Annotated in this window: 103 protein-coding genes, 2 tRNA genes and 8 pseudogenes (2 of these 113 running past the window's edge); 37 read left to right on the top strand and 76 right to left on the bottom strand. The window is 66.2% G+C overall.

Translation table 11 applies throughout. The annotated features are described in order from the left end of the window. Window positions 1-716: the 5' portion of an aspartate kinase gene (locus IPG65_RS02320; protein ID WP_293187678.1), read on the bottom strand. It extends 559 nt beyond the left edge of the window; the window shows 716 of its 1,275 coding nt (coding positions 1-716); it begins with the start codon at window positions 714-716; its stop codon lies beyond the left edge, outside the window. A gap of 60 nt (window positions 717-776) precedes the next feature. Next, entirely contained in the window at window positions 777-1,736 is a 960-nt protein-coding gene (tilS, locus tag IPG65_RS02315) for a tRNA lysidine(34) synthetase TilS (RefSeq protein WP_293187936.1), read from the bottom strand. Between the two features lie 116 nt (window positions 1,737-1,852). On the opposite strand from tilS, the gene IPG65_RS02310 reads away from it, so the two are divergent. After that, window positions 1,853-2,173 (top strand): YkvA family protein, encoded by a 321-nt coding sequence (locus IPG65_RS02310; RefSeq protein ID WP_293187677.1) that lies wholly within the window; start codon window positions 1,853-1,855, stop codon window positions 2,171-2,173. A gap of 112 nt (window positions 2,174-2,285) precedes the next feature. On the opposite strand, the gene IPG65_RS02305 is transcribed toward IPG65_RS02310, so the two are convergent. Genes IPG65_RS02305 through cysS form a run of 3 tightly spaced genes read right to left on the bottom strand, consistent with a single transcriptional unit; the run spans window position 2,286 to window position 5,385 of the window. Continuing rightward, on the bottom strand, window positions 2,286-3,260 hold the full coding sequence (locus tag IPG65_RS02305) for an acetyl-CoA carboxylase carboxyltransferase subunit alpha (RefSeq protein WP_293187676.1): 975 nt from the start codon (window positions 3,258-3,260) through the stop codon (window positions 2,286-2,288). Between the two features lie 52 nt (window positions 3,261-3,312). After that, window positions 3,313-3,963, bottom strand: coding sequence for a DNA-3-methyladenine glycosylase 2 family protein (locus IPG65_RS02300; protein WP_293187935.1), 651 nt, complete (start codon window positions 3,961-3,963; stop codon window positions 3,313-3,315). Between the two features lie 45 nt (window positions 3,964-4,008). Continuing rightward, complete coding sequence (gene cysS, locus IPG65_RS02295) at window positions 4,009-5,385, bottom strand: cysteine--tRNA ligase (protein ID WP_293187675.1); 1,377 nt, start codon at window positions 5,383-5,385, stop codon at window positions 4,009-4,011. 146 nt (window positions 5,386-5,531) lie between these two features. Between cysS and IPG65_RS02290 the strand changes: the two genes are divergently transcribed. From IPG65_RS02290 to IPG65_RS02270, 5 genes are all read left to right on the top strand, one after another. After that, the gene (locus IPG65_RS02290; RefSeq protein WP_293187674.1) at window positions 5,532-6,065 is read left to right on the top strand and encodes a tetratricopeptide repeat protein; all 534 of its coding nucleotides are present in this window, start codon (window positions 5,532-5,534) and stop codon (window positions 6,063-6,065) included. A gap of 85 nt (window positions 6,066-6,150) precedes the next feature. Continuing rightward, window positions 6,151-6,831 carry a peptidylprolyl isomerase gene (locus tag IPG65_RS02285; protein WP_293187673.1) on the top strand — a complete coding sequence of 227 codons (681 nt, stop codon included), beginning with the start codon at window positions 6,151-6,153 and terminating at the stop codon, window positions 6,829-6,831. Between the two features lie 22 nt (window positions 6,832-6,853). Then, window positions 6,854-7,360 carry a peptidylprolyl isomerase gene (locus IPG65_RS02280; protein WP_293187672.1) on the top strand — a complete coding sequence of 169 codons (507 nt, stop codon included), beginning with the start codon at window positions 6,854-6,856 and terminating at the stop codon, window positions 7,358-7,360. 25 nt (window positions 7,361-7,385) lie between these two features. After that, window positions 7,386-8,177, top strand: coding sequence for a UDP-2,3-diacylglucosamine diphosphatase (locus tag IPG65_RS02275; protein WP_293187671.1), 792 nt, complete (start codon window positions 7,386-7,388; stop codon window positions 8,175-8,177). 5 nt (window positions 8,178-8,182) lie between these two features. Further along, on the top strand, window positions 8,183-9,016 hold the full coding sequence (locus tag IPG65_RS02270) for a M90 family metallopeptidase (RefSeq protein WP_293187670.1): 834 nt from the start codon (window positions 8,183-8,185) through the stop codon (window positions 9,014-9,016). Window positions 9,017-9,154: 138 nt separating this feature from the next. Here IPG65_RS02270 and IPG65_RS02265 read toward each other — a convergent pair whose 3' ends face one another. Continuing rightward, the gene (locus tag IPG65_RS02265) at window positions 9,155-12,112 is read right to left on the bottom strand and encodes a DEAD/DEAH box helicase family protein (RefSeq protein ID WP_293187669.1); all 2,958 of its coding nucleotides are present in this window, start codon (window positions 12,110-12,112) and stop codon (window positions 9,155-9,157) included. 49 nt (window positions 12,113-12,161) lie between these two features. Here IPG65_RS02265 and IPG65_RS02260 point away from each other — a divergent pair, with 49 nt between their 5' ends. Both IPG65_RS02260 and IPG65_RS02255 read left to right on the top strand, forming a co-directional pair. Next, window positions 12,162-12,401, top strand: coding sequence for a ParD-like family protein (locus IPG65_RS02260; protein ID WP_293187668.1), 240 nt, complete (start codon window positions 12,162-12,164; stop codon window positions 12,399-12,401). Then, complete coding sequence (locus IPG65_RS02255; protein ID WP_293187667.1) at window positions 12,398-12,676, top strand: type II toxin-antitoxin system RelE/ParE family toxin; 279 nt, start codon at window positions 12,398-12,400, stop codon at window positions 12,674-12,676. Before IPG65_RS02260 ends, IPG65_RS02255 begins: the two co-directional genes overlap by 4 nt. Before the next feature lie 15 nt (window positions 12,677-12,691). On the opposite strand, the gene IPG65_RS02250 is transcribed toward IPG65_RS02255, so the two are convergent. After that, complete coding sequence (locus IPG65_RS02250; protein ID WP_293187666.1) at window positions 12,692-14,779, bottom strand: site-specific DNA-methyltransferase; 2,088 nt, start codon at window positions 14,777-14,779, stop codon at window positions 12,692-12,694. Window positions 14,780-14,872: 93 nt separating this feature from the next. On the opposite strand from IPG65_RS02250, the gene IPG65_RS02245 reads away from it, so the two are divergent. Further along, the gene (locus IPG65_RS02245) at window positions 14,873-15,283 is read left to right on the top strand and encodes a transcriptional regulator (protein ID WP_293187665.1); all 411 of its coding nucleotides are present in this window, start codon (window positions 14,873-14,875) and stop codon (window positions 15,281-15,283) included. A gap of 23 nt (window positions 15,284-15,306) precedes the next feature. Here IPG65_RS02245 and IPG65_RS02240 read toward each other — a convergent pair whose 3' ends face one another. Next, window positions 15,307-15,966 carry a DsbA family oxidoreductase gene (locus IPG65_RS02240; RefSeq protein ID WP_293187664.1) on the bottom strand — a complete coding sequence of 220 codons (660 nt, stop codon included), beginning with the start codon at window positions 15,964-15,966 and terminating at the stop codon, window positions 15,307-15,309. A 74-nt stretch (window positions 15,967-16,040) separates the two neighbouring features. Beyond that, window positions 16,041-16,910: an alpha/beta fold hydrolase gene (locus tag IPG65_RS02235; protein WP_293187663.1), complete on the bottom strand. Its 870-nt coding sequence runs from the start codon at window positions 16,908-16,910 to the stop codon at window positions 16,041-16,043. Between the two features lie 70 nt (window positions 16,911-16,980). On the opposite strand from IPG65_RS02235, the gene IPG65_RS02230 reads away from it, so the two are divergent. The 4 genes from IPG65_RS02230 (at window position 16,981) to IPG65_RS02215 (ending at window position 19,630) form a co-directional block, all read left to right on the top strand. Next, window positions 16,981-17,055: transfer RNA gene (locus IPG65_RS02230), tRNA-Arg, on the top strand. A 33-nt stretch (window positions 17,056-17,088) separates the two neighbouring features. Next, complete coding sequence (gene gspF, locus IPG65_RS02225; RefSeq protein WP_293187662.1) at window positions 17,089-18,306, top strand: type II secretion system inner membrane protein GspF; 1,218 nt, start codon at window positions 17,089-17,091, stop codon at window positions 18,304-18,306. A 2-nt stretch (window positions 18,307-18,308) separates the two neighbouring features. Continuing rightward, a complete protein-coding gene (locus tag IPG65_RS02220; RefSeq protein WP_293187661.1) occupies window positions 18,309-19,253 on the top strand; it encodes a 5'-nucleotidase in 945 nt (314 codons plus the stop codon). Next, entirely contained in the window at window positions 19,250-19,630 is a 381-nt protein-coding gene (locus IPG65_RS02215) for an EF-hand domain-containing protein (RefSeq protein ID WP_293187660.1), read from the top strand. Before IPG65_RS02220 ends, IPG65_RS02215 begins: the two co-directional genes overlap by 4 nt. Window positions 19,631-19,655: 25 nt before the next feature. Here the strand turns inward: IPG65_RS02215 and IPG65_RS02210 are convergent, their stop codons facing one another. The 5 genes from IPG65_RS02210 to IPG65_RS02190 all read right to left on the bottom strand — a co-directional run bounded on the left by IPG65_RS02210 (window position 19,656) and on the right by IPG65_RS02190 (window position 24,348). Continuing rightward, entirely contained in the window at window positions 19,656-20,975 is a 1,320-nt protein-coding gene (locus tag IPG65_RS02210) for a DUF4010 domain-containing protein (protein WP_293187659.1), read from the bottom strand. A gap of 79 nt (window positions 20,976-21,054) precedes the next feature. Beyond that, window positions 21,055-21,612 (bottom strand): acyloxyacyl hydrolase, encoded by a 558-nt coding sequence (locus IPG65_RS02205; protein WP_293187658.1) that lies wholly within the window; start codon window positions 21,610-21,612, stop codon window positions 21,055-21,057. A 63-nt stretch (window positions 21,613-21,675) separates the two neighbouring features. Further along, window positions 21,676-22,410 (bottom strand): 7-cyano-7-deazaguanine synthase QueC, encoded by a 735-nt coding sequence (queC, locus tag IPG65_RS02200; RefSeq protein ID WP_293187657.1) that lies wholly within the window; start codon window positions 22,408-22,410, stop codon window positions 21,676-21,678. Between the two features lie 107 nt (window positions 22,411-22,517). Then, the gene (locus IPG65_RS02195; RefSeq protein WP_293187656.1) at window positions 22,518-23,849 is read right to left on the bottom strand and encodes an NnrS family protein; all 1,332 of its coding nucleotides are present in this window, start codon (window positions 23,847-23,849) and stop codon (window positions 22,518-22,520) included. A 166-nt stretch (window positions 23,850-24,015) separates the two neighbouring features. Beyond that, on the bottom strand, window positions 24,016-24,348 hold the full coding sequence (locus tag IPG65_RS02190; protein WP_293187655.1) for a hypothetical protein: 333 nt from the start codon (window positions 24,346-24,348) through the stop codon (window positions 24,016-24,018). Window positions 24,349-24,446: 98 nt separating this feature from the next. On the opposite strand from IPG65_RS02190, the gene IPG65_RS02185 reads away from it, so the two are divergent. Genes IPG65_RS02185 through IPG65_RS02175 form a run of 3 tightly spaced genes read left to right on the top strand, consistent with a single transcriptional unit; the run spans window position 24,447 to window position 25,390 of the window. Then, window positions 24,447-24,629, top strand: a complete 183-nt coding sequence (locus IPG65_RS02185; RefSeq protein WP_293187654.1) for a type II toxin-antitoxin system HicA family toxin — start codon at window positions 24,447-24,449, stop codon at window positions 24,627-24,629. A 30-nt stretch (window positions 24,630-24,659) separates the two neighbouring features. After that, on the top strand, window positions 24,660-25,058 hold the full coding sequence (locus IPG65_RS02180; protein ID WP_293187653.1) for a type II toxin-antitoxin system HicB family antitoxin: 399 nt from the start codon (window positions 24,660-24,662) through the stop codon (window positions 25,056-25,058). Beyond that, window positions 25,055-25,390 carry a type II toxin-antitoxin system HicB family antitoxin gene (locus tag IPG65_RS02175; protein ID WP_293187652.1) on the top strand — a complete coding sequence of 112 codons (336 nt, stop codon included), beginning with the start codon at window positions 25,055-25,057 and terminating at the stop codon, window positions 25,388-25,390. The genes IPG65_RS02180 and IPG65_RS02175 overlap by 4 nt, the downstream gene beginning before the upstream one ends. Before the next feature lie 41 nt (window positions 25,391-25,431). Here the strand turns inward: IPG65_RS02175 and IPG65_RS02170 are convergent. Next, a tRNA-Val gene (locus IPG65_RS02170) sits at window positions 25,432-25,508 on the bottom strand. A gap of 104 nt (window positions 25,509-25,612) precedes the next feature. Between IPG65_RS02170 and IPG65_RS02165 the strand changes: the two genes are divergently transcribed. Continuing rightward, complete coding sequence (locus tag IPG65_RS02165; protein ID WP_293187651.1) at window positions 25,613-25,804, top strand: hypothetical protein; 192 nt, start codon at window positions 25,613-25,615, stop codon at window positions 25,802-25,804. Between the two features lie 66 nt (window positions 25,805-25,870). On the opposite strand, the gene IPG65_RS02160 is transcribed toward IPG65_RS02165, so the two are convergent. The 7 genes from IPG65_RS02160 to IPG65_RS02130 all read right to left on the bottom strand — a co-directional run bounded on the left by IPG65_RS02160 (window position 25,871) and on the right by IPG65_RS02130 (window position 33,514). Continuing rightward, entirely contained in the window at window positions 25,871-26,833 is a 963-nt protein-coding gene (locus IPG65_RS02160; protein WP_293187650.1) for a tripartite tricarboxylate transporter substrate binding protein, read from the bottom strand. Window positions 26,834-26,862: 29 nt separating this feature from the next. Then, window positions 26,863-27,603, bottom strand: a complete 741-nt coding sequence (locus tag IPG65_RS02155; RefSeq protein WP_293187649.1) for an enoyl-CoA hydratase-related protein — start codon at window positions 27,601-27,603, stop codon at window positions 26,863-26,865. Between the two features lie 32 nt (window positions 27,604-27,635). Then, complete coding sequence (locus tag IPG65_RS02150) at window positions 27,636-29,753, bottom strand: acetate--CoA ligase family protein (protein ID WP_293187648.1); 2,118 nt, start codon at window positions 29,751-29,753, stop codon at window positions 27,636-27,638. Between the two features lie 57 nt (window positions 29,754-29,810). Then, window positions 29,811-30,785, bottom strand: coding sequence for a tripartite tricarboxylate transporter substrate binding protein (locus IPG65_RS02145; protein WP_293187647.1), 975 nt, complete (start codon window positions 30,783-30,785; stop codon window positions 29,811-29,813). A gap of 166 nt (window positions 30,786-30,951) precedes the next feature. After that, window positions 30,952-31,737 (bottom strand): enoyl-CoA hydratase/isomerase family protein, encoded by a 786-nt coding sequence (locus tag IPG65_RS02140; RefSeq protein ID WP_293187646.1) that lies wholly within the window; start codon window positions 31,735-31,737, stop codon window positions 30,952-30,954. Further along, window positions 31,734-32,351, bottom strand: coding sequence for a cysteine dioxygenase (locus IPG65_RS02135; protein ID WP_293187645.1), 618 nt, complete (start codon window positions 32,349-32,351; stop codon window positions 31,734-31,736). Before IPG65_RS02135 ends, IPG65_RS02140 begins: the two co-directional genes overlap by 4 nt. After that, window positions 32,348-33,514, bottom strand: coding sequence for a CoA transferase (locus tag IPG65_RS02130; RefSeq protein ID WP_293187644.1), 1,167 nt, complete (start codon window positions 33,512-33,514; stop codon window positions 32,348-32,350). Before IPG65_RS02130 ends, IPG65_RS02135 begins: the two co-directional genes overlap by 4 nt. Window positions 33,515-33,677: 163 nt before the next feature. Between IPG65_RS02130 and IPG65_RS02125 the strand changes: the two genes are divergently transcribed. Beyond that, entirely contained in the window at window positions 33,678-34,439 is a 762-nt protein-coding gene (locus tag IPG65_RS02125; RefSeq protein ID WP_293187643.1) for an IclR family transcriptional regulator, read from the top strand. 191 nt (window positions 34,440-34,630) lie between these two features. On the opposite strand, the gene IPG65_RS02120 is transcribed toward IPG65_RS02125, so the two are convergent. From IPG65_RS02120 to IPG65_RS02110, 3 genes are all read right to left on the bottom strand, one after another. Next, on the bottom strand, window positions 34,631-36,064 hold the full coding sequence (locus IPG65_RS02120; protein ID WP_293187642.1) for an aldehyde dehydrogenase family protein: 1,434 nt from the start codon (window positions 36,062-36,064) through the stop codon (window positions 34,631-34,633). 104 nt (window positions 36,065-36,168) lie between these two features. Next, window positions 36,169-38,265, bottom strand: a complete 2,097-nt coding sequence (locus IPG65_RS02115) for a PQQ-dependent dehydrogenase, methanol/ethanol family (RefSeq protein ID WP_293187641.1) — start codon at window positions 38,263-38,265, stop codon at window positions 36,169-36,171. A gap of 171 nt (window positions 38,266-38,436) precedes the next feature. After that, entirely contained in the window at window positions 38,437-40,620 is a 2,184-nt protein-coding gene (locus IPG65_RS02110; protein ID WP_293187640.1) for a TonB-dependent receptor, read from the bottom strand. Window positions 40,621-40,921: 301 nt separating this feature from the next. Between IPG65_RS02110 and groES the strand changes: the two genes are divergently transcribed. The 3 genes and pseudogenes from groES to IPG65_RS02095 all read left to right on the top strand — a co-directional run bounded on the left by groES (window position 40,922) and on the right by IPG65_RS02095 (window position 44,566). After that, window positions 40,922-41,212: a co-chaperone GroES gene (gene groES / locus IPG65_RS02105; protein ID WP_293187639.1), complete on the top strand. Its 291-nt coding sequence runs from the start codon at window positions 40,922-40,924 to the stop codon at window positions 41,210-41,212. A 97-nt stretch (window positions 41,213-41,309) separates the two neighbouring features. Continuing rightward, window positions 41,310-42,960: pseudogene (groL, locus tag IPG65_RS02100) on the top strand (chaperonin GroEL). A 442-nt stretch (window positions 42,961-43,402) separates the two neighbouring features. Continuing rightward, a complete protein-coding gene (locus tag IPG65_RS02095; protein ID WP_293187638.1) occupies window positions 43,403-44,566 on the top strand; it encodes an ABC transporter substrate-binding protein in 1,164 nt (387 codons plus the stop codon). A gap of 25 nt (window positions 44,567-44,591) precedes the next feature. Here IPG65_RS02095 and IPG65_RS02090 read toward each other — a convergent pair whose 3' ends face one another. Further along, on the bottom strand, window positions 44,592-47,102 hold the full coding sequence (locus tag IPG65_RS02090) for a winged helix-turn-helix domain-containing protein (RefSeq protein WP_293187637.1): 2,511 nt from the start codon (window positions 47,100-47,102) through the stop codon (window positions 44,592-44,594). A gap of 103 nt (window positions 47,103-47,205) precedes the next feature. Between IPG65_RS02090 and IPG65_RS02085 the strand changes: the two are divergent. Beyond that, window positions 47,206-47,364 (top strand): annotated as a pseudogene (locus tag IPG65_RS02085) (IS5/IS1182 family transposase); the annotation flags it as partial. Window positions 47,365-47,414: 50 nt separating this feature from the next. Here the strand turns inward: IPG65_RS02085 and pgi are convergent. The 26 genes and pseudogenes from pgi to IPG65_RS01955 form a co-directional block, all read right to left on the bottom strand. After that, on the bottom strand, window positions 47,415-49,022 hold the full coding sequence (gene pgi / locus IPG65_RS02080) for a glucose-6-phosphate isomerase (protein WP_293187636.1): 1,608 nt from the start codon (window positions 49,020-49,022) through the stop codon (window positions 47,415-47,417). A gap of 2 nt (window positions 49,023-49,024) precedes the next feature. Next, window positions 49,025-49,972 carry a transaldolase gene (gene tal, locus IPG65_RS02075; RefSeq protein ID WP_293187635.1) on the bottom strand — a complete coding sequence of 316 codons (948 nt, stop codon included), beginning with the start codon at window positions 49,970-49,972 and terminating at the stop codon, window positions 49,025-49,027. 255 nt (window positions 49,973-50,227) lie between these two features. Continuing rightward, window positions 50,228-50,956: a hypothetical protein gene (locus IPG65_RS02070; RefSeq protein ID WP_293187634.1), complete on the bottom strand. Its 729-nt coding sequence runs from the start codon at window positions 50,954-50,956 to the stop codon at window positions 50,228-50,230. Between the two features lie 142 nt (window positions 50,957-51,098). Further along, window positions 51,099-51,344 (bottom strand): DUF2274 domain-containing protein, encoded by a 246-nt coding sequence (locus tag IPG65_RS02065; RefSeq protein ID WP_293187633.1) that lies wholly within the window; start codon window positions 51,342-51,344, stop codon window positions 51,099-51,101. Continuing rightward, window positions 51,341-52,597 (bottom strand): TrbI/VirB10 family protein, encoded by a 1,257-nt coding sequence (locus tag IPG65_RS02060; protein ID WP_293187632.1) that lies wholly within the window; start codon window positions 52,595-52,597, stop codon window positions 51,341-51,343. Before IPG65_RS02060 ends, IPG65_RS02065 begins: the two co-directional genes overlap by 4 nt. 2 nt (window positions 52,598-52,599) lie before the next feature. Then, window positions 52,600-53,613: a P-type conjugative transfer protein TrbG gene (gene trbG, locus IPG65_RS02055; RefSeq protein ID WP_293187631.1), complete on the bottom strand. Its 1,014-nt coding sequence runs from the start codon at window positions 53,611-53,613 to the stop codon at window positions 52,600-52,602. Beyond that, entirely contained in the window at window positions 53,610-54,314 is a 705-nt protein-coding gene (gene trbF, locus IPG65_RS02050; RefSeq protein ID WP_293187630.1) for a conjugal transfer protein TrbF, read from the bottom strand. The genes trbG and trbF overlap by 4 nt, the downstream gene beginning before the upstream one ends. Window positions 54,315-54,325: 11 nt before the next feature. Beyond that, window positions 54,326-55,693 (bottom strand): P-type conjugative transfer protein TrbL, encoded by a 1,368-nt coding sequence (trbL, locus tag IPG65_RS02045; protein WP_293187629.1) that lies wholly within the window; start codon window positions 55,691-55,693, stop codon window positions 54,326-54,328. 12 nt (window positions 55,694-55,705) lie between these two features. Continuing rightward, a complete protein-coding gene (gene trbJ / locus IPG65_RS02040; RefSeq protein WP_293187628.1) occupies window positions 55,706-56,434 on the bottom strand; it encodes a P-type conjugative transfer protein TrbJ in 729 nt (242 codons plus the stop codon). Window positions 56,435-56,445: 11 nt separating this feature from the next. Next, entirely contained in the window at window positions 56,446-58,902 is a 2,457-nt protein-coding gene (gene trbE, locus IPG65_RS02035) for a conjugal transfer protein TrbE (RefSeq protein ID WP_293187627.1), read from the bottom strand. Window positions 58,903-58,911: 9 nt separating this feature from the next. Next, a complete protein-coding gene (locus IPG65_RS02030; RefSeq protein WP_293187626.1) occupies window positions 58,912-59,184 on the bottom strand; it encodes a VirB3 family type IV secretion system protein in 273 nt (90 codons plus the stop codon). Further along, a complete protein-coding gene (locus tag IPG65_RS02025) occupies window positions 59,181-59,564 on the bottom strand; it encodes a TrbC/VirB2 family protein (protein ID WP_293187625.1) in 384 nt (127 codons plus the stop codon). Before IPG65_RS02025 ends, IPG65_RS02030 begins: the two co-directional genes overlap by 4 nt. Further along, complete coding sequence (trbB, locus tag IPG65_RS02020; protein ID WP_293187624.1) at window positions 59,561-60,631, bottom strand: P-type conjugative transfer ATPase TrbB; 1,071 nt, start codon at window positions 60,629-60,631, stop codon at window positions 59,561-59,563. Before trbB ends, IPG65_RS02025 begins: the two co-directional genes overlap by 4 nt. Beyond that, the gene (locus IPG65_RS02015; protein WP_293187623.1) at window positions 60,628-61,101 is read right to left on the bottom strand and encodes a CopG family transcriptional regulator; all 474 of its coding nucleotides are present in this window, start codon (window positions 61,099-61,101) and stop codon (window positions 60,628-60,630) included. Before IPG65_RS02015 ends, trbB begins: the two co-directional genes overlap by 4 nt. Next, a complete protein-coding gene (locus tag IPG65_RS02010; RefSeq protein WP_293187622.1) occupies window positions 61,098-63,098 on the bottom strand; it encodes a conjugal transfer protein TraG in 2,001 nt (666 codons plus the stop codon). Before IPG65_RS02010 ends, IPG65_RS02015 begins: the two co-directional genes overlap by 4 nt. A 218-nt stretch (window positions 63,099-63,316) precedes the next feature. Further along, a pseudogene (locus IPG65_RS02005) lies at window positions 63,317-63,574 on the bottom strand (EexN family lipoprotein); the annotation flags it as partial. 45 nt (window positions 63,575-63,619) lie between these two features. Further along, a complete protein-coding gene (locus IPG65_RS02000) occupies window positions 63,620-64,513 on the bottom strand; it encodes a LysR substrate-binding domain-containing protein (protein WP_293187621.1) in 894 nt (297 codons plus the stop codon). Between the two features lie 179 nt (window positions 64,514-64,692). Then, entirely contained in the window at window positions 64,693-66,672 is a 1,980-nt protein-coding gene (locus IPG65_RS01995; protein WP_293187620.1) for a relaxase/mobilization nuclease and DUF3363 domain-containing protein, read from the bottom strand. Between the two features lie 379 nt (window positions 66,673-67,051). Next, complete coding sequence (locus IPG65_RS01990) at window positions 67,052-67,639, bottom strand: S26 family signal peptidase (RefSeq protein WP_293187619.1); 588 nt, start codon at window positions 67,637-67,639, stop codon at window positions 67,052-67,054. Then, window positions 67,636-68,193: a DUF2840 domain-containing protein gene (locus tag IPG65_RS01985; RefSeq protein ID WP_293187618.1), complete on the bottom strand. Its 558-nt coding sequence runs from the start codon at window positions 68,191-68,193 to the stop codon at window positions 67,636-67,638. Before IPG65_RS01985 ends, IPG65_RS01990 begins: the two co-directional genes overlap by 4 nt. Further along, window positions 68,190-68,474, bottom strand: coding sequence for a chromosome partitioning protein ParB (locus IPG65_RS01980; protein WP_293187934.1), 285 nt, complete (start codon window positions 68,472-68,474; stop codon window positions 68,190-68,192). The genes IPG65_RS01985 and IPG65_RS01980 overlap by 4 nt, the downstream gene beginning before the upstream one ends. Continuing rightward, the gene (gene parA / locus IPG65_RS01975; RefSeq protein WP_293187617.1) at window positions 68,471-69,109 is read right to left on the bottom strand and encodes a ParA family partition ATPase; all 639 of its coding nucleotides are present in this window, start codon (window positions 69,107-69,109) and stop codon (window positions 68,471-68,473) included. Before parA ends, IPG65_RS01980 begins: the two co-directional genes overlap by 4 nt. Before the next feature lie 313 nt (window positions 69,110-69,422). Further along, on the bottom strand, window positions 69,423-70,256 hold the full coding sequence (locus tag IPG65_RS01970) for a replication initiator protein A (RefSeq protein WP_293187616.1): 834 nt from the start codon (window positions 70,254-70,256) through the stop codon (window positions 69,423-69,425). A 26-nt stretch (window positions 70,257-70,282) separates the two neighbouring features. After that, window positions 70,283-70,564, bottom strand: coding sequence for a helix-turn-helix domain-containing protein (locus IPG65_RS01965; RefSeq protein ID WP_293187615.1), 282 nt, complete (start codon window positions 70,562-70,564; stop codon window positions 70,283-70,285). Window positions 70,565-70,647: 83 nt separating this feature from the next. Beyond that, window positions 70,648-71,433 carry a DUF2285 domain-containing protein gene (locus tag IPG65_RS01960; protein ID WP_293187614.1) on the bottom strand — a complete coding sequence of 262 codons (786 nt, stop codon included), beginning with the start codon at window positions 71,431-71,433 and terminating at the stop codon, window positions 70,648-70,650. Window positions 71,434-71,774: 341 nt separating this feature from the next. Further along, the gene (locus tag IPG65_RS01955; RefSeq protein ID WP_293187613.1) at window positions 71,775-72,122 is read right to left on the bottom strand and encodes a DUF2958 domain-containing protein; all 348 of its coding nucleotides are present in this window, start codon (window positions 72,120-72,122) and stop codon (window positions 71,775-71,777) included. Window positions 72,123-72,353: 231 nt separating this feature from the next. Here IPG65_RS01955 and IPG65_RS01950 point away from each other — a divergent pair, with 231 nt between their 5' ends. The 3 genes from IPG65_RS01950 to IPG65_RS01940 all read left to right on the top strand — a co-directional run bounded on the left by IPG65_RS01950 (window position 72,354) and on the right by IPG65_RS01940 (window position 73,387). Continuing rightward, complete coding sequence (locus tag IPG65_RS01950; protein ID WP_293187612.1) at window positions 72,354-72,647, top strand: helix-turn-helix transcriptional regulator; 294 nt, start codon at window positions 72,354-72,356, stop codon at window positions 72,645-72,647. 115 nt (window positions 72,648-72,762) lie between these two features. Then, the gene (locus IPG65_RS01945) at window positions 72,763-73,158 is read left to right on the top strand and encodes a hypothetical protein (protein WP_293187611.1); all 396 of its coding nucleotides are present in this window, start codon (window positions 72,763-72,765) and stop codon (window positions 73,156-73,158) included. Between the two features lie 52 nt (window positions 73,159-73,210). Beyond that, on the top strand, window positions 73,211-73,387 hold the full coding sequence (locus tag IPG65_RS01940; protein ID WP_293187952.1) for a hypothetical protein: 177 nt from the start codon (window positions 73,211-73,213) through the stop codon (window positions 73,385-73,387). Window positions 73,388-73,517: 130 nt separating this feature from the next. Here the strand turns inward: IPG65_RS01940 and IPG65_RS01935 are convergent, their stop codons facing one another. The 13 genes and pseudogenes from IPG65_RS01935 to IPG65_RS01875 form a co-directional block, all read right to left on the bottom strand. Further along, window positions 73,518-73,832, bottom strand: a complete 315-nt coding sequence (locus tag IPG65_RS01935; RefSeq protein WP_293187610.1) for a DUF736 domain-containing protein — start codon at window positions 73,830-73,832, stop codon at window positions 73,518-73,520. A gap of 791 nt (window positions 73,833-74,623) precedes the next feature. Further along, a complete protein-coding gene (locus IPG65_RS01930; protein ID WP_293187609.1) occupies window positions 74,624-75,430 on the bottom strand; it encodes an aminoglycoside phosphotransferase family protein in 807 nt (268 codons plus the stop codon). 197 nt (window positions 75,431-75,627) lie between these two features. Then, window positions 75,628-75,834, bottom strand: a complete 207-nt coding sequence (locus IPG65_RS01925; protein ID WP_293187608.1) for a hypothetical protein — start codon at window positions 75,832-75,834, stop codon at window positions 75,628-75,630. A 63-nt stretch (window positions 75,835-75,897) separates the two neighbouring features. Next, window positions 75,898-77,343: pseudogene (locus IPG65_RS01920) on the bottom strand (chromosome partitioning protein ParB); the annotation flags it as partial. Window positions 77,344-77,448: 105 nt separating this feature from the next. Beyond that, the gene (locus IPG65_RS01915; RefSeq protein ID WP_293187607.1) at window positions 77,449-78,453 is read right to left on the bottom strand and encodes a tyrosine-type recombinase/integrase; all 1,005 of its coding nucleotides are present in this window, start codon (window positions 78,451-78,453) and stop codon (window positions 77,449-77,451) included. 94 nt (window positions 78,454-78,547) lie between these two features. Beyond that, window positions 78,548-79,360 carry a tyrosine-type recombinase/integrase gene (locus tag IPG65_RS01910; RefSeq protein WP_293187606.1) on the bottom strand — a complete coding sequence of 271 codons (813 nt, stop codon included), beginning with the start codon at window positions 79,358-79,360 and terminating at the stop codon, window positions 78,548-78,550. Beyond that, on the bottom strand, window positions 79,354-80,901 hold the full coding sequence (locus IPG65_RS01905; RefSeq protein WP_293187605.1) for a site-specific integrase: 1,548 nt from the start codon (window positions 80,899-80,901) through the stop codon (window positions 79,354-79,356). Before IPG65_RS01905 ends, IPG65_RS01910 begins: the two co-directional genes overlap by 7 nt. 145 nt (window positions 80,902-81,046) lie before the next feature. Then, window positions 81,047-81,679 (bottom strand): annotated as a pseudogene (locus IPG65_RS01900) (ParB/RepB/Spo0J family partition protein); the annotation flags it as partial. 65 nt (window positions 81,680-81,744) lie between these two features. Beyond that, complete coding sequence (locus IPG65_RS01895; protein ID WP_293187604.1) at window positions 81,745-82,572, bottom strand: DUF932 domain-containing protein; 828 nt, start codon at window positions 82,570-82,572, stop codon at window positions 81,745-81,747. A 639-nt stretch (window positions 82,573-83,211) separates the two neighbouring features. After that, on the bottom strand, window positions 83,212-84,150 hold the full coding sequence (locus IPG65_RS01890) for a TerC/Alx family metal homeostasis membrane protein (RefSeq protein WP_293187603.1): 939 nt from the start codon (window positions 84,148-84,150) through the stop codon (window positions 83,212-83,214). Window positions 84,151-84,350: 200 nt separating this feature from the next. Beyond that, a complete protein-coding gene (locus IPG65_RS01885) occupies window positions 84,351-85,883 on the bottom strand; it encodes an MFS transporter (protein ID WP_293187602.1) in 1,533 nt (510 codons plus the stop codon). 12 nt (window positions 85,884-85,895) lie between these two features. Then, the gene (locus IPG65_RS01880; RefSeq protein ID WP_293187601.1) at window positions 85,896-86,690 is read right to left on the bottom strand and encodes an SDR family oxidoreductase; all 795 of its coding nucleotides are present in this window, start codon (window positions 86,688-86,690) and stop codon (window positions 85,896-85,898) included. 169 nt (window positions 86,691-86,859) lie between these two features. Next, window positions 86,860-87,783, bottom strand: a complete 924-nt coding sequence (locus tag IPG65_RS01875; RefSeq protein ID WP_293187600.1) for a LysR family transcriptional regulator — start codon at window positions 87,781-87,783, stop codon at window positions 86,860-86,862. Between the two features lie 132 nt (window positions 87,784-87,915). On the opposite strand from IPG65_RS01875, the gene IPG65_RS01870 reads away from it, so the two are divergent. The 10 genes and pseudogenes from IPG65_RS01870 (at window position 87,916) to IPG65_RS01825 (ending at window position 101,735) form a co-directional block, all read left to right on the top strand. Then, window positions 87,916-88,632 (top strand): gamma-glutamylcyclotransferase, encoded by a 717-nt coding sequence (locus IPG65_RS01870; RefSeq protein ID WP_293187599.1) that lies wholly within the window; start codon window positions 87,916-87,918, stop codon window positions 88,630-88,632. A gap of 364 nt (window positions 88,633-88,996) precedes the next feature. After that, window positions 88,997-90,178: an efflux RND transporter periplasmic adaptor subunit gene (locus IPG65_RS01865; protein ID WP_293187598.1), complete on the top strand. Its 1,182-nt coding sequence runs from the start codon at window positions 88,997-88,999 to the stop codon at window positions 90,176-90,178. Window positions 90,179-90,202: 24 nt separating this feature from the next. After that, on the top strand, window positions 90,203-93,379 hold the full coding sequence (locus IPG65_RS01860) for an efflux RND transporter permease subunit (RefSeq protein ID WP_293187597.1): 3,177 nt from the start codon (window positions 90,203-90,205) through the stop codon (window positions 93,377-93,379). A 24-nt stretch (window positions 93,380-93,403) separates the two neighbouring features. Then, window positions 93,404-95,008: an efflux transporter outer membrane subunit gene (locus IPG65_RS01855; RefSeq protein WP_293187596.1), complete on the top strand. Its 1,605-nt coding sequence runs from the start codon at window positions 93,404-93,406 to the stop codon at window positions 95,006-95,008. A gap of 28 nt (window positions 95,009-95,036) precedes the next feature. Next, window positions 95,037-95,963, top strand: coding sequence for an L-histidine N(alpha)-methyltransferase (gene egtD, locus IPG65_RS01850; RefSeq protein WP_293187933.1), 927 nt, complete (start codon window positions 95,037-95,039; stop codon window positions 95,961-95,963). Then, window positions 95,956-97,161, top strand: a complete 1,206-nt coding sequence (gene egtB, locus IPG65_RS01845; protein WP_293187595.1) for an ergothioneine biosynthesis protein EgtB — start codon at window positions 95,956-95,958, stop codon at window positions 97,159-97,161. Before egtD ends, egtB begins: the two co-directional genes overlap by 8 nt. Before the next feature lie 271 nt (window positions 97,162-97,432). Next, a complete protein-coding gene (locus IPG65_RS01840) occupies window positions 97,433-99,055 on the top strand; it encodes an FAD-dependent oxidoreductase (protein ID WP_293187594.1) in 1,623 nt (540 codons plus the stop codon). Continuing rightward, complete coding sequence (locus tag IPG65_RS01835) at window positions 99,056-99,319, top strand: UBP-type zinc finger domain-containing protein (RefSeq protein ID WP_293187593.1); 264 nt, start codon at window positions 99,056-99,058, stop codon at window positions 99,317-99,319. It begins immediately after the preceding gene. A 74-nt stretch (window positions 99,320-99,393) separates the two neighbouring features. After that, window positions 99,394-101,250: a Na+/H+ antiporter NhaA gene (nhaA, locus tag IPG65_RS01830; protein WP_293187592.1), complete on the top strand. Its 1,857-nt coding sequence runs from the start codon at window positions 99,394-99,396 to the stop codon at window positions 101,248-101,250. Window positions 101,251-101,340: 90 nt separating this feature from the next. Beyond that, window positions 101,341-101,735, top strand: a pseudogene (locus tag IPG65_RS01825) (DUF427 domain-containing protein). 321 nt (window positions 101,736-102,056) lie between these two features. Here the strand turns inward: IPG65_RS01825 and IPG65_RS01820 are convergent. Beyond that, window positions 102,057-102,806: an SDR family oxidoreductase gene (locus IPG65_RS01820; RefSeq protein ID WP_293187591.1), complete on the bottom strand. Its 750-nt coding sequence runs from the start codon at window positions 102,804-102,806 to the stop codon at window positions 102,057-102,059. A gap of 98 nt (window positions 102,807-102,904) precedes the next feature. Between IPG65_RS01820 and IPG65_RS01815 the strand changes: the two genes are divergently transcribed. Continuing rightward, on the top strand, window positions 102,905-103,813 hold the full coding sequence (locus IPG65_RS01815; RefSeq protein ID WP_293187590.1) for an AraC family transcriptional regulator: 909 nt from the start codon (window positions 102,905-102,907) through the stop codon (window positions 103,811-103,813). 68 nt (window positions 103,814-103,881) lie between these two features. Here IPG65_RS01815 and IPG65_RS01810 read toward each other — a convergent pair whose 3' ends face one another. From IPG65_RS01810 to IPG65_RS01770, 9 genes and pseudogenes are all read right to left on the bottom strand, one after another. Then, complete coding sequence (locus IPG65_RS01810) at window positions 103,882-104,649, bottom strand: SDR family oxidoreductase (RefSeq protein WP_293187589.1); 768 nt, start codon at window positions 104,647-104,649, stop codon at window positions 103,882-103,884. Window positions 104,650-104,794: 145 nt separating this feature from the next. Continuing rightward, complete coding sequence (locus IPG65_RS01805; RefSeq protein ID WP_293187588.1) at window positions 104,795-105,439, bottom strand: glutathione S-transferase N-terminal domain-containing protein; 645 nt, start codon at window positions 105,437-105,439, stop codon at window positions 104,795-104,797. Between the two features lie 523 nt (window positions 105,440-105,962). Continuing rightward, window positions 105,963-106,240: pseudogene (locus IPG65_RS01800) on the bottom strand (hypothetical protein). Window positions 106,241-106,305: 65 nt separating this feature from the next. Then, window positions 106,306-106,656: a DUF2958 domain-containing protein gene (locus IPG65_RS01795; RefSeq protein ID WP_293187587.1), complete on the bottom strand. Its 351-nt coding sequence runs from the start codon at window positions 106,654-106,656 to the stop codon at window positions 106,306-106,308. Between the two features lie 364 nt (window positions 106,657-107,020). Beyond that, window positions 107,021-107,317 (bottom strand): hypothetical protein, encoded by a 297-nt coding sequence (locus tag IPG65_RS01790; protein ID WP_293187586.1) that lies wholly within the window; start codon window positions 107,315-107,317, stop codon window positions 107,021-107,023. A gap of 108 nt (window positions 107,318-107,425) precedes the next feature. Beyond that, a complete protein-coding gene (locus tag IPG65_RS01785; RefSeq protein WP_293187585.1) occupies window positions 107,426-107,749 on the bottom strand; it encodes a helix-turn-helix domain-containing protein in 324 nt (107 codons plus the stop codon). Then, window positions 107,749-108,111 (bottom strand): type II toxin-antitoxin system RelE/ParE family toxin, encoded by a 363-nt coding sequence (locus IPG65_RS01780; protein WP_293187584.1) that lies wholly within the window; start codon window positions 108,109-108,111, stop codon window positions 107,749-107,751. Before IPG65_RS01780 ends, IPG65_RS01785 begins: the two co-directional genes overlap by 1 nt. Window positions 108,112-108,186: 75 nt before the next feature. After that, window positions 108,187-109,397, bottom strand: a pseudogene (locus IPG65_RS01775) (site-specific integrase). A gap of 240 nt (window positions 109,398-109,637) precedes the next feature. Further along, entirely contained in the window at window positions 109,638-110,543 is a 906-nt protein-coding gene (locus IPG65_RS01770) for a porin (protein ID WP_293187932.1), read from the bottom strand. 353 nt (window positions 110,544-110,896) lie between these two features. Here IPG65_RS01770 and coq7 point away from each other — a divergent pair, with 353 nt between their 5' ends. After that, window positions 110,897-111,529, top strand: a complete 633-nt coding sequence (coq7, locus tag IPG65_RS01765; protein ID WP_293187583.1) for a 2-polyprenyl-3-methyl-6-methoxy-1,4-benzoquinone monooxygenase — start codon at window positions 110,897-110,899, stop codon at window positions 111,527-111,529. A 77-nt stretch (window positions 111,530-111,606) separates the two neighbouring features. Here the strand turns inward: coq7 and IPG65_RS01760 are convergent, their stop codons facing one another. After that, window positions 111,607-112,051, bottom strand: the 3' portion of a protein-coding gene (locus tag IPG65_RS01760) for an OsmC family protein (protein WP_293187582.1). Its footprint extends 8 nt past the window's final position; only the last 445 of its 453 coding nucleotides appear in the window; its start codon lies off the right edge, out of view — the gene reads right to left on this strand; its stop codon occupies window positions 111,607-111,609.

Genomic DNA, 112,051 nt, shown 5'->3' with positions numbered 1-112,051 from the left:
CAGGGCGTGAAGCTGGACAGCACGCGCAGGGGCACCTTGTACTTGCCGGCGAATTCGACCGAGCGGATCTGCAGCACCTTGCTGCCCAGGCTGGCCATCTCCAGCATTTCCTCGAAGCTGATGCGAGCCATGCGCCGCGCCTCGGGGACGACGCGCGGATCGGTGGTGTACACACCGTCGACGTCGGTGTAGATCATGCACTCGTCGGCGCCCAGCGCCGCAGCCACGGCCACGGCCGAGGTGTCGGAGCCGCCGCGCCCCAGCGTGGTGATGTGGCCCTCGTCGTCCACGCCCTGGAAGCCGGTGATGATGACCACCTTGCCGGCGTCCAGGTCGGCGCGCACGCGCTGGTCGTCGATGCTGTCGATGCGCGCCTTGGTGTAGGCGTTGCTGGTGCGGATGGGCACCTGCCAGCCAGCGTAGCTGACGGCGGGCATGCCCTGGGCTTGCAGGGCGATCGACAGCAGGCCGACGGACACCTGCTCGCCGGTGGAGGCCAGCATGTCCAGCTCGCGGTAGTAGTCGGGCGTCAGCTTGCCGGGCGCCAGTTCCTTGGCCAGGCCCAGCAGGCGGTTGGTCTCGCCGCTCATGGCGCTGGGCACGACCACCATCCGGTGGCCGGCGCGCGCCCATTTGGCGACGCGCTTGGCGACGTTGGCGATGCGCTCGGTCGAGCCCATCGACGTGCCGCCGTACTTGTGGACGATCAATGCCATGGCATGTGGTGAGGTGAGTCGTGGCCGGCGCGCCCTCGCGCCACCGGCAAACCGCGCATTTTAGCCGGCGCTGGAAGGCGAGTCGGGAGCCGGCTCCCACGCCAGCGCGTCGCCCCGCCGCCGCACGTGGCCGCGCCCGGCCTTGAGGTGGATGCCGTGGCCGCGCGTGACGCAGGCGTCGATCTGGGCCAGCAGTTCGGCCAGTTGCGCGCTGCTGGGCGTCTGCGCGTGCGCGCTCAGCAGCCAGTGGCGCAGCAGGTTGGCCTGGCGGGCGGGCGGCAAGGCGCGCAGCGCGGCGATGCGCGGCGGCAGGCCGCAGGCGGCCAGGTCCTGCGCCGCCACGTCCTGGAGGATGGCCTGCGCCTGCGCGGCGTGCGCGGCGCTGCGCGCGAAGGTGCGGCGGAACCGCGGGAAAACCGCCTCCAGCGCGGGCAGCAGATGCGCCCGGATGCGGTTGCGCGTGAAGCGCGGGTCGGCGTTGCTCGGGTCCTCCACCCAGGACTCGCCGCGCGCCCGCAGCCAGGCGCGGACCGCCGGGCCGGGCACGCCCAGCAGCGGCCGCCCGTAGTCCACGCCGCCGCGCCGCCAGTGCGCGGGCATGGCGGCCAGCCCCGGCAGCCCGGCGCCGCGCGACAGCGCCAGCAGCAGGGTTTCCACCTGGTCGTCGGCATGCTGCGCAAGAACTACCGTTTTGATAGCTGTCGGCGCAATATCGGTGCGGGATAGAGCCTCGAAAGACTCATAACGCCGGTTGCGGGCCGCGTCCTCCGGGCTCTGGCCGGGCGCGGGCCGCGCGTCCACGCGCCGCACCCGCAAGGGCACGCCCAGCCGGGCGCAGACCTGGACGCAATGGCGCTCGAAGCCGTCGGCGGCGGCCTGCAGGCCGTGGTGCACATGCCAGGCCCGCACCTGCCCCGGCCAGCGCCCGGCGCAGGCCAGCAGCAGCGCGGTGGAGTCGGCCCCGCCGCTGAAGGCCACGGCCAGCGGCAGCGCCGGCGCGCGGGCGGCGAAGGCGTCCATGGCCTCGTCGAGGCGCGCGGGGTCCAGGGCGTGGTCGGGGGCGGACATGGGCAAGATCGATGGTAAGGCCGGCCCGGCTTGTCATCCCCGGGCGCGGCCCCACGTTAAGGGCTGGCATGCACCAACCGACGGGAGATCATCCGATGTGGAAGCTGGGCCGACTTTTCACGATGTTCCGCAAGGAACTGCTGCTGGCCTGGAGCCTGCTGCGCGACCCGCGCGCCCCCGCCGCGGCCAAGCTGGCGACGGTGCTGGCGATCCTGTACGTGGTCAGCCCGATCGACCTGGTGTCGGATTTCATTCCCGTGCTGGGCTGGCTGGATGATGGCCTGGTCGCTTACGTGCTGCTGCAGGCCGCCTTCAAATTCCTGCCGCCCGACCTGATGGCCGCGCTGCGCGCCAAGGTGGACGCGCGGGTGCGGCCGGTGGCGCGCTGACCGACTTCGCGGGAGCGTGGAGGCACCCTGAGCCGCCGCCCGGCCGCCCGAAGGCGGCGAAGGCCCCCTCGGGGGGCAGCGGACCACGCGCGGCGGGGAAGCGTGGGGGCCCTTATCTCTCTGCCTTGGTGTCGGTGTACCGGCCGTAGCTCTGCAGCCGCTCGTAGCGGCGGTCCAGCAGGTCGCGCACCTTCAGGTCGCCGACCTGGCGCCAGGCCTCGCCCAGCGCGCGTTTCAGGAAGCCCGCCATCTGCCGCGCGTCGCGGTGCGCGCCGCCCACGGGCTCGGTGACGATCTTGTCCACCAGCCCCAGCGCCTTGAGCCGGTGCGCGGTGATGCCCAGCGCGGCGGCGGCTTCCTCGGCCTTGTCGCTGGTCTTCCAGAGGATCGAGGCGCAGCCCTCGGGGCTGATGACGGAGTAGATCGAGTACTGCAGCATCAGCACCTGGTCGGCCACGGCGATGGCCAGCGCGCCGCCGGAGCCGCCCTCGCCGATGATGGTGGTGATGATCGGCACCTCGAGCTGCGCCATCTCGTAGATGTTGCGGCCGATGGCCTCGGACTGGCCGCGCTCCTCGGCGTCGATGCCGGGAAAGGCGCCGGGCGTGTCGACGAAGGTGAACACGGGCAGCCTGAACTTCTCGGCCGTCTTCATCAGCCGCAGCGCCTTGCGGTAGCCCTCGGGCCGCGTCATGCCGAAATTGCGCAGCGTGCGCTCCCTGGTGTCGCGGCCCTTCTGGTGGCCCAGCACCATGCAGGCGCTGCCGTTGAAGCGCGCCAGCCCGCCGACGATGCTCTGGTCGTCGGCGAAGTGGCGGTCGCCGTGCATCTCGACGAAGTCGGTGAAGCAGTCGCGGATGTAGTCCAGCGTGTAGGGCCGCTCGGGGTGGCGCGCGATCTTGGTGATCTGCCAGGGCGTCAGGTCGCCGTAGATGTCCTTGGTGAGCTGCAGGCTCTTCTTGTCGAGCTGGTCGATCTCCTCGGAGATGTCGACCGCGCTCTCGGTCTGCACGTAGCGCAGTTCCTCGATCTTGTTCTCCAGCTCCGCGATCGGCTGCTCGAAATCAAGAAATGTTCTTTTGGCCAAGATCGGCTCCTCATCAACGAGATACGAGGCAATGTTACCGGATGTGGGGGGCTCAATACGCCACCGGCAGGGGCTCCAGCGAGCGCCACATGTACCAGGTCGCCACGCTGCGCCAGGGCGCCCAGCCCTCGGCCACCTCGCGCGCCTCGCTGCGGCTGACGGGCTCGCCCGAGAAGTAGTTGACGCTGATGCCCTTGATCAGCCCCGCGTCGTCCAGCGGCAGCACGTCCGGGCGCAGCAGGTGGAACATCAGGAACATCTCGGCCGTCCAGCGGCCGATGCCGCGGATGGCGACCAGCTCGGCGATGATGGCCTCGTCGTCCATGCCGTGCCACTGGCCGGTGTGGATCTTGCCGCTGTCGAAGTGCAGCGCCAGGTCCACCAGGTACTCGACCTTGCGCGCCGACAGCCCGGCGGCGCGCATGTCGTCCACCTTGAGCTTGAGCACGGCGGCCGGGTTCATGCCCCGGGGCAGCGCCTCGAAGCGGTTCCACACCGACTGCGCGGCCTTGACCGAGATCTGCTGCCCGACGATGGAGCGCGCCAGCGTGACGAAGGCATCGCCGCGCGACTCCAGGCAGGCGGTGCCGAAGCGCGGGATCAGGCGCTTCATCACCCGGTCGCGCCGGGTCAGGTGCTCGCATGCCTGCGGCCAATAGCCGGGCGCGCTGGTCTGGATCGCTTCTTTTTTTGTAGCTGCCATCGCATTATCCATGCCGGCTGGAAGCCGAAAATACCTTGAAAACCATCACCGCGCCGCCTCCCAGGTGGTGCCGGCGGGCGAGTCCTTGAGGACGATGCCGGCGGCCTGCAGTTCGGCGCGGATGCGGTCGGCCTCGGCGAAGTCGCGGGCCTGCTTGGCGGCGGCGCGCGCGTCGATGCGGGCCGCGATGGCGGCGTCGTCCAGCGTGCTGCCCGCGCGCAGGAAGGCCCTGGGGTCGCCCTGCAGCAGGCCCAGGCAGCCGCCCAGCGCCTTCAGCAGGCCGGCGTCCCGCGGGCGGCGGTGCCGGTTGACCTCGCCCGCCAGGTCGAACAGCACGGCCACCGCCTCGGGCGTGCCGAAGTCCTCGTCCATCGCGGCCTTGAAGCGCGCGGCCTGCGGGTCGGACCAGTCGATGGCCGCGCCCTCGGCGGGCACGGCGTCCAGCGCCGTGTACAGGCGCTTGAGCGCGGCGCGCGCGTCCTGCAGGTGCACGTCGCTGTAGTTGAGTGGGCTGCGGTAGTGCGCCCGCACGATGAAGAAGCGGATGGTCTCGGCGTCGAAGCGCCGCAGCACGTCGCGGATGGTGAAGAAGTTGCCCAGCGACTTGGACATCTTCTCGTTGTCGATGTTGACGAAGCCGTTGTGCATCCACACCCGCGCCAGCGGCACGCCGTTGGCGCCCTCGCTCTGGGCGATCTCGTTCTCGTGGTGCGGGAACTGCAGGTCCGCGCCGCCGCCGTGGATGTCGAAGGTGTCGCCCAGCAGCGCGCAGCTCATGGCCGAGCACTCGATGTGCCAGCCGGGCCGCCCCGGGCCGTAGGGGCTGTCCCACTGGGCGCCTTCGGGTTCGGTCGGCTTGGCGGCCTTCCACAGCACGAAATCGAGCGGGTCCTGCTTGCCCTCGTCCACCGCCACGCGCTCGCCGGCCTGCAGCTCGTCGAGCGACTTGCCCGACAGCTTGCCGTAGCCGGGAAAGCGCCGCACGGCGTAGTTCACGTCGCCGCCCGCCGCCTCGTAGGCCAGGCCCTTGTCCTGCAGCCGGCGCACGATGTCCAGCATCCGCGGCACGTAGTCGGTGGCGCGCGGGTCGTGCGTGGGGCGCTCCACGCCCAGGGCGTCGAAGTCGCGGTACATCTCGGCGATCATGCGGTCGGTGAGCTGGCGGATGGTCTCGCCGTTCTCCAGCGCGCGGCGGATGATCTTGTCCTCGATGTCGGTGATGTTGCGCACGAAGCTCACGCGCAGGCCCGAATGCCGCAGCCAGCGCTGCGCCACGTCGAAGGCCACCGCCGAGCGCGCGTGGCCGACGTGGCACAGGTCGTACACCGTGATGCCGCACACGTACATGCGCACGTGGCCGGGCTCGATCGGGGAAAAGGCTTCCAGCCCACGCGAGAGCGTGTTGAAGATGCGCAAGGTCATGGGAAAGGCGTGAATGCCGCGGGACGGCGTGATGCGGTGGCGGCCCGGGCGGCCGCGCCATCCTGCGTGGCTACAATGCCCCGCAGTATAGAACGCCCCTTCCGGCACGGAAACCGCCTGTCCGCGCGCCCTCCCGCGCCCCACCCATGACCCTGCGCCGCCTTCTCTCCCCGATCCGACTGCTGGCCCTGCTGGCCTGTGCGCTGGCGGCGCCCGCCTGGGCCGACGACTACGCCGAGGTGCAGCGCCTGCAGCGCGGCGGCCAGACCCGCGAGGCCCTGGCCGAGGCCGACAAGTACATCGCCGCCCACCCGCGCGACCCGCAGATGCGCTTCATCAAGGCCAGCGTGCTCAGCGCCGCCGGCCGCCCGGACGAGGCGCAGGAGCTGCTGACCCAGTTGACGCGCGACTACCCCGAGCTGGCCGAGCCCTGGAACAACCTGGCCGTGCTGCACGCCGGCCGGGGCCGGCTGGACCAGGCGCGCGAGGCGCTGGAGACGGCCCTGCGCATCCAGCCCGACTACGCCACGGCGCTGGAGAACCTGGGCGACGTGCAGGCGCGCCAGGCCGCGGCGGCCTACCAGCGCGCGCGCCGGCTCGACGCCGGCAACCCGCGCCTGGCGCCCAAGATCGAGGCGCTGCGCGCCGTGACGGGCGCCGCCGCCCAGCCCGGCGGCTGACGGCCCGCCCGCCGCGCGCGGGAACTTGCGCGCCCGGCCCCGGCACCAATCCCTCTCTTCGTCATTCGCATCTGGAGCCCGACCCATGTCCCTGTCTAGAAGAACGCTGTCCCGCCTGGCCGCCGCGGTGGGCGCCGCCGCCGCGCTGGGCACCGCCCTGCCCGCCTTCGCCGCCGACCCGCGCGTGAAGTTCGTCACCAGCGAGGGCGACTTCGTGATCGAGGTCTACCCCGACAAGGCGCCCAAGACGGTCGAGAACTTCCTGCAGTACGTCAAGGACAAGCACTACGACGGCACCATCTTCCACCGCGTGATCAAGAGCTTCATGGTCCAGGGCGGCGGCTTCGACAAGGACTACAAGGAGAAGCCCACCCGCGCCTCCGTCATCCACGAAGGCCGCCAGGCCCTGGCCAAGGGCCTGAAGAACGTGACCGGCACGGTGGCCATGGCGCGCACCAACGACCCGCACTCGGCCACCTCGCAGTTCTTCATCAACGTGGTGGACAACGCGCGGCTCGACCCCGTGGCCCTGCCGGCGGGCGACCCGGTCACCTTCGAGTTCCAGGGCCAGGTCCACAAGGACATCCCACGCCAAAACGTCGTCAACCACCCCGCCCTGTTCGGCTACACCGTGTTCGGCAAGGTGGTGAGCGGCATGGACACCGTGGAGAAGATCCGCAACACGCCCACCGGCCCCGGCGGCCCCTTCCCCACCGACGCGCCGCAGAAAATGGTCGTCATCGAGTCCGCCACGCTGCTGAAATAACCCCCCAACCCCGAGACACCCCATGAGCAACCCCCAAGTCGAACTGCACATCGCCGGCCACGGCGTCATCACGCTGGAGCTGGATGAGGCCAAGGCGCCCAAGTCCGCCGCCAACTTCCTCGCCTACGTCAACAAGGGCCACTACGACAACACGGTGTTCCACCGCGTCATCAAGAACTTCATGATCCAGGGCGGCGGCTTCGAGCCCGGCATGAAGCAGAAGGCCACGCAGGCGCCCATCGCCAACGAGGCCGACAACGGCCTGAAGAACGCCGTCTACACCGTCGCCATGGCGCGCACCAGCGACCCGCACTCGGCCACCGCGCAGTTCTTCATCAACACGGTGGACAACGACTTCCTCGACTTCAAGGCGCCCACCGCGCAGGGCTGGGGCTACGCCGTGTTCGGCAAGGTGGTCAAGGGCCAGGACGTGGTCGACGCCATCCGCGCCGTGCCCACCGGCCAGCGCGGCATGCACGGCGACGTGCCCAAGGACGACGTGGTGATCGAGAAGGCCGTGGCGGTCTGATCCCCCCCGCCCCTCCAGGCTCCCCATGACGACCGTGCCCCGGTTCGGCGTGCTGACCGCGCCCGAGCACTGGCGCACGGTCGATTTCATTTCCGACCTGCACCTCAAGCCCGAGGAGCCGCACACCTTCGAGGCCTGGGCGCGCACCATGCGCGCCACCCGCGCCGACGCGGTGGTCATCCTGGGCGACCTGTTCGAGGCCTGGGTGGGCGACGACGCCGCCGCGCCCGGCAGCTTCGAGCATCGGTGCGGCGAAGTGCTGGACGCCTGCCGCGCCGACCTGGCCTTCATGCGCGGCAACCGCGACTTCCTGGTCGGCGCCGGCTTCCTCGCGCGCCACGGCGTGCGCGACCTGGCCGACCCCACCGTGCTGGCCTTCGCCGGCCACCGCCTCGTGCTGACCCACGGCGACCTGCTGTGCACCGGCGACGTGCCCTACCAGCAGTTCCGCGCGCAGGTACGCGGCGACGAATGGCAGCGCGCCTTCCTGGCGCGCCCGCTGCCCGAGCGGCAGGCCATCGCGCAGCAGATGCGCCAGCACAGCGAGGCGCGGCACGCCGCCACCGCGCCCGCCGACTACGCCCACGCCGACGCCGCCCTGGCGCGCCGCTGGCTGCTGGCGGCCGACGCCACCACCCTGATCCACGGCCACACCCACCAGCCCGCCGACCACCCGCTGGGCCGGGACGAGGCCGGCCGCGCACTGACCCAGGTGGTGCTGAGCGACTGGCACGTCGACGGCGGCACGCGCCGCGCCCAGGTGCTGCGGCTTTCCTCGTCCGGAACGCTTGAGCGGATCGACCCCGGCCCCATCTGACCGCGATGGTCCTGAAGACACTGACCCGGTGGCTGCGCCGCGCCGCCGGCAACCCCGCCCCGATCCCCGACGGCCTGTGGCTGGCCACGCTGGTGCAGTACCCGTTTCTCGCCCGCCTGGCCTGGCCCGAGCAGGCGCGCCTGCGCCGCCTGGCCGCGCACTTCCTCGATCAGAAGGAATTCACCGGCGCGCACGGCCTGCAGGTCACCGACGCCATGGCCGTCGCCGTCGCCGCGCAGGCCTGCCTGCCGCTGCTGCACCTGGGGCCGCCCGACGCGCCCGAGGACGCCCTGGGCTGGTACGGCGACTTCGTCGGCATCGTCATGCACCCCGACGACGCCGTCGCGCGGCGGCAGGTGATGGACGAGGCCGGCGTCGTGCACCACTACGACGAGGTGCTGGCCGGCGAGGCCATGCAGCGCGGCCCGGTGATGCTGAGCTGGCCCGCCGTGCAGGACGCCGGAACCGACGCCGGCATGGGCGCGGGCAGCAGCGTGGTGATCCACGAGTTCGTGCACAAGATGGACATGCAGGCCGGCGGCGCCGACGGCGCGCCGCCCTTGCCGCGCGGCTTCATGGGCGCGCGCACCGCCCGCGAGGCCGCCGCGCGCTGGGCCGCCACCTGGGCGCCGGCCTACGAGGACTTCCGCGAGCAGGTGGTGCGCGCCGAGCGCTTCGGCACGCCCGCGCCCTGGCTCGACGCCTACGCCGCCACCGCCCCGGCCGAGTTCTTCGCCGTGGCCTGCGAGGCGCACTTCGTCGATCCCGAGCGCTTCGCGCGGGAGTTCCCGGCGCTGGGCGCGGCGCTGCGGGCGTTTTTCAAGCAAAAAGCGGCTTGAGCCGGTACCAGTATTCTGCCGAAAGCTATCTAAACAATAGCATCCTGGATCTGCTTGCCAGGTGTCTGCCTCCCGCGCGATCCGGCGCGGTGCCTGCTCGAACACCTCGGCGGCGGCTCGCTCCCGGGGCGGCGACCCTCAGACCAACTGGCGCTGATCTCCGGGCTGTGGCAGCAACCGCAGCCGCGCAAAGTCCAGCAGCTCGGCCAGATGCGCGCCCTTGCCCTGCCATTCATGCACGATGTCTTCGCCCAGCAGCACGTAGTGCCAAGGCAGGCCCTGCCGAAGCTCCAGCGCCAGGGCATTGATGCGCTCGCACCAGCCGACGGCCGCCTTGCGCTTGCGCTGCACGTTGGGATGCGACACCTGCTGCTGCGCCTTGGTTTCCACCAGATAGATCGCGTGCGCCGTGCGAACCAGGAAATCCGGTGAATAGAACGCGGGCAGGCCGTCGTCCTTCACGTAGCGCAGGCGCGCGAAGGGGTGGCGCGTCTCGCTGATCTTGCAAAAGGCCAGCACCCGCGCGTCGGCCTGCGCCCAATGGATGAAGGTTTTCTCCAATCCACCGTTGCGCGCGGCCCAGCCCAGGCGGGTGTAGATGCACTTGCCCACCTCCACCGAATGCGCCTCGCGCACCATCAGGCGCGGGGTTTCGCTCAAGAGCCGCGCACGCACTTCGGTCTGGCCGGTGGTGTTCGTTTCCTCGGACTCCAGCAGCGCCAGCGCAAAAATCCTGGTGATGTGGTCCACCACGGGTTGAAGTAACAGCAGGCGCCAGTTCTCCGTGCCATGGCTTTCGCCCAGCGGGTTGAAGGCATCACCGAAGAGCTGCGTCCAGATGTAGTCGTCCAGCCAGCCCGTCAGGTCGGCGGTGTTCACCTGCAGATAAGGCTTGGCCAGGTGCGTGGCGATCCTGTTGCCCTTGGGCAGTGGCTCGGAGAGCGCCTGGCTGATGCGGCGTGTGAGCCGCGCCAGGTAGTCGTTGTAGCCCGCCACGTTCATCACCGCGCCATCCACGCGGTAGTCGCCGAACAGCGTGGCGCTTTGCAGGTCCTGCGAGATGAAGGTGTCGCCCTGGCCCAACAGGGCCGCCAGTTGCGCGGGTGCCATGGCGGTGAAGCCGGGCAGCGCGCTCACGTCGAGCGCGGTGTGGCTGTGTTGCTCGTCGGCCTCGCGCAGGATGAAGGGGATACCGAAGTCGAATTGCTCGAAGCCCTCGCGCAACTCGGCGGCGATCACGTCGCCGGTGCTGGAGGTTTCGTCCATGCCCTCGCCCGTGGTGCCGGCCAGGCCCTCGCGCAGCAAGTCGTCGTAGAACGACTGAAAGGCCGGGTGCTCCACGATGGACAGCACGTCCAGCAGGCTGCCCGGCTCCTGCCCGGCGCTGATGCGCTCGCGGTTCTCGCGCTTGAGGTCGGCGTACTCCGCATCGCGCCACATCAGCCGCAGGCCCCGGCCGATGGTCTGCTCCAGCAGGATCTGCGCCTGCGACGAGCGCAGCGGCACGATCACGCAGATGTTGTTGACGTCGAAGCCCTCGCGCAGCATCAGCACGCTGACGATCACGCGCGGCGTGGCATGCCGGTCCACGCTGAACAACCGCTCGCGCACCGGCGCCCAGTCCTTCTCGCCCAGCTCGGCCTTCTTGCCCGAGTCGGTGGTCATCACCTCGTCGTCACCCAGGCCCCCCTGCTCCTGCAGAAATTGCGCCACCAGCGGCGACACCGTCGTGTCCTCGCACACCACCAGCATCTTGGGGTGGCGCGTGGGGTCGATGCGGGCGAAGTCGGCTTCGAGCTTGCGCAGCTTTTGCAGCCCCGCGCGCAGCATCACGCGCTGGCCTTCGCTCAGCGTTGGGTTGCCCGACTCGTCGCGCTCGGCCGTGAACTGAAGCGGCAGCGCGCCAATCTCCTTGCGCCGGTCCAGCACCAGCGACTTCACCAGCCCCGCGCGCATCGCGCTCTTCAGGTCGAAGTCCACCACGATGTGCGGGAAGTACAGCTTCTTCTTGTTTTTGCCGCTGCCCACGTCGTTGTACGGCGTGGCCGAAAAATCCACCTGCACAAAGCGCCGCCCCTTGGGCGCGGCAATGCGCGACAGGCTCTTTTGCCACTCCACCTCGGTGACCTCGCCCTCGCGCCTGAACTCGTGGATGTGGTGCGCCTCGTCGTTGAACACCATCAGCTCGGGCAGGCCCGCCAGAAACTCCAGCACATTGCCGCGCGCATAGCGCCGATCCAGCACCTCCAGGCTGTTGCCCGTGGCGCGGCCCGGCATCAAAGGCAGCACGGCGGCCACCACCTCTTGCGCGGCCAGCGGCGCGCCGGGGGCTTCCACGTCCTCCACGTCCTCCGGCACCTCGCCCTCGGTCAGCAGGTGCCAGTTGGTGATGGCGATCATGCCGTTGCCCGTGGCCTTGAGGCCGATCTCTTGCTTGCCGCACACATTGCCGCGCACGAAGGCGAACACCGCATCGCGGTGCGCCTCGGGGATGAACAGGTCGGCGAACTTCGCCACGTCCGAGGTGGCGAAATCGCGCGCACCGTTGCTGTTTTCGATGAGCTTGCCGCAGAACGCATCCAGCAGCCGCTCATAGACGATCAGCCCCGGCGCCACCACCATGAACTGGCGCGTAAAGCGTGCGTCGTCCACGCCTGCCGCCAGCGCCGCCGTCTTGTTGAGCAACTGCCAGACCATCAGCGCCTGCATCACCCAGGTCTTGCCCGTGCCCGTGGCCATCTTGAAGCAGTACTTGGGATGCGCGTGCTTGCCCGCCGACACCTCGGCCAGCCGCGTGCCTGCCAGCAACGCATCGGGCGCCACCTGCGCATACAGGTCTTTCAACGTGGCCGTGCCCAGCACCTCGTGGGCCACGATGGCGTTCAGGATGGCCTGCTTCTGCCCGGCGTGGAAGTTGAGCCCGCCGCGCGCGTCCACCATGTCCTGGCCGAACCACCAGTGCAGCAGCTCGGCGGTGGTGGGGGTCACCAATTCCAGCAGGTCGGCGGCCCCGTGTTCGAGGCCCAGGGCCAAGGCGTTTGTGCGGGTGGTGAGGGCGGCGGCCAGGGCCAGCGGGGAATCGTGGTTCAACGTCATGGAAATCTCTTTTGCCTACAATTGTGGTAAATCACGAAAGGAGCGCCTCATGTCCACCATCTCCGTGCGCATCGACGAAACGCTGGTTGACGCCGCCCGCACCGCCGCCAAGGCGGAATTCCGCACCGTGCAAGGGCAGGTCGAGTTCTGGGCCAAGGTGGGCCGCGCCGCGCTGGACAATCCAGACCTGCCCGCCTCCTTCATCGCCGAAAGCCTGATGAGCCTGGCCGAGCCGCGTGAAGACGCCATTCCCTTTGTTCCGCGCAGCGCCGCTGCCGAGCAAGCATGAGTTGGGAAGTGCGCCAGACCCGGCGCTTTGCCCGCACCTACAAAAAGCTTCACGCCAGCCTGCTGGCCGATGTCGATGCTGCCGTGGTTGACATTGCGCACGATCCCGACGCGGGCGAGCAGAAAAAGGGCGATCTGGCACACCTGTGGGTTCACAAATTCCGCAGCAACGGCCAGCTTTATCTGCTGGGCTACTCCCGCGAAGACACCGTGCGCTTGATCTACCTGGAAGCCGTGGGGCCGCATGAGAATTTCTATCGAGATTTGAAGCGGTAGAAACCGTGTGCTTGGCTACGCCAGGGCAGTCACCACTTCAGCCTCAAACCCAAACAAATCCACCACCCGCACGCACACTTTGCGTGGGCCGGGTTTGGCCGGAACCGTCACCACCGCCTGCGTCGCCACGCGCAATTCGTCTGCATCGTTCGCGGTATTGCCCCGGTAGTCCTGCCAGACCGAGCGGAACACCTCGCCGTCGTAGTCCGGGTCCACCGCCCAGTATTCGATCAACGCCAGCGGCTCGGCATTGGCCACCGCTTGCAGCTTGGCGCGGTTGGCGTCGTCCAGGTTGATGGCCTCGGGCGAGAGCAGTACGTAATTCTTCAGCCGCACGGTCAGCGTTTCTTGATCGCCCTGCGCGGCACGCGCAATGGGGTGCAGCGTCAAATATTGCAGCGACGAAAAGCGCACCTGCCCGCGCAGTTTCTCCACGCCGCCCTTCTTCTTGAGCCTGTCCAGCAGGTCGGGCGGAATCACCAGCACTTCGAGCCGATCGTCGTTCAGCGCGGTAATCGCCTCGCCAATCGAGGGCTCGAAATTCCAGCCCAGTACCACCACGCGATCCCAGCCGCCCAGCAGGTTGTCACGCTGGGCGATGGCCTTTTTGAGCGTGGCGGTGCCGGTGAGCTTGTTGGGGGAGTCGGCCAGCACCAACGTTTTCTGACCACGCCTGCCGTTCAGTTCCACGCCTGCGATCTGGCCGAGGTTGCGCTGGGGGTTGGCCTCTGGCGGCAGCGGCAGGGCGCCATAGAGCGAGAGCACGATTTGCGACAGGTCACCAACGCGGAAATCGCGTTTGCCGAAATGAGTCTTGGCGACTTCGACTTGGTAGTCGCCAATGGCTTGATAGAGAAAAGGCTTGGCCTCCTGGTCAATCAGACGCTTGCGCATGACCATGCAAGCGGGTTTCCCGATGTCGGAAGTAACCCAGCGGCGGCCGATTTTTTCGGCTGCTGCGGCAGTTGTCCCAGAGCCGCCGTTGAAATCGACGACAAGACCATTTTCTGGGCAAGACGCTTGAATGATTCGTTCCAGCAGAGAAATGGGTTTTTGAGTGCCATATTCCACGGCTTCTTTGGCTTGCGCTTGCACTGGTTGCAGGTCAAGCCAAAGGTCTTGAAGAGGAATTCCTGGCATATCGTCAAGATAGCGCTTTTGCCTTGGAACAGTACCAGGCTTTGTTTGAACTATTCGACCTTCGGCGTGCAGCTCACGCATGCGATTTTCTGAGAAGCGCCAGTAACGTGATATTCCGAGAAATTCGTAGTAAGGATTGCCTTTGCCAGAACCGCCAGGTGCTGTGATATCACTGAGTTGGTACTTTCCTGCTCTATCCTCATATCGATAAAAATTCTCAACATAATCTGCGTTGTATGGCGTGAAGACTGGGCTCCATGTATGCGCACCAGTCTTGCTATAGAAGTAAATACAGTCGTGAATTCGACCCATGTGCGTCGCACCCTGGGTAATGTCTCCCTTTGCAGTTTGGCGCTTCCAGACGATCTCGTTGATGAACTGGTCTTTCCCAAAAACTTCATCCATTACCAGCTTCACATAGTGCCCCACATGCCAGTCTAGATGCACATAAATGCTGCCCGTATCCGCCAGCAATTCCCGCATCAGAATTAACCGCGGCGTGATCATCGCCAGATACGACGCCGTGCCATCGCTCCACGTATCCGAATACGCAAACTGCTCGATGACAGACGGCTTCTGCTCCAGTTCCACCCCCGGCAGCACGACCTTGGTGCGGTAGTCGGCCTTGCTGTCGAACGGCGGGTCGATGTAGATCAGGTCGACCTTGCCGCGCAGGCTGGGCGTGTGTTCGTCGCCGGCCAGCAGTGCGGCCATGGCGAGCAGGTTGTCGCCGTAGATCAGGTGGTTCATCCAGCCCGCGTCGGCTGACGCATTGGCCTGCTGTGCATGGCGCTGCTGCTGCGTCACCCAATCTTGCGCGGCGCTGTCCCTGGCGGGCAGCACAACCTCGCGTGTCTGCAGGCGCACGCGCTGGCGGGTTTCCAGGCTTTCGAGGATGCGTTCGGCTTGCTTGCGCCCGTTGGCGACGATCTCGGGCAGTTGTTCGAGCAGGGACTTGGGCATGAGGGAGCAGTGTCGGAGTTGTCCCCTTGAAAGGGATATTTCTCGTCAACTGTAAGGGATTTTTTCCGACTGTCCCGCCGCCCACTTGGCAGCATGACTGAAAAGCAGGAGTTCAGCGAGCGGTTGCGGGCAGCCATGCAGGAGCGGCGCCTCGCCCCCAGTGCCGCTGTTCTGGAGCGTGAGTTCAATCTGCGCTGGTCCGGCAACCCGATCCGCAGGCAGGCCGCATGGAAGTGGCTCAATGGCGAAGCGATTCCCAGGCAAGACAGGCTGCAGGAGCTTGCGCGTTGGCTCAAAGTCGAGCCCCATGCGCTGCGCTTTGGCGATCAGGCGCTGCGCCGGTTGCGCACCGAGCAAGAACGCTGGAACGAAGGCGTGGGCTACCTGGAGCGGGAGACCTTCGACGCCTTCCTGCAACTGCCCGCCCCGCAGCGCAAGCTGATTCGCGAGGTCATCCTGACCTTCGCCAAGGTGCACGGCGGCGAAGCCGCGCCGCCGGAGTAGTCAAGTAAAGCCGGGCCCGCGCGTCAGGCGCCCGCTTCCAGAGCGATCTTGCGCAGCGCCTGCTCGAACACCTCGGGCGGCTGCCCGCCGGAGATGAGGTGCCGGTCGTTGACGATGACCGACGGCACCGACTGGATGCCGGCGTGCTGGTAGAAGCGCTCGGCCGCGCGCACCTCGGCGGCGTAGTCATCACCGTCCAGGATGGCGCGGGCGCGCGCCGCGTCCAGCCCGGCCTCGGCCGCGGCGGCCAGCAGCACCTCGGGCGACTCCATGGACGCGGCGCGGCCGTGGCAGGCGGCCAGCAGGGCCTGCTTCAGCGCCAGTTGCCGGCCTTCGCCCTGCAGCCCGGCCCAGTGCAGCAGGCGGTGCGCGTCGAAGGTGTTGACGATGCGCCCGCGCCCGTCCGGGTGGAAGGCGAAGCCCACCTCGGCGCCGCGCTGGCGGATAGTGTCGCGCATCCGCGCCTGCTGCGCCGGCGTGGAGCCGTACTTGCGCGCCAGGTGCTCGCCCACGTCCTCGCCGCCGGGCGGCATGCCGGGGTTCAGCTCGAAGGGCTGGAAGCGCAGCGTGGCCCGCACCGCGTCCTGGCTGCGCTCCAGCGCCCGTAGCAGCGAGGCCAGGCCAACGGCGCACCAGGGGCAGGCGATGTCGGAGACGAAGTCGATCTTCAGCGGGGTCGGCATGGCAGGCCTCTCTTCACTATTGATTCAATAGCTTGTGATGCAATATTCGTGCCGGCTTGAGGCCAGGATCATCCTCAATCTTCCAATGCCCGCAGCAGCGCCGCGTGGAACGCCTCGGGCGCCTCGAACTGCACCCAGTGGCCCGCGCCCTCGATGAGCCGCAGCCCGCCGAAGCGCGGCGCGGCGGCGGCGAAGGCGTCGCTCAGCCCGTGGATGTGCTGGCGGTAGATGGCATCGTGCGCGCCATAGATGGCGTGCACCGGGCAAGGCACGCGCGGCAGGCTGCGCGCCAGGATGTCGGTGTGCGCCAGCCGGCGGCGCGGCAGGCGGTCGCGTTGCACGTTGGCGATGTGCAGCTCCAGCGCCAGGCCGTCGATGAGGTCGGGGGCGTGCAGCATCAGCACGCCCAGGTTGTGGCGGTGCACTTCTGCCTGATCCCGCGGCGCCTGCAGGTGGCGCCAGGCCTTCAGCTCGAACTGGCGGCCCGGTACCACGCCCATGGCCGGCGCGCCGACCAGCACCAAGCGCCGCGCCAGCGCGGGGTGCTCGGCCAGCAGCATGCCGGCGGTCATGCCGCCGAAGGAAAAGCCCACCAGGTCGGCCTGCCCGCCCGGCGCGAGCTGGCGCAGGCCGGCGGCCAGGGGCTCCAGCATGGCGTCGGCGTCGCTGCCGTCCAGCGGCGGGGCCGAATCGCCAAAGCCCGGCAGGTCGGCCGCCAGCACCCGGCGGCCGGCATCGACCAGGGGCAGGATGTTCTTGACCCAGTGCGTCCAACTGCCGCTGCCGCCGTGCAGCAGCACCAGCGGCGGCTCGCCGTCGCGCGCCTCGCCCCAGGCGTGCCAGACCAGGTCGCCCCGCCCGCCGGGCGTGGCCAGGCGCTGGCCCAGGGCCAGGCGCTGGCGCTCGGCCAGGGGCAGGAGGCTGGGGATGGCGAGGTCGGTCATGGGCGGCGGGCGATGGCGGCGGGTGGTTCCATTCTCACCCGGATGGCCCCGATACAATGCCCGTCCCCGCGCCGCCGTAGTTCAATGGATAGAACGAGCGCCTCCTAAGCGCTAGATACAGGTTCGATTCCTGTCGGTGGTGCCACCCGCGCCAACCCGCCGCGCCCGCCCGCCGCCCGTGCCCGCCTACACCTTCGAAGCCCTGCAAGCCGACGGCCAGACCCGCAAGGGCGTGATCGAGGCCGACACGGCCCGCGCCGCGCGCGCGCTGCTGCGCGGGCAGTCGCTGGTGCCGCTGGCGGTGGAGCCGGTGGCCGGCGACGGCGGCTCGATGCTGTCGCGGCCGCTGTGGGGCGGGCGCGCGTTCGGCGCCGCGCCGCTGGCCATCTGGACGCGCCAGCTCGCCGGGCTGGTGTCCTCGGGCCTGCCCCTGGAGCGCGCACTGACCGCGCTGTCCGAGGAGGCCGGGACCGACCGCCAGCGCCAGCTCATCGCCAGCCTGCGCGCCGAGGTCAACGCCGGCTCGCCGCTGGCCAAGGCCATGGCGCGGCACCCGCGCGAGTTCTCTGGCGTGTACACCGCCGTCATCGCCGCCGGCGAACAGGGCGGCGACCTGGGCGCCGTGCTGGAGCGCCTGGCCGACGACCTGGAGGAGCGCCAGGCGCTGCGCGCCAAGCTGGTCGGCGCGGCGCTGTACCCGGCCATCGTCACGCTGGTGGCGATCGTGATCGTGGTCTTCCTCGTCAGCTACGTGGTGCCGCAGGTGGCGGCGGTGTTCGCCGGCACCAAGCAGAGCCTGCCGTGGCTGACGGTGGCCATGCTGGGCTTGAGCGACTTCGTGCGCGGCTGGGGCTGGTGGCTGCTGGGCGCTCTTGTTTTAATAGCTGTCGGCGCAAGGCTGGCGCTGGCCAACGCCGTATTTCGCCAGAAATTCGATGCCGCGTGGCTGCGCCTGCCGCTGATCGGCCGGCTGGCGCGCGGCTACAACGCGGCGCGCTTCGGCGCCACGCTGGCAATGCTGGCCGGCGCCGGCGTGCCGATCCTGCGCGCGCTGCAGGCCGCCGCCGAGACGCTGCACAACACGGCCATGCGCGCCGACGCCGAGGACGCGCTGGTGCTGGTGCGCGAGGGCGCGCCGCTGGCGTCGGCGCTGGCGCAGAAGAAGCGCTTTCCGGGCCTGCTGGCCATGTTCGCCCGCCTGGGCGAGCAGACCGGCCAGCTGCCGGCGATGCTGCAGCGCGCCGCCGCCCAGTTGTCGGCCGAGGTGCAGCGCCGCGCCATGCAGCTGGCCACGGTGCTGGAGCCGCTGCTCATCGTCACCATGGGCCTGGTCGTCATGCTGATCGTGCTGGCGGTGATGCTGCCGATCATCCAGCTCAACCAGTGGGTTCGATAGCCATGCCCGCCAGCCTCGACGACAAGCTGGTGGTCGCGATTTCCTCGCGCGCCCTGTTCGACCTGGAGGAGGAGAACCGCATCTTCGACGCCGGCGACCCGGAGGGCTACATGCGGCTGCAGCTCGAACGGCTGGACGTGCCGGCGCGGCCCGGCATCGCGCACTCGATGGTGCGCAAGCTGCTGCGCTTCAACGAGGACGGGGTGGAGCGCGTCGAGGTGGTGATCCTTTCGCGCAACGACCCGGTCTCGGGCATGCGCATCTTCAACTCGGGCGCGGCGGCGGCGCTGCGGCTGGAGCGCGGCGTGTTCACCCAGGGCCGCCCGCCCTTCGGCTACCTGCGGCCGCTGCAGGCGGACATCTTCCTGTCGGCCAACGCGCAGGACGTGCGCGAGGCGCTGGCCGCCGGCTTTCCGGCCGCGCACGTGATGGTGGACGCGGCGCCCGCCGGCGACCGCTACCCCGACGAGGTGCGCATCGCCTTCGACGGCGACGCGGTGCTGTTCTCGGACGAGGCCGAGCAGGTGTTCCAGAAGAAGGGCCTGAGCGCGTTCCAGAAGCACGAGACGCGCAAGGCCGCCCAGCCGCTGCCCGGCGGGCCGTTCAAGCCCTTCCTCGTCGCGCTGCACCGGCTGCAGCAGTCGGGCACGCCACGCATGCGCATCCGCACGGCGCTGGTCACCGCGCGCGGCGCGCCGGCCCACCGCCGCGCCATCCAGACGCTGATGCAGTGGAACATCCGCGTGGACGAGGCGATGTTCCTCGGCGGCCTGCCCAAGGGCGAGTTCCTGCGCGAGTTCGAGCCCGACTTCTTCTTCGACGACCAGACCGGCCACGTCGCGCACGCCGCGCGCCACGTGCCGGCGGGCCACGTCGCCGCGGGCGTTACAAATTCCGCGCCGGACGCGGAAACCCCGCGCCGCCGCGTCCGCTCCAAGGGGCCATGACCGCACACCGCCTGCTCCTGTCCCTGCTGCTGGCCCTGCCGCTCGCGCCCGCGCTGGCGCAGTCCGGCGCTCCCGCCCCTGCCGCCAAGGCGCCGGGCAAGAACGAGCAGCAGGCCCTCAAATGGTTCAGCATGCTCGACGCCAACGGCGACGGCCGCGTCTCGCGCGAGGAGGCGAAGGTGGCCTTCCGCCTCAAGCCCTCGCTGGCCGAGGTCTTCGACGCCACCGACCGCGACCGCGACGGCTACCTGACGCAGGCCGAGATCCGCGCCTCGGCCGACCGGCGCCGCGCCGAGCGCACCGAACGCCGCCAGAAAGAGCGCGACGTGGCCGCCGCCGCGCCGCGCAAGGCGGCGGCGCCCGTGTCGGCCCGGTAAAGACTGTAAGCGCCGCCGGGCGGCGCTACGGCCGGCGCTGCTGCTCGACCGCCTGCAGCAACTGCACCACCCAGGGCTCGGCCCAGTGGCTGGCCAGCACGCCGGCGATGCCGGCCATGCCGATGGCCAGCAGCGCCAGCGCCAGGCTGCGCACCAGGGCGGGCCGGCGCGTGCCCCACACGAACACCAGGCTGAACGCGATGCTGGTGAACGAGGCCAGCACCGCCCCGGTGCCGGCGGTGGCCGGGCTGATGCTGCCCTGCGTGGCCAGCGCCGCCGCCGCCGCGACCGCGCTGGCGCTGGACAGCAGCCCGCCGATGACGCTGACGAAGTAGAAGCCCAGGTCGCCGAACTGCCGCTGCGTGAGGCCGCCGACGACGTGCAGCAGCAGGAAGATGGCGCCGTACTTCAGCGCCTGCGGCAGCGAGAAGGGCAGCTCCAACTCGATCCGCGGCGGCAGGCTGCCGGCCGGGCGCTGGCGCAGGCTCCACAGCAGCAGGGCGCCGCTCACGCCCAGCATCAGCGCGAAGGCGGTGAAGGCGCCCGCCAGGGCGATGGGCGCCAGCAGCAGCAGCAAGGTGGCGTTGCGCGCCAGCATGGCGGCCGTGGCCAGCAGCACGCCGCGGTAGGCCACGCCGACGAAGGGCTCGCCCACCTCGCGCACGCGCTGCGCCAGGCCGATGACGGTGAAGTTGCTGTTGATCAGGCCGCCGAAGAAGCTCGACAGCTCGGCGCCGCGGGTACCGTAGATCTTCCACAGCACGTAGTTGAAGAAGCCGATGCCGGCGATCAGGATCACCGTGACCCAGGCCGCGCGCGGCTCGATCAGGTTCCACGGCCCCACCGCGCCCTCGGGCAGCGCGGGGTAGATGACGATGGCCAGGATGGCCAGCAGCAGCGCCGAGCGGATCTCGCCCTCGGAGATGCCCATCGAGAAGCCGGCCAGGCGCTCCTTCCAGGCCAGCAGCGCGGCGGCGATCACCATCACCGCCGCCGGCGAGATGGTGTGGCCCAGGCCGCACATGATGCCGGCCATCACGGTCACGCCCATGGCGGCGGAGGTGGTCAGTTCGGTGCCCTGCCCGGAGCGCAGGGAGGACACGTTCAGCACCACCGCCAGCAGCGCGGTGAACCCGATCGCCGCCAGCCCGTAGGCCGGCCCCAGCGCGCCGCCGACGGTGCCCAGCAGGCCGACGAAGCCGAAGGTGCGCAGGCCCGCCTCCTTGCCGCGCCGCTCGCGCTCCAGCCCGATCAGCAGGCCCAGGACCAGGCCGAGCGCCAGCCGGGTCAGGATCTCGGTGTAGGGCCAGTTGTTGCTGGGCAGGAGGGCGGTGCTGTCGAACATCGGACGATCTTGCCGCGCCCAGCCCGCAGGCGCAACCGGCCGGCGCCGCCACGCCATGGGGCGGCCTGCGCGGCGCCCCTCAGAACCTGTAGCGGTAGTACACCTGCACGAACTCGATGCCGGGGTTGGGCCGCTTGATCCCCAGGTTGGAGATGTGCTGCAGCCGCAGCCCCAGCGTGGAATGCCCGTGGCGGCCCCACTGCCAGCCCAGGCCCAGCATGTCGGCGAACTGGAACGCGGTGCTCAGGCGCCGCTCGGCCGACACGCGCGTGTGCGACAGCAGGCGCGCGCCGATCGAGCCTTCGACGAAGAACACCGAGGTGCCGCCGGACAGCGGCCGCTCCAACCGCAGCACGGGCGAATAGCCCAGCTCGACCAGGTCGCGCGCGCGGGGCACGGACCAGGCGGCCAGCTCGGCCTCGTGGCGCAGCATCAGGCGCCACTGCTCGCCTTGCCACAGCGGCCGCGGCCGCGTCCAGCCGAGGACGATGCCGTGCTTGCGCACGTGGTCGGCGCTGCCGACGGCCGTGGTCAGCGCCAGGTCGAGGCCCTCGGCCGCCGCCGGCGCGGACGCGCCGAGCAGGCCGGCCAGCACGGCGGCGCACAGCAACGGGGGTTGGGATGAAAGGGGACGCATGGCAGGATTCCTCCTGACTGCAGTGATCCCACTTTCGGCCGCGGCGGTCTGTCGGACAAACCCTCAAGCTGATGGCCGCGCCGCCTCGCGCCAGCGCGCCCAGCCGGCCGCGCGCAGCGCGCACGCGGGACAGGCGCCGCAGCCGTGGCCCCACTCGTGCAGCGTGCCGCGCTCGCCCAGGTAGCAGGTGTGGCTGTGCTCGACGATCAGGCGCACCAGCGCGTCGCCGCCGCCGGCCGCGTCCGCCTGCTGGCCGAGGTCGTGCGCGAGCTGCCAGGTCCGCGCCTTGTCGATCCACATCAACGGCGTGTCGATCAGCAGGCGCCGGTCCATGCCCAACGACAGCGCGAGCTGCATGGCCTTCATGGTGTCGTCGCGGCAGTCGGGGTAGCCGGAGAAGTCGGTCTCGCACACGCCGGTGACGATCATGTCCAGCCCGCGCCGGTAGGCCAGCGCGCCGGCGAAGGCCAGGAAGATCAGGTTGCGGCCGGGCACGAAGGTGTTGGGCAGGCCGGCGCGCGCCATCTCGATGGCGGTGTCGCGGGTGAGCGCGCTGTCGCTGATCTGGCCCAGCACGGCCAGGTCGATCAGGTGGTCCTCGCCCAGCCGCGCGCTCCAGGCCGGAAAGCGCGCGCGCAACGCGCTCAGCACGGCCAGGCGCTGGTCCAGCTCGATGCGGTGGCGCTGGCCGTAGTCGAAGGCCAGCGTCTCGACATGCTCGCAGCGCGACAGCGCGTGGGCCAGGCAGGTGGTCGAGTCCTGGCCGCCGGAAAACAGGACAAGGGCGCGGGTGTGCATGGGTGGTGATTTTGAATGAAACAGGGCCTTGGCCGGCGCGGGGCAAGCGCCAGCAGCTATTTTATCAATAGCATTCCTGATGCTTGCCCGGCCGCCGCCGGCCGGGCTCAGCCCGGCTTGCCGTCGGCGCGCGGCCGGCCATACCAGCGCGCATGGCGCAGCGCCCACGCCGTGACCACGGCCGCCCACAGCAGCGCGGCGGCGGCCGTCCACCACGCCGGCGCGCCCTCCACCGCCGCCGCCAGCCGCACCCCCACCGACACCTGCAGGCCCCAGAACAGCGCCCACACCAGGTGGTCGGCCACCAGCGCCCGCCCGCCGTGCCCGCAGCTCACGCGCGTGACCATGGCGACCATGGTCGAGCCCAGGAAGCCCATCGACAGCGCGTGCAGCGCGCCCAGCCCCAGCACCGCGCGGCCCGTGGCCAGCCACAGCGCCTGCGACAGCGCGGAGAGCAGCAGCGCCACCCCCAGCCAGACGAAGCCCACGTGCAGCATCGCCAGCAGGCGGATGCGCAGGCTCCGCACCAGCCCCCACGCCACGGCCAGCCACAGCAGCACGCCGCCCGCCGCGGCCTCCACCGCGATGCACAGCAGCGTCCAGGCCGGCCAGGCGCGCGGGCCGGGCGCCGCGAAGTCCACCCACGCCGCCAGCACCTCGAACGCCGCCACGCCCAGCATCAGCCACAGCACCCAGAACGGGCGCCACGCCTGCGCCATCGGCACCGCGCTGGAGGTGAAGAACGGGATCATCCGGTGCGCCACCGCCACGTAGGTGACGACGATGCAGCCCCACAGCCCGGTGCGCGCGAAGACCAGCGCCAGCGCGTCCTGCCCCGCCGCCAGCGCCAGGCCCGCGCCCGCCAGGCTGGCGGTGCCCACCACGCCGCCGCAGCCCACGGTCAGGGCGTGCACGCGGTCGGGCTCGCGGCTGGCGAGGACGAGGCGCCAGAACAGCCCGAACATCCAGCCCAGCCCCGCGCAGGACAGCAGCAGGCCCGCCAGCGCCATCCCCCGGCCCAGGTGCGCGCCGGCCAGCCACGGCAGCCAGCCGGCGGCCTGCAGCGCCAGCGGCGGCAGCAGTTGCCGCGCCGGACAGGGCCGCACGTCCAGCCACTTCGGCCCCGCCGTGAACAGAAAGCCGGAGAAGAACAGCGGCATGAAGCCGAACACCATGACCACCGCGTGGGTGACGGTGGGCGGCACCGCAGGGTCCAGCGCGGGCGCGCCGCCCACGCGGCTGGCCTGCACCAGCACCCACCACCCGCTGGCGGCCGCCAGCACCGCCATCGCCAGGAAAAACCCCAGCCGGTGCGGCGCCACGAGCAGCATCGACGGCCGCCAGGGCGCGCGCCCCGGCGCCGGCGCGGCCGGGCGCGGCGGCGCGGTCTGGATCGGGATGGTGCGGGTGGGACGGGCGGGTGCCGCAGGCTCGGTCATGACCTGGGGTTGTACGCCTGCGGGCGCGGCCCTGGCCTTGACCGGGGATAAGGACGGGCGCGCTGCGGCCCCAGGCTGCACAACCCTGACTCCGGCTGCATCCGCTCGCTGATCGAGCGATCCGGGTTTTCTCACGCTGGAGCGACTGGCGAACATGCAGGCTGCGTCAGACCAGCGCCCGCACCACCCACCCCGCACCCAGGAATAGACCTGCCAGCAGCGGCGGCAACAGCCACGCCTCGTCCAAGACTTGCTGCCAGGCCTTCCTGTCGTCCTGGCCACATCGATGCGCAAGCGCGCGCACCAGCAACACCAGGCCGAACGCCTGCCAGACCGACAACACGGGCAGGCCAAACATGGGCCCCGCAAACCAGCCCCATCGCATCGAAACAGACAGACCAGCCCACCCGCCGCCCCAGATGATGCCGACGAGGATGGCCGCGATGGCGCCTACCGTGCCAGCAAGAACAGCGGCGGCGCTTTGGTTGTTGGTGGTCATGGGCGATGTGAATTCTTTTCAGCGGCTGGCTCGACCATCAATTGATTGATATCAGAAAACGCTTGCGCATGATTGCGCAATTGTGTATACTTACACACATGAAAAGCGCAGCACTCATCAAGCAGATCGAGGCAGACGGCTGGGTGCTGGTTCACACGGTGGGTTCGCACCATCAGTTCAAACATCCGACGAAGCCGGGCAAGGTCACGGTGCCGCACCCCAAGAAGGATTTGCCGCTGCCGACAGTCCGCAGCATCCTCAAGCAAGCTGGGCTCCGCTGAGGCGGGGCCTTTTCAAGAAAGGAACACCCAATGCTCTATCCCATCTACGTTCACAAAGACGCCGGGTCGGCCTACGGGGCTGAATTCCCCGACTTTCCTGGCTGCTTTGCAGCAGCCGATGAGGTGGATGGGCTGCCTGCCGCCGCACAGGAGGCAGCTGAAGCTCACTTCGGGGCGGACAGCGATCCAATTCCCAGCCCCAGCTCTCCCGAGGCCTTGGCCAAGAGCAAAGACTATCGCGGCGGTTTCTGGTTGCTGGTGGACGTTGACCTGAACAAGGTTCGATCACGCGCGATTCGGGTGAACATCAGCCTTTCCGAGTCGCTGGTGGGTCGTATCGATAGCGAAGCCCATCGACGCGGGCAGAGCCGCTCTGCATTTCTGGCCATGGCGGCAGAGCGGGAAATGGCCGGTCGAGCTAAACCATGAGCAAGATGATCCACAAGGGCTACACGGCCCATATCCAATACGACGACCGGGACGGCATCTTTGTAGGTCGCGTCCTTGGCATCGTGGACATCATCGGCTTCCACGCCGACACGGCGGCCGATCTGCGCGCAGCGTTTCATGACGCCGTTGATGACTACCTCGAATCCTGCAAGAGGCTGGGCAAGGAGCCGCAGACCGCCGCCAGCGGCAAGATGATGCTTCGCGTGAATCCAGAGGTGCATCGCGCCGCCTTGATTGCCGCCCAGGCCGAAGGAACCAGCCTGAACCGGTGGGTTGAACGTGTGCTCGGCGAGGCTGCGCGCGTCCACTGAGCCATCTCGGCCCATCCCGTCGATCTGGCCTTGATGCTGGGTGGCGCCGCCGGCGGGACTCGAACCCGCGACCATGGCCTGAGTCAAGGCCATCTCTACCGACCGAGCCACGGCGAGCCATGAATTCGCCCTCACGGCTGCACACCCACCCGTCAGGATGGCATCACCGGTGCGGCTGACAGTCCGCCTGGACTGTTGCCCTGACACATTGCCCATGAAGCGTTGCCCCATGCCGACCATCCGGCCAAAGTTGTGAGTCTTCCCCTCGGTGGCAAGCGCCATCTTGGCGGCGTTGATCTCGACCTGGATGTTGCCGTTCAGCACCTTGAAGTTGGCGGCCATCGCCATGCCGCGCGAAACATCCATCTTGTCGTCCCGCAGCGCCACCATGCTCCGGCTCGAATTTTCAAATGAAATTGGCCTGCAGCCCGCATGGATATTGCGCCAGCAGCTATCAAATTTGCATGTCCGGGCCTGCCCTCAATCGGCCTTCAGCCCTTCCTTCTGGATCACTTCGCGCATGCGGGCGGAATCGGCCTGCACGCGCCTGGCGAAGTCGGCGGGGCCTTCGTAGTCGGGGTACATCGCCGACAGCTGCAACTGCTCGCGCACGCCGGGGCTTTGCAGCACCTGGCGCATGTGCTCGGCCATCCTGTCCACGATGGCCCGGGGCGTGCCCTTGGGCGCGAAGATGCCGAACCAGCTGCCCGAGTCGATGGTGAAGCCCTGCTCCTTCAGCGTCGGAATGTCGGGCAGCTCGGGGTTGCGCTGGTCGCTGGTGGTGGCCAGGCCCTTGAGCTCGCCGGCCTTCACGCGCGGCGCGGTCACCGGGTCGTACATGAGGTCGATGCGGCCGCCCATCAGGTCGGTCATCGACTCCACGGCGCCCTTGTAGGGCACGTGCACGGCGTCGATGCCGGTCTGCTTGTGCAGCAGCACGCCCGTCAGGTGCACGACGGTGCCCACGCCGTTGGAGGCGAAGGTGTACTTGCCCGGGTTGGCCTTGGCGCTGGCGACGAACTCCTTGTAGTTGTTGAACGGCGCGTCCTTGCGTGTCGTCACCAGGCCGTAGGACGAGCTGAGCTTGGCCACCGGGATGAAGCTGTCCAGCGAATAGCCCACCTTGCGCAGCCAGGGCGCGATGGTGACCGTGGCCATGGGCGTGACGAAGAACGCGTAGCCGTCGGGCGCCGCGCGCGCCGCGTATTCGGTGCCCAGGGTGGCGCCGGCGCCAGGCTTGTTCTCGACGATGACGGGCTGGCCCAGCAGCCTGGTGACGCGGTCGGCGACGAAGCGCGTGATGATGTCCGACGAGCCGCCGGGCGGGTACGGCGTGATGAAGTGGATGGGCTTGGTCGGCCAGTCCTGCGCGAACGCCGGCGCGGACAGGATGAACAGGCTGCCCAGCAGGGACAGGGCGGCGGCGCGGCGTGAGAGGGTCATGGTGCGGACTCCTTGAGCGATGCGGGTGATCAGCGGCCGGTGAACCTGGGCGGGCGCTTTTCCTTGAACGAGGCCACGCCTTCCTGGATGTCCTCGCTGTTGGCGATGCCGTCCAGCATGGCCCGCTGAGGGTAGTAGCGCTCGGTGGGCGACAGCGGCAGGGTGTCGCGCGCGATGGCCTTCATGGCCTGCACCACCAGCGGGGCGTTGGCGGCGATCTTGCCCGCCAGCTCCAGCGCGGCGGCCAGGCCCTGGCCCTGGGGCACGACGCGGTTGACCAGCCCGATCTCGTAGGCGCGCTGCGCGCTCATCGGGTCGCCGGTCATCAGCCATTCCAGGCCGGCCTTGTACTGCATGCGCGGCGGAAAGCCCGCCATCACGCCGGCGAAGGCGCCGATCTTGGCCTCGGGGTAGAGGAACTGCGCCTGCTCCTCGGCCACCGCCAAATCGGCCAGCATGACGAAGGTGGAGCCCGCGCCGACGGCGAAGCCGGTGACGGCGCAGATGATGGGCTTGTCGCAGCGCACCGAGAAATTGGGCATGGCGCGCCAGATGTCCTTGGGCATGTCGCGCAGGTCGGCGCCGGCCGAGAAGGCCTGCCCGCCCGCGCCGGCCAGCACGGCCACGCGGTCGTCGGCGGACGCCGCGAAGCAGGCCCAGGCCTCGCTGAGGCCGCGCACGACCTCGTTGTTGATGGCGTTGCGGGCGTCGGCGCGGTTGATGGTGATCAGCGCGATGCCGTCCCGGGATTCGTAGGTGGTGGCGGTCATGAAGAGGTGTTCCTGTGGGTCGATTGAAAAGTTCAAGAAGCCAGGGTGGCGCGCGCATCGGCGGCGGCGACGCGGGGGCCGGCGACGAAGAGCGGGTTGATGTCCAGCTCGCGCAGGCGCCCGCGCGAGGCCAGCGCCAGGTCGCCCAGCCGGACGATGACGTCGGCGATGGCGTCCAGGTCGACGGCGGGGCGGCCCCGGTAGCCCGTCAGCAAGGGCAGGCTGCGCAGGCGGCCGAGCATGGCGCGCGCCGCCGCGTGGGACACGGGTGCGGGGGCGAGCTGCACGTCCTTCATCAGCTCCACCAGCACGCCGCCGGCGCCGACCATCACGAAGGGGCCGAAGTCGGGGTCGTGCTGCACGCCGAGGATCAGCTCGGCGTCGGCGCGCCACATCTCGGTGACGAGGTAGCCGTCGAGCCGGTCCACGCCGGCGGCGCGGGCGGCCTCGGCGATCTGCGCGCAGGCGGCGCGCACCGCGTCGTCGCCCTGCACGCCCAGCTTGACGCCGCCGACGTCGCTCTTGTGCACGATGCGCGCGCTGACCGCCTTGATGGCGACCGGCCCGCCCAGCGCGCGGCCGGCCTGCACGGCGACGTCGGCGTCGGGGGCGAAGCGCCAGGCCGTGGTGGGGATGTCGGCGGCCTCGACGAGGCGGCGCGCATCGGGCTCGGTGAGGAAGCCGTCCGCCAGGCCGGCCGGAATGGCCGCGTCCCGGCCCGGCGCCGCGGCCGGCTCGGGCGCTTCCCGGTGGGCCAGCACGGCGGCCACTTTCAGCGCGTCGTGCGGGCTGTCGAAGTAGCCGTGCCCGGCCTCGCGCAGCATGCGGCGCGCGATGTCGCCGTGGTTGCCTGCGCCCTGCACGAACAGCAGCGGCTTGGCCGAACGGTCGGCGGCGGCGATGGCGGCCCGCGCCACGTTCTCCTGCCCCGGCTGGGTGGTGAGCAGCAGGATGCCGGCGCCCACGGCCGCATCGCGCATCGCCCGGTCCAGCGCGATGCCGATGGAGCCGCCGGCCACCTGGGGGTCGGGCGGCGCGGCGTGGTTGAGCATGCCGAAGTCGAACGGCAGTTGCCGGTGCGTGGCCGGCAGCACGGCGGCCACCGCCTGCCGCGTGGCGTCGGACAGCTCGGGCAGCACGAGGCCGTGCGCCTCCAGCGCGTCGGTCAGCAGCGCGCCGCCGCCGCCCGAGCCGGAGAAGATGGCCACGCCGTTGCCGGCGGCGCGCTTGCCGCGCTGCAGCAGCAGCGCGCCCTGCAGCAGGTCGTAGATGGTCTCGAACAGGTACACGCCCCAGCGGCGGCAGGTGGCCTCGAAGGCGGGCCAGGCGCCGGCCAGGCTGGCGGTGTGCGAGGCGGCGGCCTTGGCGCCGGCCTCGCTGCGGCCGGATTTGGCGATGCACACGGGCTTGCCGGCGGCGGCGGCGCGGGCCAGCAGCGCGGTGAAGCGCGGCGCGTCCTTCACGCCTTCCATGTACAGGCTGATGACGTCGGTCTTCGGGTCGTCGATCAGGTATTCGAAGAAGTCGTTCAGGTCCAGGTCGGCCTGGTTGCCGACCGACACGGTGGACGAGAAGCCGGCGCCGATGTCGATGCCGCGCGAGATCATCGCGCCCATCAGCGCGCCGCTCTGGCTGGCCATGCCGATGCCGCCGGCGGGCAGCTTGTCGAGGGTGCCCATCACCACGCCGGTGGTCGCGCACAGGCCGTGGTGGGCGTTCATCAGGCCCATGCAGTTGGGGCCGATCAGGCGCACGCCGCCGGCGCGCGCGAGGGCCACGATCTCCTCCTCGTCGGCGCGGCCCCGCGGGCCGGTCTCCGCGAAGCCCGCCGTGATGCACAGCGCGCAGCCGACGCCCTTGGCCACGCAGTCCTCGACGGCCGCGCGCACGTGGTCGCGCGGTACCAGCAGGATGGCCAGATCCACCGGCCCCGGGCAGTCGCGCAGCGAGGGGTAGGCCGGCAGGCCCATCAGCTCGGTGGCGCGCGCGTTGATGGGGTACAGCGGCCCGACGTGACGGTGGAGCAGCATGTAGCGCAGCAGGCGGCCACCCCATTTCTGCTCGTCGCCCGAGGCGCCGACGATGGCGACGGACTGGGGGTGCAGGATCTCGCGGACGGTGCGCGAGGGCGGGAGAAGCGGGTTGTTCACGGCGGTCTCGGTCCTATGCGGGGGTTCATTCAGCGGGCCATGGCGGCGCGGTCCGGGTCACTTGATCCCGATGGCGGGCAGCAGCTCGGCGTACACCCTGAGGTCGCTCTCCAGGCCCTTGCGCAGGGCCTCCGGGGTCTGCCAGGACGCGATCGAGTTGGCGCGCGCGAACGCGTCCTGCACGTCCTTCTGCTCCAGCACCTGGTGCAGCGCACCGGACAGCCGGGACAGGATGGCGGCGGGCGTGCCCTTGGGCGCCACCAGGCCCCAGCCCGAGGCCTGCGTGCTGGTGATGTCGAACCCGGCCTCGCTGAGCGTGGGCACCTGGGGCAGGTCGGGGTGGCGCCGGCGGTAGAGCGTGGCCAGCGGGCGCACCCGGTCGGCCTTCACCATGGGGGTGATGGCGCCGTCGATGATGAAGTCGATCTCGCCGGCCACCAGCGCGTTGACGGCGGCGGCCGAGCCCTTGAAGGGCACGTGCAGCACCTGGATGCCGGTGTCGCGCGCCAGCGTCAGCCCGTAGACGTGGCCCGCCGACGCCTCGCCGGCCGAGCCGAAAGCGAGCTTGCCGGGGTTCTGCTTGGCGTAGTCGACGAACTGCTTGACGTTCTCGATCGGCAGCGTCTTGCGCACGGCCATCACGGCGATGTAGTCGGCCACGCCGCCGATGATCTCGAAGCTGTCGAGGCTGTAGGTCAGCTTGCGCAGGTTGGGCAGCGTGGTGAAGCTGGAGGCGGCGGCCAGCAGCAGCGTGTGGCCGTCGGGGTGCGCGTTGGCGACCAGCTCGGTGCCGATCTGGGTCGTGCCGCCGGGCTTGTTGTCGACGAAGATGTTGGCGTTCAGCCGCCGGGCCAGGTGCTCGGCGACCAGCCGTCCCAGGATGTCGGACGAGCCACCGGGCGGGAACGGCACCACCAGGCGGATGGGCGCCGAGGGCCAGGGCTGCTGGGCCCGCGCGCTCGGCGCCAGCAGGATCTGCGGCGCCGCCAGCACCAGGGGCAGCGCCAGTCGCAGGCGTTGAGGTTTTTGCATGGAAGTCGAGCCTTTCGTTGGTTGCGATCGAAGGGGCGCGATGATGACCAGCGCCGCCCGGGGAGGGAACGATCCTTTTCTTGTTTGCTTATGCGCTCCGGTCGGCGCCCGAAGCGGTGTCTTGAATGATTTTGGTCATGAGCCAGCGTCCATACTGCGTCTCCTGCTATTGATCTGATAGTTCACCCGATGGCCTGGGCGCGCCCGGGCGCCGGCTGCGGTAGGCCTGCACGCGGGCGGCCAGGCCGGGTTGGCAGGCCGACTGCACCAGGGCCGCGAGATCGGCGTCCCGGCGGTCCGGGCGCGACGCGGCCTTCAGGCGCGCGTAGGTGGCACGGTCCACGGCCAGCGGCGGCGGTGGCGCCGGCCCGCCGTCGTCGGCGCCGGGCAGGACGGCGGTGACGAACCCGCGCGCCAGCGCCTCGTCGCACCCGATGCGGCGGCCGTGGCCCACCCAGTCCAGCGCCGCCTGCGAGCCCACCACCTGCGCCAGCCGCCGCGTGCCCAGCACCAGGCCGAAACCGGCGCCCGGAAAGCGCCATTCGGTGCCCGGCGCGGCGTAGCGCAGGTCGCAGGCGGCGAACAGGTCGGCGCCCGCGCCCCAAGCGCGGCCCTGCGCCACGGCCACGGTGCGCAACGGCGCGTGCCAAACCAGGCTCAGCAACTGCTCGATGCGGGCGAAGCGCCACAGCAGCGGGCCGTCGCGGGGGGCGCCGCCGCCCTGGGTGGTGTCCGTGTCGGCGCCCAGGTCGAAGCCGGTGCAGAAATGCGGGCTCTCGCCGCGCAGCACCAGCGTGTGGACCGACGCATCGGCCGCGGCGCCGTCCACCGCCGCCATCAGTTGCTCGACCAACGCCTCCGACAGGGCGTTGCCGCGCCGGGGCTGGGCCAGCGTGAGGGTGGCCACGCCCTCGGCGCTGGCCTGGTGCAGCAGGACCGTGGTGCCGTTCATAGCCGCGCGCGCACCTCGCTGGAGCGGTCCCACAGGTTGGGCACCGGCGTGGAAGAGTAGCCCGAGACGAAGGGCCTGGCCGCGCCCGAGACCGGATCGAAGACGTGCCGCGCCACCGCGCCGATGTTGGCGCCGTAGACGTGGATGCTGATCGAGACGCGGTCGTCGAAGGCGTTGGCCACGAGGTGGATGTCGCCGGTGGCGGGCGACACCATCTCGATGCCGCCCGGCTCCAGGCGCGCCACGGGTCCGTCGAGCCGCAGCGCGCCGCCAGCGTCGCGGTGGTACCGCTGGCCGGTCTCGGCGCCGCGCAGCATGCCGATCAGCCCCCACACCTGGTGGTCGTGGATCGGCGTGCGCTGGCCCGGTCCCCAGACGAAGCTGACCACGCTGAAGCGCTCCAGCGGGTCGCAGTGCAGCAGGTGCTGCTGGTAGTGCTCGGGATGGGGCTGGGCGCAGGCCTCGGGCAGCCAGCCGTCGGTGGCGATCAGCCGGGCCAGCAGGGCGCGCACCTCGTTCACGTGCCCGGCCTCGGGCAGGCGCCGGTCGGCCAGCCGCGTGGCCTCGGCGACGAAGGCGCGCAGCGGGGCGATGCGGTCCGCCGGGGCGCTCATCGCACGGCCTCCAGCGGGGTCTGCCCGCGCAGCGCGGCGCCGTGCTCGTCCAGCGCCGGCGGGCGCGTATCGACCGCCGGCGCCGCGCCATCGAAGCGCACGGGGCAGCCCACGGTGCGGGTGGCGCGGCCGCGTGGCAGCGTCATGGGTTGCACCAGCCCCAGGTGCGCCGCCTGCGGATCGGCCAGCGCCTCGGCGAAGCCGTTGATCGGCGCCGACGGCACGCCCGCGGCGGCGAAGCGGCCGACCCAGTCATCGACGCCGCTGGCGGCGAACGCGGCTTCGAGCAGGTCCCTGAGCGCCGCCTGGTTCGCGGCCCGCAGCGCCGTGGTGGCGAAGCGCGCGTCCTCCAGCAGGTGCGGCAGGCCGGTCACGTCGCAGACGGCGCGCCACAGCTTCTGGTTGCCGGCGGCGATGGCGAACCAGCCATCGGCGCAGCGGAACGCCTGGTACGGCGCGTTGCGCGGGTGCGCCGAGCCCAGCCGGCGGGGGTTGCGGCCGGTGCCGAAGTATTCGCTGGTCTGCAGCGCGCCCACCGCCAGCGTGGTGGCGAACATGGGCACGTCGATGTGGCAGCCGGCGCCGGCCGGGTCGGCGCGCAGCCGGGCCAGCGCGGCGGCGATGGAGAAGGCCGCGTACAGCCCGGCGGTGAAGTCCGAGATCGGCACGCCGCACTTCACCGGCGCGCCCTCGGTCTCGCCGGTGACGCTCATCACGCCGGCGGCCGCCTGCATCGTCAGGTCGAACCCGCCCTCGCCCGCGCGCGGCCCGTCCTGCCCGTAGGCCGAGATGGAGCAGTAGATCAGCGACGGTTTGCGCGCGCGGAACCACGGCCAGCCCAGGCCCAGGCGCTCCATGGCGCCGGCGCGGTTGTTCTCCACCAGCACGTCGGCCTCCAGCACCAAGCGCCGCGCCAGTTCGAGGTCGGCCGGGTTCTTCAGGTCCAGGGCGATGGATTGCTTGGAGCGGTTGAGCGACGCGAAATTCTCCGAATCCCCGTCGTGGATGGGCGGCCACTGGCGCAGCGTGTCGCCCTCGGGCGGCTCGATCTTGACCACCTGGGCGCCGTAGTCGGCCAGCAGCATGCCGCAGAATGGTCCTGCCGCGACCTGGCAGAACTCCACGACCTTGACGCCCGACAACGGGCCGATGGGTGTGCTCATGGGGTTTGTCTCGATGATCGGAATCTGACCGGAAGGCCGCGCCTCGCCGATGCCGGGGCATGGTAGACGGTTCCGTATTTCAGCGCTATCTTTCCACCTTTCAGAACAATGGCCCGGGCGATCGCGCGGTTTTCGCCGCGCGGCGAGATGAGGAGACCCTCGGATGAACAACACCCTCGTCAAGGGGCTGCAACTGCTGGAGCTGCTGTCGGCGCGCGACGGCGCCGCCGGCATCAGCGAGCTGGCCGACGCGCTGCAGCTCGGACGCAGCAACGTGCACCGGCTGCTGCAGGCGCTGGTCGAGCTGGGCTACGTGACGCAGGAGGGCGAGCGCGGCAGCTACCGCGCGTCGCTGAAGATCTGGGAGCTGGGCGCCCGCGCGCTGCGGCGGCTGGACTTCCGCGAGGCGGCGGCGCCGGCCATGCGCCAGTTGCTGGCGCAGAGCAACGAGACCGTGCACCTGTCGGTGCTGAGCGGCGACGAGGTGATCTACATCGACAAGCTCGACAGCCCCGAGCCGGTGCGCGCCTATTCGGTCATCGGCGGGCGTGCCCCGGCGTACTGCGTGGCCACCGGCAAGGTGCTGCTGGCCTGGCGCGAGGCGCCCGCCTCATCGCTGCTGGCGGTGCGCCCGCTGCACGCCCACACGCCCAGCACCGCGCCCGACACGGCGGCGCTGGCGCTGGAATTGGAACGCGTGCGCCGCCAGGGCTTTGCCATCAACCGCGGCGAATGGCGAGCGAGCGTCTGGGGCATCGCCAGCCCGCTGCGGAGCGCGAACGGCCGCGCCATCGCGGCCCTCGGCATCTCCGGCCCGGCCGAGCGCATCCGCAAGAAGGGCGTGCGCCAATTGGCGCGGCTGGTGGTCGATGCGGCGGCGCTGGCCTCGGCCACGCTCGCCCGGCATGGCGACGTCGATCACTGAGGAGGAGGATGCCGGCGGAAACCGGAAAAATAGCGAAACTGGCCTTGAGCCCGCGCGGAACAAGCGCCTACAGCTATCTAATCAATAGCAATCGATATCACCGCGATGGTGGGCTGGCGCGTGCCCCCACCGGTGATGCTGGCCCCGAGGCCGGATGGCGGCCCCGGGGTGGCCCATCCCGGGCCGGGGATTCAGGCGGACGGCTGGAAGCCCATCACCGCCTTGACTTCGAGGAAGTCCTTGAAGCCGTGCTCGCCCCACTCGCGCCCGTTGCCCGACTGCTTGTAGCCGCCGAAGGGCGCGGACGGGTCGGGGCCGGCGCCGTTCAGGTGCACCATGCCCGTGCGCATGCGCGAGGCCACGCGGCGCGCGCGCTCCAGGCTGCCCGACTGCACGTAGCCCGACAGGCCGTAGGGCGTGTCGTTGGCCATGCGGATGGCGTCCTCCTCCGTGTCGTAGGGGATCATGACCAGCACCGGGCCGAAGATCTCCTCGCGCGCGATGGTCATGTCGTTGCGCACGTCGGCGAACACGGTGGGCTTGACGAAGTAGCCCTTGTCCAGTCCGTCCGGCCGGCCGGTGCCGCCGGCCACCAGCGTGGCGCCTTCGTCGATGCCTTTCTGGATCAGGCCCTGGATTTTGTTGAATTGCAGCTCGCTCACCACCGGGCCCATGTGCATGCCCTCGGCGGACGCGTCGGCCACCTTGATCGATTCGGCGGTGGCCTTGGCGGCGGCCATGGCGCGCGCGTGCAGCGCGCGCGGCACGAACATGCGGGTGGGCGCGTTGCAGCTCTGGCCGGAGTTCATCATGATGGCCTGCACGCCCTGGGTGACGGCCTTTTCCAGGTCGGCGTCGTCCAGCACGATGTTGGCGGACTTGCCGCCCAGCTCCTGCGCCACGCGCTTGACGGTGTCGGCCGCGGCCTTGGCGACGGCGATGCCGGCGCGGGTGGAGCCGGTGAAGGTCATCATGTCGATGCCGGGGTGGATGGACATGGCCTCGCCCACGCCCGGCCCGTCGCCGTTGACCAGGTTGAACACGCCGGGCGGCACGCCGGCCTCGTGCAGCACCTCGGCCACCAGCATGGCGTTGAGCGGCGCCACCTCGGAGGGCTTGAGCACCATGGTGCAGCCGGCCGCCAGGGCGGGCGCCACCTTGCACATGATCTGGTTGATGGGCCAGTTCCAGGGCGTGATCATGCCGACCACGCCCACCGGCTCATGCACGATGCCGGTGGTGCCGTGCACCTGCTCGAAGGGGAAGTTCTTGAGCACCTCGATGGTGGTGGCCAGGTGGGCCACGCCCATGGCGGCCTGCGCGGCCTTGGACAGCCACAGCGGCGCGCCCATCTCCTGCGAGACGGCCACGACGATGTCGCCGTAGCGCTTCTGGTAGACCTCCAGCACCTTGCCCAGCAGCGCCAGGCGTTCCTCGCGGGTGGTTTGCGAGAAGGTCTCGAAGGCGCGCCGGGCGGCGGCCACGGCCTTGTCGACGTCGGCGGCCGAACCCATGCTGATGCGGGCGATGGCCTCCTCGGTGGAGGGGTTGATGACCTCCAGCGTGCGGGACTGGGCGGGGTCCACCCATTGGCCGTCGATGTAGAACTGCAGATGGTCTTTCATGCGCTTGTCTCCTTGGTTGCGATGCAGCGGATGGGCGGCGCCCCCCGCGGGGCGCCGCCGGTTCACGCGGCGGGTTTTTTCGGTGCCGGGACGGCCATGGTCGGTTACTTGGGCCGGATCGCGTCCGCCGTGCCCTGGATGAAGGCCTTGATGGCTTCCACGTCGTCGTTGGACAGCTTGCCCGTGAAGTCGGGCATGCCACGCGACATGGCCGGCCCCTTGAAGATGAAGTTGGGCAGGTTTTCGATGTAGGCCGCGTCCATGTAGGCCAGGTTGGGCAGCGCGCCGCCGCGCTCCACGCCGGGCAGGCCGTGGCAGGCGTAGCAGTTGGCCACGTACAGGGCCGCGCCCAACTGGGCCTTGGCCGGATCGTACTTCACGCCCTGGAGCAGCTTGCCCATGCGGTATTCGACGAACGGCGGCATCTTGGCCGTGCCGCCGACCGCGAAGGTGTAGACGGTGCCCGGGTTCTGCCGCTCGGTGGCGCGCGTGCCCATGCCGGCCGAGCCGCCCCAGCCCACGGCGATCGAGACGTACTGCTTGCCGTCCACCATGTAGCTGTTGGGCGCCGCCACCACGCCGGTGCCGGTGGGCGTTTCCCACAGCTTTTCGCCGCTGGTCGCGTTGTAGGCCACCAGGCGGCCGTCGGCCGTGCCCTGGAACACCAGGTTGCCGGCCGTGCTGAGCGTGCCACCGTTCCAGGGCGCCACGTGCTCCACGCGCCAGACTTCCTTTTGCGCCACCGGATCCCAGGCCAGCAAGCGGCCCATGGGCTTGCTCTTGGGCGGCTCGGCCCCCACCAGCTTGGCCGTGTTCCAGCCCGTGCCCGAGCCGTAGCGCATGGGCCCGGCTTCGTTGAACTTCCACTGCCTGTCGTCCACCATCGCCACCGGAATGTGCTGCGCCGGCAGATAGACCAGGCCCGTCTTGGGGTTGAAGGACATGGGGTGCCAGTTGTGGGCGCCGTTGGGGCCGGGGATCATCTCGGCCACGCTGTCGTCGCGCGCCGCAGCGATCTCGATCGGGCGGCCCTTCTTGTCGTAGCCGGTGGCCCAGTTCACGTCCACGAAGTTCTTGGCCGAGATGAACCGGCCGTTGGTGCGGTCGATGACGAAGAAGAAGCCGTTCTTGGGCGCGTGCAGGATCACCTTGCGCGGCTTGCCGCCGACCTTGATGTCGGCCAGGATCATCGGCTGCGTGGCGGTGTAGTCCCAGTTCTCGCCGGGCGTCTCCTGGTAGTGCCACTTGTACTTGCCGGTGCCCGGGTCCAGCGCGACGATGGAGCTGAGGTACAGGTTGTCGCCGCCCTTGGGACTGCGCGCCTTCTGCGACCAGGGCGAGCCGTTGCCCACGCCCACGTACATGGTGTTCAGCTCGGGGTCGAAGGTCATCGTGTCCCACATGGTGCCGCCGCCGCCGGCCTCCCACCACTTGCCGCTGGGGTCCCAGGTCTTGGCGGCGCGCCGCATGGACTCGTCCTCGAAGGGCTTGGAGGGGTCGCCCGGCACGCTGTACCAGCGCCACTTCTGCGCGCCGGTCTCGGCGTCGTAGGCGGTGATGAAGCCGCGCACGCCGTACTCGCCGCCGCCGTTGCCGATGATCACCTTGCCCTTGAACACGCGCGGCGCGCCGGTGATGGTGTACGCGCCCTTCTGGCCCTCGATGGTGTTCTTCTCCCACGCCACCTTGCCGGTGGCGGCGTCCAGCGCGATCAGGCGGCCGTCGAAGGCGCCGACGTAGACCTTGCCCTTCCACAGCGCCACGCCGCGGTTGACCACGTCGCAGCAGCCCTTGTAGCCGATGGTGCGGTCCACCTGCGGATCGAAGGTCCACAGCTTCTGGCCGGTGCGCGCGTCGATGGCGTGCACCACGCTCCACGAAGCGGTGACGTACATGACGCCGTCCACCACCACCGGCGTGGCTTCGACGCCGCGGGTGGACTCCAGGTCATACGACCACGCCAGGCCGAGGTCCTTGGCGTTGGCGGCGTTGATCTGGTCAAGCCGGCTGTAGCGCGTCTCGGCGTAGTCCAGGCCGATGGTCGGCCAGTCGGGCGTCTTGGCGGTGTTGGCGCGGACGAAGGCGCCATCCACGCGCTGGACGGCCGCTGCACGGTTGCCCGCGGCCTGCTGGGCCGACGCGGGCGCGGCGCCCAGGCACAAAAGAACGCCGAGCGCCAGCCCGGTGGTACGGAAGTTCATCGATGTCTCCTTGTTGTTGCTTCCACGACAGCGGCAGTCTAGAACATCGCGCGCCCTCCGGCTTGTCCCCTGGCGCGACGGCCTGTCCCTCGCGCCTGCCATTTATTGAACAAACCAGACGATAGCCCGCATGGATACTGCGCCAGCAGCTATCAAATTTGACTAACTCGTTCAGAACCGATAGGTGCCGTTCACGCCCACCGTCCAGTGGCGGCCGGGCGCCGGCTCGAAGTAACGGGCATTGCCTTCGTTGACGATGACGGAGCCGATGTACCGCCGGTCGAACAGGTTGTCCACGCGCGCGAAGGCATTGAACTCCCAGCTCTGCCAGCGCCGCAGGTAGCCTGCGTGCAGCGCGGCCACCGCGTGGCCGGCCGCGCGCGCGGTGTTGCGGTCGTTGGCCTGCACGGCGGACAGCGCGCGGACCTCGACGCCGGCGCGCCAGCCTTGCGGCGGCGCCCAGCCGACGGCGACGTAGAGCGCCCGCGGCGCGATGCCGGGAATGCGGTTGCCGGCCGCGACCCCGCCGTCGGCGCCGCAGGGCGCGGGCGCGCAGAAGGCGTCGCGGTAGCGCGCGTCCAGCCAGGTGGCGGCGATCTGGGTGCGCCAGTGGTTGTGCGTCTCGTGCTGCCAGGACAGCTCGAAGCCGCGGCGCCGCGTGCGGCCGGCGTTCTGGAAGGTGGCGCGGCCGCCGGTGTTGGCGAGGGTCACGATCTCGTCCCGCGTGCCAGTCTGGAACACGGCGGCGGTGAGCAGGCCGCCGGCCAGACGCGCCTTGGCGCCCAGCTCGACACTGGTGTTGAGGGACGGCCGCAGCGCGAAGTTGACCCCGCCCGCGCCGCCGGGGCGGTAGGCGATCTCGTTGAGCGTGGGGGTCTCGAAGCCGCGCCCGGCCGCCACGTAGAAGGCCAGGTCGCGCGTGGCCTGGTAGCGCAGCGCGGCGGTGGGCAGCAACCGGGCGTGGCGCACCGACCCGCTGTCGTCGCCGTTCGGGCCCGCGACGTAGCCGTCCTGGGACGAGAAGCGCACGCTGCTGCGGCGCAGGCCGGCATCCAGCCGCCAGCGGTCGTGAAACTGCCAGGTGCCCTGCACGTAGGGGTCGGCGTTGCGGGCGGTGTTGCGCTCGTCGCGGCGCAGCCGGCCCCGCACGCCGAGTTGCGGGTCGGCCACGGTGCCCAGGTAGTTCTCGTGGCCGCGGCGGTGCTCGCGCAGGCTGTCGTAGGCCAGGCCGGCCACCAGTTCGAAGGGCCGCGCGGCCAGTTGCGTGCGCGTGCTCCAGCGCAGATCGAACCCGGCGTAGGCGCGCGCCAGGTCGATCACGCCGCCGGCGTGCAGGGGGTTCTGCTGGGCCGCCGGCGGAATCGACTGGAACTGCGTGGTGCGGCGCTCGCCGCCGTAGACCATGAGCCGGAGCTCGTCCGTGGCGCCCAGGCGCCGTTCGTACAGCAGCCCAAGCTGGGTCTGCTCCACGCTCTTGCGCGTGTCGTACTGCGCCGCCAGGGCCGCGCCGCGCGGGTTCTGCGCCACCTGCTCGGCCGACAGGCCCAGCGGGTCCTGCGCGCGGATGCGCACGTGGTTGGCGACCAGGGTGAGCTTGTCGCCGCCGTCCAGCGCCAGGCCGAACTTGGCGTTGAGGATGTCGCGGTCGGCCGCGCTGCGGGCGCGCCAGCCGTCGGTATGGAAATGGCTGCCGCTGACCACGTAGCCCAGCCGGCCGCTGGCGCCGCTGAACTTGAAGCCGGTGCGCGAGGTGCCGAAGCTGCCGCCGGCGGCCGAGACGCTCAGCCGGGGCGGGCCGGCGCCGTCCTCGGTGAAGACCTGCACCACGCCGCCGCTGGAGTTGCCGTACAGCGCCGAGAACGGGCCGCGCAGCACCTCCACGTGATCGGCCGAGCCGATGTCGATGTTGGACGTCTGCCCCTGCCCGTCGGGCATGGTGGCCGGAATGCCGTCCACGTACAGGCGCACGCCGCGCACGCCGAAGGTCGAGCGCGCGCCGAAGCCGCGCACCGACAGCTGCAGGTCCTGCGCCAGGTTCTGGCGGTTCTGCAGCCGCAGGCCGGGCACGCCGTCCAGGCTTTCGGACAGGTGCACCTGCAGCCGGTTCTCGCGCATCTGCTCGCCCTCCACCCGGTCCACCGACCCGGCCACGTCGAAGGCCGGCACGGGGCCGCGCGGCGTCGAGACGGTGACTTCCGGCAGTGCGGGCGCCCTTGCGCCCACGCTCCCGCCTTCGGCTTCGGGCGCCTGCGACCAGGCGCGCAGGGGCAACCCGATCAGCGCGCCCGCCGCCACCCAGGCGGCCGACCGGCGCCAGACGGGGAACGGCCGAGTGCGGGCGCCCGCGGGCTCCATGGCCTCTTCGGAGGCCCCATAACGCCCCCAAGGGTCGGAAATATCGTGTTTCATGGCCCCTTTATAGCTGAGCCCCCTGGCCGGATCAGGCGCCGGTGCGGCCAACGTCCTGGACGGGCCGCCACCAGAACCGCCCTCACCCCCCTTGAACTGGCGGAATTTGCCTTTATGATTAGCACTCGTTGGAGATGAGTGCTAACAATGCGCTCGCCCATCGCCTTCCGGCCTGGTGCGCGGCCGGCAACCGCCGCGTCCCTGGCCTTCCATCCTTCGCATCTCGTACTTGAACACAGGAGCACCCATGAAACTGCGCCCCCTCGCCGATCGCGTGATCGTCAAGCGCCTCGAAAACGAAACCAAGACCGCCTCGGGCATCGTGATCCCCGACAACGCCGCCGAGAAGCCCGACCAGGGCGAGGTGCTGGCCGTGGGTCCGGGCAAGATGGACGACGACGGCGACCGCCTACCCATGAACGTGAAGGTCGGCGACCGCGTGCTGTTCGGCAAGTACAGCGGCCAGACCGTCAAGGTGGACGGCGACGAGCTGCTGGTGATGAAGGAAGACGACCTGTTCGCCGTCGTCGAGAAGTAATCCGCCCACCTCGGACACTCTCAATTCAATAGCTGGCGGCGCAATATCCACGCGGGCCAGCACCCTTTTTTATTCAAATTTCTAGGAGCCAAGGCAAATGGCAGCAAAAGACGTAGTTTTCGGCGGCGAAGCCCGCGCCCGCATGGTCGAAGGCGTGAACATCCTGGCCAACGCGGTCAAGACCACCCTGGGCCCGAAAGGCCGCAACGTGGTGCTGGAGCGCTCGTTCGGCGCCCCCACGGTGACCAAGGACGGCGTGTCCGTCGCCAAGGAAATCGAGCTGAAGGACAAGCTCCAGAACATGGGCGCGCAGATGGTCAAGGAAGTCGCTTCCAAGACCAGCGACAACGCCGGTGACGGCACCACCACCGCCACCGTGCTGGCCCAGGCCATCGTGCGCGAAGGCATGAAGTACGTGGCCGCCGGCATGAACCCGATGGACCTGAAGCGCGGCATCGACAAGGCCGTGATCGCAGCTGGTCGAGCAGCTGAAGAAGGCCAGCAAGGCCACCACCACCAGCAAGGAGATCGCCCAGGTCGGCTCCATCTCCGCCAACTCCGACGAGTCGATCGGCAAGATCATCGCCGACGCGATGGACAAGGTCGGTAAAGAGGGCGTGATCACCGTCGAGGACGGCAAGAGCCTGGACAACGAGCTGGACGTGGTCGAAGGCATGCAGTTCGACCGCGGCTACCTGTCGCCCTACTTCATCAACAACCCCGAGAAGCAGGCCGCCGTCCTGGACAACCCCTACGTGCTACTGTTCGACAAGAAGATCAGCAACATCCGCGAGCTGCTGCCCACGCTGGAAGCCGTGGCCAAGGCCGGCCGTCCGCTGCTGATCATCGCCGAAGAGGTCGAGGGCGAGGCCCTGGCCACGCTGGTGGTCAACACCATCCGCGGCATCCTGAAGGTCGTCGCCGTCAAGGCGCCCGGCTTCGGCGACCGCCGCAAGGCCATGCTGGAAGACATCGCCATCCTGACCGGTGGCAAGGTCATCGCCGAGGAAGTGGGCCTGTCGCTGGACAAGGTGACGCTGGCCGACCTGGGCCAGGCCAAGACCATCGAAGTGGGCAAGGAAAACACCACCATCATCGACGGCGCCGGCAAGGCCGAGGACATCGAAGCGCGCGTCAAGCAGATCCGCGTGCAGATCGAGGAAGCCACCAGCGACTACGACCGCGAGAAGCTGCAGGAGCGCGTGGCCAAGCTGGCCGGCGGCGTGGCCGTCATCAAGGTGGGCGCCGCGACCGAAGTCGAGATGAAGGAGAAGAAGGCCCGCGTGGAAGACGCCCTGCACGCCACCCGCGCCGCGGTGGAAGAAGGCATCGTGGCCGGTGGCGGCGTGGCGCTGCTGCGCGCCAAGCAGGCCGCGGGCGACATCAAGGGCGCCAACCCCGACCAGGACGCCGGCATCAAGCTGGTGCTCAAGGCCATCGAGTCGCCCCTGCGCGAGATCGTCTACAACGCCGGCGACGAAGCCAGCGTGGTGGTCAACAAGGTGCTGGAAGGCACGGGCAACTTCGGCTACAACGCCGCCAACGGCGAGTACGGCGACATGATCGACATGGGCATCCTGGACCCGACCAAGGTGACCCGCACCGCGCTGCAGAACGCCGCCTCCGTGGCCGGCCTGATGCTGACGACCGAGGCCATGGTCGCCGAGTCCCCGAAGGACGACGCGCCCGCCGGCGGCATGCCCGGCGGCATGGGTGGAATGGGCGGCATGGGCGACATGGGCATGTGATGCCCTTCACCCGGAGAGCCCGGCTCCTCGGGTGGCCTGTCCCAGGCCCATCAAGAAAAGGCGCGGCGAGTCCGCGCCTTTTTCTTTTTCATGACCCGTCCTGCCCAGGGTTGACACCTTTTCCTTCGAGCAGGGGCAGAGGCGTCGCGGTTGGTGCCGGGCGCCGCGCCGCGCAGCACGAAGCGCGCGTCCACCCCGTTGCCGCCGCAGGTGGGCCAGCAGGTGTTCGCCGAGTCGCGGCTGGCGCGCCAGGCCAACCGCGGTGGACTCATGCGAAGTGTTTTGCGCGTTGCGGTAAAGGACTTTAAAGCTGGCGCTTGCCACACTGTTCGCGGCAGTCCAGGAGTCGGTCGGGCTGCAGGCTAACCCGACCGACTCCCAGGGCAGTCACTGCCGCGCCGCGCGTGCGCAAGACCCGTCCACGAACCCAAGGAGTCAAACCATGCTGCTGAAACACTCTCTCCTCGCCCTCACCTGCACCCTGGCGGCGGCCGGCGTCGCCGCTGCGCCATCGCAGGGTGTGTCCAAGGACCAGATCACGTTGGGCACCATCCAGGACCTGTCCGGCCCGGCGGCGAGCCTCGGCAAGCAATTGCGCATGGGCATGCAGTTGCGCGTGGACGAAGTCAATGAACAAGGCGGCGTGAACGGCCGCAAGATCAATCTGAAGGTGGAAGACTCGGGCTTTGACCCCAAGCGCGCCGTGCTGGCGGCGCAGAAGCTGGTCAACCAGGACCAGATCTTCGCCATGGTCGGCCACCTCGGCACGGCGGCGAACATCGCCGCCTTCCCGGTGCTGTTCGAGAAGAACGTGATCAGTTTCCTCCCGATCGCGGGCGCGCGCGAGATGTACGAGCCGCTGCACCGGCTGAAGTATTCCTTCGCCGTCCCCAGCTACGATCAGATGCGACTGGCGCTGCCCAGGCTGGCCAAGGAGAAGGGTGCCAGGAAACTGTGCGCCATCTACCAGGACGATGAGACCGGGCTGGAGGTGCTGCGCGGCGCCGAGGCCGGCGCGCGGTCGATTGGCATGGAGCTGGCCGAGAAGACCAGCTTCAAGCGTGGCGCCACCGACTTTTCCTCGCAGGTGGCTCGAATGAAGGCGGGCGGCTGCGACTTCGTGGTGCTGGGCAGCCTCATCCGCGAAACCATCGGCACCATCGGCGAGGCGCGCAAGACCGGCTTCTCCCCCACCTTCCTGGGGTTCAACGGGGCCTACAGCGACCTGATCCCCAAGCTGGGGGGCAAGGCCATGGACGGCCTGTACGCGACCATGACCGTGCAGCACCCCTACCTCGACGAGGCCTCGCAGCCACTGCGCTTCTGGGCCAACAAGTACAAGACCAGATACAACGAAGACCCCGGGGTGTACTCAACCTACGGCTATATCCTGCTGGACACCTTCATCAAGGGCGCGCAGAAGGCAGGGCCCGACCTGAGCACCGACAGCTTCATCAAGGCGATGGACAGCATGACCATCCCGCCCGACATCTTCGGCGCGCCCCAGGGGACGTTCTCGCCCACTCAGCGCCTGGCAACCGATGTCTCGCGCCTGTCGCAGATCCAGGACGGCCGGTGGAAGGTGGTGTCGGACTACCTCAAGTAGAGGCGGTCGCCGTGCTGAGCGACGTTCAGGCCAGATCGGTGTTTCCCAAGGTGCATGCGCAGGCCTCGATTTCAGTCATGGACGCCCCTGTCGCCATGAGCTGTTCCAACAGCTCGGCACCCAAGGCCGCGCTGAGTTCGCGTACCGCGTGGACCCGAAAGCGTGCCCCTGCCCGCACTGGCGTTCCAATACCCCGCCATGCCGCGTCCGCGTAGCCGACCAGACAGGCTGCGCTGCGCGGGCGACCCTCGCCCAGGGCCAGCTTGGCCAGGAGATCGCTGAACATGGGCAAACCCACCCAGCGCTCGGCGCGGCAGCACTGCAGGAAATCCGCCATCACCTCGCGCGCTTCGGCGAACGCATGCTTCGCCAGCAGGGCGCGGGCCAGGTGGCCCAGCGGTTGAACAGGTTGCCTGATGCCCAGGGCACGCTCGCGCGCAATGGCCTCGCGGCTGCGAGCGATCGCGGCCTCGGTGTGCCCGAGCACCAGTTCAATCATGGCGATCCGGGTGACGAATGCGTTCGCCATGATCGTGTGGCCGCTCTGCTCGGCTTGGCGCAACGCCGACACGGCCACCTGGCGCGCCAGTTCGGGCCGGCCCAGCAGAAAGTGAACGATGTCTTCCACCCAACAACGATGCAGGCGAAGCGAGGCTGGCCACTCGGGATCTTCCAGCCGTCGAATTTCGTGCAAGAGGGGCTCGAGGCGTGCGGTCGCAGGACGCCCGCTGCCGGTGACGAAGCACAGCGCGAGATACAGTCCCAGCCGGTCACCCGCCCGGCGATAGATCTCGCTCGCGCGCAGGGCCCAGTCGTGCATCAGTCGATGGGCGCACCAGGCCATGCTCAGTGACCGATGCAGCCAGAAGTCCGCCACCACCACCGAATCCGGGAGCAACGCCGCGGCCGCCTCGGCATTGGCACAACGGTCCCGAAACTCCTGAATCAGTCCGATGCTGAAGAACAGGAAACCTGAATGGGCCAGGAGTTGCACGGCCAGGCCGGGCTCAGCGTGGGCACACCAGTCAAGCGCGGCGCGCAAATTGTCGAGATCGGCGCCATAGGCCGCGACCCAGCGGGAGTCCTCGGTGGTCAGGTAGTCCTGCTTGGCTCGTTTGAACACCTCGAGAATCGCCAACGCATGCTGGCGCCGTACGGCCTGCGTTTTGCCATTGCGCGCCAGCAGCAAGCGGGCATGATCGCGCACGCCTTCGAGCAGCCGGTAGCGCGGCGGTTCGGCCTGGCTCGCGACGACCAGCGAGCGGTCGATCAACTCGGAGAGCGCTTCGACCGCTGCCATCTCATCCATGTCTTCACGCTCGCCCTGCGCCAGCAGGATCGCGGCGTCGAGCGAGAACCCCCCTGCGAAGACCGACAGGCGCCGAAAGAGGGTTTGCACCGCTGGCGACAGCAATCCGTAGCTCCAGTCGAGCGCGGCCTGCAGTGTCCGTTGCCGGGGCAGGGCGGCACTGTCGTGAGCCTCGGCAAGGATCGCCGTGCCGCGCATCAATCTGGCTTGCAATCCGCTTGCTCCGAGCAGCGGCATGCGTGCCGCAGCCAGCTTCAGCGCGAGGGGCAGCCCCTCCAGGCGGCGGCAGATGCCCACGACGGCACCGACGTTGGCCGCCGTCAGTTCGAACGTCTGGTCGCTGGCGCCCGCCCGCTCGGCGAACAGCGCGACGGCCCCGTACTGCAGGGCCTCGGCTGGCGGCGGATCATATGCCGGCACGCTCAGGGGGCCCAGGCGAAACAGGTGCTCGTCCGTCACTTTCAGCGGCGCCTGGCTGGTGACCAGCAGGTGCAGGCCAGGCGCCGCGCGCACGAGCGCATCCGCCAGTCGCGCCACCGCGGCGAGCAGATGTTCGGCGTTGTCCAGCACCAGCAGCAACTGCCTTTGGGTGAGCGCCGCTGCCAGGGCCAATACCGGGTCCGCATCGCTGCTCGCCGGGACCCGCATCGCGCGCGCCACGGTGCTGGCGACCAACGCAGGGTCCGCCACACCGGCGAACTCGACCCAGGCCACGCCGTCGTGCCACAGATGCTCGCAGCGGCATGCCGCCGCCAGGGCCAGCGAGGTCTTGCCCATGCCACCCGCGCCCAGCACGGTGATCAGGTGCTGCTGTTCGAGCATGTCACACAGGTCGGTCAACTCCGTGTCCCGGCCCAGCAGTGCTTGCCCCAGGGGCGGCAGGCCGGTGGCCGAGGAAGTGGCCAGGAAGGCCGCCAGCGCCGCTGGAGGCTCCCCAGGCTGCAGCGCCAACTGGTATCCACGGCCAGGCACGGTAACGATCGCCTGTGCCCCCAGCACCTTGCGCAGCGCCAGAACTTGCACGGCCAGGTTGTTCTCTTCCACGGCGACGCCGGGCCACACGGCGTCGTAGAGTTCGCCGCGGCTGACGATCTGTCCCTGCCGCCGGGCCAGCGCGGCCAGCAGGTCCAGCGCGCGGCCGCCCAACGGAACCGGCCGGCCGTTCGCCAGCAGGCAACGCTGTCCTGGCCGTAACTCGAAATGGCCGAAGCGGTGTTCCTCGATCACGCCTCCTCCAACGGTTGTTTTGCTCAGCGTTATATGCGAAATCGTCGGCGCAACGCCTGCGGCACGTTCTTGATCGTGGACGCGCAGAGCGTGAAGAACACGGATCGTACCCACGCTCAAGCAGATTGCCGCGTTGCCCGCGGTGCTGGGCCGAGTGAACGCGCTGCTTGGGGACAACGGCTTTTACAGCCAGGCCAACGTGATCGCCTGCGTGCAAGCGCGAGTCGAGCCGCTGCTGGCGCTCAAGAGGCGCTCGCATCATGAGAGCGCTGCACCGAGCAATCCGCACCGCTCGGGCTCAAGTCCGGCGTACTAGACCTTGCGGCCGAGGCGCCGCACCAGCGCGGCCGTCGAGGCGTCCAGCCCGGTGGTGTCGCCCGTGGCCAGGCGCGGTTCGATGTTGGCGGCGAGCTGCTTGCCCAGCTCCACGCCCCACTGGTCGAAGCTGTTGATGCCCCAGACCATGCCACTGACCGCCACACGGTGCTCGTACAGCGCGATCAGCGCGCCCAGCGAGGCCGCGTCGAGCTGCTCCAGCACCAGCACGCTGCTGGGCCGGTTGCCGCTGAAGTGGCGGTGGCCGTCGGCGCTGGCACGCCCCAGCATCAGCGCCTGGGCCTGGGCCAGCGCGTTGGCCACCAGGCGCGGGTGGTGGCCGGGCAAGTCGCGCCCGCCGCGCCGCAGCACGATGAATTCGACCGGGATCACGTCGTGGCCCTGGTGGATCATCTGGAAGAACGCGTGCTGGCCGTTGGTGCCCGCTTCGCCCCACACGACGGGCGCGGTGGCGTAGGGCAGCGCGCGGCCCTGCCAGTCCACGCCCTTGCCGTTGCTCTCCATCTCCAGTTGCTGCAGGTAGGCCGGCAGGCGCCGCAGGCCATGGCTGTAGGGCGCGATGCAGCGGCTGGTGAAGCCGTGGAAGTTGCGGTACCACACGTCGAGCAGGCCCAGCCGCACGGGCAGGTTGCGCTCCAGGGGCGCGTGGCGGAAGTGCTCGTCCATCGCGTGCGCGCCGGCCAGCAGCGCGCCGAAGGCGTCGGCCCCGATGGCGATGGCGATCGGCAGCCCGATGGCCGACCACAGCGAGAAGCGCCCGCCCACCCAGTCCCAGAAGCCGAAGGTGGTGGCGATGCCGAAGGCGCGCGCGGCCTCCAGGTGGGTGGTCAGCCCGACGAAGTGCCGGTCGATGGGCAGGCCGCCGCCCTGGGCCACGAACCAATCGCGCGCGGCGTGCGCGTTGACCATGGTCTCGGCCGTGGTGAAGGTCTTGGAGGCGATGAGGAACAGCGTGTTCCGCGGCCGCAGCCCGTGCAGCACGCTGCCCAGCGCCATGCCATCGACGTTGGAGACGAAGTGGATGCGCTTGGCCGGCGCGGCGATGTCCTCCAGCGCCGCCACCACCATGGCCGGGCCCAGGCCGGAGCCGCCAATGCCGATGCCGACGACGTCGGTGATGCGCTCGTCCGCCCGCACCGCCTCGGCGTAGGCCAGCATGGCGCGGCGCGTGGCCGCCACCTCCTGCTGCGCGTTCACTATGAATTCAGTAGCTGATGGCACAATATCCACGCTGGCTGAGGCCACATTTCTCAACAAATGGTGCAACGCGGCCCGCTGCTCGGTGGTGTTGACCAGCGCGCCGGCGAACATCGCGTCGCGCCACGCCGGCAGCCCGCATTCGCGCGCCAGGTCCATCAGCAGCGCCTCGGTCGCCGCGTCCACGCGGTGGCGCGAGAGGTCGGCGAACACGTGCGGCGCCTCCTGGCTGAAGGCGGCATGGCGGCCGGGGTCGGCGGCGAAGGCGTCGCGCACGTCGAAGGCCTGGCCCGACCGCGCGTAGTGCGCGTGCAGCGCCGCCCAGGCGCGGGTGTGGTCGCAGCGCACGCGGGCCGCGACGGGCGACGGCGCCGGCTGGCCCGCCATGTTCAGGCAGCCTGCATCAACTGCTCGAGCTTCACCGCGTCGGCGGCGAAGGCCCGGATGCCCTCGGCCAGCTTCTCGGTGGCCATCGCATCCTGGTTGAGCGCGTGGCGGAAACCCGCCTCGTCGTACCGCACGGCGGGCAGGTCGAGGGCGCGCGCGGCCTCGGGGTCGAGCGCGCGGGCCACGGGCGCATCGCTGGCGGCCAGTTGGGCCAGCAGCTCGGGCGCGATGGTCAGCAGGTCGCAGCCCGCCAGCGCCAGGATCTGGCCGACGTTGCGGAAGCTCGCTCCCATCACCTCGGTGGCGATGCCGTGGCGCTTGTAGTGGTTGTAGATCGCCCGCACCGACTGCACGCCGGGGTCGCCCGCGCCGGCCATCGCGGCCTCGTCCCACGCGCTGCCGGCCTGCCTCTTGTACCAGTCGTAGATGCGGCCGACGAAGGGCGAGATCAGGCGCACCCCGGCCTGCCCGCAGGCCACGGCCTGGCAGAACGAGAAGAGCAGCGTCAGGTTGGTGTGGATGCCGCGCCGCTCCAGGCGGCGCGCCGCCTCGATACCCTCCCAGGTGGCCGCCACCTTGATGAGCACGCGGCCCGTGTCCACACCCTCGGCCTGGTACAGCCGGATGAGGCGCTCGGCGCGCGCCACGCTGGCCCCGGTGTCGAACGACAGGCGGGCGTCCACCTCGGTGGACACGCGGCCCGGGATGATCGACAGGATCTCGCAGCCGAAGCGCACCAGCAGCCGGTCCATGGCCTCTTCCAGGCCGTGGCGGCGCCAGCGGGCGACCGTGTCGGCCAGCAGAGGCGCGTACTCGGGCTTCTGCACGGCCTTCAGGATCAGCGACGGATTGGTCGTCGCGTCCTGGGGCTGGTATTGGGCCAGTTGCTTGAAGTCGCCGGTGTCGGCGACCACCGTGGTGAACTGCTTGAGCGCGTCGAGTTGATTCATGGCGCCCGATTATCTGCCCTCTAGGCGAGGAGAGACGATGCCTGGCCACCACCTTTGGGACGGCCCAGCAATAAAAAATGTCCGATGTCAAGTCCTTGTGGTCGGATTGGATCGGAGAAAATCTCCATACGCCACAATCAGTTAGGTTCTATTTAGGCAGTTCTTCGGTGGTCGCACTTTGAAGCCTAGGAGCCACATAGGGACACGTCGGTGGCAAACATCGGCGTGCCCTAGAGGGCGTTGTGGCGTCCCGAATCAGCCTGGGATCGAGGCCTCCGCAGCGGCTTTTGCCTCCTGCGACAGGTTCTCGCGGAGCCGCGTGGAGGCCACTGCATCGGAGGCGGAACGGCTCAAATTGACGGTGGCCTGTGAAGGCCAGTCCGTCGTCCCGGCTGCAATGACTCCAGACTGCTCACCGAACTCCTTGGCGAGCCGCTGGCGAATTGACTCGGGGATAAAGGCCGCACCAGGCAGTGCATATGCAAGGTACTCCGTCAGGTACGGATGCTTGTGCCAGCGCCCACCATCGACCGCGCGTCCCATCGAACGCTCGAAGTGAGAGAGCAGAACTACCAGCGCGCCTCGCCGCTGAGTTCCTGGGTCGGACGAGTGCATCCACTCATACCCGGTGCGCTTGATCTGCTCACGCTCCTTGTACGGCATCGGCACGAAGCCCAACACTGCCTGCGCCTCCTCGAAGTGCTTATGCCGCTCGCCGTGCGCCTTAATGTCGGCGGGCAGTGCCCCATCGAAGGTGTAGGAGCAGAAGCGGCAATGGTGCGCACCGCCGTCCACGTCAACGTGGCTGACCGCCTGCGCATCGTAGCGCTTTTGCAGTTCGTGGAAGTGGCGCACGCCATACTCAGCCGCAGCAATGGCATCAAGCCGTTGCATATACGTGAGGTCTGGGAATGCAGCTTTGGCCGCCTTGGCGGCTTTCTTAACGCGAGCCAAGTCGGCCCATGTGATGGTGCTTATCTTCATTGGTTTCTCAATCGAAGACTCCTAGGGCCCGCTCAGTAGGAATCCGATCAAGATTCCAATGGAAATTGCCATTGGTAGTGAGTGAACTTTGCCATTGCGGACGGCCAGCACCTACCCGTGCATGATCCGAATTTTAGCAAGATCAGGCTTGAGCGGGCGATGGCGGGCTCTGCTGTGCCTTGCGCCGAAAGCCCCGATCCCCCGCCATGAACGCCTCCAGCATGTGCGGGATCAGCTTCTCGGTATCGACCGCCTCGCCATAAGCCTGCGCGTGCAGCGCGGCGTAGCGGTCGAGGTCGGCTTTCAGGCTGGCCGGGCAGGCAAAGGTCAGCTTGACGTTCTCGGTCTTGGGCAGCGGCCCCAGCCGGAGCTTCTTGGCGGTTTTCATTTCGCAGCTCCACGGTTGAAGAACAATGGCTGGTAGGGACGCAACACCAGATCGCGGTTAACGATGATCCGCACTGGCAGCCCCGGCCGCGCCGTCAACGTCGGCTGGATGTTGATGTTGCGCCGGGTCATCTCCTGCCCGACCTGGTTGATGCTGTCCTGGGCGCTGTCGCGCCCGGCGATCACGATGCGGTTTCCATCCTGCCGGTTTTCCGGTGCGGCCAGCTCGGCGCCCACGCCGAGCAGCGTGGTCAATGCGGCCCCGGCCAGGATGCGGCCCCAGTGCCGGTCTACCTCGTCCTCCACACCGGCATAGCCCGCCGGATCGGTGCCCACGAGGTTGTCCAGCGTCAGCGAAGACGTGTCGGGCAGGATGATCCGGTTCCACACCATCTGCACGCGGCTCTGCCCATAGCTCACCTGGCTGTTGTAGCGGCCCAGGATGCGCGAGCCCTGCGGGATCAGCAGGAACTTGCCCGTGGCCGTGTCATAGACCGGCTCCGTCACCGTGGCGATCACGTCGCCCGGAAGATCGGACTTGATGCCCGTCACCAGCGCGGCCGCGATCACTGTTCCCGCCATGACCTGGTACGGCGAGGCTGGCATCTGGAGATGGCCGGAATTACGGGTTTCCGTAGAACCGCCTTTCAGAAAGGCTTCCTTCTGCTCCTGGCGGTTCTGCACCGTGGTCGGATCGGATGGCTGAGCCGTGGTCGAGGTCGGCCCGGCTGCCAGCGGATCGAAGGCTGCACTGGCGCTGGGGGCACCGGGCGCCGCCTGTGCAACAGCGCCAGCGGTTTGCCCCGGCTTGCCCGAGCGGAAGAACACTGACGAAGCCGCCGCCGCTTCGGCCTCCTTGCGCAAGGCATCGTTGGGATCATGGCCCGGCGGCATATAGGTAGGTGTCACCGGTTGCTGCGAAGCCACGATGGCCGGGCCAAGGTCGCCCGGCAGCGGCGGCCCCAGCTCCGGCACCTTCGGCAGCTTGGAGTAGTCCGACGGCAGGCCATCCAGCCCTTCGGACTTCGAGACGCGATCCACGTTGTACAGCTCGGTCTGCTCGCCTCCGCGCCGATGCGGCTGCAATGACCAGATCGTGGCGCCGAGCACGGCGACCGACAGGCCGCCGGTGAGCATGGCCAGCGTGCGGCGGTTCAGGCGCGTGACCGGGTGCGGCTGGGCACGCAGCGCCACCGCGTCGGGTGCGACCTTGCCCGCCTGCGGTGCAAGATCAGGGGAATCGTCCTGGCTCATGATCAGTTCCTCCGCGTGCCACCCGAGACACCATCCGTGCGCTCGATCCGCACCACGTCGCCCTTATCGCCACCCAGGCGCAGCTCGGCCGCGCCGAACAGGCGATCCACGATGTAGTACGGCGAGCGGAAGCGGTAGTTCACCAGTTGCCCATCGCCCTGCGCGCCGATGACGAACAGCGGCGGCAGCTCGCCTTGGGCGATGCCCGCCGGGAACTGGATATAGACCTTCTCGCCATCGTCGAAGGCGCGCAGCGGTTTCCACGGCGGATTGCTGCCGCTGATCGCATAGCGAAACCGAATATTCTCCAACGACAGGCCCGCATCGACCGGCGCGGCGGCGCTGGCCGCCTGCGCCTGGCGCTGCAAGGCCAGCATCTTGTCCTTCGGATACTCCCAAGACACCGAGGCCATCCATGTCTTGTCGGTCGAGGTCAGCTCCAGCAGGTAGGTACGGCGGCTGGTGGTGATGACCAGATTGGTCTTGAGGCCCGAGCGGATCGGCTTGACCATCACATTCACGCGCAAGTCCGCACCAGAACCGCTGGACGTATCGCCTACGATCCAGCGTACTGTGTCACCGGCGGCCACCGTCACCAGCTCCTCGCCCGGCTGGAGCGCGATCACGGTCACGCGGCCCACGGCCGCATAGACCTGATACAGCGCGCCATCGGTGAACGGCCACACCTGGATCGCATTCACATAGCCCTCGCGCGTGGGCGCAATGCGCGCCTCGGCATTGGCGCGCGACACGCGCACCTTCTCGTCCGCAGGCTCTTGCGTAAGTTTGGCGTCCCCCGTGCCGGGCAACGGCATCAGTTGCCCCAGCAAGGCCAATGGCTCGGGAACGCTGACCACCTCCACGGGCTTCGGTACCTCGGGCAATGCTTGCGCCTGCACCGGCTCATCGAGCGAGATCGACGGCGGCGGCTTGCCCTGCGTGGCGCAGCCCGTGAACAGGACGGTGGATGCCAGCAGGATCGCCGGCAAAGCGGATTTACGGAAACGTGCATTCATGGTTTTGCTCCTTCAGAAGAATCCAGTTCACGGCTCCACGACAAGCCATTGACGTAGATGCCCAGAGGGTTCTTGCGCACACGTTGCTCGGTGCGCGGGGTTTGCAGCACAGTGGAGATCACCGCGTTCCAGCGTTCGGTGCGGTCCAGCGCGCCGTTCACAAAGCGTGTCTCCGTCCAGCGCACGTTGAAAGACGACTCACTGGCGCGCGTCACGCTGCTGATCTGCACCGTCACCGATTCCTTGCCAATGCGCGAGAAAGGATCTGCAACTCGCGCGTACTCGTTGAGCACGACTGCGCCCTTGTCGGTGGTGTAGTCATAGGCATCCAGCCAGTTCTGCCGCACCACGATGGGGTCGACGGACAAGCCACGCACCAGACCGATGAAGCGGCCCAGGTGGTAGGCCACCTGGGCATCGCTGGGCTGGTACGGCGTGGCGGCTTCGCCGACGGCGCGTACCTGGCCGGCGTTGTCCACCTCGATGACGTAGGGTGTCACGATGGACTGCGCCGAGCGCCAGACCAGGCCCCCGGCCATCAGCACGGCCAGCGTGAAACAGCCGAAGGCCATGAAGCGCCAGTTCTTCGCCTGCACGCGGGCCGAGCCGATGCGCTCGTCCCACACCTGCGCGGCGGATTGGTACGGAGTGGCAGGCTGCGGCGTGTCGGCATAGCGCACCTGCGGTCGTTTGAATCGCATGGTCTTTCTCCTTATGAATCGGAATCACGAAGGCTTGGGCCTTGGCTGGAGCTGCCACCGTCGCCACCGCGCAGCGTGTGGGCAGCGGTCGTAGCGGCATGGCTGAGCTGCTGCCTGCGGTGCAGGCGCTTGGCCCAAGCGGGTTGTTCGGTGGGTGGTAATGAGGCAGCGGCATCGGCGGCGGCGCCCGATGCAGTTCCAGTCGCTCCAGAGCTGGCGTCACCGCCTTCCCGGAATGCGGCTGCGGCGCGCTTTGTCATCGAGCGCGCGCTATCGGCCACTTTCTGCCCGGCCGCCTGCGCGCCGGTCTTGGCGACATTGCCCACGCCGGCGGCGGCACCCTTGAGGCCGCCGCCAGCCGAAGCGGAGCCCGCCTGGAACGCCGACCTGGCGCTGCTGGCGGTCGATGCCATGGAGCGGGCGCCGCCGCTCGCCACCTTGGCGGCGGCTGGCGCCATGCGCGCCCCGGCCGCCACGGCGCTGCCGACGCCCGTGGCTGCAGCGCCGACCGCCACGGCGGTTCCGGCCGCGCCGATGGCCGCACCCGCCATCGCACCCGCACCGAGCTGCGGTCCGCCGGACACCAGCCCCGCCGCAATACCCGGCCCGAAGATGCCCAGGGCCAGCATGGACAGCGAGGCCAGCATGATGACCAGTGCCCGGTCAATCGAGGGCTCCGAGCCAGCCGGTATGTTGAACTCGGAGAACAAGCCCGAGCCGATGCCCACGATGACGGCCAGCACCAGCACCTTGATGCCCGAGGACACCACGTTGCCCAGCACCTTCTCGGCCAGGAACGCCGTCTTGTTCCAGAGGGCGAACGGCACCAGCACGAAGCCCGCGAGCGTGGTCAGCTTGAACTCGATCAGCGTGACGAAGAGCTGCACGGCCAGCACGAAGAAGCTGATGATGACCACCAGCCAGGCGAAGAACAGCACCACGATCTGGTCGATGTGCACGAACACCTCGGGGAAGCCCGCGAGGTCGCCGATCTGCTTGAAGATGGGCGCCGCGGCATCAACACCCACCTTGGCCAGGTGGCCCGGTTGCAGGAAGTTGCCCATGCTCAAGGTCGAGCCGCTGGCCGTCAGGCCCAGACCCGCGAACGAGCGGAACACGATGCCCGCCAGGGTATTGAAGTTGCCGATGATGTAGGCGAAGGCACCGACATACAGCACTTTGCGGATCAGCTTGGCGATCACGTCCTCGCCCTGGCCGCTGGCATGGCTCATCGCCCAGAACAGCCCGGCGAGCGTCATGTCGATGACGATCAGCGTGGCCGTCAGGAACGCCACCTCGCCCTGCAGCAGCCCAAAACCCGAGTCGATGTAGCGCGAGAACGTGTCGAGGAATCGGTCAATGACCGTCACGTCGTTCATGGCTGTGCTCCGTCAGTTGCCGTAGAAGTTGACGGGGTACGGCGTATACGGGGTGCCCGTACCCAAGAAGCGCCGCCGTACTTCTCGCCCGCGCTCGGCCGCCGCAGCTTGCCGGGCCAGCTCCAGTGAGGTCGCGCGATCCTGCGTGAGTTGCAAGCGCTGCGTCTGGATGGATTGCTTGGCCTGCAAGGCTAGAAGCTGGTTAGTCGCTTGCATCGCCTGCAAGGCTCCCACTGCGGACTGGCTCTTGCCCACTAGATCGGCCAGCACCCCTTCGTCATCCTTGAGGTTCTGCGACGCCTGGGCCTGCATCTGCATCGCGGTCTGCAAACTGGTGAGTGTGTTTTTCCAGCGTTCCTGCGTGTCGCGGTACATCTGGTCGCCGCTCACGGTGGCGGCGTATTGCTCGGGATACAGCCGTTGAAACATCCGGTCCATGTTCGCCACGTCATAGGCCATGCCTTTGGCCTGGTCGATCAGCCGCTGCGTCAACGCCAGGTTGGCCCGCAGCCGGCTCACCACGCTGAACGGCAGACTAGCCAGGTTGCGCGCCTGGTTGATGAGCATCTGCGCCTCGTTCTGAAGTTGCTTGATCTGGTTGTTGATTTGCTCCAGCGTGCGGATCGCGGTCAGCGTGTTCTGCACGAGGTTCGTGGGGTCGATGACGACCCATTGCGCCTGGACGGTGGGCACGGTGCAAAGCAGCGATGCAACGACAGCGGCGATAAGGTGCTTTTTCATGATGGGTTCTCCTATGGGTGGTCAGCGGTGCGAGGGGGAAACTGAGAGATCAGCGGCGCAAGGCCGGGGAACGTGGGCAGCAGATCGGCCGCCCAATCGAGGCCGCGATGGCGCAGCCAGGCGCCCGCGAAGCCGGGCACGCCGGCGTCCAGCAGCACGCGATCCATGTCCCGCTGGTCCTGCGGCGAGGACGCGCCCGCAAACGCCAGCGTCGCCGGCCCGAGGTCGAGGTCGAACAGGCGGTTGCCGAGGCGGGATTGGTAGTAGTAGTCGCGCTTCGGGACTGCTGTGGCGACGATCTCGATCTGCCGGCTGTTGAGGCCGAAGCCCTGATAGATCGTCTTGATCTGCGGCTCGGTCGCCTGCGGGTTCGGCAGGAAGATGCGGCTGGCGCAGCTTTCGATGATCGCGGGCGCGATGCTCGAATCCTTGATGTCCGCCAGCGACTGCGTGGCGAAGATGACGCTGACGTTCTTTTTCCTGAGCGTCTTGAGCCACTGGCGGATGCGCGCGGCAAACACCGGGTCATCGAGAAACAACCAGGCTTCATCGAGGACCAGCAGCGTGGGCGCACCGTCAAAGCGTTCGTCGAAGCGCGCAAAGAGGTAGTGCAGCACGGCCATGACGGCGGCCTTGCTGTGCATCAGCTCCTCCATCTCGAAGCACTGCACCGCACCGGAACCCAGCCGATCCACATCCGCGTCCAGCAGCTTGCCGTGCGCGCCGCCCAGCACATAGGGCGCAAGCGCCTGGCGCAGAGCATTCGATTGCAGCAGCACCGACAGGCCCGTCATCGTGCGTTGCTCCTCCGGCGCACCGGCAAGGCTGCCGAGTGCCGACCACACGGCGGCCTTCTCGTCCGGGCCGACGGCCACGCCTTCATGCCGGAATCGGCCTTCGATCCATTCGGCCGCCCAGGTGCGATAGCCCTCGCGGTCGATGCGAGCCAAGGGCTGGAAGGCGATTTCGCCATCCGTACCCAGGTCGTAGTGCTCGCCGCCCAGGCCGAGGATCGTGGCGCGCATCGAGCGCCCCATGTCGAACGCGAAGATGCGCGAGCCGCGATAGCGACGAAACTGCATCGCCAGTGTGGCAAGCAAAACCGACTTGCCCATGCCGGTTGGCCCGGCCACCAGCGTGTGGCCCACGTCGCCGATGTGCGTGACCAGCCGGAACGGCGTCGCGCCTTCGGTGCGGGTCACGATGAGCGGCGGCCCGTCGAGATGGGCATTGCGCTCAGGCCCAGCCCACACAGCAGACACCGGCATCAGGTGCGCCAGGTTCAGCGTGGAGATGATGGGCTGGCGCACGTTGGCGTAGGCATGGCCTGGGATAGACGACAGCCAGGCATCCACGGCATTTAGCGTTTCGGGGATCGTCACGAAGCCGCGTCCCTGAATCACCCGCTCCACCATGCGCAGCTTCTCGTCGGCCTTCGCCGGGTCCGCATCGAGCACCGTCACCGTCGCGGTGACATAGCCAAAGGCCACCTGGTCGCTGCCCAGCTCCTGCAGGGCCGCGTCCGCATCGGCCGATTTGTTGCTGGCGTCGGTGTCCACCAGCGGGCTTTCCTGCTGGAAGATGGTTTCGCGCAGCAGCGCGATGACGTTCTTGCGCTTGGCGAACCACTGGCGGCGCAGGCGCCCCAATTCCCGTTCCGCATCGGCTTTGTCCATGCACAGAAAGCGCGTACTCCAGCGATAGCCAAAGCCGAGGCGGTTGAGGTCGTCCAGAATCCCCGGCCAGGTCGAGGTCGGAAAACCCCGCACCGTCGCCACGCGCAGGTGCTGGTCGCCCAACATCGGCGCCAGCCCACCAATGAGCGCGGAATCCGTCAGCAGCGCGTCAATGTGAAATGGCACTTCGGGCACATTCACGTGGTAGCGCCGCGTCGAGATCGTGGCGTGCAAGTACGTCAACGTCTGGCTGTCATCCAGCCAGGCAATCTCCGGCATCACGCCATCGAGCAGGTCGAAGACGCGATCCGTTTCTGCCATGAAGGCCGTCAGGCGTTCGCGCCAGTCCACGCCCTCGGTCGGCCGGTTCTCGTACAGCATTCCGGCTGCGCGGGCGTGCGATTCCTCGGGCGGCAGGTACACCAGCGTCAGGTGATAGCCGCTCTCGAAGTGGTTGCCCGAGTCCTCGAAGGTGGCTCGTCGTTCCTCGTCCACCAGCCAGGACAACGGTTCGGGAAACTCAGAGTGAGGATAGTCCGCCGCCGGCCGGCGCTCGGCTTCCACAAACAGAGCCCAGCCCGAACCCAAGCGCCGCAGCGCGTTGTTCAGCCGCGCCGACGTGGCGATCAGTTCGCCCTGCGTGGCGCTGTCGAGGTCTGGCCCCCGAAAGCGCGCCGTGCGTTGGAAACTGCCGTCCTTGTTCAAGACGACACCCGGCGCGACGAGTCCGGCCCAGGGCAGCCAGTCAGCCAGCAAGGCCGGACGCTGGTGGTATTCGGTAAGGTTCAGCATGGCATCACCTCACACGTCCAGCAGCGGCCGGTGCTTGATGTGCCGCGCGAACACGGCCATGAACTGCGGATCGACGCGCGCACCCCATACCGCCAGCGAGTGGCCGACGATCCAGAGCACCACGCCCGGAACCCACAGTTGCAGGCCCAGCCCGACGGCGGCGGCCAGCGTGCCGTTAGCAATCGCCACGGTGCGCGGTGCGCCGCCCATCAAGATCGGCTCGGTCAGCGAGCGATGCAAAGGCACCTCGAACCCAGCCGCGAAGGTATCCGGGGCGCTCATACGACAGCCCCTCCCGAGAAGCTGAAGAACGACAGGAAGAACGAGGACGCGGCGAACGCAATGGACAGACCGAACACGATCTGGATCAGCTTGCGGAACCCGCCCGAGGTATCGCCGAAGGCCAACGCGAGGCCCGTGGCGATGATGATGATGACGGCCACGATGCGCGCCACCGGTCCCTGGATGGATTCAAGGATGGATTGCAGCGGCGCTTCCCACGGCATCGAGGAGCCGGCGGCCTGCGCGGTTCCGGCCAGGAACAACAGCAGCGCGGCCAGTAGCAGTCCTTGCCCCGCAGGGCGGGCCAGGCTGCTCAGCCGTGCGAGGCGCAAAGCCGGATTTGTAGAAAAACGGAAAGCAGGAACGTACATCTGCGTCATGGCAGTTCTCCAGGTTGGTCAGGGGACGGGAAAGTCGCCGCAGCGGGTGCGGCATCGGGAATCGGCGGCAGCGCGGGAAACGGCGTTTCCAGCGCGTCCGCCAGTTGGTAGCCCGCGCCGTCGAAGCCGACGACACGGGCGATGCTCTCGATGCGGCGCTTGCGCCCACGCCCGGCGATGTGGATCACCACGTTGACCGCCTCGGCGATCAGCGCACGGGGCGGGTTCACCGCCACTTCGAGAATCAGTTGCTCCAGGCGCAGCAGCGCGCCCAAGGCGGAACCGGCATGGATCGTGGCGATGCCGCCCGGATGGCCCGTGCCCCAGACCTTGATGAGATCGAGTGCCTCGGCGCCGCGCACCTCGCCGACCACCACGCGGTCCGGCCGCAGCCGCATGGAAGAGCGCACCAGTTCCTGCATGGACACCACGCCTCGGCGCGTGCGCAGTGGCACGTGGTCACGGGCGGCGCATTGCAGCTCCACCGTGTCTTCGAGCACCAGCACGCGGTCGCCCGTGGCGGCGATCTCCGCCAGCAGCGCATTGGCCAGGGTGGTCTTGCCGCTGCTCGTGGCCCCCGCGATCAGGATGTTCTGCCGCTCGTGCACTGCACGGATGAGATAGTCCGCTTGGGCGCGGGTCATCATCCCGTCGAGGACGTACCGCTCCAAGGGGATCACGCCGATGGCGCGCTTGCGCAGGGCGAAGGCGGGGCCTGGCGCGGCCGGGGGCAGGATGCCCTCGAAGCGTTCGCCGGTTTCGGGCAGCTCCGCCGACAACAGCGGCTGGCCGCGATGCACTTCTGCGCCGACGTGGGCGGCCACCAAACGGATGATCCGCTCGCCGTCCGCTTCGGACAGCTCCACACCCATCGGGGAGCGACCCGAGGAAAGCCGGTCGATCCACAAGGTGCGATCGGGGTTGAGCATGATTTCCACCACGTCCGGGTCTTCGAGCGCGGCGGCGATCAGCGGCCCCATCGCTGTACGCAGCATCTGGATGCGCCGGTCCAGTGAGGTGGCGGCCGATGAACGGGGTTCTGGCGGGAGTTGGGGAACGGCGCTCATGACGCACGCTCCTGCGCATCGGCCATAGCGGCCGTGCCTGCCACATCCTCCATCCGCACGGGATCAGGATGCAGTTCCTCCACCACGTCCCGTACCAGGCTGCGCCCGCGCAACAGATGGCGACCCAACTGTTCGACGAACTGTTCAAAGCGGGCCTTGCCCTGGGCGCGTGCTGCGTCCTGGTGCGCCTCGGGCACGGGCGTGCTCACCGTGAGGAAATAGCGGATAAACAGCGCCAGCGTTTCAATCTGGATGTTCTGGTCGCGCTCCAGCCGTTCGGCGTGGCGCGACAGGCGATCCAGGCGCTTGGCAATCGCCGCCTCGCGTTGGTCGGCCGCATCCGGCGACAGCCACGATGCGAGCGCCGCCGCGACGATGGATGACTTGGAAACGCCTTTCTTGGCGGCCAACTCATCGAGCCGTTTGCTGTGCTCTGGCTGGATGAATACATTGAGGCGGTGCTGGGTCATAGGTCGATTCCGTCGTTGGGGTCGAGGGATGCCAGCCGGGCCGTGCGCTGCAGCGCCGGGTCAAGCTGGCGCGGGAGGGGAAGCGGCGCGTCGTCGTCATCGAGCAGCGCGAGGTCGTTGGCTGCGGATGCCTGTTCGGGTTGGTATTCGGAGACTTCGGAAAGCTCAGGCTGGCGGCGCGGGCCGCCGTCGTCGTCGGCGGCGGCGAAGCCTTCAGCGGCATCAGTGACAGCAGCGATCGGCACGGCGGGAATCGCCAACGCGCTCCAATCGTCGGCACGCGCGGGAGGCACGTCTGCGTAACGTCCCGCAGCAAGAACGGGCGGCGGCAACACGCGGTGCTTGAAATTGCTGTCCGCGTAGTAGCGCAGCTTCTTGGCCTTGATCGGCGCCAAGCTGGAGACCATCACCACGGCTTCGTCGGGCGGAAGCTGCATGACTTCGCCGGGCGTCAGCAGCGGCCGGGCCGTCTCCTGGCGCGACACCATCAGGTGGCCCAGCCACGGCGCGAGCCGGTGACCCGCGTAGTTGCGCTGAGACTTCAGTTCAGTAGCGGTGCCGAGCGTTTCTGAGATCCGTTTGGCGGTGCGTTCGTCGTTGGTGGCGAAGGTCACCCGCACATGGCAGTTGTCGAGGATCGAATGGTTCTGGCCGTAGGCTTTGTCGATCTGATTCAAAGACTGCGCGATGAGGAAGCTGCGGATGCCGTAGCCGGCCATGAAGGCCAGCGCTGTCTCGAAGAAATCCAGGCGCCCCAGCGCCGGGAACTCGTCGAGCATCAGCAGCAGCTTGTGGCGGCGCGCAATGCCGTCGCTGCCATCCAGTGATTCCGTGAGGCGTCGGCCGATCTGGTTGAGGATCAAGCGGATCAGCGGCTTCGTTCGCGAGATGTCCGAAGGTGGCACCACCAGGTACAGCGACACGGGATACGCAGCGGAAATCAGGTCGGCGATGCGCCAGTCGCAGCGCGAGGTGACTTCGGCCACCGTGGGGTCACGGTACAGGCCGAGGAACGACATGGCGGTGCTCAACACGCCGGAACGCTCGTTGTCCGACTTGTTGAGCACTTCGCGCGCAGCGGACGCCACCACGGGATGAGGACCATCGCCCAGGTGCGATGTGGTCATCATCCGGTGCAGGGTCAGCTCGAATGGACAAGCTGGGTCGGAGAGGAAATTGGCAACCCCGCGCAAGGTCTTGTCTTCGCCCGCATACAGCACATGCAGGATGGCGCCCACCAGCAGCGCGTGCGAAGTCTTCTCCCAATGGTTGCGCTTCTCCAGCGCGCCTTCGGGATCGACCAGGATGTCCGCGATGTTCTGCACGTCGCGCACTTCATGCGCGCCGCGCCGTACTTCCAGCAGCGGGTTGTAGGCGGCAGAGTTCGCATCGGTGGGGTTGAACAGCAGGCAGTGCGAGAAGCGCGAGCGCCAGCCTGCGGTGATCTGCCAGTTCTCGCCCTTGATGTCGTGGATGACGGCGGATGCAGGCCAACTCAACAAGGTCGGAACCACCAGGCCCACGCCTTTGCCTGAGCGTGTGGGCGCGAAGGTCAGGACATGCTCTGTCCCTTCATGGCGCAGGTACTGGCGGTCGTGCTGGCCAAGGAACACTCCGGCCGGCTGCGTGAGGCCCGCCTTGCGAACGTCCTCAGCGTTCGCCCAACGGGCCGAGCCGTAAGTCGTGACCACGCGCGATTGCCGCGAACGCCAGATCGACATGCCGATGGCAACCACCACCGCGAACAGGCCACTGCCTGCTGCAATGGCGCCACCCGTGTCAAAGACGTGGGGCGCATAGGCATCGAAGAAGAACCACCACTCGAACAGCCGCCAGGGGTGGTAGATCGGCGTGCCGAGGAAATCGAACCAGGGCGAGCCCAGGCGTAGCTGGTAGCCCAGGGCGGCGGCTGTCCATTGTGTGGCGCCCCACACGCCGGCGATCACGATGCCGAACACCACGGCGATCTGACCGAACAGCACGTTCGTCCCTTGCATGACCCTGCCTCCATTCACGGCACAACGACGTGCCGCAGGCTTCAGGATCAGTGCCGTGGGGAGTGACGGTCAAAGACCGTTATCGGAATGTAGATGCCGCAAAAAGCATCGTTTCAGGCAGGAGGGGACACAGTAAAAACGCCGCAGGCGAAAGCGCATTGCGGCGTATCGAACGAGAAAAAAGAACTGCGTTGCAGGCAGCAGACAATCAGAACTTGGAACTTGGGCGGTTCTTTGGATGGGGTGTATGGCACCTTGCCATCACCCACGAAGCGTCGGCGCGTGGCTTCAGCGACCCGGTTGCACAACGCATCGCCCAGTTTGGCCCGATCCAGCTTGCACTGCTGGCGCAGTTCCTTGAGTCGTCCGGGATCGGCCGCGAGAGATTCCACCGTCTCGACGGGAGGAGATGACTTCCCACAGGATGCCAGCGATACCGCCAGCGTCAGGAGAGTGACGATCTTGTTCGGACTCATAACGTGATACTCCTGGGTATTGCGTCTAGGGAATCGGGCAGCGCGTTATTCGTCGTCTGACCCAAGAGCGGCCAGCCGTTCTATGAAGCGCGCCAGCGCCTGTGATGGTTCCGCATCCCGCCGCAACAAATAGGTGGTTAGTGTCGGAGGTCTGCCTGCAAGAGGGCGACCCACCACATCGGGCTCGCGGCTGGAAGCAATATGCGCCGCTCCTGCGAGCCCCAGAGCCAAGCCCGCCGATACCAGCGTCATCATCACATCGAAGGTCGCAACGCGCTGAACGATCAGCGGCTCCTTGTCTTGCCGACGCAGAATCCGGTCAACCTGACGTGCATGACCCTCGCAAATGGCAGGGTCACCGAGCACCAAGGGATAACGCAGAACTTCTTCCAGTGGGATCTGCTTATGAGACAAAACAGGATGTCGCGCTGGCACTGCCACCATCAATTCATCCTCCCAGGCCGGCTCTACAAGGATGCCGTCGCCCACCTCATCTGCCATCGAAAATCCCGCGTCGTAGAGATCATCATGCAGCCCTTTGATCTGCTGAGCCAGTGACACTTCGAACAGACGGATTTCGATTTCTGGGTCCTCCTCACGGCAGCGCGCCAGCAGTGCAGGAAGGCGTGACGGCGTGATGCCATCGGACAAGGCAATGCGCAACTGCCCATGAAAGCCATTGGCAGCAGACTTCACAATTTCACGCGCCTGTTCAAGAGCGGTAAAAATTCGCGGCACGTGCTCCGACAGCAGTTTGCCGGCTCGGGTCAGTCGCGTACTGCGGGAAGTTCGGACAAATAGCTGTGCACCCAATTCCTCCTCCAGCTCTTTGATAGCCCGAGACAGGGGTGATTGCTCCATGTGAAGTCGCTCGGCCGCACGCGCGAAGTGCAACTCCTCCGCCACAGCAAGAAAACTACGTAGATGTCTTAGCTCCATTTCTCACACTCCCGGACCCACTGTTGATGTTGAGCCTCTTGGGGATTGTTGTTGTGGAACCGTTCGGGATAAAGATGAATTCTGGAGTTTCTTTGTCTCCCTGCGCGCTCCAATTTGAGTTGCGGATGGAGATATGGCATTCATCACTAAAACAACCGGGGCCAAGGTCAACCGACCACCTATCCAACTGTCACTCCACGCCGCCTTCCAATCTCCCACGCCACCCCGCCGCCCCGCACCGTCGCGGCGATCTGCTGCCCCAGCCGCTGCTCGATCACCGGCTTCCATGGCACCAAACTGAATCCCATGCCGTCATCGAGCATCGCGTAGTGTCCGCTGGCGAGCATGATGGAGCGCCGGTAGATGCCGGCCACACGCTGGCCGTCTGCCACGGGCCGATGCTCCAGGCCCGTGGCGGCAGCAATGTCTTTCGCGGCCTGGGCTAGTTCCCGGTTGCGCAGCGTGCCCAGAAGGTTGCGCGCCAGGATCACACGCTGTCCGCGTCGCTCGGCCAGTCCCTGTTCTGCGAGGAAGTCGGCGCGCTTTTGCAGCGCCTCCTTGACCTCGCTGCCAAAGCCCAGATCACCCAAACCTTTGCCACCACCGATCAACTGCTGGTCGAGCCAGGTGGCGCCGATCACGCGGGCCTGGCGCTCGATGGGCAGGTGGGATTTGAGCTCGACGGCCACGCCGCCCAGGCGCTGCGCGTCGTACTGGCGACCACGCTCAGGCAGGTCACCGGGCACCTTCCATAGTCCTTCTGCCACGCGTTCCACGATGCCCGCGCGGCGCAGGGCTTCCAAGCGGCGGACATGGGCCGCGATGACCTCCTGCGGATCGCGGCCATCCTTGGCCTGGCCTTGTGCAATCGCCAAGTGATGATCGGTACGGTACAGGCCATCGCTCGCCAGCGCGGCAATGTTCTTGTCCGCCGTGCGTATGTCGACTGAACCCTTGACCTCGACCACCGCGCCCATAGGGTACTGCTCCAGCTCCGTCCTGGGTGGCAACGCCACATAGTGGGCTTTGCCGTCAACGCCATCGACCACCAGATAGCCCCGGTCATACAGCTCGTCGGCGAGGCCCTTGCCCGCCACGCGGCCGATGACGGAGTGCCCATCCTCACCCGACTGGAACACGGCCAGGTCACGCCGCTGGCCGCCCATCGCCCGTTGCATGGTGCGGATGATGTCGCCACGCTCGCCCATAGCCCGCAGAGTGGGCTCGGCCTCGGCATGCACGGCCCAGGTTCCAGGCTGGGTTTTGGTCGCCAGCCCCATGCGCTGCAAGTGCTGCAGGCGCCCGACCAGCAGTAGGCGCTGGCGTTGCAGCTTGGGATCGTTGAAGCGTTCGATCTTTACCAGACCGTCCACGGCCTCGCGCTGCAAGCTGCGATCCAGGGAGGTCCAGCGCTCCTGTTCCACCTCGCGGGCCAGGGTGCGCTGAATCTCCAGCTCGGTGCGCGGCCCCAGCCATTCGGTCGCCAGCTCCATCGCGCGCTCGCGCATCCCGCGGGTGATGTACTCCTGCGAGATGATGAGATCCTTACCGGTGTCGTCCTTGCCGCGCAGCACCACATGGGTGTGTGGGTTGTCGGTGTTCCAGTGATCGACCGCCACCCAGTCCAGCCGGGTGCCCAGGTCGGCTTCCATGCGGCCCATCAGGTGGCGGGTATAGGTGCGCAGGTCTTCAAGCTGCTCCCCGTCCTCGGGAGAGACGATGAAGCGGAACTGGTGGCGGTCGCCTCGGCCGCGCTCCTCGAACGCAGCGGTGTCCGCCTCGTCAGTCAACGGCCCATAGGAACGGCCCGGCCCACCCTGACGATCCACGCCTTCGCGCTCGATGTAGCGCAGATGCTGCACGGTAGATCGGCCGCTGGCCTGCTGCAAGTACACGAGCCGCACCTTGACCGTGGCCCGGCGCGAATGGGCCGTCAGCGACTGACCCGTGAACCGCGCAGCCACATGGCCGCGCCCCAGGCGCGAACCGGGAGCCTTGCCAGTGGTTTTGCCACCCATTCCACGCTTGCCACCCGTGGCGCCCGCTGCCTTGCTGGTCTGGCGCAGCACCTGCGCAATGAAGGTGTCGCCGCGCTGCCTGGGTTTGCCGGGCCGCACGCGGAAACGGTCATCGCCATTGGAGTTTCCACGTTGGCTCATGATGCGGCTCCGGACAAGCCCAGCGCGCCCGAGCGGATGCGGCACACGGAATTCCCAATGACCGCAAGGCATGGGGGCTGTGGGCGGCACGAAGGCGCCCTGGGGCGCGTGCCGCCCCAAACCCACGTGCAGACTGGCTTGGTGCGCACCGTGGTGCCGCACCCTTCAATCTTGCCTTCCGCATTTGCCTCCCGCATTCGCTCCCGGCAATCGCGGCCCGGTGACGACGCCTGCACGTGGGGCGGCTGCATGGAATGCAGGGCCGCATGCTGCGCGGTGTGCCGTGCGAAAGCACAGGCACGCCATGCGCGGCGACATGGCGACGACACGCCCGATAGCACGAGGCCATGTGCGATTGCATGCAGCGAAATGGGGGAAATCATGGTCGTGACTCCAGCCAGACCGGATGCGCCACGCCGATCACGGCGGACGCGCTGACCGGCCCAAAATACCGGCTGTCGAACGACGCCGGGTTGGTGCTACTCAGCAGGAAGAGTTCGCCAGGACCAAGCTGCCGACACTGCGGCCAAGATGGCAGCGCGCGGCCCAGCCGGTCGGCAGGGCGAACGGCGGCCACCGGCACGCCGTCGATCCACACCAGCGCATCGAACACGCACACATGCTGCGGCGCGACCGCGCCCACACGTTTGAGCAGCGGCACGCGCGTCGGCAGGTAGCCGCGCTGCGCAGCCAGCGCGGCAGCGTCGGCAGGCAAGCGGGTCAGCACGATGCTGCCCACGGACAAGGGTCGTGGCAGCGAGCCGGGATGACCGTGAAGCGGTTCCACGCGATACCAGCCGACCGCCACGCTGTCGGACGGGTTGTAAACCAGGCGCGGCAGCGGCTGCATGAAAGCCGCCCAGGCCAGCGCAGCGAGGCCGCAGACGGACAGTGCAGCCAGCACGAGGCGAGCACGCCAACGTGAGTGCGCAGGCGAGCGAGAAATGAGTGCTGCTACGGTGGTCATGGCGACACCCTCCCGGTCAGCCAGGCGGCATGCCGCTCGACGGTGTATTCGGGCAGCGGCAAGCGCGCCGCGAGCCGGTTGCCCAGCGTGCGCCAGTACGCGGGCGAGACGCCGACCGGCGCGATGCCCAGCGCCTCGATGGCGTCGATGCACTCCAGCACGGCGCGGACCTGGTTGTCGCCCTCGGCGTGCAGCAGCAGGCGCGCGCCCGGCTGCACGCCGGGGATGCGCTGCGCCGCATCGAGCGGCGTGCAAGCCTGCATCACCATGAGCTGCCAGCGCACGGTGCCGTAGTCGTTGGCCTGCCAGCGGATGCGACAGAACATCGCGCTCGGTACGAACACGGCTACGCTGCGCCAGCGGTCGAGCCGCAGCGTGCGCGCAGGCTCACCAAAGCGCAGGTAGAGCTTGATCCGGTGCTCCACGTAGGCCAACGCAACGCGCGTCAGCGGCGTTGAAGGGGGCCGCACCGCGTGTGCAGTGAGAGATGGCGGCGGTGCCGCCGTGGTCGCGATGGCAACAGATGCGGCGGCAGGCAAAGCGGATGCGTTCATGGCCTGTTCTCCCTGCGGTGTTCTGGAAACTCCCGCTCCAGTAGCGCGCGCAGCAGGTCGGCCACCGTCACGCCTTGCGTGAAGGCCGATACCTTGATGCGCGCGCGCATGGCGGGCGTGATGTCGAGGGTCAGGCGGGCGGTGTAGGTGTCGCCCTTGTTGAGTGCATCGGCATCGCCTTGGCGAATCCACGCTTCGGCGTGCGGATTCGCGGGCGGACGCGCGCCGATGCCGACGCGCTTGACTGCGCGTTTGCTGTTGGGGGGCGGCTTCGCGGTCATGTCGGCCACCGCAGCAGTTCGTCCACCAGGGCGGTGATTTCTCGCGCAGCGGCGCTGTCGGGCGCCGTCTCGCGGGCGAGCCGGCCAGCGGCCACGCTGTCGGCGAACACGATGCGCTGATGCACTTCCGCGCGTAGCGCAGGCAGCGGCTGGTCGGCGAGCGCCTGCCGTGCTTCGCGCCCAATCACGGTGGTGCTGACGCGCCGGTTGATGACGAAGGCCGCGCGCAGAGCAGGCCGGAACACCTGCGCCTCGCGGATCAGCGCGACCATCTCGGCGCTGGCCCACAAGTCGTAGGGACTGGGCTGCACTGGGATCAGCACCCGGTCGGCCGCCAGCAGCGCAGAGCGCGCCAAGGCCGCAATCCTGGGTGGTCCATCAATGACGACGTGATCAGCCCGCCTGGCGAGTTCTGGCGCTTCCTGATGCAGGGTTTCGCGTGCCAGGCCCACGGCGCTGAACAGCCTTGGAAGACCTTGCTGGCTTCTGCGCTGCGTCCAGTCCAGCGACGAACCCTGCGGGTCGGCATCCAGCAGGATGACCGATTGCCCCCGCATCGCCAGCTCGCCGGCGATGTGCGTGGCAAGCGTGGTCTTGCCCACGCCGCCTTTCTGGTTGAGCAGCGCGACGATCATGGCGCGGCCCTCCGGTCTGGAAAGGTGGCCCGGTGTCGCTCTGCAGAACGGGGTTGGTGTTGGGTTTGGTCTGGGGCTTGTTTTTGCCTTTTTGGCTGCGGTGCGTTTTGCCTTTTGGTGGTTGTCCACCGGGGCGCGGCGCCTCTACTAAAAGTTAGAGTATTTAAGTTAGGTAAGTTAAGGGAGGCCGAAACCCGCGCCCGCATTGGCTTTGCGGGCGATTGGCACGCCTGATAGCACGATAGTCCCACGCCTGATAGCACGATACCTGGCACGCCTGATAGCACGAGCCCGTCCACAGGCTGCACACCGTTTATCCCCGTGCCGTGGGCGGCACGGGCCGGAACGTCAGCAACTCCATTCCATCGTCCGGCATCCGTTCGATGCCCAGGACGTAGCCAGGTAGCGACTGCCGCGCCACCAGGGCGCGCAGATCGCACGCGAAGTCGTAGGGCTTGGCCGTGCTGCCGGACTTGCGGTGCAAATGCCGGAAGTCGAACTGCCAACCTGCATCCTGGCGCCCGCCGTGTTTCCTCACCAGCCGGTACAGCCAGCGCTCGATGCCGCCTGTGAGCCGGAAATACGCCGGGTCGATGGTCAGCACCAGTGCCGCATCCAGCACGCCCCCATAGAACCAGTCCGGCAGGATCAGCTCCAGCCCCAAGGGCGTGCCCTGGGTATCGGCCAGCTCCTTCCACTCGTTGATCCACGAGAAGCGGTGCAGCCGTCTTCCCGTGGTCTCCCGGATGGACGTGGCCACTGTCGTGGATTGCAAGCGATCCAGCGCCGCCTTGAGGCGCTGGTAGTCGCGCAGCGACGTACCGCGCCCGATGAAGCGCAGGATCTCGTAGGGTGTGGCCTGCATCAGGCGCGATGGCCGTAGGCCCGCATCGCGCGCTTCCACAATCTGGCTGGCCGCCCAGATCAGGATGTCCGCATCCCAGATCGTGGCGATGCCATGTTCCTGTGTTCCCTCCACGCGGATCGTGATGCCGCTGGCGCGGAAGTCGATCGGCGCAATACGCCGCGACTTCGCCAGCGAGAAGAACGGGAAGGCCATCAGGTCCTGGCTGTCGCGCGGCGCCATGTCGCCCGGCAGGGCGCGGAACAGATCGAGCTGTTCGCGTTCCTGCGAGGGTTTGGACATGGCGAAGCCCACCCGCGCACCACCGATCAGCGCGCACGGCTGTCCGCCGAGTGCTGCTCGGCGTACTCGGGGTCGGACGTGCTCTCAAAGCTGCGCTCTGCGGCCCAGGCGTCGAGGTCGGCCACGGCGTACATGACGCGCCGGCCGAACTTGCGGAACTTCGGGCCGCCCCCCATCACGCGCTGTTTCTCCAGCGTGCGTGGAGACAGCCGCAGATAGTCTGCGGCTTCGTCGTTGGTCAGATAGCGCTGGGGTTGCGCAGCAGTAGTTGTCGGGGCGGCAGCGGGCCGCAAGGGAGCAGGACGCATGGTGAGAACCTCCATAGCTTTCAAAGCTCCGGCCACACAGCGCAACCGGATGGAGGCAGTCTCAGAAAACGAAGCCCTCTTGCTCAGGGTCGTTTTGCGTCGTCTTCAAAACGACCCTTCTCAAGTGGCGAAAGTTGTGCTAGGCAGCGGTAGCCGCCGCGCATCAACGCATCGCCGCGCCGAACCAGTCGGCGCACCTTGGAGCGCAGGCCGCCATCGGCGTACCAATCGGCCGCCGCCTCCTCGCCAAACAAGCCTTCGGCGATCTGGTGCAAGGACGCACCCGCGAGGGTGGCGTCGAGCGCCTGCAAGGTGTGCAGTTCCAGCAAGGCGGCAGGTGGCGGCCTGGGCCGGGCCATGGGTGCTGCGTCAGTGGTCAGGCCGCCACGTAGATGCGCGTTCGCTCCGCCACGATGGGCATAGGCCACGGCCATGCCATCTTCCACGCCCGGCGCCAGCGCGAAGCGCATGCAACGGCCAGGGCTGCGCGCGATCAGCGCCAGCCCCTTGCCGTCGTGGATCAGTTGCTTGTGCCCGGGAATGCGCCAGAACGCAAAGGGCTCGGCATCCACGGGCGGGTCGGCATCCGGGTAGAGCTGCACCACGGCAGCGTGGCCGGGCAGCCAGGCCGGTTGCGCGTCCCGCGCATCCAAGGCCGGGTCTTCCAGCAGGCGCAGGCCCCAGCGGTGTGCCGCTGGGGGTGCAGCTCGTGGTCGGCGATGCCGGCGCAGCCAGTCGAGTCGGTAGTCGGGGTGGCGGCGCAGGTACTCCCAGGCCAGCGCGAGTGCATCCAGGCCCAAGACGTAGAGGTAGGCGGCGGTGGGATACCAGTGCGCGTGGTGGTGCGCGTAAAGCTGGGGATCAACCATGACGATAGCTCCTGTAGAGGTTCAGGAACGTCGCCACGGCGAGAACCACGGAGCTATCGCATCAAGGTCAAAACATCATCAGAATCGGGGTGCGCTGTCATCATGGGTAGTCAAGACCGATTGGCTCCGGTGTATTGCGGAATCTGTCCGAATGCGACGGCCGCATGACCCCAAAAATGCCATGCGGCAGACACCACCGTGCCGCAACCCGCAGAGAAGATCGTGACTGTTTCCAGCACAAGCGCAGTGCTTGTGCGCAAGAGTGCGGATTCAGACCGGCCCGGTCTGGAGCAAGACGGAAATAGTCTCAATGCGCCCGGCTTGGCCGGGGCGCGAGCGGCTCAGTCCACGACGGAACCGTTCTCCTGAGCCAGCCGCAGGTACTCCGACAGGGGGCGCACCGCTTTGAAATACCGATCCCGCATCACGGGCTGCTGGCGCGGTCCGACGATCGAGGCCAAATCGCTCAGCTTTATGTGCCCTAACTCGGGCATGCCAATGCCCACGTCCATAACTCCCCAAGCGGAGTCGCCGTCAGTGGGATTGAGCGCGGCCAGCAGCCAGGTGGCATGGGCGTCCGGCGTGAACAGCCGCACCACGGGCAGCGGGTCGATGGCCTGACCGGCGGCTCGGGCCTGGCCGTGGGCCAGCAGTTGTGTGCGTTCCTCGTCGGTGATGAGTCGGTTCATGACAAATCCCTTCATTGCACGAATCCGCAAAAGCGTGAAAGCGCAAAGCCACTTTGGCGGATTCAAAGAAAACCACGGATGCGGTTCCGTTACTTCGCGCCTTTTTTGAAACTCGTAAATGCGGATTTCTGTAAAAGCACAAAAGCGGCAAACCAGCAAAAGCGAACACTATAGGTTGTAGCTCTAAAGAGCGCAATCGGATGTCATCTTGGATTTCAGGGAGATCCAAGGTTGGCAGCGAAACACACATTGTCGGAGGCATTGAAGACCATCCGCAAAGCACGGGGTCTGAGCCAGGAAGCCTTCTCGGACGTGTCCAGCCGCACCTATCTGAGTTCGCTGGAGCGCGACCTCAAAAGCCCCACCTTGAACAAGCTGGCCGAGCTGTGCGAGGTCATGGAGGTGCACCCGCTCACGCTGCTGACGCTGGCCTACGCGGGTAAGAGCCAGAAACAGGCCGAACAGCTTCTTGCACAGGTGCGGCGGGAGCTGGAAGCGGTGGCGAAGGAAGGCAGTGTGCCGTAGTCAGATGCGAGCCAGTCTGGTCGAACAAGCGTAAGCTGGAGACAGGATTGCAGCTGACGGGGAGCATGAATCGGTCCGCTGCTGAACTGGAGCATCAAGCGCTATTGGACTGGCAATGGCACTCATAGCAAAGTCACTCACCATTTGGCTCGCCATCCTCTTTTGCGCCGTTGCCAACGGCGCTCTGCGTGAAGGCGTTCTCATCCCTCATCTCGGCAAGGCTCCCGGATTCTTTCTGAGTGGGGTACTGCTTTCCGCCTTGATTCTGGTCATCACCTTTCTTGCCTTGCCATGGCTGGGGGTTCACCGGCCAGCGCAACTCATCGGGATCGGCGTATTTTGGCTGGTCCTCACCCTCGTCTTCGAACTTTCATTCGGTCGGTTTCAGGGCAAGCCGTGGGCCACCATTCTGGAGGCCTACACGTTCAAGGATGGCAACATCTGGCCGGGCGTTTTACTGGTCACCGCGGCTGCGCCCTACGTTGCGGCTCGGCTTAGAGGTTTGCCGTAATGGCAGAGGGACCTAACGCGGCTTCGCCCGCCCGTCACATGCGACACCGCACATGACCAGCGCGATGCCGACGATGGCCATCGCGCAGAACCTTGAAGCCAAAGCCCAGGTGAATCCGACGGACATCCTGATTTTCATACAGGACGATTACTCGGACTGGTCTGTCGGCCATGGCCGCTTTGCCATGGGATTGGTGCAGCAGGTTGAAGGCGCTTACGTGAAACGCTGAGCATCTCGGGTCGGGGGGGCCTTGGCCCTTGTATTGCCCGGCCCCAGCGGCAACACGCTGGGGTTGGTGCCCATGCAGTGCTGCGCAAGCAGCACAGTGCCCCGCCGCGATGGGCGGGGCGTCGCGGCCGTCAGGCCGCCTGGGGCTTGTTGCGCGACCAGATCAGGTCGTGCGTGCCGTCCTCGCCTTCGATCAGGCGGGCATAGACCGTTGCCGGGAACGAAGGATCATCAAGGGTGCAGGACACGTAGGCTCGGCCGGCCTCGCTGGTTTTCTTCCACCCCGCACCCACATCCATGCTCGAAGCCTGGATGCGGAAGTCCGGGGCGTTCTCATTGCCGCCCTTGTCGTTGGGTACTAGCTTGGCCTTGACATTGAGCGTCAGGGTGCGAAGCGTGCCGGTGAAGCCGTCTTTGTCTGCGGTGAAGGTGCCGATGTTGGCCATGATGAGTTCCTCTTTCGGTTGAACAAGGTTCGCGCCCATCGCGTCCTTGTTGTGATCCGGCCGGCGGGGGACGGGCTGGCTGCACCGCTTGCGGTCGCAACGCAGTGGAGAGCCGGGAGGCGAAAAGAATTTGGCCCGCGAGGAATGCGCCGAACGCAGTGACAAAGCAGGGGAAATTGTTTTCGCAGGACGGTTGCAGCCATGAAGCCCGAGGCGCAGCCGCGCCACCGCCAGGATTCACGACAACACAAGGACGCCTTGGGCCGAACCACTCCGAAAGGAGACAGGGCCGACTCGGCATCCCTGCATGAAGGCTGCACTGGCACGCCTCTGACACGGGCAAGAGCCACCCCCAACCGACCAGGGCGAGAACGCCTCGCCGCACCTTGCGGCGCTGTGCTTGAAGTGTGGGATGGATGCGCCATAGTGAGGCCGGGTACCGTGTTCGTAAACCGTCCTTCGTGACGTGATGGGCGAGACCCGCCAGCGTCGAGGACGGCACGCATTCACACAACCTGCCGCAGCAAACCACGGCGTATCTGCCGTACCCTGCCCATTGCGACGGGGCGCTGTCCTGGCCGATCCGGCGCTGCCGGTTCGGCTCTCCATCAGGGGCGCCAAGCCATGCGCGGCGGGGATAGCCCACTGGGCTTTCCCCCGGAGGCAAGCGAAGCGCGCAGCGCCGCAGGCGCGAAGGCGTGAGGGATAGCTGCCGAATGGCCGTGACGGCGAAGTCGGCGCGGGGCACAGCCCAATAGCCCGGCGGCGCTTGCGCCGACACGCCCGGATGTTCAATCCGCGAAGCCGAGCGCGGTGGCAGCGAGCCGTCCGATGTCGAGTCGGCTCCCTATATCTCCGTCGCTGCCATCTTCGAGCATCCAGGCCGTCGATAAGCCCGTCCATGCGAGTACCCATTGCAGAAGCCGCTGACGCTCAATGCCAGCAATTTCTGTGATGAGTTCGATGCGGCGACTGAAGTTGTCCTGCGCCAAGTCACTTTCACCGTCGGGGTTGCAAAAGATGTTGGCATAGTCGAATGCTCTTTCGCCGTACAAGCCCTTGGGATCTATCGCCAACCAACCCAACTCGCCAAAGTCGAGCACATTGCCGTGATGAATATCGCCGTGCAACACGGTTACGTCGCGCGGCGACGCCAGCAGTTCGTGGGCCGTGCGTGAGCAGCGGCCCCAAAAGCGGTCATGCGCGGGAGCCGCAATCAGCAGCGTATTGAACCATTGCGTCAACGGAACCAAAGGGGGTAAAGGCTCAGGACGTGGCCTGTGCAGATGCGAGGCCGTGGCGCACAGGATGCGCGTCACGTCGCCGTCATGCCCCCTTGTTGCCATCTGCGCAAGCGAGGCCGAACCTTGCGCGCGCACCATCAACAGGGCTTCGCCATCGTGGGCCAGGACAGGAGCGGCCCCATTCCCTTTCCACCACACCATCAGACGGTTTCCTGCCAACTCCTCGGCCTCGGAAGAAATCTTGAGCATGGCAGGCACACCGTGCTGACGCACCGGAAGGAGATGGCCGCTTTGCGAGGCAAAGGAATCACCATCTATCTCCAGATTCCATCGCCTCAGATATTTCTCAAACATGGATTCCAATTCAATTCATTAGGCTTTCCCGGATCGCTGTCTGAAAGTTTGACATATCCAGTGTGGGGCACCAGAAATAGATGCCATCGCCTGAGCCACCGCGAAAGCGGCGATATTCCGATGTGGCTGTTGCTCTTGAACACCGGGCGCGGCCACTGCCGCGCCCGGATTTTGCGTCCACCGCGCCCTGGGCGCGGTTATTCCTTCGTCTCGATGAGCCACCACACGGCACGCCGCAAGGCGCGGCCCGTGATGGGGTGAATGTCGGTCAGGTCGGCGCGGGCTGACCAGCCCAAAGGGGGACGGTAGCCGCGCACGTCGCCATCGCCGTGCCAGCGGCGGGCGCGTACCGTGCCGGGGGCATAGATCGCCGCCATGCGCGGGCGGCTGGTGGTGCGGGTCATGGGGTCTACTCCTTCCAGCGAAGCGCCCCGGTTTAAGGCCGGGGCGCTTGCTATCGGCGCAGGTCAAGCAGCCAGCGCCACGGCGGGTTCATCCACCATTGCCTCGGCATCCTCCGGGGCGTCGTCCTGCTCCTGTGGTTCCGCCTGCGTGGCTTCCTGCGTGCCTACAACCTTGAAGATGGCAGGCATCCAGCCCGTTCCGTTCGCCAGCCGCTCGGCTTCGCTGGCAATGTCGGCCTTCTTGAGCTTCGCCAGCCGGGTGACGGATTCCGGTGCAAACGCGCCCACGGCATCCAGAATCACGGCCTTGGAAACATGCTTGAAGTAGCCTTCGCCGGTTGGCTTCCACCATGCGGCCATGTCGAGGCCCACGGCCTGCGCCAGTTCCTCGCCGGGCTGGTGCGGCGTGGCGCGGGGCGTCACCACGTCCACCGTGGACGCCACGCACACGGCCAGCAGCTTGACCAGTTCGCCTTGCTCCATCGCCAGCAGCGCGGCGAACAGTTCGGCGCTGTCCTCGGGCAGGGCAAGACCTGCTACCTGTTGCATCTCGCGCAGCGCCACGGCGGCGGGTGATTCAGGCCAGTCCGGGGCCATGCCTTCTAGCCGGTCTTGCACCGTCAAGCGCACGCCCAGCGGCAGGTCATGCCCATAGTGGCGTTCCTGCAAGACGGTTTGCACCATGCCATGCACCAGCGCAGCCAGAGCCACTTGCGGATGCCGGGCCACTTCAATTTGCAGCGCGGCGGTGCGGTGGGCGCTCAACCGTTGGGCCAGCCGATCAGAGATAGCGGCCTTGGGCGCTTCGTGGTCCTCGCCGTCGTCGTCGTTCTCGGCTTCACCTTCCGCGCTACCGAACCCTTGGCGCAGCCGCTCCAGCGTGCGCAGCGCCTTGGCCTCTGCCTCGCGCAGCAGGCCGCGATGAATCACGGCCTCGCCGTTGCGGTCGATGGTCACGATGGCACCGGCTGCGGCCTTTACGCTCGCGTCGTACCCCTGTAAACCGTCTTCCAGCGTCTGCAACTGCTCTCCCAGCCGTTCGCCTTCTTCTTGCAGCGCGTCGGCCTTGTCTTCGTCTTCGGCGTCCATCGCAGCATCCACCGCTTCGGCTACTTCCTGAATCTTGGCTTGCAGCTTCTCGATGCGCTGCGCTTCGCGCTTGTTCGGCGCGCGGCGCTCCCTCGGGGCACGCTGGAAGGCTTGCAGGTCGGCATACGTGGCGGCGGGCGCGGCATCCACCCATGCCCAGCCTTCGGCCTTCACCTCGGCGGCAATACCTGTCAGCCGGTCTTGCGCCAGCCGCTCCAGCAATGCGGCATCGTTGAGGTACACGCCCGCATCGCCTTCCGCGAACAGGTCACGGCGAACACCGCCGCCCGCCTGCTCGTAGGCGTCCAGCCCGACGAAGCGCACCAGCGGATGGCGGTAGGCGTCAATCTCGCGTTCCGTCAAACGGTCACGCAACGCGGACGGGCTACGCTGCCACGTTGGCGCGTCATAGAACGCGGCTTATGTGGAGCAGAAGATTATGCCGAGCATGGTCTCCAAGACGTTGATCCACGGGGGCAACCTCTGGATCTGCTCGGCATAACCGTGGTGCCGTAATACCTCTGCCTATGTCGCGTTGCGGACCTCGGAAAGCATGGCGATGAGGGTGTCGGATGGTGGCCGGAACTTCCCTGGTTTGACTGACGGGGGCATGTGAGCAGCCAGTACTGCAAGCTTCTCCGCCGGATCGGCGCGCAGGTAGGTTTCGGTTGTCGTGATGTTGGCGTGTCCGAGCCACAACGCGACCTTGCGGATGTCGCCGGTGGCCGCGAGCGTGTGCATGGCGCAGCTATGCCGCAGAACGTGAGGCGTGATGCGCTTGTGCAGCAACGAGGTTTGTTTCTGAGCGGCAACTGAAACGTGCTGGGCGAGTCGATGGGCGAAGCCGTCGCGGGTCATGGGTTCACCGTTGCGGTTGAGGAACAACTCCGGTGCCAGTACTTTGGGGCGAACAGCGAGCCAAGCCCGCAGCGCCATCTGCGTCTCGCGCCACAGCGGCAGGACACGCTCCCGGCGACCCTTGCCAACAATCCGGACCGTCGCCAGTAAGTTGCTAGGAAAGCTGTCCAGGCGCAGCGCCAGCAGTTCGGCCACCCGCAGACCTGCAGCGTAGGTCAGGTGCATCATGGCTCGATCACGCATGCCGTTGGTCGTGTGGGTGCTTGGGGCGGCCAACAGCGCCTGAATCTCCTCGCGCGTCAGGTAGTCGATCAGGGCGGTGTCGGTGCGCTTCTGCGGCAGCGCACGAATGCGAGCGGCCTGGTCAAGGCAAGCCGGAACCTGGTATTCAAGGTAGCGGAAGAAGGCTCGAATAGCCGCAAGCCTGGCATTGCGTGTGCGAGCACAATTGCCGCGGCCAGCTTCTATGTCGTCGAGGAACTTGAGCACCAGGTCCGGACTGAGGTCTTCGACGCAAAGGTCGCAGGGTCTGCGGCTGAGCCTCTTGGCGGCGAACCGGATCAACAGAGAAAAGCAGTGGGCATAGGTCGCGACGGTATGAGGACTGGCGTTGCGGTCGCGCGGCAGATGCTCTCGCAGGAACGCAGTCAGATGCGGGGCAAGATCTGTCATGCCATCTCTCCCCGGAAGAGTTGCTCACCCGCCAGGGCGATGTCGCGCATCAAGACCGGCGTCGCTTCGAGATACCAGTACGTCTTCGTGACGTCTACATGCCCGAGATAGGTGCTGAGCGCCAGCATGTGGTTGGCGACCACTTGCCGATCGTGGGAGCAGGACTCCAGTGAGCGCACAGCGAAGGTGTGCCGCAGGTCGTGCAGCCGCGGCCTGGTATTGAACCCGACGCACGCAATCCCAGTTGCCGCAGGAGCTGAGTGAATACTTGTTGTGCGCAGCGCTGATTCGGAGCATGGCCAGTGGTCACCACGAACAGGTCATCGCCATGGGAACCAAGCTTCGCGCGGACCGCGAGGTAGCGGTCCAGCGCCTGCCGCGTGGTCGGATGAAGCGGCAAGAGCCGACTCTTGCCGAACTTGGCATTGCGGATGATGAGTCCGTCCTCGGTGAGATCTCCGCGCTTGAGCGCCAAAGCCTCGGATATGCGCAGGCCAGCCGCGGCCAGCAGGCCGAAGAGATGATGGTACGTATGCGGCCTGATCGACCCTTCGGGTCCCAACTTGAGCGCGGCGTCCATGATGGAGCGGACGTGGTGAGGGTCCAGTAGATGCGGCGTCGGCCGTGGCAACTGCCGCCCAAAGGCTCCGGCTGGCGGCAGCTCGTGGCGTACATCCTCCGCATGGAGAAAGACACAGAAGAGTCTGATGGCGTTGTAGAAGGTTCGTGCCCGGTTCGGCGTGGAAGCCTTGCGGCACCACTCGAAGATGCGGTGAGACAGAAGGTGCTGATCTCCACGCTCCTCTGCATAGCGGGCGAACTGCCGCAAGATGCGCTCTGGCGCGTCGAACTGGAGTCCGAAACCACGCCGCATTGCGACATAGCGGATGACGTCGTCGCTCAGCATGGTGCACCTCCCGGCCAGGGCTGGGCGACACGGGCCAGCATGGTCACGTCGACCTTGGCATAGATGGCCGTCGTCTCAGGCGATTGGTGACGAAGGATGGCACCAACGGCTTCCAGGCTGGCACCGGCCCTAACCATCGAGGTCGCCAGCGAATGGCGGAACACATGCGATCCTGTTGGTCCACCCTCAATACCGGCGCGAGCGCGGGCCTTTGCGACGAGGCAAGCGATGGCCGACGACTTCAAAGGTCCCTGCGGTGCCTGAAGGCGCAGAAAGACGTGGTCTTCCCGTACGCTCGGGCGAGCTTGCTCGATATAGGCCAACAACGCATCCCCGGCATCTTGCGGCAATGGCAACTGCATCGCCCTTCGGCTCTTGCCAGCTACGCGCAACCGCGCAGTCGTCCAGTCAATGTCTGACAGCCCAAGCTGGCAGATGTCGCCGGCCCGCATCCCGAGCCGGGCCAGCAGCAGGATGATCGCTCGATCACGCAGTCCTGCTGGTGTACTGGCGTCACATGATGCAATGATCTGCTCGATCGTTGCCGGGCTCAGAAACCGTGGCAAACCGGCGTTGCGAGGACCTCGAGCGAAGGGGACGGCGTGTATGAGTTCGGGACGGCACGCATCGTTGGCCGCGAGATACCTGAGATAGGACCGCAGCACGATCGCGGTCAGTTGCACGGACTTGTGGGATCGGTTCGCGGGCTGGTCCAGCACGACATTGCGAATCGTGATGGCGTCATACGTACCCGGGTCAGCATCCAGCGACGGTAGCCAGCGCGTGGCCTCGGCAAGATAACGCACGACCGTCTGCTTGGTGACTCCGCATCGATGGACAAGCCACGCCCGGAAATCGGTCAGGCGCGGGTCCTCCGCTGTGACACTAAGCGGAGGCACCAGGCCACCGTCACGCAGGAATTGAAGCAATGCGGACGCTCCGCGCCGCCGTTCAGCCACACCCCAAGCGGTCACGGTCCCATGCTTGCGACAAAGAAAGCACCTGCAATCGTGTTGCGCAAAGCGTTCGACATCACGACCATCCACATCCTGCGCTTGAATGCGAGACAAACGAAGCCAGTGGACGAAGTGCTCGGCAGCGGAAGAAAGCATGCTCCGGGTCCCTCTGCTGTATCCCCGCAGGATGAGATGGTTGCCGTAGGCCGGAAGTTGAGCTGCAACTGGCGCATGATCTTCGGGAACAGGTATGGCGCCGCGATCTTCGAGGTAGGCAACGAACCGCCGGACATTGGTGATGTAGCCCGGCCGCTGCGCCTCTTGCGGGCTGTAGCCCTGTCCGTGAAAGCCCTGGCATCGGCATTGATGGCGTGCAAAGCGCTCGACGACAGTGGCCCCTACCTGAGCAATGGAAATGCGCCGCGACCGCAGCCAGTACAGGAAATGACGGGCCGCGCTGGCACGGGTCGCAAAGGAAGGAAAGCCGCGCTGGGTGTCGAGGTACTCGGCAAGCAAGGCGTCGGCCTGGGCTGCCTTGCTATGCCTGGATGACGTATGAAACGTCGGGTTCGGACTGGCGATCATGTTGATCCTTCTTCTGGTTGGGAAGAAAGGATCATGGTTATGCCGAGCGACTCCAGAGGTTGCCCCCGTGGATCAACGTCTTGGAGACCATGCTCGGCATAATCTTCTGCTCCACATAAAGCGCCTTATGTCGTTATCGGGATAACGCGGCTTCCTGCGCCGCGTGGTCATCCGTCCCGGCCAGGGCCATCAACTGGTCAAGGCTGAGGGCGTCGGCGCGGTAGTCGGCCATCAATCGGGGAGACACGTTGGCGAGCTTCAAGCGGCGCTGCACCACCAGCGGCGTGACGGAGAAATCCGCTGCAATGTCCTCGATGGGCCGGCCTTCGGCCACCAGCGCCGCGAAGGCTTCAAACTGGTCTGCCGGGTGCATGGCTTCGCGCTGCACGTTCTCGGTCAGGCTGGCGGTGCGCGCCGTGCCATCGGCCACCTGCAGGCAAGGCACGTCCCATTCCTTGCTGATGCGGTGCTTCTTCGCCAGCAGCTTCAACGCAGCGAGGCGACGGCCACCGGCCACGACTTCGTAATGCTCGCCATCGAAGGCGGGAATCACGATGAGGTTTTGCAGCAGGCCCACGCGCTGGATAGATGCGGCCAACTGAGGGACAGGCATGCGGGGGGTGGTCTTGCGCACATTGCGGCCCGTAGGGCGCAGCACCAGCCGCGACAGCGGCACCAGAATCATGTGCTTGCTCGGGTCGGCGGCTTGCAACAGGTTGGCGACGCTGCTGGCTGCGGTGGTGACGGCGCGGGCTTCGGTAGTGGTAACGGCGTTCATGGTGAATCTCCAATCAAGTGAAACAAGGAAATGGAGGGGAACCGCCCCTCCGGCGGGGGAAGGTTTCAGGCTTTGAGGGCGCGCATGCCATCGGCCAGCAGCCACAGGGCACGGTTCAGGCGAATGTCGGAATCAATGCCCTGCACGGGTCGGGTCTGCTGCCTGCGGCCATTGGCAGAGCGGCCATGCAATCCGCCTTTGGTGAGGTTTTCTTGGGTTCGGTTGAACACACTCCACAGGTCGGGGCGGCGATCCTCGAAACGGCGTGGCATCAGGATTTGCGATTCCGTGATGGGCGCGGGCTTGTCCGGGTCGTCGTACTTGAGGGCCAGCGCAGCGCGGGCGAACACTTCCGATTCGCCATCGTCCAAGGTGATGCCGCGCATCAGGTCGCGCGATTCCTTCACCTGCTCGAAGCTGTGCAGCACCTCATAGGCGCCTTCAATGACTTGGCCCGCCACGTCGCCTTTGTGCGGTACGCGCACATCCGCGAAGGTGTCACCAAACACAAGCCCATTGCTGCACGCAAAACGAAGCAATCCGGCCAGCATCTGGTAGCTGCTGGTGCCGTCGTGCGAGTTCAAAAGGACGATTTCATTGGCCTCCGCGCCGTTGATCTGGCTGGCGTGCCGCAAGCGCATCATGTGTTTGGTGAAGTCGCGGCGGTCATCGCTGCGCACGCGGGTTTGGCACACCATGAAAGGTTGAAACCCTTCTTTGCGAAGCTCGGTCAAAACCGTGGCCGTGGGGATATAGGCGTACCGCTCGGAACGGCTCTCATGCGGGGCGTCCGCGAAGATGGACGGGGCTACGCGCCGGATTTGGTCATCCGACAGGGGGTAGTCGGAACGCAGTGCGGGGGAATGGTTGGCGAAACGGGATGCGAGTTGCATGGTCTTTCTCCTGACAAAGTTGGCTTTTGAAGAAACCGCACACCGGATTCCTAGATTCGAAGCCCAGCCTCGTGGCTGTTCGGTGCGGTCGGCACGAAGAACCCGGTTGGCCTCGTTGCCACCGTCTTTCCTGAGTTCATCGCCCGCGACGAAAGGGAGCGCGCGGACGGGGGCCGTCAAGGAAACCAGCGCAGGGTTGGTGCGGCCCGCAGGCGCAGCCGAGGACACGGCCCTGCGCGCCTTGACGGCACACGGCCGCGGGCTACAGTCGCGAGCAAGGTGATGGAGTCAGGAAAGATGGCTGGACAGGCAACGGCCCCTTCCACCGCCGACCGCACGGCAAGCGCAAGCGCGCAGGCCCGAAGCTGGAAGCCGGGCCGGAGGCGTCAGCCGAACGGAGTGAGGGAACGATGGAAGCCCGACAGGGGCGAGACTCGCGCAGCGAGGCTCGATGCGCTACGCGCACGACAGCGCGACCGGCCATCTCTCAGGTGGCCGGGGACGCACGAAGCCTGAACATCAATTCACCTATCGCAAGACGGCGCTCTCGGTGTGTCGCGAAGTAAACGAGGCCTTAGCAGCGGTACGCCAAATGGAAGAACAAGAGAGAGCACTAGCGGCTCAACGCGAGGCGCTAGCTCATGACTGCCTGGGTGCCGAACCGGGGAACACCCGCGATGCAATCACGGCGGCGCCAAAAATCGCCGCGATCACCGCGAGCGACGCCCATGGCGGCAGCGCGACCGCGTCGCCGACGATGATCTTGGCCGCCACCACGAGCAGCATCACCGCGAGTCCGACGCGCAGGAAACGCAGCTCGCGTATCGCCCCCGCGAGCACAAAATAAAGCGAGCGCAGGCCAAGCAACGCGAACAAATTGGACGTGTACACGAGGAACGGATCGCGCGTGATAGCGAACACTGCAGGGATGGAATCGAGCGCGAACACGAGATCGCTTGTCTCGATCACAACGAGCGCCACGAGGAGCGGCGTGGCCATGAGACGACCGTTGCGGCGCACGAGGAAGTCCGGTCCCTCGGTGAAAGGACGGATCGGCAGAAGTTTGCCCACCCAGCTTGTGCACAGGGCGCAACTCTTCTCCACGAAGCGCGTCTCCTCATTCTTGCCGAAGAGCATGCGCAGCGCCGAGAACACGAGCAGCGCCGCGAAGATGTACATGACCCAGTGAAAGCGCTCGAGAAGCAGCAGTCCGGCGCCAATCAGTAGCGCGCGCATCACGAGCGCGCCGAACACGCCCCATAAGAGCGCGCGTCGTTGCAGATTGGCGGGAATGCCCGTCTGCTCGAAGATGAGCAGGAACAGGAAGAGATTGTCGACCGAGAGCGATTTTTCTAGCAGGTAAGCGGTGAGATACGACACACCGGCGGCGCTGCCCAGCCGCCACGCGATCCAGCCGCCGAACACGAGCCCGAGCCCTATCCACACGCCACTCCAGGCCATTGCCGCGCGCATCGATGGCTGCTCTTTGCCGCGCGAGGCGACGAGATCAATCGCCAGCACAAGGCCCACGACCACCGCAAACACGCTCCACTCCACGACCCCTGCAGCACTATCCATATGGCCTCCGGCTACCGTCACGCATTGATGGTAGTCGAAGGCACACCGCCACAGGAAAGGCAACTCCTCCGCGGACCTCGCGAGCGGCCCTTGGTCGTGCTCCTACACGACAATCAGAGTCGTACGGGCCGCGACATCCACAGAGGCCCCCCAACGCGGATGTCGGTGCCGCAAACGGAGTCCAGCAGGCACGGTCAGTGTTACTCGGCCACCGAGTCATCACGATGCTTGTCCGAAAGCAACCAGAACGAAGCAATCGCGGCAATGATTGCGACCGTGGCCAGTACATAGGTCAGCATCTGGAAAGCGCTCAAGTAGCTGTTGACCAAGACATCGCGCCCCACCTCAGGTACGATCAATATGGCATTCGCAAGGTCGCCGGTGGCAAGGCGCTGGCCCGCTTCGCGGAACGCCTCGGCGTTCGCGCCGGTGTTCGCTCCAACCATGGCGGCGATGCTTGCACCGCCCAGGCCCGCCAGGATCGCGCTGGCGATTGCCAGAGTCACACCCTCGCTCGCGACCTTGGTCGTGTTGAAGATGCCGGTCGCCATACCGGCGCGCTCCTTCGGAACCACGGTCACGGACAGCGCGTCCATCAGACCCCATGGAAAGCCCGCGCCAATACCAATCATCAACATCGGCAGGACGATGAGCAGTCCGCTGGCCGGTGTGATCTGCCCCAGCCACAGCACGCCAGTGGCAGCGATCAGCAAGCCAATGCCGGATATCACGCCAGCAGAGAATCGCTGGCTTAGTGAGACGGCGATCGACGGGACGATGATGATCGGTACCGACAGTGCGGCCATCAGCAGGCCTGCTTCGACCTCCGACTGCCCTTGGATGCCGACGAAGCGCAAAGGCAGCATGATCAGCAGAACGACGTAGGCGAAACCCGTGGCGATCGGCAGCAACTGCACGCCGATGAAGCGCGGATAGCGGAACAACGATAACTCCAACATCGGGCGGGCAACGCGGCTTTCTGCAACGATGAACAGGGCGAGCAACGCGGCGGCGCCGACGAGCAGGCCGATCACGAGGAGGCTGCCCCAGCCACTCTCAGGTGCCTGGATGATGCCGAACGTGAACAGCGTGAGCGCACCGGTGAAGGTGATGACACCCGGCCAGTCAAGCGTGGTCGCATTCGGATCGCGGCTTTCCTTCAGTTGTGGAATGCCGAAAGCCAGCGCGAGCGTGCCGACGATGGCACCCGTTGCGAAGATCGAGCGCCAGCCGAATTGGTCAATGAGCCAGCCCGCGATGATCGGGCCAAAGGCCAGGCCGACGCCGAACGTGGTGCCGAGCATGCTGAAGGCTTTTGTGCGGGCATGACCATCGAACTCCTGAGCCATTGCGGCAGAGCCGGCCGCAAGCGCTGCGGCCGCGCCTACCCCTTGACCCGCGCGATACAGGTCGACCAGCCAGACGGACTGCGCGAAAGTCAGCAGCAAGGAAAATATGACGAAGACGATCATGCCGCCGACGAAGATCCTCTTGCGCCCATAGCGATCTGCGAGCGTCCCCGCCGTCATCAGCAGGCTACCAAACGTCAGCATGAAGGCGTTCGTGATCCAGGTCAGCGCAACGCCGCTGCCACCCAGGTCACGGCCAATGGCCGGAGTGCCAACAGCAGCACCGGAGAAGCTCAGCGGGAGAACGAGCGCCGCCAGGCAGACAGCCAGAACGACGCTCTGCCGTCCGCTGGGCGTATCGGTATTCAATGAGAGGGTGTTCATGATCAGCCTCCTTCAGGCAATCGTGTCCACGACACCGCCATCCACGCGCAGCGCGGCGCCGGTGGTGGCCGATGCCTGCGGGGAGGCGGCGTAAACAACCAGGTTGGCAACCTCATCGACCGAGGCTGCGCGGCGCAACAAGGAGCCAGGACGGTTCTTTGCCACAAACTTCGCTGCGACTTCGTCCATGGGCAAACCGCTGGCCGCCTGTTCGTCCTTGAGGAGCGATTGCAGACCTTCCGACAGGGTCGGCCCGGGCAGGATGGCATTGACCGTCACCCCGGTTCCCGCCAACCGCTTGGCCAAGCCGCGCGATACCGAAAGGTTCGCCGTCTTGGTCATGCCGTAATGGATCATGTCGGCCGGCACGTTCAATGCCGACTCCGACGAAATAAACAGAATGCGGCCCCAGCCCTTGGCAACCATGCCCAAGCCGTAGGCGCGGGCGAGGCGGATGCCGGACATGACGTTGACGTCGAAGAAGCGAGTCCAGACGTCATCGGGCGTCTCGAAGAAATCCTGGGGGCCGTAGATGCCGACGTTGTTGACGAGGATGTCAACGGACGGCACAGCCTCCAGCAATGTCGCGGTGCCTGCGGCACTGCCAAGATTGGCAGCAACCCCGGTTACCTGTGCCGCCGGAACCTTGTCTTTCAGCTTGGCGAGCGCTTGCCCGACTTCGTCGTCGGTCAGGCCGTTCAGGACGACGGATGCCCCGGCACGTGCAAGGCCTTCAGCGATGGCAAACCCAATGCCGCCTGCCGAGCCGGTCACGAGCGCGGTCTTGCCGCTCAGATTGATGTTCATTTGGCTACCCCTTTCGATGCTGCGTGTGCAGTAACTGCGTTGACGATGGAGCGCAGTATCAAATGGGGCGTCTTGAAGATAAAGACCGGAAAATGAGCCAAAGTGTCTCCCGCCAGGAGACAATATTCCGGGTTGAGCTGGTAGCTATCCGGGTGATCAGTGCGCGGCGCTACTTCTTTTTTCCGCCGATCGGTGGCTCCGGGAGTCTGAGATTCGCGGCCAGGTGATCGAGCACGACGCGCGTCTTTGCGGACATCCGGTGTCCCACGGGGATGAGCGCATGCACCGGAGGGCCGGGCACATCAGAGGACGGTAGCAGGTGAATCAGCCGACCCGCTTGCACGTGCGGCACGGCGACGCGATCCAGGATCTGGCTGATGCCCAGCCCATGGATCGACGCCTCCACCAGCGCCTGTCCATCCGCGAGAACCATGACAGGGGACGGGCTCAGTTCCCGCACCTGCAGGCCATCATGAACCTTCCAGGGGCGAAGCTTGCCCGTGGGGCCTCGGAACACCACTGCGTCATGCGCCGCCAGGTCGCTGACGCTGTCGATCTTGGGGCGCTTGGCAAGGTAGTCCGGCGCCGCGTACAGGCCGAGGCGCAGATCGCACAGCTTGCGCACCGTCATTTCGCTGTCCACGGGCAGATCGCCAATGCGAACCACGATGTCCCATCCTTCGGCCACCACCTCGGCGAAGCGATCCGTGAGCGCGACCTCCAACGTCACCTTGGGGTACTTGCTGCGCAAGTCCGCAAATGTGGGTAGCAGCAAGCGGCCAAAACCGGAGGGAAGGTCGATACGCACGCGGCCGATGGGCTCAGACCGGCGTGCGGCGAGTGCCTGTTCAGCCTCGCGTAGCCCTTCGATGGCTGCCTGGGATGCGGCCAGATAGGTTTCACCATCCTCGGTCAGATGAACTGCACGGGTGGTTCGCTGGAACAGGCGCGTCCCCAGGCGTGCCTCCAGCCGCTGGACAGCCTTGCCCACGTTGGACTTGCTGGACTCCAACATCTCTGCCGCTTTGGTAAAGCTGCCCGTTTGTGCCACCGTGACGAAGGCTTCAAGTTCAGATAGGTCTGTTCGCTCCATTGAATTGACTCCCAATGAGAGACAAAGCGTAGCATATTTAAGACTTTATCCGCAATGGAGCAGCAACCAGAATCGCAACATACCAATCGTGCGGCTGGGCGGTAGCCCGGCCGCCTTTGAGCGAGTCTGGAAATGTCAACGCTTACCCGAAATTCCCTTGATACCGGCGAATACCTGCTTAGCCTCGGTTTGCCCCGCGAGACGATCTGGACGCCAGAGCGTCTAGACCAGTCATTGGCGGACACCTTGCAACTGCGGCCGCTCGGCGAACTGTGGGTCTTTGCCTATGGTTCGCTGATGTGGCATCCGCTGCTGCGGTTCGACGCGTGCCAGCCAGCCACGCTGCAGGATTGGCACCGGTCTTTTTGCTTGCGCTCCGTCGCGGGACGCGGCAGCCCCCAGCAACCTGGCCGGATGCTCGCGCTAGAACCCGGTGGAATGACGCATGGGCTGGCGATGCGCCTGCCCGAGCAAGGGGTCGAGGACGAACTGCGTGCGTTGTGGACTCGGGAAATGGTGACCGGCGCCTACCGGCCCATCTGGACGAAGCCGGTGCTGCGCAACGGGCAGCGCCTCAACGCCATCACCTTTGTCGCGGAACCGTCTTCAGCCGAATACGAGTCCGACGCGACGGCTGCTGCGATTGCGCCGCTGATCGCGGCGGCGACAGGTTCCTTCGGCTCCAACGCCGACTACGTGCACCGACTGGACTTCTCGCTGGCCGAGCACGCTTTGGAAGACGAGTACATCAGCCGGATCATTTGCCGGCTCAAGGAAATTTCCGCCACTGCGGCGATTCCTCCCGATGGTGCGCGTTCCGCGGAGTCTGACACAGCGCGTCAGTCTTGACGTAGTGCCCGCGTCCGCGAAATACCCATCGACTCTGCCGATTCATGCAAGGGGCTACGCCCCTAGCGGCTCGCCCGCCATCCCCAGGCGCTCCACCAGCGTCAATCCCGCTTTCTCCATCCGAACACCCATATCCACGGGACAGAGGGCTTCATTGCCTTCTCAGTAACCACTGGCGACGCAATTGCATTGACTGTCTCCGTTACGGAGACAAATCGTATTCATTTTTAGTATTTATCGAACATGAGGCTATGAACATACTGCCAATGCGCTCTATCGAGTTGCCGATTGCACCCCTCGCATATCGGACTCGTGCAGCGAGCAGATGAACAGATTTCCGTTTTCACCCACGCAGGAGTTTCCAATGACCACGCAACGCAGAAAGCTCATCACCACACTTGGCATCGCGGCCGCCTTCGCGGGTGTTGCCTCCATCACGGCATCCGATTGGGGTGTGTTTGGCAAGGCCGTCCCCGAAGCCCATGCCTCCCAATCGGCGCGAGAGGCGCCCGCGACGCAAGTCGATGTGGCGGCTGTCATCGCCAAGCCCATCACCGAATGGCAGTCCTATTCGGGCCGCCTGGAGGCCGTCGAAAAGGTCGATATCCGTCCCTTGGTCAGCGGCCGCATTGCCTCAGTCCACTTCAAGGACGGCGCCCTGGTCAAGAAAGGCGACGTGCTGTTCACTATCGACCCGCAGCCCTATCAGGCCGAGGTAGACCAGGCCGACGCGAGACTTGGCGCTGTCGAAACGCGCGCAGCACACGCCGTGAGCGAGTCGCAGCGTGCGGACAGGTTGCTCGAAGGCAATGCGATCGCCAGGCGTGACTACGACGAACGGCAGAACCTAGCCCGCCAGTCGGCCGCCGAAGTGAAGGCTGCACGCGCGGCCCTGCAAGCTGCCAAGGTGAATCTGGCCTACACCCAGGTCGTCGCGCCGGTCGCGGGCCGGGTCTCGCGCGCCGAGTTGACCGTGGGCAACGTGGTCAGCGTGGGCGCGGGTGCTCCCGTTCTGACCACGCTCGTCTCCGTCACGCCGATGTACGCCTCGTTCAACGTGGATGAGCAGACCTATCTGAAGCACCTGCGCAACAGCGCGAAGGCACCGGTGTCGCTCGGGCTAGCCAATGAAACGGGCTATTCCCGCGAAGGGACGGTGGTGTCGGTGGACAACCGACTGGACGCAGCATCCGGGACGATCCGCGTGCGCGCTGCTTTCGACAACGCGGACGGCTCTCTCGTTCCCGGCCTATATGCCCGTGTGAAGGTGGGCGGCACCAAGGCCCGGCCGGCGGTGATGGTGGACGACTCGGCCATCGGAACCGATCAGGCCAAAAAGTTCGTGCTGGTCGTTGATGCCGACGACAAGGTGCAGTACCGCGAGGTCACCTTGGGCAATCTGCACGAAGGTCTTCGCATCGTCGAGTCCGGCCTGAGCGAAGGCGAGCGTGTCGTCGTCAATGGCGTGCTGCGCGTGCGCCCTGGCGAGAAGGTCGCAGGCAAAGCCGTGAACATGGCCACCCTGTCTCGGGGCAAGTCAGCGTAAGCGCCATCTCAACTGGAGCAAAAAATGAACTTCTCCAAATTCTTCATCGACCGCCCCATCTTCGCAGGCGTGCTGTCGATGCTCATCCTGTTGGCGGGCTTCGTCTCGCTCTTCAAGCTGCCGACGGCCGAGTACCCGGAAGTGGTGCCGCCATCCGTGATGGTTCGCGCCCAATACCCGGGCGCGAACCCCAAGGTCATCGCCGAGACTGTTGCCTCGCCCATCGAGGAGCGCATCAACGGGGTGCAGAACATGCTCTACATGCAGTCCCAGGCCAACGGCGATGGCACGCTAACGATCACGGTCACGTTCAAGCTCGGCACGAATCCCGACTTGGCGCAGCAACTGGTGCAGAACCGTGTGTCCCAGGCCATCCCTCGGCTGCCGGAAGACGTTCAGCGTCTCGGTATCACAACCGTGAAGGCATCACCCACCTTGACGATGGGCGTCAGCATCTTGTCACCCAACGACAAGTATGACCTGACCTACCTGCGCAATTACGCACTCATCAACGTCAAAGACCGCCTTGCGCGTGTCCCCGGCGTTGGCGAGGTCGTGATGTGGGGCTCCGGTGACTATGCCATGCGAGTCTGGCTAGACCCCCAAAAAGTAGCTCAGCACGACTTGACGGCACCGGACATCGTGAAGGCCATCCGTGAACAGAACGTGCAGGTGGCAGCGGGCATCGTCGGCGCATCGCCGATGGAAAACGTCCCACTCCAATTGAGTGTGAATGCACAGGGCCGCCTGAAGACCGAAGGTGATTTCCGCCGAATCATTCTGAAGAGTTCCCGCGATGGCGCCATCACCTTCTTGGGCGACGTTGCTCGCATTGAGCTGGACTCAGCCGACTACGGTCTTCGCGCGATGCTCGACAACAAACAGGCTGTACAGATGATCGTGTTCCAGCAGCCTGGGGCCAACTCCCTGCAAATCTCCGACGACATTCATGACGTCATGAAAGAGCTCAAGCAGGACATGCCGGATGGCGTGGGCTACGACATTGCCTACGACCCGACGCGCTTCGTGCGCCTCAGCATCGACGCTGTCATCCACACGCTGCTGGAGGCTGTGGCCCTGGTCGTCGTAGTCGTGCTGCTGTTTCTGCAGACGTGGCGTGCCTCGATCATCCCGCTGCTGGCCGTGCCTGTTTCCATTGTGGGCACGTTCTCCCTACTGCTCGCGTTTGGCTACAGCATCAACGCGCTGTCACTGTTCGGCATGGTGCTGGCCATCGGCATCGTGGTGGACGACGCCATCGTGGTGGTGGAGAACGTCGAGCGCAACATCGCAGGCGGCTTGAGTGCACGCGAAGCTACCTACCAGGCCATGCGCGAGGTGAGCGGCCCCATCATCGCCATCGCGCTGGCGCTCGTGGCCGTGTTCGTTCCCCTGGCATTCATGTCGGGGCTGTCCGGCCAGTTCTACAAGCAGTTCGCGATGACCATCGCTATTTCCACGGTCATCTCGGCCTTCAACTCGCTGACGCTCTCACCCGCACTGGCAGCCTTGCTGCTGAAAGACCACCACGCTCCCAAGGACTGGCTGACGCGCGGCATGGATCGTGTGCTCGGCGGCTTCTTCGCCGGGTTCAACCGTGTGTTTCACCGGGGCTCCGAGTCGTATGGGCGCGGTGTTGGCCATGTCATCGGCCGCAAGTCCATCATGATGATGCTGTTCGCCGCTTTGCTGGGCTTCACTGTCCTGGTCGGAAAGTCCGTTCCTGGGGGATTCGTTCCGGCACAGGACAAGGACTATCTGGTCACGGTGGTGCAGCTTCCCGCCGGTGCCTCGCTGGAGCGTACCGACAAGCTGGTGCGCGAGCTGGGTGATCTTGCCCTGACGGTACCGGGCGTGCGGCAAATTCCGCAATTCCCCGGACTGACCGTGAGCCTGAGCAGCTCATCCAACAGTGCACTCCTGTTTCCTCTGCTCAAGCCCGCAAAGGAGCGCAATCCTGGTGAATCCGCTGCCGAAGTCATTGCTGCGCTGAATGCCAAGTTCGCCCATATCAAGGAAGCGCAGATTGCAACCTTCCCGCCCCCGCCGGTGGAAGGCCTTGGCACCCTGGGCGGCTTCAAGCTGCAGTTGGAAGACCGCGGCAACCTGGGCTATGAAGCACTTAACGACGCGACGCAGAAGTTCCTGGCGCAGCTTGCAAAGGCGCCGGAGCTGGGCCCGAGCTTCTCTAGCTACCAGATTAATGTTCCCCAACTGGACGTCGATCTGGATCGCATCAAGGCCAAGCAACTGGGCGTCTCCGTCACAGATGTCTTTGACACGATGCAGATTTACCTGGGCTCTCTGTATGTCAACGACATCAACCTGTTCGGCCGGGTATTCCAGGTGCGCGCCCAGGCAGATGCTCCGTTCCGCGCCTCGGCTGAAGACATCGGCGTGCTCAAGACACGCAACGCTTCGGGCGAAATGGTGCCTCTCTCGTCCCTGGTGACCGTCAATCCGACGTATGGCCCGCAGACGGTGATCCGCTACAACGGCTACACCTCTGCCGACATCAACGGTGGGCCGGCTCCAGGCTATTCCTCCGGCGAAGCCAAGGCTGCGGTTGAACGCATTGCCGAGGAGACGCTGCCGCGTGGCATCAAGATGGAATGGACGGATCTGACGTACCAGCAGATTCTCACGGGCAATGCGGCTTTGTGGGTGTTCCCCATCAGCGTAATTCTCGTGTTCTTCGTGCTGGCCGCGCTGTACGAGAGCATGACGCTGCCCCTGGCCATTCTGCTCATCGTGCCCATGAGCATTCTTTCCGCGCTGACCGGCGTTTGGCTTACGGACGGCGACAACAACATCTTCACGCAGATCGGCTTGATGGTGCTCGTCGCGCTGTCGGTGAAGAACGCCATCCTGATCGTGGAATTTGCTAGAGAGCTGGAAATGGATGGCCACTCAGTCGTCCAGGCCGCCATCGAGGCTAGCCGTCTGCGCCTGCGCCCGATTCTGATGACGTCCATCGCGTTCATCATGGGTGTCGTCCCGCTGGTGCTCTCGACCGGTGCGGGCTCGGAAATGCGCAGCGCCATGGGCATCGCCGTGTTCTCCGGCATGTTGGGCGTGACCCTGTTCGGCCTGATGCTGACCCCCGTGCTCTATGTCGTGCTGCGCAAGCTGTCTGGCAAGAAGACGCTGGTGGACAAGCACGGCAACCATCCTCATATCAACGAGGCGCACGTGCTCTGAGCGCGCGAGCCCAAGGAGATCATCATGAAATTCCTCAAGTCAACTGGATTCACCGCAAAGCTCAGCCTGCTTGCCGCAGTGCTTGTCCTGGCCGGATGCACCTCCCTTTCGGCCTATGAAAGGCCGACCGCTCCTGCAGCAACAACGACACAGTTCAAGGAGGCTTCAGCCGACTGGACGCACGCCGCCATCAAAGCCGCCGACGGCTCCGAGTGGAAGGCAGCACACCCTTCCGAAGAACTGGCTCGGGGCGAGTGGTGGACGGTATTTGGCGATCCGCTGCTGAATTCGCTGGAGCAACAAGCCCTCCAAGCGAATCAGGGCTTGCAAGCCGCCGTTGCGCGCCTGAAGGAGGCCCGGGCGTTGAGCCAGAGAGCGCGTGCCGGCCTGTTCCCTTCCGTGGATGCAGGTGTCGGTGCCAGTCGGCAACGCGCGTCGGCGGCCTCGCAGGGACTGCCCGACGGCACGGCGGTGCCCGCCCAGACCCTGTACCGCGCCCAGGTTGGATTCGCCTATGAGGTGGATCTGTTCGGGCGGGTGAGCGCATCGGTGAACGCGGCACAAGCCGACAGCCAGCGCGAAGAGGCGCTGCTGCGCTCCGTTCAACTCGCCCTACAGGCCGATGTCGCACAGAACTACTTCGCACTGCGCCAGCTCGATGCGGAAGCGGAGGTGTTCACCCACGCGGTCGAGTTGCGCGAGCAGGCGCTGCGCCTGATGGAACGCCGCTTCAAGGAAGGTGATGTCGGGGCACTGGATGTCTCGCGTGCAAAGTCCGAACTGGCTGCGGCACGCTCCGATGCCATGACGGTGCAACGTCTGCGCGCTGCATCGGAGCATGGGTTGGCAGTGCTACTGGGCAAAGCTCCTGCTGAATTCAGCCTGTCGCCTCAGCCTCTGAAGCAATTCGCGTTGCGCGTCCCGGCAGGCCTGCCGTCCTCGCTGTTGGAGCGTCGGCCTGACATCGCGGCGGCAGAACGCGCGATGGCCGCGAGCAATGCCCGAATCGGCGTTGCGAAGTCTGCATTTTTCCCGTCCCTCACGCTGACGGGGGCACTGGGCTTCGAGTCGGGCTCGCTGGGCAATTTGTTCAACTGGAGCAGCCGTTCCTTCCTGCTGGGGCCGCTGGCGGGAACGATGCTGAACCTTCCCATCTTCGACGGGGGACGTCGCCAAGGTGAACTGGACGGCGCGATGGCGCGGCACGAACAGCAAGTGGCGCTGTACCGACAGCAGGTGCTCACGGCATTCCGGGAAGTGGAAGACCATCTGTCGGATCTTCGGGTTCTGGAGGAGCAAGTCCAGGTTCAGGCGGATGGCGCCCAGTCGGCCACGAACGCGGCTCTGCTCTCGCGCAAGCAATACACCGAAGGCGCGGTGAGCTATCTGGAGGTCATCGACGCAGAGCGGACGGTACTCCAGTCACGGCGCGCTACAGTCCAACTGGCCGGTCTGCAGGCCGTAGCGGCCGTTAACCTCATCCGCGCCTTGGGTGGCGGATGGGATGCAGCGGGCCAACCGGCTCATCTTGGTGAGACCGACCAATTCCCTTCGACTCAGCCGAACGTTCATACTGCTTCGTTTGGAAGTCTGCCACCGGCACTGGAGGATGCTCGCTATGTTCCGTGACATTGCCGATACCGCTGCGCCTGCGGTGATGCCACCTGCCTTGCACGCAGGACACAACGATCTACGGCAGGGCCTGCTGGAGCCGCAGGCACGTATTTCGCCCAAGTACCTGTACGACGCGCGCGGCTGCGAATTGTTCGAGCAGATCACCCAACTGCCGGAGTATTACCCCACGCGCACCGAGGCGGCCATCCTCGCCGACGCGGGGCCGGCCATGGCGCAGGCTCTGCGCGGCCACGAGGTGCTGATCGAACTGGGCGCCGGCAATTGCGAGAAGGTGCGTGCGTTGTGCCGCAGCCTGTGGCCGCGCCACTTTGTGGGCGTGGACATCGCGGGAGACTTTCTGTACCAGGCGGTGCGCCGACTGGCGGAGGAATTTCCCGGATTGGACGCGCGTGCGGTACACGCCGACATCACCAAGCCGCTGCAGCTTCCGCCCGACTTGCCACAAGCCGGGCGGCTGGTGTTCTACCCCGGCTCGTCCATCGGTAACTTCGACCCGGCCGATGCGTTGGCCATGCTGCGGCGCATGCACGGGCTGCTGGGGCCGGACGGCGGCCTGCTGATCGGCATCGACCTGCCCAAGCCGCTGCACTGGCTGGAGCCCGCCTACGACGATGCCCAGGGCGTGACGGCACGTTTCAACCTGAACGTGCTTAGTCACGTGAACACGTTGATCGGCAGCGATTTCGACGAAGACGACTGGGCCCACCACGCCTTCTTCAACACCCGCCATTCGCGCATCGAGATGCACCTGCGCGCGCGCCAGCCGCTGGCCGTGGCCTGGCCGGGCGGCGGGCGGCGCTTTGCCGAGGGCGAGACCATCCACACCGAGAACAGCTACAAGTACCCGCTGCCGCATTTCCAGGACATGCTGGCCCAAGCCGGTTTCAGTACCAGCAAGGTCTGGACGGATGAGCGGCAGTGGTTTGCCATGGTGTACGCCCATGCCTGAGCTGCTCCAACGTTTTGACGCGGTGCGCCAGCGCACCTTGCGGCTGGCCGAGCCGCTGTCGGCCGAGGATGCCTGCGTGCAGTCCATGCCCGACGCCAGCCCGGCCAAATGGCACCTGGCGCACACCACCTGGTTCTTCGAAACCTTTGTGCTGGGGCAGGAGCCGCCGTTTGACCCCCAGTTTCGCGTGCTGTTCAACTCGTACTACCAGCAGGTGGGCGAGCGCCATCCGCGCCCGCAGCGCGGGCTGCTCACGCGGCCGTCGCTGGCGCGCGTGCGCGACTACCGCGCGGCCGTGGACGAACGCATGCGCGCCTTGCTGGCGCACGAACTGCCGCCGCCGCTGGCCGAACTGGTCGAGCTGGGCCTGCAGCACGAGCAGCAGCACCAGGAACTGCTGCTCACCGACATCAAGCATTTGCTGTTCTGCCATCCGCTGTGGCCGGCCTACCAACTGCTCGCTGCGTCGCCCGCCAATGCCGCGCCCGAGCCGGCGCTGACCTGGCTGCAGGTGGCACCGGGGCTGCATGCGATCGGCCACGCGGGCGACGGCTTTGCCTTCGACAACGAACGGCCCCGGCATCAGGTATTTCTGCAGGGCTGCGAGATCGCCAGCCAGCCGGTCAGCAATGCGGAGTTCCTGCGCTTCGTCGAATCGGGCGGCTATGCGCAGCCGCAATGGTGGCTGGCCGAGGGCTGGGACTGGCGCTGCGCGCAGCAACTGGAACATCCCTGGTACTGGCGGCAAACAGAAGCAGGCTGGCAGGAATTCAGCCTGCACGGCGCACTGCCGCTGCATGGCAACCGCCCGGTGGCCCATGTGTCGTACTACGAGGCCGATGCCTATGCGCGCTGGGCCGGCGCCCGGCTGCCGACTGAAGCCGAGTGGGAAGTGGCCTGGGCGGATGCGTTGGCGCGGTTGCCCGCGCGGGAGGCGCTGCTCCCGGCCGTGCTCACCGGCGATGGGTTGGGCCAGGTCTGGGAATGGACCCAGTCGTCCTACGCGCCGTACCCGGGCTTTCGCGTGGCCGATGGCGCGGTGGGTGAGTACAACGGCAAGTTCATGGTCAACCAGTATGTGCTGCGCGGCGGCTCGTGCCTCACGCCGCCCGGCCATGCGCGTGCCAGCTACCGCAATTTCTTTCCGGCGTCGGCGCGCTGGCAGATGACGGGGTTGCGGCTGGCGCGGGACGGCTAGCGTAAATGTGCGCCGCCGCTATTGCGCCACGTGCGAAATCTGAAAAAAAGGGCTGAGTCATTACCAACATCTATGATAGAGGCGCTGCGCCTGCTCAGGTAAGAGCGTGCAGCTCGAATTGAATTGCAAGGCACTTGTGCAACCTTCAAGTAACTTATGAAGAAGTTGAACGCAGTCTCAAGGAGAGGTTATGGGCCAAGGTCAACCCGTTGATAAAGATCAACTGGCCACCCCGCCAGCGGCATCAACGTTCACTACGAGAACCGGGCAAATGTTCCCGATCCTTGGTGATTTGGAGATGGCGCGGATTGCGCGCTTCGGAGTACCCGTGAGATATGAAAAAGGCTCAAGCCTTTTTCGTGCAGGTGAGCCAGCGCCAGGGATGTTCCTGCTTTTATCGGGGACGGTGATTGCCACTCAGCGCGATGGGCTTGGTCACGTAACGCCTATTACTCGACATGGCCCTGGGGAATTTATTGCTGAGGTAGGTCAACTTTCAGGGGCAAAGTCCCTCGTAGACTGCTTTGCCGAAGTGGAGGTCGAAACCCTTCTCATTGCACCGGAAAAGCTGCGGCAACTTATTGTCGCAGAGGCTGAATTGGGCGAGCTTATCACCAGGGCGCTTATTCTTCGCCGTGTGGCTCTGATTGAAAGTGAAGCCAGCGGTACTGTCCTTGTCGGGCGAGAGGGCGACGCAGAAGTAATACGAATGCAGACCTTCTTGCGCCGCAATGGGCAACCTTTTCAGTTGCGGACTTCTGATCATCAGGATGTCCGCGATATTTGGCATCAATTTGACAGCCGCCATCCGCATCTCCTAGCAATATGTCCAAACGGTTCAGTGCTAGTTGATCCAGATGAAGCGCAGTTGGCCTTGTGTCTGGGACTCAATTCAGGAGTGTCAGTCGATAAGGACTACGACGTCGTTGTAGTTGGAGCGGGGCCAGCGGGCCTGTCCGCTGCTGTTTACGCTGCCAGCGAAGGCCTCAACGTGATGGTTCTGGATTGCCGCTACTTTGGTGGTCAAGCTGGTGCAAGCGCTCGCATCGAGAACTATCTGGGCTTTCCAACGGGAATATCGGGGCAAGCGTTGGCTGGCCGGGCCTACATCCAGGCCCAGAAATTCGGCGCAGAGATCCTCATTCCAGCAAAAGTCACAGCACTGGAATGCGAACCATCCTCCACGGCGCCGAAACGGCTGCGGATGGCCGACGGAAGTGTCATCCGCTCTAGAACGGTCGTTATTGCGACGGGTGCTCGATACCGTCGCCCCGAGGCGACGAACGTAGCCGAGCTTGAAGGGCGTGGTGTGTGGTATTGGGTTTCGCCAATCGAAGCGAAGCGGTGCCAGAACGAGCATGTGGTACTGGTTGGTGGTGGGAATTCCGCTGGGCAGGCGGCCGTTTACCTCAGCGCTCATGCTGCGAAGGTGACCATGCTAATTCGGGGGCACAGTCTATCGACCACGATGTCGCGTTATCTCATTGATCGAATTTCTGCGACGCCAAACATTGACTTGCAAGTGCGCAAGGAGATATCAGGGTTGAGCGGTGACATAGCCAACGGTTTGAACGCTGTGAAGTATTTCGATCGCGATACTGGCGTGGAATCTCAACTGATCACGCAAAATCTGTTCTTGTTCATTGGGGCATCCCCTGAGACCGAATTTCTTGACAGTTGCCCGGTGCACTTGGATCGATCGCGCTTTGTGACTACGGCAGGCGAAGGTCGGTCAACCCTGGAGTCGAGTGTGCCCGGTGTTTTCGCAATTGGGGATGTACGCTCTGACTCCATCAAGCGTGTCGGCGCGGCCATTGGCGAAGGCGCCGCGGTGGTGGCTCAGATTCACAAGTATCTTGAAGAAGCGGCAATAGTGCCGCAGGAGGTTCGGTAAATGGGAATTAAAACCTGTGAGCATGTGCCGGCTGCTTTTCCTCCGGTGCCTAAGGATCGTGTTTGTGAGGATTGCGTGCGAATAGGTGGCAGGTGGGTTCACCTGCGCATGTGTCTTCATTGTGGTCACGTAGGTTGTTGCGACAACTCCCCCAACAAGCACGCATCGAAGCATTTCGCGTTGACTGGGCACCCAGTAATGCGCTCCATTGAACCTGGAGAAGATTGGCGATGGTGTTATGAGCATGAGCGCCAAGTGGGGTAGCGCCGCTGGTTGTCTGAACGCGATGCGTGAATATCGCATTGAAATAATGATGTGCATCCTCAGGAATTAAAACTATGTCCCAAGGAAAAAGTAGTGGAATACTTGATAGGACTGTAGATGAAAGCCGGGATCACATCCTCGGGTCGAGCAGCGCCGACATCACGTTGGTCGAGTACGGGAGCTATGCCTGCCCCCACTGCCGCGCAGCAAATGAAAAAATTGCGCAGGTGCGGGATCAGCTCGGGGAGCGCCTTCGCTATGTGTTCCGTCACTCTCCCTTGATCGAAAATTCCCTGGCCCAGCGCGCCGCCGAACTGGTCGAACGTGCGCCTGACCCAAAGAGCTTTTGGGAAGCTCACATTACGCTGATGACACGGTCGGAGAAATTGACCGAAGGCGATTTGCAAGCTGTTGCGGAGCAGCTTGGCGTTGAAGATTTTGACGCGGATGGCAAGGCCGCAGCTCGGGCAAGAGCGCGTGTCGCCGAGGATATAGAAAGCGCCGCAGCAAGCAATGCCATCGTGGTGCCCACGTTCTTCATCAATGGACGACGCTACGACGGCCCTTGGGACGAAGGTTCATTTCTCGATGCCATGGCCGGCGCTGTCGGGAACAAAATTCGCGGAATGGCCTCGGATTTTGCGGGATGGGCACCCTCAACTGGCCTGCTGCTGCTGTTCTCCACGCTACTGGCCGTACTCGTCACCAATTCAAATCTTGGGCATGCGTTTGAAGCGCTCTGGCACCTCGATCTGGGAGTAGTGCTTGGCAACTCCGAATTTCGGATGTCTCTTTTGCACTGGATAAACGATGGCCTGCTGACCATCTTCTTCCTGGTGGTCGGCCTTGAGATAAAGCGAGAGTTCACTATTGGAGGGTTGTCGTCCTTCAAATCCGGTGCACTTCCAGTCGCCGCGGCGCTTGGAGGAATGCTGCTCCCGGCGCTCATCTACTCGGCGTTGATACCCGCTGGCCCGTGGGCTCATGGCTGGGGCGTGCCAATGGCTACCGATACCGCATTCGCAATAGCGATTCTCGTAATGCTTGGGGATCGTGTGCCCCTAGCGCTGCGCGTCTTCTTGACTGCGGCCGCGATCGTAGATGACATCGGGGCGATTATCGTGGTGGCGATGTTCTACTCGAACACCATCAATCTGATTGCCATAGCGGCCGCTGTGGTCGTGGTCGGGGTGCTTTGTCTTCTCAACTATTGGCGCGTCTACAGCCTGGTTCCGTACCTCGTTGTCGGGCTGGTTCTCTGGTACTTCATTGTCATCAGCGGCTTGCATGCCACGCTGGCAGGTGTCTTGCTCGCGCTATTCATTCCAACACGTGCACCTCCAGACTTGAGGGCCATCATGCTTCAGGCAGATGCGATCCTGACAGCCGAAGCCAGACGCAGTGGCGAAGTGCTGCGCGCAGGGCCGTCACTCCCCGCGATGCGGGCGCTGGATGCGTTGCATGACCGGCTAGAGTCGCCAGCTGACCGATTGCTGCGCTATGCCGGTGCGAGGGCAAGTTATGTGGTACTTCCCCTCTTTGCAGTCGCCAATGCTGGCGTGGATTTCGCGTCTGCAATCAGCGCGGAGCAGCAATCGCTGATGATTGCGATCATTGCGGGTCTTGTTGTTGGCAAACCGTTGGGGATCTTCTTGGCATCACTGGCGGCGGTGAAGATGGGAATCGCTAGAAAGCCTGATGACTATTCGTGGTTGCAACTCATGGCCGCGAGTGTCTTGGCGGGTATCGGCTTCACCATGTCACTGTTCATCGCTGGGCAAGCGTTCTCTGACCCCGCGGACTTCGCCGCCTCAAAGATCGCAATATTTTCTGGATCAATCATCGCTGCCGTCTTGGGCATCGCGATGCTGCTTTGGGTGACATCCCGCGCAATCCCGCCCTCGCACAGCTCTGCGCAGCAAGGAAGATGAGCATGCTTGAGCGCGGAGAAGCTCCGTATTCCTGTCGCAGTCTCACTCGGTGGCAGCCGCGCCAACCGTCAATTTGAGGAAGGAGTTCATATGTCCGAAAAAGTCATCAAGATCCCTGGGCCAAACCACGCCATCACAATTGAGAAGTTTGAGGGGCAAGTAGTCGTGAGTTTCGCCAAAGGGGTGATTGCAACAACGAGCAACGCTCTGCTCCTGCGCGAAGCAACGCTACCGCCGGTGATATATGTCCCTGGGTAGACATTCGTATGGAGCTTCTTGAACAAACGAAGCATGCAACTTACTGTCCATACAAGGGTGATGCGAGCTACTTTAGTGTGGCGACAGACGTGGAGAACGGCATCAACATCGCTTGGAGCTATGAGACTCCGTACCCAGCGGTATCGGCGATCAAGGATCACCTCGCCTTCTACGCGGATCGCGTTGACATAGAGTTCCCCCCGACGAGCGCTCCAATTCAAGCGTGAGGGTTGAGCCGGCCTGCATACGATGTCCGCCACGACGTGCATCACGCTGTGCGAATGCACGATGACAGAGAAATGAGCCGCGATGCGCGACCCCACGGCTTGCGGCCACGCCGGATGCCACGGGCGCAGCGCGGCTCGGTGCGTGTCGGCTGGTGAGCAGCCCTGGGCCGAGAACCGCCAACAAGTCGGTCGAAAGTGGTCTGCAGCACCTCAGCCACCGAATACGCTTGTAATGTCGTAGGATCGGCACCAGCGACCGCGTGGCTCGTCCCGCACCAGTCAACACGAGCAACACGGCCAGCCAGGTCTTGGTGGTGTGGCTCAAGGCGACACCCGTGCCGCCAGAGCAACCGCATCTGCTCCCGCCGCAAACCGCAGTTGCCCCGATGTGTCGTTTGCCGCGCGCCACACGGCCTCAGCAACGTCCACCTCGGCGGTCACCGCCGACGGCTTCGTGAATGCCTCGAAGACGGAGTTCGCGAAAGGCACATACGCCTCTGGGATCAGGCCTTGCATGCGTTCACTGCCATTCTCGGCAAAGCGGGTCGTGGGTCCATAGCCCGGCTCGACCAGTTTCACCTGGATCTGGAAAGCCGCGAGTTCGTGGGCGAGCGAGGCCGTGAATCCTTCGATGGCCGTCTTGCTGGCCGTGTAGACCGCCACCAGCGGCATTGGCGCCAGGGTGGCGCTCGACGTCACGTTGACAACCATCCCCGAGCGCCGATGACGGAACAAGGGCAGCACGGCCTGGGTCATCGCCATCACGCCGAAGGTATTGGTCGCGAAGACCTCGCGCGTGGTATCCATCGGCGTGGCCTCGAAGGCGCCGAACAGCCCGACGCCGGCGTTGTTAACGAGCACGTCGATCGGGCCGCTTGCTTCGATCGTCGCAGCGATGCTGGAGGCCAGGGTCACGTCCAGCGGGATAACACGCATACGGGGTGAGTCCGGCAACAGCTCTGGGCGCGGCGTGCGCATCGTGGCGATCACGTTCCAGCCCTGGGCGTGGAAGTGGCGGGCGGTCTGCAAACCGTAGCCCGACGAGCAGCCGGTAATGAGGACAGTTTTCATTGAGTTCCTAGTGGAGTGGTTGGGAACCCTCACGATATTGCCCATCGTATGGACTATCTACAATTTATAGTCCTGTTTATGTTTGCGAAAGTCCATGAATGGCTATTGATCCGCTTTCCGAGGTGATTGCTTTTCTCCGGCCGCGCGCGGTGTTCTCCAAGGTGATCGGTGGCGCGGGCCGGTGGGCCGTGCGCTACTCGGATTTCGGACAGCCGAGCTTTTGCGCTGTCCTCGAAGGGGGCGGTCTGCTGGCCGTGGTCGGGCAAGAGCCAATCCGGCTCATGGCGGGGGATTTCGTGCTGTTGCCTGCCACACCGGGCTTCACATTGAGCAGCCTGGAGCCTGGCACCCCCATCGACATTGATGCGCAGGCTGCGGCCGATGACCGATCTGAGGGTGAGATACGCCATGGCCGCCAGAGTGGTCATGCCGAGGTGCGCATGCTCGGTGGCTATTTCGCGTTCGCCTCCCCGGATTCAGCGTTGCTGGTTTCCCTGCTGCCAGCGGTAGTGCATGTGCGAAGGGTGGAGCGGCTCGCGACCTTGGTGGCTCTGGTGCGGCAGGAATCCCTGCAGCAAAGATCCGGGCGTGAACTGATACTGACCCGGTTGGTGGAGATCCTGCTGATCGAGGCGCTGCGCGCAGCGCCCGAGGACAGCCTTGCCGCGCCGGGACTGCTGCGCGGGCTGGCCGACAGCCGACTGGTCGCCGCTTTCCGCAGCATGCATGCCGATCCGGCACGGGCCTGGACGGTGGAGCAGTTGGCGCACCAAAGCGCATTGTCTCGTTCCGCGTTCTTCGAGCGATTCAGCCGCAACGTCGGCCTGCCGCCGATGGAGTACCTGCTGGCCTGGCGCATGGCCTTGGCAAAAAACCTGCTGCGCCGCAAGGAACTGGCTATCGCGGAGGTTGCGGAACAGGTCGGCTACGCTTCATCCAGTACGTTCAGCACCGCATTCAGTCGGCATGTGGGGCAGCCGCCGGGCCAGTATGCGCGGACGAATTGAAGAAAGCCGAATGAGCCAAGGCCCAAATGCCTTGGCTTGGCCTACTCGGAGTGGCGCACGGAATATGCCTAGACGTTCGTTCCACCGTCAAGTTGCAGAACGGTGCCAGTCGCGTAGCCGTTGCCCATCAGGAAGATGGCCGCATCTGCGAGTTCTTCGGGACGCCCAACACGACCGACAGGAAGACCGGCGCCAATAGTCTTGAGAAGCTCGGCTCGGTCTTTCTCAGGAAGGAAGCCCCAGGCAGGTGTTTCGACAACGCCCGGTGACAGCACATTCACTCGAACAGGCGCGAGTTCGAGTGCCAGTGTTCGGGCAAAGCCATCGAGGGCAGCGTTGACGGCGGCAACGATGCTTGCACCCGCAAGGGCCTTGTAGGCCGCCGAGCCACCGAAGAACGTCACAGACCCGTTCGACGGAATGCGCGAGGCAAAGTGCCTGACCAGATACACCGCCCCCCAGAACTTGGCAGCGAATGTCGATTCGATCTCGGCATCGCTGATCTGGATGAAAGGCTTGAAAGTCAGATCCGCAGCCGTCGTCACAATGTGGTCGACCTGCTGGATGTTCTCTGCGAGTGCTGCGACATCGGACGCGACGCTGATATCCGCGTGGTGCGTCACAACATCACCATTGATGGCCGTCTTAGCCTCTGCCAGTCGTTCGGGTGAGCGCCCAACGATATGCACCGTTGCCCCGAGTGCAGCAGCTTTGGTTGCTACCGCCAAACCCATGCCAGAAGACCCCCCGGCAACGAGCACGCTCTTGCCTTTAAGTGAACTTTCCATTTCCAACTCCTTGGTTGAGAACTCATCAGCGACATTGCCGGCAAACATCCATCGGGCTGCCCTTGGCAAACCGAGTGCATGCCCCGATCAATATCGTGAAAATCTTGTGAAATCGAGGAAGACGAAGCTGTCCATCAACGCCTTCCGGTGGTGCAAGTAGTCGCCATTTCGGTCGTGCCCTTGGGGTAAACCATTAAGCGGCTTCGGCAAGTGCACGATGGCGCGCAACCATGTCGGCTTCGTCCTTCAGCGCTTTTTGAACCGACGGCAGCGCCTCCATGCGGGCCTTGTGGGCCATGACCCACTTCAGATGCTCGATCTGGGCTCCCGAGCGCTCATGCCACATGGTTGCCCAGAAGTAGGCATCAACCACGCTGGGCTTATCGCCCATCAGGAACGCGCGACCATCGGAGAGGCGCTTGTCAATCTCGGCATAAGCCGCGACCAACTTGTTGCGCGTCCATTCCGTACCCTCCGGCGTCATCAGCTTGCGCATAAGGGGGATGTGCTTCTGTGCGATTTCCGTCGCAGTAAAGGTCAGAAGCTGTTCCGCCTCAACACGCTCGCGTGTACCAACACGGGGAATGAGGCCCGCCTCGGGCCTCTGATCGGCCAGATAGCTCACGATGACTGCCGTCTCGGTCAGAAGATCGTGCTTGTCTTCGCCTATACGCAGGACAGGCACATAGCCCAACGGATTGACCTCAGCGAAGTCATCATGGTTGGAAGTTGTTTTGCCAACCACATCAAAGTGGACGAGTTCGGGACTCAAGCCCAATTCGTTCGCAACGATCTGGGCGGCAAGGGAGCAGGTGGCTTGGGCGATGTACAGTTTCACGGGATTTCCTTTGGTAGTCGAACCGCTTGACCTGAATTGGGCAATTGCGTCAACAGAAGGAAATTTATTTGAATCCCACCGAGAGATAAATTACCAAATTAACTACTAAGAGTCTCCACATTGGAGACAATGGCGCAAACTAGGTAAGCATTGGGGCGTCTAGAGGCTCTGGGGCAGACTGAATGCCAAGTCAGGACTCGTCGGCGTGGCTCTCGCGCTTCTCAGTGCGCAGTTGCGCCCTCTGCCTTTGCGATGCAGCCGGTCCACCAGCATCGCACGCGGCGGCAAGGAGGTCATCTCCCCAGTGGCCGGGGACGCCCAGACCTCAACACCGAAGAAACAACAAGATCAGGACGAGCACATGCAAGGCATCGTGGATCTGCTGCGGATGCGGTCTAGCCGATCCGGCGCAGCCGGGTCGGCGGTGTTCAGGGGCGTCAAGCCTGCGCGGCGGGGATAGGCCGTAGGGCTTTCCCCTGGAGGCAAGCGCAGCGCGCAGCGCCCCATCAGGGGCGCGAAGGCATCACGCCGAGTCGTCAGGGCGCAGGCCGGATTCCACAACCGGCATCCACGGCGAAGTCGAGTCCAGAAGATAGCGCGCACCGCGCGCATACAACCTCAAAAGTCCGGCAGGCCGGTAGAACCCGGTGACGCAGCGCCGGAACTGTGCACCGAACTCGTTGGTGAGATCACCGCGTCGCCGATCGCAACGCGCAAGGGCTGGCCGTTCTCCGGCGCGAACGGCTTGAGCGCATCGTGCTGCGCCGTGATTTCGATGATGTAGTCGTGATGGCTGCTCATGGCATTGATCTCCTGTGATGGTTGAAGAAGCACAAGGAGCGCCTTGCAACGCTCCAAGGGCCAGGTCAGACAACGATCCGCCCGGCCAGCCGCGCATCGCGCGCGTAGGCGCTCAAGCGCTTCTCGGCCCGGAAATACAGATCTCGCTCGACAGGCAGGCCCAGCCGCCCACGCACCGAAGCCAATTCGGAAAGACTCAGCCAGCCGATTTCCGGCATCCCCAAGCCCAGGTCGCAAAGGCCGTGGGCATGATCGTGGTCATCGGGATCAATCTCGGTCAGCAGCCAGGTCGCGCCAGCATCCGGCGTGAACAGCTTGACCACAGGCACCGGATCGAAGTCCGAGTTTTCCAAAGATTGACGGCCGTTGGCCAGTAACACGATGCGTTGCTCGTCGGTGAAGAGTGCGTTGTTCATGTGAACTCCTGAAAGATGCCGGGCGGAATTGCCCAGCCCTTCCGGGTCACGGCGCAGCGCAAGCCGTCAAGGGTCTACGACGGCCGGAGGCCGCAAGCGTGCGAAGCACGCGCCGCCCTTTACGGCAGAGCACGCCGTGGCACGATGAAGGGAACAGCAAGCCGCCACACCCACCACCCAAACACGCTTGGTTTTGGCAAGCGCAGCGCGCAGGCCCGGATCGGCGATCAGGGCCGCAGTTGCGTGAGGGATCGGAGCAGCATGGCCATGATTCGACACGAAGCACGGGGCACCGCCCGAGAGCCCGACGGCGCTGCGTGCCGGCACGCCCCATAAGGCAGTTCGCTACCGCAGCAGGGCAGGATCAAGGCGGCATACGGCGGTCGCCGCTCCTATCCGGCGTCAACAATGCCTCGAACGCCTGCACCGTCTCCCGGCTGACAGCACCCGCTCTATGCAGCGCAGCCAGTTCACCTCGTAGGGATTCGATGATCGGACTGCTCTCCACCCCAGCGGATGCCCCCGACATCTGCCGCAGCACAGTCAGCAGCTCGGCTTGATCGTCATCCGCCACGATGCCTTGGATGACCTCCAGCGCCAGGCCCGGATTGCTGCGGTACAGCTCGGCCATCGCTTCGTCATGGGGTTTGCTTTTTGGCATTCGATCTCCACTGGCCCGTCTTGGCTGCATCGCCACACCGGCTCCGACGATGCTGAGGAAGATTTCCCAGACAGTGTCTGGGAAATGAGTCAGCTTGAAAGGTTGACCTTAGGCCGCCACCAGGATGCCCCGAGCATGCGCCCGCCGGGCGGGCTGCACCACGATCTTGACCTGCTGGTCCAGCGACACCAGCGCCTGCATCAGCCGCTCCAGCGAGATGTTCTGGAGCTTGTAGCGGCGCACCTGCGACACCTTGGGCTGGGTCATGCCGGTGATCGCGGCGGCTTCGGTCTGGCTCAGGCCGCGCTGGTCGATCAGGGTATTGAGCTTGAGCGCGAGCGCAGCCTTCGCCGTCAGTTCCTCGGCATCATCAAAGCCCAGGTCTGCCAGTACGTTGTCGGTGCCTTCGGGATGGTCGTCGATACGGGTCATCATTTATCTCCCGCTCGCCCATGACGGGCAAGCACTGCTTTCAGCCGCTTCTCGATCAACTCCACGTCCTGCTGCGGCGTGGCGATGCCGGACTTGGACTTCTTCTGGAACGCATGCAGCACATGCACCGCATCGCCCACCTTCACGGTATAGACCGCCCGGAAGGCATCGCCCCGGTGGTCTTCGACCAGTTCGTACACGCCGGAACTCAGCCCTTTCCAGGGCTTGGCCGAATCTGGCGTGCAGCCCAATTGGACGATGAACAGTGCCACGCCCATGTCCTTCTGTACGTCAATAGGGAACTCCTTGAAATCCTTCTTCGAGGAGCCTTCCCAGTACAGCAGCTTTCGTTTCTGCTCCATGATTATATCCGTTCGGGTATAGATTGCAAGCACCCGAATTGTCGTGACAGCGGCACGACAATTCGGACTGGCCGCTCAGGCCGTCGCTGCCTCGGTTGGCACGCTACGCCGGGCACCCGTGATGGCCTGGCGCCGGTTCGCCACCAGCTCAGCCGCCTCACGCACCGGCTTGTCCTCGGTGTGGACGTAGCGCATGAACATCGCCACGGTCTTGTGCGCCGTCAGCGCCATGCCGACCTTCACCGGAATACCCGAGTTGGCAATGTCGGTCGCTGAACGGTGTCGGATGCCGTGCGTGCCCACATGTTCGGCACCTGCAGCCTTGAGAGCGCACGGCTCCAGCCGCCGTAATACTCGCCCGTGGTCAGGTGCTTGCCCGGATGGCGCGGAGACGGCAATATGTAGGGACAGCTCTCCTGGCGTGGTGCCGTCGAGAGCAGCCGGTAGGCTTCTTCACTCAAAGGCTTAGACATACCACCGGTCTTGCTGTCGGGCCAGACCACACGGCGGTTTTCCAAATCGACCCAATCCCATTGGAGTGAGACGATTTCGCCTCTGCGGCCCGCGAACTCGAACTGCAACCGGATCGCCAAGGGGATGACATAGTTCTCCAGTCCCTCGGCCTCAACCCGCTCAAGGTACCGGAACAGCAGGCCCATTTCTTCGTCGCTGATGAGGTGCGTGGACTTCCCGTTGGGGTACATCGGGACATGGCGGCACGGGTTGGTGCCATCCGGCCGGTAGCCCCACACCTCGGCCAGGTTGAACATCTTGCGCAGGACGCTGAACGTGCGGTTCGCATCCGCATGCTTGTGCGCCATCTTCTTCATCGCCCCGGCCACGTCCGGGCGCTTGACGTCCTGCACCTTCATGCGGCCCAACAACGGGATGATGTTGCGGTCGATGACACTCCGGTAGCCATCCTGCGTGCTGGGCTTGTTACGCTGCTTGGAGTGGTCCTCCATGAACTTCACGCACAGCTCGGCAACGGTGGGGGCCTTACGGGCCTCGGCTTTGGCGGCACTAGGGTCGCCGCCCCGGCGCACCTCGGCCAGCCATTCCTGGGCCAGGGAACGGGCCTGTTCGACGGTCAGTTCTCCGTACAGGCCCAAGGCGGGCTTGCGGCGCTCGCCAGCGTTCGTGCGGTACTGGAGCATGAACACCTTGCGGCCCGCTGGTGTAATCTTGCACAGGAAGCCGGGCACCAGGGTGTCCCGGAGTTCGACGGCCTGCGCCTGGGGCTGTGCCGCATCGACAGCGGACTTGGTGAGCTTGATTTTTGCCATGATGACTCCTCGAAAGACCCGTTTTGCAGGGGCCACATGGGAGCCATGAGGTCACAAGCCGGGTCGGGTTTCAGAAAGCACCGGCATATGATGAACTCGCCTAAGTTATTGATAAACCTGCTGTATCTGGCTTCGGCGTAGTCCAGCGTAATGCGGCACTGAAGTCATGGTGAAATAAAAAAGCCGCCCGAAGGCGGCTTTGGCTCTCATCGGAAGCTGCCGTATCAGGCAGCCTCACGATCAGAAGTTGTGGCGAACACCGATACCGTAGTTGTTGGTGTCGTCGAAACGCAGGTAGGCTGCGTACAGGAAGGTGCGCTTGGACAGGGCATATTTGCCTTCCAGCACGCCGTTGGTGTACTTCTTGCCACCGATTTCGTTCTTGGTGTCGCGGGTCAGGTCCAGCGTGAGGGCGAAGGCGCCCAGGTTGGCGGAACCACCCAGCGAGAAGCCGCGGCGACGCTGGTTAGCGGCGTTGCTGGTCTGGCTGTAGGACGTGGCCACCGCGAAGCTGCCGAAGTTGTACTTGCCGCCGACGTGGTAGTTCGTCTTGCCGTTCTTGGTCTTGTTGGCCGACGCGCCGATGCCGATGGGGCCGTTGACGTACTTCAGGCCCAGATCCCACTTGGCGCCGGCCTTGCCAGCGTCCAGGCCGTCCTGCTTGAGGATGTAGTTCACTTCAGCAGTGAAGCCACCCATGTTGGGCGTGGCGTAGCCGATGATGCTGCTGTCGCGGGCAGCGCTCAGGGAGCGGTAGGTGTTGCCCACCACGCTGTATAGCGCGTTGCCGGTCAGTTCCCAGGCGCCGATGGCCTTGAACGATGCGGTGTAGTCACGGCCCAGGCTGAAGGTACCCCAGCCGCCACCCAGCCAGACCTTGGCGGTACGGCCCCAGAAACCAGCGCCAGCAGAGTTGTTGCTGCCGTCGTCCAGGTTCAGGCCGGTTTCGAACGTGAAGCCAGCTTTCAGGCCACCGCCCAGGTCTTCCACGCCGCGCACGCCAACACGGCTACCGCCGTTGTTCATCACGGAACCGCTCAGGAATTCGGTCTTGTCGGAACCGTTCTCGATCTTGCCGATACCAGCGTCAGCCACGCCGTACAGGGTCACGGAAGATTGAGCCATCGCGGCGCCGGTGAAGCCCAGGACGGCCAGGGCGATCAGGGATTTTTCATTGCAAGTTCTCCAAGGTTAAACATAGGGCGCCGGTGCGAAGGGTCCGTTTGCGATTCCCCGCCGGGTCCCGGGCCAACCTCCCCTAGCGGGAAGTTGTTGTTATTGCACCAGACCTGCCCTGAACTTGCAAAGACTTCGGCACTGAATCTGGTGCGGCCCGGCCGTTTTGTTGTGCATCGACCACACATCGACTCACACCGTTGGCTTGCAACAACAATCGGTCCAATCGCCTCGCGTGGGTACGCCCGAAGATTGCTGCGCCGCAGCAATGTGGTGTACGCGCCACATCGGCGGGGGCCAAGGGTTGGCGTACCATGCGCCGCATGAACCTGACCGACCGCCTGCTTTGCGCCGCCGACGGCGCCCTGCGCACGCTGCTGGCCCCGCCGCGGCCCGCGCGGCCCAACCCGGCGGGCGCGGCCGAATCCGCGCTGGCGCTGAGCGAGGACGAGCGCCGCCTGTCGGGCGCGCTGATGCGCGTCAACCACGTGGGCGAGGTCTGCGCCCAGGCGCTGTACACGGCGCAGGCCCTGGTCACGCCGGATCCCGGCTTGCGCCGGCACCTCGATGCGGCATCACGCGAGGAGACCGACCACCTGGCCTGGACGCGCGAGCGCCTCCAGGCGCTGGGCAGCCGCGTCTCCTGGCTCAACCCGCTGTGGTACGCCGGGGCGTTCGGCATCGGCGTGCTGGCCGGCAAGCTGGGCGGCGACCGCGTGAGCCTGGGCTTCGTGGTGGAGACCGAGCGCCAGGTCGAGGCGCACCTGGCCAGCCACATGGACCGCCTGCCGGCCGGGGATGCCGCCTCGCGCGCGATCGTGGCGCAGATGAAGGCGGACGAGGCGCGCCACGCCGACGACGCCCTGGCCGCGGGCGGCGCCGCGCTGCCGGCGCCGGTGCGCGGGCTGATGCGCATGGCGGCGCGGGTGATGACGACCACGGCGCACCGCATCTGAGGCCTGTATTTTTCAAGCCTTTTGGGCCTTGAGCCAGCGTCGGTATTGCGCCGATAGCTATTCTTTCAATAGCTCTCTCAGGCCACCTCGACGAGATCGAACGACGTGGTGATCTCGGCCATCTTGCCCAGCATGATGGAAGCCGAGCAGTACTTGTCGTGGCTGAGGGCGATGGCGCGCTCGACCGCGCTGGCGGGCACGCCGCGGCCGCTGACGGTGAAATGCATGTGGATCCGGGTGAAGACCTTCGGGTCCTCGGCGGCGCGCTCGCTGGTCAGCCTGACCGAGCAGCCGCGCACGTCGTGGCGGCCGCGCTTGAGGATCAGCACCACGTCGTAGGCGGTGCAGCCGCCGGTGCCGGCCAGCACGGTCTCCATGGGGCGCGGCGCCAGGTTCTGGCCGCCGTTGGCGGGCTTGGCGGCGTCGGGGGCGCCGTCCATGGCGATGACGTGGCCCGATCCGGTCTCGGCCACGAAGCCCATGCCGGAGCGCGTGCCCGCCGCGCCTGTCCAACTCACCGTG

The sequence above is a fragment of the Ottowia sp. genome, from assembly GCF_016703145.1.
Lineage (GTDB): Bacteria > Pseudomonadota > Gammaproteobacteria > Burkholderiales > Burkholderiaceae_C > Ottowia.
This window is presented reverse-complemented; position numbering and strand designations above follow the sequence as displayed.

Excerpts from the sequence above, each read along its gene's own strand:
- IPG65_RS02135 (WP_293187645.1), bottom strand. The coding sequence starts at position 32,351 with ATGAGCGCCCCGGCGGACCGCATCGCCCCGCTGCGCGCCTTCGTCGCC.
- IPG65_RS02290 (WP_293187674.1), top strand. The coding sequence starts at position 5,532 with ATGACCCTGCGCCGCCTTCTCTCCCCGATCCGACTGCTGGCCCTGCTG.
- IPG65_RS01890 (WP_293187603.1), bottom strand. The coding sequence starts at position 84,150 with ATGGATAGTGCTGCAGGGGTCGTGGAGTGGAGCGTGTTTGCGGTGGTC.
- trbG (WP_293187631.1), bottom strand. The coding sequence starts at position 53,613 with ATGAATGCACGTTTCCGTAAATCCGCTTTGCCGGCGATCCTGCTGGCA.
- IPG65_RS01970 (WP_293187616.1), bottom strand. The coding sequence starts at position 70,256 with ATGTCCAAACCCTCGCAGGAACGCGAACAGCTCGATCTGTTCCGCGCC.
- IPG65_RS02130 (WP_293187644.1), bottom strand. The coding sequence starts at position 33,514 with ATGAGCACACCCATCGGCCCGTTGTCGGGCGTCAAGGTCGTGGAGTTC.
- IPG65_RS01990 (WP_293187619.1), bottom strand. The coding sequence starts at position 67,639 with ATGACCACCGTAGCAGCACTCATTTCTCGCTCGCCTGCGCACTCACGT.
- IPG65_RS02255 (WP_293187667.1), top strand. The coding sequence starts at position 12,398 with ATGAGTTGGGAAGTGCGCCAGACCCGGCGCTTTGCCCGCACCTACAAA.
- IPG65_RS02265 (WP_293187669.1), bottom strand. The coding sequence starts at position 12,112 with ATGACGTTGAACCACGATTCCCCGCTGGCCCTGGCCGCCGCCCTCACC.
- IPG65_RS02220 (WP_293187661.1), top strand. The coding sequence starts at position 18,309 with ATGCCCGCCAGCCTCGACGACAAGCTGGTGGTCGCGATTTCCTCGCGC.
- trbF (WP_293187630.1), bottom strand. The coding sequence starts at position 54,314 with ATGCGATTCAAACGACCGCAGGTGCGCTATGCCGACACGCCGCAGCCT.
- cysS (WP_293187675.1), bottom strand. The coding sequence starts at position 5,385 with ATGACCTTGCGCATCTTCAACACGCTCTCGCGTGGGCTGGAAGCCTTT.
- IPG65_RS02235 (WP_293187663.1), bottom strand. The coding sequence starts at position 16,910 with ATGACCGACCTCGCCATCCCCAGCCTCCTGCCCCTGGCCGAGCGCCAG.
- IPG65_RS01865 (WP_293187598.1), top strand. The coding sequence starts at position 88,997 with ATGACCACGCAACGCAGAAAGCTCATCACCACACTTGGCATCGCGGCC.
- IPG65_RS02240 (WP_293187664.1), bottom strand. The coding sequence starts at position 15,966 with ATGCCGACCCCGCTGAAGATCGACTTCGTCTCCGACATCGCCTGCCCC.
- IPG65_RS01940 (WP_293187952.1), top strand. The coding sequence starts at position 73,211 with ATGACCAGCGCGATGCCGACGATGGCCATCGCGCAGAACCTTGAAGCC.
- IPG65_RS02205 (WP_293187658.1), bottom strand. The coding sequence starts at position 21,612 with ATGCGTCCCCTTTCATCCCAACCCCCGTTGCTGTGCGCCGCCGTGCTG.
- trbB (WP_293187624.1), bottom strand. The coding sequence starts at position 60,631 with ATGAGCGCCGTTCCCCAACTCCCGCCAGAACCCCGTTCATCGGCCGCC.
- IPG65_RS01945 (WP_293187611.1), top strand. The coding sequence starts at position 72,763 with ATGGCACTCATAGCAAAGTCACTCACCATTTGGCTCGCCATCCTCTTT.
- tal (WP_293187635.1), bottom strand. The coding sequence starts at position 49,972 with ATGAATCAACTCGACGCGCTCAAGCAGTTCACCACGGTGGTCGCCGAC.
- egtD (WP_293187933.1), top strand. The coding sequence starts at position 95,037 with ATGCCACCTGCCTTGCACGCAGGACACAACGATCTACGGCAGGGCCTG.
- IPG65_RS02275 (WP_293187671.1), top strand. The coding sequence starts at position 7,386 with ATGACGACCGTGCCCCGGTTCGGCGTGCTGACCGCGCCCGAGCACTGG.
- coq7 (WP_293187583.1), top strand. The coding sequence starts at position 110,897 with ATGAACCTGACCGACCGCCTGCTTTGCGCCGCCGACGGCGCCCTGCGC.
- IPG65_RS02115 (WP_293187641.1), bottom strand. The coding sequence starts at position 38,265 with ATGAACTTCCGTACCACCGGGCTGGCGCTCGGCGTTCTTTTGTGCCTG.
- IPG65_RS02030 (WP_293187626.1), bottom strand. The coding sequence starts at position 59,184 with ATGAGCGCCCCGGATACCTTCGCGGCTGGGTTCGAGGTGCCTTTGCAT.
- IPG65_RS01870 (WP_293187599.1), top strand. The coding sequence starts at position 87,916 with ATGTCAACGCTTACCCGAAATTCCCTTGATACCGGCGAATACCTGCTT.
- IPG65_RS01780 (WP_293187584.1), bottom strand. The coding sequence starts at position 108,111 with ATGGAGCAGAAACGAAAGCTGCTGTACTGGGAAGGCTCCTCGAAGAAG.
- IPG65_RS02195 (WP_293187656.1), bottom strand. The coding sequence starts at position 23,849 with ATGACCGAGCCTGCGGCACCCGCCCGTCCCACCCGCACCATCCCGATC.
- trbJ (WP_293187628.1), bottom strand. The coding sequence starts at position 56,434 with ATGAAAAAGCACCTTATCGCCGCTGTCGTTGCATCGCTGCTTTGCACC.
- IPG65_RS01925 (WP_293187608.1), bottom strand. The coding sequence starts at position 75,834 with ATGACCCGCACCACCAGCCGCCCGCGCATGGCGGCGATCTATGCCCCC.
- IPG65_RS01930 (WP_293187609.1), bottom strand. The coding sequence starts at position 75,430 with ATGTTTGAGAAATATCTGAGGCGATGGAATCTGGAGATAGATGGTGAT.
- IPG65_RS02270 (WP_293187670.1), top strand. The coding sequence starts at position 8,183 with ATGGTCCTGAAGACACTGACCCGGTGGCTGCGCCGCGCCGCCGGCAAC.
- groES (WP_293187639.1), top strand. The coding sequence starts at position 40,922 with ATGAAACTGCGCCCCCTCGCCGATCGCGTGATCGTCAAGCGCCTCGAA.
- trbL (WP_293187629.1), bottom strand. The coding sequence starts at position 55,693 with ATGAACGACGTGACGGTCATTGACCGATTCCTCGACACGTTCTCGCGC.
- IPG65_RS01985 (WP_293187618.1), bottom strand. The coding sequence starts at position 68,193 with ATGAACGCATCCGCTTTGCCTGCCGCCGCATCTGTTGCCATCGCGACC.
- IPG65_RS01935 (WP_293187610.1), bottom strand. The coding sequence starts at position 73,832 with ATGGCCAACATCGGCACCTTCACCGCAGACAAAGACGGCTTCACCGGC.
- IPG65_RS01860 (WP_293187597.1), top strand. The coding sequence starts at position 90,203 with ATGAACTTCTCCAAATTCTTCATCGACCGCCCCATCTTCGCAGGCGTG.
- IPG65_RS02145 (WP_293187647.1), bottom strand. The coding sequence starts at position 30,785 with ATGCAAAAACCTCAACGCCTGCGACTGGCGCTGCCCCTGGTGCTGGCG.
- IPG65_RS01810 (WP_293187589.1), bottom strand. The coding sequence starts at position 104,649 with ATGTTTGCCGGCAATGTCGCTGATGAGTTCTCAACCAAGGAGTTGGAA.
- IPG65_RS02070 (WP_293187634.1), bottom strand. The coding sequence starts at position 50,956 with ATGAAGATAAGCACCATCACATGGGCCGACTTGGCTCGCGTTAAGAAA.
- IPG65_RS02260 (WP_293187668.1), top strand. The coding sequence starts at position 12,162 with ATGTCCACCATCTCCGTGCGCATCGACGAAACGCTGGTTGACGCCGCC.
- IPG65_RS02060 (WP_293187632.1), bottom strand. The coding sequence starts at position 52,597 with ATGAGCCAGGACGATTCCCCTGATCTTGCACCGCAGGCGGGCAAGGTC.
- IPG65_RS02210 (WP_293187659.1), bottom strand. The coding sequence starts at position 20,975 with ATGTTCGACAGCACCGCCCTCCTGCCCAGCAACAACTGGCCCTACACC.
- IPG65_RS02015 (WP_293187623.1), bottom strand. The coding sequence starts at position 61,101 with ATGACCCAGCACCGCCTCAATGTATTCATCCAGCCAGAGCACAGCAAA.
- IPG65_RS02000 (WP_293187621.1), bottom strand. The coding sequence starts at position 64,513 with ATGGAGCTAAGACATCTACGTAGTTTTCTTGCTGTGGCGGAGGAGTTG.
- IPG65_RS01840 (WP_293187594.1), top strand. The coding sequence starts at position 97,433 with ATGTTCCCGATCCTTGGTGATTTGGAGATGGCGCGGATTGCGCGCTTC.
- IPG65_RS01855 (WP_293187596.1), top strand. The coding sequence starts at position 93,404 with ATGAAATTCCTCAAGTCAACTGGATTCACCGCAAAGCTCAGCCTGCTT.
- IPG65_RS01815 (WP_293187590.1), top strand. The coding sequence starts at position 102,905 with ATGGCTATTGATCCGCTTTCCGAGGTGATTGCTTTTCTCCGGCCGCGC.
- IPG65_RS01895 (WP_293187604.1), bottom strand. The coding sequence starts at position 82,572 with ATGCAACTCGCATCCCGTTTCGCCAACCATTCCCCCGCACTGCGTTCC.
- IPG65_RS02110 (WP_293187640.1), bottom strand. The coding sequence starts at position 40,620 with ATGGAGCCCGCGGGCGCCCGCACTCGGCCGTTCCCCGTCTGGCGCCGG.
- IPG65_RS01885 (WP_293187602.1), bottom strand. The coding sequence starts at position 85,883 with ATGAACACCCTCTCATTGAATACCGATACGCCCAGCGGACGGCAGAGC.
- IPG65_RS02250 (WP_293187666.1), bottom strand. The coding sequence starts at position 14,779 with ATGCCCAAGTCCCTGCTCGAACAACTGCCCGAGATCGTCGCCAACGGG.
- IPG65_RS02140 (WP_293187646.1), bottom strand. The coding sequence starts at position 31,737 with ATGAACGGCACCACGGTCCTGCTGCACCAGGCCAGCGCCGAGGGCGTG.
- IPG65_RS01835 (WP_293187593.1), top strand. The coding sequence starts at position 99,056 with ATGGGAATTAAAACCTGTGAGCATGTGCCGGCTGCTTTTCCTCCGGTG.
- IPG65_RS01915 (WP_293187607.1), bottom strand. The coding sequence starts at position 78,453 with ATGACAGATCTTGCCCCGCATCTGACTGCGTTCCTGCGAGAGCATCTG.
- IPG65_RS01785 (WP_293187585.1), bottom strand. The coding sequence starts at position 107,749 with ATGACCCGTATCGACGACCATCCCGAAGGCACCGACAACGTACTGGCA.
- IPG65_RS02120 (WP_293187642.1), bottom strand. The coding sequence starts at position 36,064 with ATGAAAGACCATCTGCAGTTCTACATCGACGGCCAATGGGTGGACCCC.
- IPG65_RS02010 (WP_293187622.1), bottom strand. The coding sequence starts at position 63,098 with ATGCAAGGGACGAACGTGCTGTTCGGTCAGATCGCCGTGGTGTTCGGC.
- IPG65_RS02180 (WP_293187653.1), top strand. The coding sequence starts at position 24,660 with ATGCTCTATCCCATCTACGTTCACAAAGACGCCGGGTCGGCCTACGGG.
- IPG65_RS02310 (WP_293187677.1), top strand. The coding sequence starts at position 1,853 with ATGCACCAACCGACGGGAGATCATCCGATGTGGAAGCTGGGCCGACTT.
- IPG65_RS01905 (WP_293187605.1), bottom strand. The coding sequence starts at position 80,901 with ATGATCGCCAGTCCGAACCCGACGTTTCATACGTCATCCAGGCATAGC.
- IPG65_RS02095 (WP_293187638.1), top strand. The coding sequence starts at position 43,403 with ATGCTGCTGAAACACTCTCTCCTCGCCCTCACCTGCACCCTGGCGGCG.
- egtB (WP_293187595.1), top strand. The coding sequence starts at position 95,956 with ATGCCTGAGCTGCTCCAACGTTTTGACGCGGTGCGCCAGCGCACCTTG.
- IPG65_RS02190 (WP_293187655.1), bottom strand. The coding sequence starts at position 24,348 with ATGACCACCAACAACCAAAGCGCCGCCGCTGTTCTTGCTGGCACGGTA.
- IPG65_RS02175 (WP_293187652.1), top strand. The coding sequence starts at position 25,055 with ATGAGCAAGATGATCCACAAGGGCTACACGGCCCATATCCAATACGAC.
- IPG65_RS02245 (WP_293187665.1), top strand. The coding sequence starts at position 14,873 with ATGACTGAAAAGCAGGAGTTCAGCGAGCGGTTGCGGGCAGCCATGCAG.
- trbE (WP_293187627.1), bottom strand. The coding sequence starts at position 58,902 with ATGCTGAACCTTACCGAATACCACCAGCGTCCGGCCTTGCTGGCTGAC.
- parA (WP_293187617.1), bottom strand. The coding sequence starts at position 69,109 with ATGATCGTCGCGCTGCTCAACCAGAAAGGCGGCGTGGGCAAGACCACG.
- IPG65_RS02215 (WP_293187660.1), top strand. The coding sequence starts at position 19,250 with ATGACCGCACACCGCCTGCTCCTGTCCCTGCTGCTGGCCCTGCCGCTC.
- IPG65_RS02280 (WP_293187672.1), top strand. The coding sequence starts at position 6,854 with ATGAGCAACCCCCAAGTCGAACTGCACATCGCCGGCCACGGCGTCATC.
- IPG65_RS01875 (WP_293187600.1), bottom strand. The coding sequence starts at position 87,783 with ATGGAGCGAACAGACCTATCTGAACTTGAAGCCTTCGTCACGGTGGCA.
- tilS (WP_293187936.1), bottom strand. The coding sequence starts at position 1,736 with ATGGACGCCTTCGCCGCCCGCGCGCCGGCGCTGCCGCTGGCCGTGGCC.
- IPG65_RS01995 (WP_293187620.1), bottom strand. The coding sequence starts at position 66,672 with ATGAGCCAACGTGGAAACTCCAATGGCGATGACCGTTTCCGCGTGCGG.
- queC (WP_293187657.1), bottom strand. The coding sequence starts at position 22,410 with ATGCACACCCGCGCCCTTGTCCTGTTTTCCGGCGGCCAGGACTCGACC.
- pgi (WP_293187636.1), bottom strand. The coding sequence starts at position 49,022 with ATGGCGGGCCAGCCGGCGCCGTCGCCCGTCGCGGCCCGCGTGCGCTGC.
- IPG65_RS01910 (WP_293187606.1), bottom strand. The coding sequence starts at position 79,360 with ATGCTGAGCGACGACGTCATCCGCTATGTCGCAATGCGGCGTGGTTTC.
- nhaA (WP_293187592.1), top strand. The coding sequence starts at position 99,394 with ATGTCCCAAGGAAAAAGTAGTGGAATACTTGATAGGACTGTAGATGAA.
- IPG65_RS01965 (WP_293187615.1), bottom strand. The coding sequence starts at position 70,564 with ATGCGTCCTGCTCCCTTGCGGCCCGCTGCCGCCCCGACAACTACTGCT.
- IPG65_RS02185 (WP_293187654.1), top strand. The coding sequence starts at position 24,447 with ATGAAAAGCGCAGCACTCATCAAGCAGATCGAGGCAGACGGCTGGGTG.
- IPG65_RS02025 (WP_293187625.1), bottom strand. The coding sequence starts at position 59,564 with ATGACGCAGATGTACGTTCCTGCTTTCCGTTTTTCTACAAATCCGGCT.
- IPG65_RS01795 (WP_293187587.1), bottom strand. The coding sequence starts at position 106,656 with ATGAACAACGCACTCTTCACCGACGAGCAACGCATCGTGTTACTGGCC.
- IPG65_RS02155 (WP_293187649.1), bottom strand. The coding sequence starts at position 27,603 with ATGACCGCCACCACCTACGAATCCCGGGACGGCATCGCGCTGATCACC.
- IPG65_RS02160 (WP_293187650.1), bottom strand. The coding sequence starts at position 26,833 with ATGACCCTCTCACGCCGCGCCGCCGCCCTGTCCCTGCTGGGCAGCCTG.
- IPG65_RS02125 (WP_293187643.1), top strand. The coding sequence starts at position 33,678 with ATGAACAACACCCTCGTCAAGGGGCTGCAACTGCTGGAGCTGCTGTCG.
- IPG65_RS02285 (WP_293187673.1), top strand. The coding sequence starts at position 6,151 with ATGTCCCTGTCTAGAAGAACGCTGTCCCGCCTGGCCGCCGCGGTGGGC.
- IPG65_RS01960 (WP_293187614.1), bottom strand. The coding sequence starts at position 71,433 with ATGGTTGATCCCCAGCTTTACGCGCACCACCACGCGCACTGGTATCCC.
- IPG65_RS02065 (WP_293187633.1), bottom strand. The coding sequence starts at position 51,344 with ATGAAAACCGCCAAGAAGCTCCGGCTGGGGCCGCTGCCCAAGACCGAG.
- IPG65_RS01880 (WP_293187601.1), bottom strand. The coding sequence starts at position 86,690 with ATGAACATCAATCTGAGCGGCAAGACCGCGCTCGTGACCGGCTCGGCA.
- IPG65_RS01980 (WP_293187934.1), bottom strand. The coding sequence starts at position 68,474 with ATGACCGCGAAGCCGCCCCCCAACAGCAAACGCGCAGTCAAGCGCGTC.
- IPG65_RS01790 (WP_293187586.1), bottom strand. The coding sequence starts at position 107,317 with ATGCCAAAAAGCAAACCCCATGACGAAGCGATGGCCGAGCTGTACCGC.
- IPG65_RS01955 (WP_293187613.1), bottom strand. The coding sequence starts at position 72,122 with ATGAACCGACTCATCACCGACGAGGAACGCACACAACTGCTGGCCCAC.
- IPG65_RS01820 (WP_293187591.1), bottom strand. The coding sequence starts at position 102,806 with ATGAAAACTGTCCTCATTACCGGCTGCTCGTCGGGCTACGGTTTGCAG.
- IPG65_RS02300 (WP_293187935.1), bottom strand. The coding sequence starts at position 3,963 with ATGGCAGCTACAAAAAAAGAAGCGATCCAGACCAGCGCGCCCGGCTAT.